Origin of the sequence: Odoribacter sp. Z80 (assembly GCF_009935865.1) — a bacterium.
GTDB lineage: Bacteria > Bacteroidota > Bacteroidia > Bacteroidales > Marinifilaceae > Odoribacter.
Genome location: NZ_QWEL01000004.1, coordinates 1 through 115,343, shown reverse-complemented (window position 1 = coordinate 115,343; position 115,343 = coordinate 1). Strand labels below are relative to the sequence as shown.

At 44.1% G+C, this 115,343-nt stretch carries 107 protein-coding genes, 4 tRNA genes and 4 pseudogenes (1 of these 115 running past the window's edge); 80 read left to right on the top strand and 35 right to left on the bottom strand.

Annotation, left to right across the window (positions count from 1 at the left end; translation table 11 throughout):
- The 3 genes in view from D1136_RS05545 to D1136_RS10840 are tightly spaced (at most 28 nt apart) and all read left to right on the top strand, a layout consistent with a single transcriptional unit that may run on beyond the window.
- Positions 1 to 117, top strand: partial view of a site-specific integrase gene (locus tag D1136_RS05545; RefSeq protein ID WP_161876632.1) — the 3' portion only. 1,227 nt of this gene lie to the left of the window's left edge; the window shows 117 of its 1,344 coding nt (coding positions 1,228–1,344); its start codon lies off the left edge, out of view; its stop codon occupies positions 115 to 117.
- 2 nt (positions 118 to 119) lie between these two features.
- Positions 120 to 494: a hypothetical protein gene (locus D1136_RS05540; RefSeq protein WP_161876631.1), complete on the top strand. Its 375-nt coding sequence runs from the start codon at positions 120 to 122 to the stop codon at positions 492 to 494.
- Between the two features lie 28 nt (positions 495 to 522).
- The gene (locus tag D1136_RS10840) at positions 523 to 705 is read left to right on the top strand and encodes a hypothetical protein (protein WP_202623077.1); all 183 of its coding nucleotides are present in this window, start codon (positions 523 to 525) and stop codon (positions 703 to 705) included.
- A 123-nt stretch (positions 706 to 828) separates the two neighbouring features.
- Here D1136_RS10840 and D1136_RS05535 read toward each other — a convergent pair whose 3' ends face one another.
- Both D1136_RS05535 and D1136_RS05530 read right to left on the bottom strand, forming a co-directional pair.
- Complete coding sequence (locus D1136_RS05535) at positions 829 to 1,134, bottom strand: helix-turn-helix domain-containing protein (RefSeq protein WP_161876630.1); 306 nt, start codon at positions 1,132 to 1,134, stop codon at positions 829 to 831.
- 53 nt (positions 1,135 to 1,187) lie between these two features.
- Positions 1,188 to 1,499, bottom strand: a complete 312-nt coding sequence (locus tag D1136_RS05530) for a helix-turn-helix domain-containing protein (protein ID WP_161876629.1) — start codon at positions 1,497 to 1,499, stop codon at positions 1,188 to 1,190.
- Positions 1,500 to 1,908: 409 nt separating this feature from the next.
- Here D1136_RS05530 and D1136_RS05525 point away from each other — a divergent pair, with 409 nt between their 5' ends.
- The 23 genes and pseudogenes from D1136_RS05525 (at position 1,909) to D1136_RS05425 (ending at position 15,855) form a co-directional block, all read left to right on the top strand.
- On the top strand, positions 1,909 to 2,376 hold the full coding sequence (locus D1136_RS05525; RefSeq protein WP_161876628.1) for a DUF3408 domain-containing protein: 468 nt from the start codon (positions 1,909 to 1,911) through the stop codon (positions 2,374 to 2,376).
- A 280-nt stretch (positions 2,377 to 2,656) separates the two neighbouring features.
- On the top strand, positions 2,657 to 3,076 hold the full coding sequence (gene mobA / locus D1136_RS05520) for a conjugal transfer protein MobA (protein WP_161876627.1): 420 nt from the start codon (positions 2,657 to 2,659) through the stop codon (positions 3,074 to 3,076).
- Positions 3,077 to 3,101: 25 nt separating this feature from the next.
- Positions 3,102 to 3,197: pseudogene (locus D1136_RS11020) on the top strand (DNA methylase); the annotation flags it as partial.
- A 180-nt stretch (positions 3,198 to 3,377) separates the two neighbouring features.
- The gene (locus D1136_RS05515) at positions 3,378 to 3,749 is read left to right on the top strand and encodes a BlaI/MecI/CopY family transcriptional regulator (RefSeq protein WP_057250624.1); all 372 of its coding nucleotides are present in this window, start codon (positions 3,378 to 3,380) and stop codon (positions 3,747 to 3,749) included.
- Between the two features lie 13 nt (positions 3,750 to 3,762).
- Positions 3,763 to 4,422 (top strand): phage head-tail adapter protein, encoded by a 660-nt coding sequence (locus tag D1136_RS05510; RefSeq protein ID WP_161876626.1) that lies wholly within the window; start codon positions 3,763 to 3,765, stop codon positions 4,420 to 4,422.
- Positions 4,419 to 5,315, top strand: a complete 897-nt coding sequence (bla, locus tag D1136_RS05505; RefSeq protein WP_161876625.1) for a class A beta-lactamase — start codon at positions 4,419 to 4,421, stop codon at positions 5,313 to 5,315. Before D1136_RS05510 ends, bla begins: the two co-directional genes overlap by 4 nt.
- 9 nt (positions 5,316 to 5,324) lie before the next feature.
- A pseudogene (locus D1136_RS05500) lies at positions 5,325 to 5,576 on the top strand (zinc ribbon domain-containing protein); the annotation flags it as partial.
- A gap of 24 nt (positions 5,577 to 5,600) precedes the next feature.
- Positions 5,601 to 5,891 (top strand): YciI family protein, encoded by a 291-nt coding sequence (locus D1136_RS05495; protein ID WP_161876739.1) that lies wholly within the window; start codon positions 5,601 to 5,603, stop codon positions 5,889 to 5,891.
- A gap of 11 nt (positions 5,892 to 5,902) precedes the next feature.
- Positions 5,903 to 6,253 (top strand): hypothetical protein, encoded by a 351-nt coding sequence (locus D1136_RS05490; protein ID WP_202623068.1) that lies wholly within the window; start codon positions 5,903 to 5,905, stop codon positions 6,251 to 6,253.
- Positions 6,254 to 6,293: 40 nt separating this feature from the next.
- The gene (locus tag D1136_RS05485) at positions 6,294 to 6,722 is read left to right on the top strand and encodes a hypothetical protein (protein ID WP_161876624.1); all 429 of its coding nucleotides are present in this window, start codon (positions 6,294 to 6,296) and stop codon (positions 6,720 to 6,722) included.
- 78 nt (positions 6,723 to 6,800) lie between these two features.
- The gene (locus D1136_RS05480; RefSeq protein WP_161876623.1) at positions 6,801 to 7,589 is read left to right on the top strand and encodes a hypothetical protein; all 789 of its coding nucleotides are present in this window, start codon (positions 6,801 to 6,803) and stop codon (positions 7,587 to 7,589) included.
- A complete protein-coding gene (locus D1136_RS05475) occupies positions 7,579 to 9,363 on the top strand; it encodes a DUF4303 domain-containing protein (RefSeq protein WP_161876622.1) in 1,785 nt (594 codons plus the stop codon). The genes D1136_RS05480 and D1136_RS05475 overlap by 11 nt, the downstream gene beginning before the upstream one ends.
- A 9-nt stretch (positions 9,364 to 9,372) precedes the next feature.
- A complete protein-coding gene (locus D1136_RS05470; protein ID WP_237566995.1) occupies positions 9,373 to 10,005 on the top strand; it encodes a hypothetical protein in 633 nt (210 codons plus the stop codon).
- Between the two features lie 23 nt (positions 10,006 to 10,028).
- Entirely contained in the window at positions 10,029 to 10,631 is a 603-nt protein-coding gene (locus D1136_RS05465; protein ID WP_161876620.1) for a uracil-DNA glycosylase family protein, read from the top strand.
- A 2-nt stretch (positions 10,632 to 10,633) separates the two neighbouring features.
- Complete coding sequence (locus tag D1136_RS05460; RefSeq protein WP_202623067.1) at positions 10,634 to 11,107, top strand: DUF6194 family protein; 474 nt, start codon at positions 10,634 to 10,636, stop codon at positions 11,105 to 11,107.
- Between the two features lie 17 nt (positions 11,108 to 11,124).
- The gene (locus D1136_RS05455; protein ID WP_161876619.1) at positions 11,125 to 11,805 is read left to right on the top strand and encodes a zinc ribbon domain-containing protein; all 681 of its coding nucleotides are present in this window, start codon (positions 11,125 to 11,127) and stop codon (positions 11,803 to 11,805) included.
- Between the two features lie 10 nt (positions 11,806 to 11,815).
- A complete protein-coding gene (locus tag D1136_RS10950; RefSeq protein ID WP_255491926.1) occupies positions 11,816 to 11,944 on the top strand; it encodes a hypothetical protein in 129 nt (42 codons plus the stop codon).
- A gap of 9 nt (positions 11,945 to 11,953) precedes the next feature.
- Positions 11,954 to 12,751 carry a helix-turn-helix domain-containing protein gene (locus tag D1136_RS05450; protein ID WP_161876618.1) on the top strand — a complete coding sequence of 266 codons (798 nt, stop codon included), beginning with the start codon at positions 11,954 to 11,956 and terminating at the stop codon, positions 12,749 to 12,751.
- An 82-nt stretch (positions 12,752 to 12,833) separates the two neighbouring features.
- Positions 12,834 to 13,436 (top strand): TetR/AcrR family transcriptional regulator, encoded by a 603-nt coding sequence (locus tag D1136_RS05445; protein ID WP_161876617.1) that lies wholly within the window; start codon positions 12,834 to 12,836, stop codon positions 13,434 to 13,436.
- The gene (locus tag D1136_RS05440; RefSeq protein WP_161876616.1) at positions 13,433 to 14,062 is read left to right on the top strand and encodes a hypothetical protein; all 630 of its coding nucleotides are present in this window, start codon (positions 13,433 to 13,435) and stop codon (positions 14,060 to 14,062) included. Before D1136_RS05445 ends, D1136_RS05440 begins: the two co-directional genes overlap by 4 nt.
- The gene (locus D1136_RS05435; protein WP_161876615.1) at positions 14,059 to 14,865 is read left to right on the top strand and encodes an EFR1 family ferrodoxin; all 807 of its coding nucleotides are present in this window, start codon (positions 14,059 to 14,061) and stop codon (positions 14,863 to 14,865) included. Before D1136_RS05440 ends, D1136_RS05435 begins: the two co-directional genes overlap by 4 nt.
- 94 nt (positions 14,866 to 14,959) lie before the next feature.
- A complete protein-coding gene (locus D1136_RS05430; RefSeq protein ID WP_123614819.1) occupies positions 14,960 to 15,325 on the top strand; it encodes a VOC family protein in 366 nt (121 codons plus the stop codon).
- A 164-nt stretch (positions 15,326 to 15,489) separates the two neighbouring features.
- Positions 15,490 to 15,855 carry a BlaI/MecI/CopY family transcriptional regulator gene (locus tag D1136_RS05425; protein ID WP_123614953.1) on the top strand — a complete coding sequence of 122 codons (366 nt, stop codon included), beginning with the start codon at positions 15,490 to 15,492 and terminating at the stop codon, positions 15,853 to 15,855.
- Here D1136_RS05425 and D1136_RS10900 read toward each other — a convergent pair.
- The gene (locus tag D1136_RS10900; protein ID WP_136416743.1) at positions 15,836 to 16,018 is read right to left on the bottom strand and encodes a hypothetical protein; all 183 of its coding nucleotides are present in this window, start codon (positions 16,016 to 16,018) and stop codon (positions 15,836 to 15,838) included. The two genes, D1136_RS05425 and D1136_RS10900, sit on opposite strands and share 20 nt — an antisense overlap.
- A 28-nt stretch (positions 16,019 to 16,046) precedes the next feature.
- Between D1136_RS10900 and D1136_RS05420 the strand changes: the two genes are divergently transcribed.
- From D1136_RS05420 to D1136_RS05380, 9 genes are all read left to right on the top strand, one after another.
- Complete coding sequence (locus D1136_RS05420; protein WP_237566994.1) at positions 16,047 to 17,216, top strand: M56 family metallopeptidase; 1,170 nt, start codon at positions 16,047 to 16,049, stop codon at positions 17,214 to 17,216.
- 112 nt (positions 17,217 to 17,328) lie between these two features.
- Positions 17,329 to 18,699 carry an MATE family efflux transporter gene (locus tag D1136_RS05415; protein WP_161876736.1) on the top strand — a complete coding sequence of 457 codons (1,371 nt, stop codon included), beginning with the start codon at positions 17,329 to 17,331 and terminating at the stop codon, positions 18,697 to 18,699.
- Positions 18,700 to 18,717: 18 nt separating this feature from the next.
- Entirely contained in the window at positions 18,718 to 19,128 is a 411-nt protein-coding gene (locus D1136_RS05410; protein WP_161876613.1) for a pyridoxamine 5'-phosphate oxidase family protein, read from the top strand.
- Between the two features lie 12 nt (positions 19,129 to 19,140).
- Complete coding sequence (locus D1136_RS05405) at positions 19,141 to 19,572, top strand: DUF3795 domain-containing protein (protein WP_161876612.1); 432 nt, start codon at positions 19,141 to 19,143, stop codon at positions 19,570 to 19,572.
- A gap of 2 nt (positions 19,573 to 19,574) precedes the next feature.
- Positions 19,575 to 19,919 carry a DUF3795 domain-containing protein gene (locus D1136_RS05400; protein ID WP_161876611.1) on the top strand — a complete coding sequence of 115 codons (345 nt, stop codon included), beginning with the start codon at positions 19,575 to 19,577 and terminating at the stop codon, positions 19,917 to 19,919.
- A gap of 1 nt (position 19,920) precedes the next feature.
- Positions 19,921 to 20,721: an META domain-containing protein gene (locus tag D1136_RS10895; RefSeq protein ID WP_237566993.1), complete on the top strand. Its 801-nt coding sequence runs from the start codon at positions 19,921 to 19,923 to the stop codon at positions 20,719 to 20,721.
- A gap of 10 nt (positions 20,722 to 20,731) precedes the next feature.
- Positions 20,732 to 22,108, top strand: coding sequence for an alpha/beta hydrolase (locus D1136_RS05390; protein WP_161876610.1), 1,377 nt, complete (start codon positions 20,732 to 20,734; stop codon positions 22,106 to 22,108).
- A gap of 4 nt (positions 22,109 to 22,112) precedes the next feature.
- The gene (locus D1136_RS05385) at positions 22,113 to 24,422 is read left to right on the top strand and encodes an ATP-binding protein (protein WP_161876609.1); all 2,310 of its coding nucleotides are present in this window, start codon (positions 22,113 to 22,115) and stop codon (positions 24,420 to 24,422) included.
- Positions 24,415 to 25,737: a sigma-54 dependent transcriptional regulator gene (locus tag D1136_RS05380; RefSeq protein ID WP_161876608.1), complete on the top strand. Its 1,323-nt coding sequence runs from the start codon at positions 24,415 to 24,417 to the stop codon at positions 25,735 to 25,737. Before D1136_RS05385 ends, D1136_RS05380 begins: the two co-directional genes overlap by 8 nt.
- Before the next feature lie 183 nt (positions 25,738 to 25,920).
- On the opposite strand, the pseudogene D1136_RS05375 reads toward D1136_RS05380, so the two are convergent.
- A pseudogene (locus tag D1136_RS05375) lies at positions 25,921 to 26,709 on the bottom strand (phage integrase SAM-like domain and Arm DNA-binding domain-containing protein); the annotation flags it as partial.
- A 238-nt stretch (positions 26,710 to 26,947) separates the two neighbouring features.
- A tRNA-Arg gene (locus D1136_RS05370) sits at positions 26,948 to 27,020 on the bottom strand.
- Between the two features lie 160 nt (positions 27,021 to 27,180).
- Here D1136_RS05370 and D1136_RS05365 point away from each other — a divergent pair.
- A complete protein-coding gene (locus tag D1136_RS05365) occupies positions 27,181 to 27,702 on the top strand; it encodes a hypothetical protein (RefSeq protein WP_161876606.1) in 522 nt (173 codons plus the stop codon).
- 3 nt (positions 27,703 to 27,705) lie between these two features.
- A complete protein-coding gene (gene dapA / locus D1136_RS05360) occupies positions 27,706 to 28,596 on the top strand; it encodes a 4-hydroxy-tetrahydrodipicolinate synthase (RefSeq protein WP_161876605.1) in 891 nt (296 codons plus the stop codon).
- Here dapA and D1136_RS05355 read toward each other — a convergent pair.
- The 8 genes from D1136_RS05355 to D1136_RS05320 form a co-directional block, all read right to left on the bottom strand.
- Positions 28,573 to 30,072 carry a GldG family protein gene (locus D1136_RS05355; RefSeq protein WP_161876604.1) on the bottom strand — a complete coding sequence of 500 codons (1,500 nt, stop codon included), beginning with the start codon at positions 30,070 to 30,072 and terminating at the stop codon, positions 28,573 to 28,575. The genes dapA and D1136_RS05355 overlap by 24 nt on opposite strands.
- An 18-nt stretch (positions 30,073 to 30,090) precedes the next feature.
- Positions 30,091 to 30,813 (bottom strand): ABC transporter permease, encoded by a 723-nt coding sequence (locus tag D1136_RS05350; RefSeq protein WP_161876603.1) that lies wholly within the window; start codon positions 30,811 to 30,813, stop codon positions 30,091 to 30,093.
- A 7-nt stretch (positions 30,814 to 30,820) separates the two neighbouring features.
- The gene (locus tag D1136_RS05345; RefSeq protein WP_161876602.1) at positions 30,821 to 31,744 is read right to left on the bottom strand and encodes an ATP-binding cassette domain-containing protein; all 924 of its coding nucleotides are present in this window, start codon (positions 31,742 to 31,744) and stop codon (positions 30,821 to 30,823) included.
- A 170-nt stretch (positions 31,745 to 31,914) separates the two neighbouring features.
- Positions 31,915 to 32,946, bottom strand: a complete 1,032-nt coding sequence (locus D1136_RS05340) for a LacI family DNA-binding transcriptional regulator (protein WP_161876601.1) — start codon at positions 32,944 to 32,946, stop codon at positions 31,915 to 31,917.
- An 11-nt stretch (positions 32,947 to 32,957) separates the two neighbouring features.
- Entirely contained in the window at positions 32,958 to 35,024 is a 2,067-nt protein-coding gene (locus tag D1136_RS05335; protein ID WP_161876600.1) for an HD family phosphohydrolase, read from the bottom strand.
- A gap of 149 nt (positions 35,025 to 35,173) precedes the next feature.
- Positions 35,174 to 36,049: an ACP S-malonyltransferase gene (gene fabD / locus D1136_RS05330; RefSeq protein ID WP_161876599.1), complete on the bottom strand. Its 876-nt coding sequence runs from the start codon at positions 36,047 to 36,049 to the stop codon at positions 35,174 to 35,176.
- Between the two features lie 60 nt (positions 36,050 to 36,109).
- The gene (gene folE, locus D1136_RS05325) at positions 36,110 to 36,733 is read right to left on the bottom strand and encodes a GTP cyclohydrolase I FolE (RefSeq protein WP_161876598.1); all 624 of its coding nucleotides are present in this window, start codon (positions 36,731 to 36,733) and stop codon (positions 36,110 to 36,112) included.
- Between the two features lie 135 nt (positions 36,734 to 36,868).
- Complete coding sequence (locus tag D1136_RS05320; RefSeq protein WP_161876597.1) at positions 36,869 to 39,157, bottom strand: GH92 family glycosyl hydrolase; 2,289 nt, start codon at positions 39,155 to 39,157, stop codon at positions 36,869 to 36,871.
- A 224-nt stretch (positions 39,158 to 39,381) separates the two neighbouring features.
- Here D1136_RS05320 and D1136_RS05315 point away from each other — a divergent pair, with 224 nt between their 5' ends.
- From D1136_RS05315 to D1136_RS05300, 4 genes are all read left to right on the top strand, one after another.
- Positions 39,382 to 40,299: a dihydrodipicolinate synthase family protein gene (locus D1136_RS05315; protein WP_161876596.1), complete on the top strand. Its 918-nt coding sequence runs from the start codon at positions 39,382 to 39,384 to the stop codon at positions 40,297 to 40,299.
- Between the two features lie 130 nt (positions 40,300 to 40,429).
- Positions 40,430 to 41,653 carry a cyclically-permuted mutarotase family protein gene (locus D1136_RS05310; protein WP_161876595.1) on the top strand — a complete coding sequence of 408 codons (1,224 nt, stop codon included), beginning with the start codon at positions 40,430 to 40,432 and terminating at the stop codon, positions 41,651 to 41,653.
- 14 nt (positions 41,654 to 41,667) lie between these two features.
- Positions 41,668 to 42,834: an AGE family epimerase/isomerase gene (locus D1136_RS05305; RefSeq protein WP_161876594.1), complete on the top strand. Its 1,167-nt coding sequence runs from the start codon at positions 41,668 to 41,670 to the stop codon at positions 42,832 to 42,834.
- A gap of 10 nt (positions 42,835 to 42,844) precedes the next feature.
- On the top strand, positions 42,845 to 44,914 hold the full coding sequence (locus D1136_RS05300; RefSeq protein WP_161876593.1) for a GDSL-type esterase/lipase family protein: 2,070 nt from the start codon (positions 42,845 to 42,847) through the stop codon (positions 44,912 to 44,914).
- A 48-nt stretch (positions 44,915 to 44,962) separates the two neighbouring features.
- Here the strand turns inward: D1136_RS05300 and lysA are convergent, their stop codons facing one another.
- The 4 genes from lysA to D1136_RS05280 form a co-directional block, all read right to left on the bottom strand.
- Complete coding sequence (gene lysA, locus D1136_RS05295; RefSeq protein WP_161876592.1) at positions 44,963 to 46,105, bottom strand: diaminopimelate decarboxylase; 1,143 nt, start codon at positions 46,103 to 46,105, stop codon at positions 44,963 to 44,965.
- Between the two features lie 71 nt (positions 46,106 to 46,176).
- Positions 46,177 to 47,502, bottom strand: coding sequence for an aspartate kinase (locus D1136_RS05290; protein WP_161876591.1), 1,326 nt, complete (start codon positions 47,500 to 47,502; stop codon positions 46,177 to 46,179).
- A 126-nt stretch (positions 47,503 to 47,628) separates the two neighbouring features.
- Entirely contained in the window at positions 47,629 to 48,480 is an 852-nt protein-coding gene (prmA, locus tag D1136_RS05285) for a 50S ribosomal protein L11 methyltransferase (protein ID WP_161876590.1), read from the bottom strand.
- A 30-nt stretch (positions 48,481 to 48,510) separates the two neighbouring features.
- Complete coding sequence (locus D1136_RS05280; RefSeq protein WP_161876589.1) at positions 48,511 to 49,899, bottom strand: RNA methyltransferase; 1,389 nt, start codon at positions 49,897 to 49,899, stop codon at positions 48,511 to 48,513.
- Between the two features lie 55 nt (positions 49,900 to 49,954).
- Here D1136_RS05280 and murB point away from each other — a divergent pair, with 55 nt between their 5' ends.
- Entirely contained in the window at positions 49,955 to 50,968 is a 1,014-nt protein-coding gene (murB, locus tag D1136_RS05275) for a UDP-N-acetylmuramate dehydrogenase (protein ID WP_161876588.1), read from the top strand.
- Positions 50,969 to 50,981: 13 nt separating this feature from the next.
- Positions 50,982 to 51,770 carry an acyl-[acyl-carrier-protein] thioesterase gene (locus tag D1136_RS05270; RefSeq protein ID WP_161876587.1) on the top strand — a complete coding sequence of 263 codons (789 nt, stop codon included), beginning with the start codon at positions 50,982 to 50,984 and terminating at the stop codon, positions 51,768 to 51,770.
- Between the two features lie 189 nt (positions 51,771 to 51,959).
- Here D1136_RS05270 and D1136_RS05265 read toward each other — a convergent pair whose 3' ends face one another.
- Genes D1136_RS05265 through D1136_RS05255 form a run of 3 tightly spaced genes read right to left on the bottom strand, consistent with a single transcriptional unit; the run spans position 51,960 to position 54,435 of the window.
- Positions 51,960 to 52,919 (bottom strand): glycosyltransferase family 2 protein, encoded by a 960-nt coding sequence (locus D1136_RS05265; RefSeq protein ID WP_161876586.1) that lies wholly within the window; start codon positions 52,917 to 52,919, stop codon positions 51,960 to 51,962.
- A gap of 26 nt (positions 52,920 to 52,945) precedes the next feature.
- Positions 52,946 to 53,464: a DUF4199 domain-containing protein gene (locus D1136_RS05260; protein ID WP_161876585.1), complete on the bottom strand. Its 519-nt coding sequence runs from the start codon at positions 53,462 to 53,464 to the stop codon at positions 52,946 to 52,948.
- Between the two features lie 11 nt (positions 53,465 to 53,475).
- Complete coding sequence (locus D1136_RS05255) at positions 53,476 to 54,435, bottom strand: glucosaminidase domain-containing protein (protein WP_237566992.1); 960 nt, start codon at positions 54,433 to 54,435, stop codon at positions 53,476 to 53,478.
- Positions 54,436 to 54,500: 65 nt separating this feature from the next.
- Here D1136_RS05255 and D1136_RS05250 point away from each other — a divergent pair, with 65 nt between their 5' ends.
- Positions 54,501 to 54,962: a cytidine deaminase gene (locus tag D1136_RS05250; RefSeq protein ID WP_161876584.1), complete on the top strand. Its 462-nt coding sequence runs from the start codon at positions 54,501 to 54,503 to the stop codon at positions 54,960 to 54,962.
- Between the two features lie 2 nt (positions 54,963 to 54,964).
- Here D1136_RS05250 and recR read toward each other — a convergent pair whose 3' ends face one another.
- Both recR and recJ read right to left on the bottom strand, forming a co-directional pair.
- On the bottom strand, positions 54,965 to 55,576 hold the full coding sequence (recR, locus tag D1136_RS05245) for a recombination mediator RecR (RefSeq protein WP_161876583.1): 612 nt from the start codon (positions 55,574 to 55,576) through the stop codon (positions 54,965 to 54,967).
- A gap of 12 nt (positions 55,577 to 55,588) precedes the next feature.
- Complete coding sequence (recJ, locus tag D1136_RS05240; RefSeq protein ID WP_161876582.1) at positions 55,589 to 57,334, bottom strand: single-stranded-DNA-specific exonuclease RecJ; 1,746 nt, start codon at positions 57,332 to 57,334, stop codon at positions 55,589 to 55,591.
- A gap of 244 nt (positions 57,335 to 57,578) precedes the next feature.
- Between recJ and lysS the strand changes: the two genes are divergently transcribed.
- The 3 genes from lysS to D1136_RS05225 are packed head-to-tail and all read left to right on the top strand — an operon-like array spanning position 57,579 to position 61,516.
- Positions 57,579 to 59,303 (top strand): lysine--tRNA ligase, encoded by a 1,725-nt coding sequence (gene lysS / locus D1136_RS05235; RefSeq protein WP_161876581.1) that lies wholly within the window; start codon positions 57,579 to 57,581, stop codon positions 59,301 to 59,303.
- Between the two features lie 3 nt (positions 59,304 to 59,306).
- Positions 59,307 to 60,308, top strand: a complete 1,002-nt coding sequence (locus D1136_RS05230; protein ID WP_161876580.1) for an NAD(P)H-dependent glycerol-3-phosphate dehydrogenase — start codon at positions 59,307 to 59,309, stop codon at positions 60,306 to 60,308.
- A 20-nt stretch (positions 60,309 to 60,328) separates the two neighbouring features.
- Entirely contained in the window at positions 60,329 to 61,516 is a 1,188-nt protein-coding gene (locus D1136_RS05225; RefSeq protein WP_161876579.1) for a hypothetical protein, read from the top strand.
- Between the two features lie 83 nt (positions 61,517 to 61,599).
- Here D1136_RS05225 and recQ read toward each other — a convergent pair whose 3' ends face one another.
- Positions 61,600 to 63,783: a DNA helicase RecQ gene (gene recQ / locus D1136_RS05220; protein WP_161876578.1), complete on the bottom strand. Its 2,184-nt coding sequence runs from the start codon at positions 63,781 to 63,783 to the stop codon at positions 61,600 to 61,602.
- A gap of 242 nt (positions 63,784 to 64,025) precedes the next feature.
- Here recQ and D1136_RS05215 point away from each other — a divergent pair, with 242 nt between their 5' ends.
- The 5 genes and pseudogenes from D1136_RS05215 to D1136_RS05195 form a co-directional block, all read left to right on the top strand.
- A complete protein-coding gene (locus D1136_RS05215) occupies positions 64,026 to 64,991 on the top strand; it encodes an SIS domain-containing protein (RefSeq protein WP_161876577.1) in 966 nt (321 codons plus the stop codon).
- Between the two features lie 71 nt (positions 64,992 to 65,062).
- Positions 65,063 to 67,555: a DUF5686 and carboxypeptidase-like regulatory domain-containing protein gene (locus tag D1136_RS05210; protein ID WP_161876576.1), complete on the top strand. Its 2,493-nt coding sequence runs from the start codon at positions 65,063 to 65,065 to the stop codon at positions 67,553 to 67,555.
- Between the two features lie 82 nt (positions 67,556 to 67,637).
- Positions 67,638 to 68,369, top strand: a complete 732-nt coding sequence (gene lptB, locus D1136_RS05205; protein ID WP_161876575.1) for an LPS export ABC transporter ATP-binding protein — start codon at positions 67,638 to 67,640, stop codon at positions 68,367 to 68,369.
- A gap of 101 nt (positions 68,370 to 68,470) precedes the next feature.
- Positions 68,471 to 68,544: transfer RNA gene (locus D1136_RS05200), tRNA-Pro, on the top strand.
- Positions 68,545 to 68,648: 104 nt separating this feature from the next.
- Positions 68,649 to 68,833 (top strand): annotated as a pseudogene (locus tag D1136_RS05195) (Arm DNA-binding domain-containing protein); the annotation flags it as partial.
- Positions 68,834 to 68,968: 135 nt separating this feature from the next.
- Here the strand turns inward: D1136_RS05195 and D1136_RS05190 are convergent.
- Positions 68,969 to 69,041, bottom strand: a tRNA-Gly gene (locus D1136_RS05190).
- Between the two features lie 341 nt (positions 69,042 to 69,382).
- Here D1136_RS05190 and D1136_RS05185 point away from each other — a divergent pair.
- The 12 genes from D1136_RS05185 to pbpC all read left to right on the top strand — a co-directional run bounded on the left by D1136_RS05185 (position 69,383) and on the right by pbpC (position 84,894).
- Complete coding sequence (locus D1136_RS05185; RefSeq protein WP_161876574.1) at positions 69,383 to 70,582, top strand: MFS transporter; 1,200 nt, start codon at positions 69,383 to 69,385, stop codon at positions 70,580 to 70,582.
- Between the two features lie 118 nt (positions 70,583 to 70,700).
- Positions 70,701 to 71,714 carry an AI-2E family transporter gene (locus tag D1136_RS05180; RefSeq protein WP_161876573.1) on the top strand — a complete coding sequence of 338 codons (1,014 nt, stop codon included), beginning with the start codon at positions 70,701 to 70,703 and terminating at the stop codon, positions 71,712 to 71,714.
- A gap of 205 nt (positions 71,715 to 71,919) precedes the next feature.
- Positions 71,920 to 72,870, top strand: coding sequence for a signal recognition particle-docking protein FtsY (gene ftsY / locus D1136_RS05175; protein ID WP_161876572.1), 951 nt, complete (start codon positions 71,920 to 71,922; stop codon positions 72,868 to 72,870).
- A 63-nt stretch (positions 72,871 to 72,933) separates the two neighbouring features.
- Entirely contained in the window at positions 72,934 to 73,407 is a 474-nt protein-coding gene (locus tag D1136_RS05170) for a low molecular weight protein-tyrosine-phosphatase (protein ID WP_161876571.1), read from the top strand.
- A gap of 143 nt (positions 73,408 to 73,550) precedes the next feature.
- Positions 73,551 to 74,339: a DUF4493 domain-containing protein gene (locus D1136_RS05165; protein ID WP_161876570.1), complete on the top strand. Its 789-nt coding sequence runs from the start codon at positions 73,551 to 73,553 to the stop codon at positions 74,337 to 74,339.
- A 21-nt stretch (positions 74,340 to 74,360) separates the two neighbouring features.
- On the top strand, positions 74,361 to 75,659 hold the full coding sequence (locus D1136_RS05160) for a DUF4493 domain-containing protein (protein ID WP_161876569.1): 1,299 nt from the start codon (positions 74,361 to 74,363) through the stop codon (positions 75,657 to 75,659).
- Between the two features lie 14 nt (positions 75,660 to 75,673).
- Positions 75,674 to 77,347 (top strand): DUF4493 domain-containing protein, encoded by a 1,674-nt coding sequence (locus tag D1136_RS05155; RefSeq protein WP_161876568.1) that lies wholly within the window; start codon positions 75,674 to 75,676, stop codon positions 77,345 to 77,347.
- Positions 77,348 to 78,076 (top strand): hypothetical protein, encoded by a 729-nt coding sequence (locus tag D1136_RS05150; protein ID WP_161876567.1) that lies wholly within the window; start codon positions 77,348 to 77,350, stop codon positions 78,074 to 78,076. It begins immediately after the preceding gene.
- A gap of 5 nt (positions 78,077 to 78,081) precedes the next feature.
- The gene (locus D1136_RS05145; protein ID WP_161876566.1) at positions 78,082 to 79,686 is read left to right on the top strand and encodes a PCMD domain-containing protein; all 1,605 of its coding nucleotides are present in this window, start codon (positions 78,082 to 78,084) and stop codon (positions 79,684 to 79,686) included.
- A gap of 2 nt (positions 79,687 to 79,688) precedes the next feature.
- Positions 79,689 to 81,821, top strand: coding sequence for a DUF4493 domain-containing protein (locus tag D1136_RS05140; protein WP_161876565.1), 2,133 nt, complete (start codon positions 79,689 to 79,691; stop codon positions 81,819 to 81,821).
- Between the two features lie 7 nt (positions 81,822 to 81,828).
- Entirely contained in the window at positions 81,829 to 82,488 is a 660-nt protein-coding gene (locus tag D1136_RS05135; RefSeq protein ID WP_161876564.1) for a DUF4493 domain-containing protein, read from the top strand.
- A 27-nt stretch (positions 82,489 to 82,515) separates the two neighbouring features.
- A complete protein-coding gene (gene pbpC / locus D1136_RS05130; RefSeq protein WP_161876563.1) occupies positions 82,516 to 84,894 on the top strand; it encodes a penicillin-binding protein 1C in 2,379 nt (792 codons plus the stop codon).
- Between the two features lie 91 nt (positions 84,895 to 84,985).
- Here the strand turns inward: pbpC and D1136_RS05125 are convergent.
- Positions 84,986 to 85,058, bottom strand: a tRNA-Thr gene (locus D1136_RS05125).
- A gap of 144 nt (positions 85,059 to 85,202) precedes the next feature.
- Here D1136_RS05125 and D1136_RS05120 point away from each other — a divergent pair.
- From D1136_RS05120 to bglX, 4 genes are read left to right on the top strand one after another with little or no spacing between them, the layout of a single operon-like run.
- The gene (locus D1136_RS05120) at positions 85,203 to 88,217 is read left to right on the top strand and encodes a TonB-dependent receptor (RefSeq protein ID WP_161876562.1); all 3,015 of its coding nucleotides are present in this window, start codon (positions 85,203 to 85,205) and stop codon (positions 88,215 to 88,217) included.
- Between the two features lie 30 nt (positions 88,218 to 88,247).
- Positions 88,248 to 89,738, top strand: coding sequence for a RagB/SusD family nutrient uptake outer membrane protein (locus D1136_RS05115; RefSeq protein ID WP_161876561.1), 1,491 nt, complete (start codon positions 88,248 to 88,250; stop codon positions 89,736 to 89,738).
- Between the two features lie 31 nt (positions 89,739 to 89,769).
- On the top strand, positions 89,770 to 91,068 hold the full coding sequence (locus D1136_RS05110; RefSeq protein WP_161876560.1) for a glucoamylase family protein: 1,299 nt from the start codon (positions 89,770 to 89,772) through the stop codon (positions 91,066 to 91,068).
- A gap of 17 nt (positions 91,069 to 91,085) precedes the next feature.
- Entirely contained in the window at positions 91,086 to 93,344 is a 2,259-nt protein-coding gene (bglX, locus tag D1136_RS05105; RefSeq protein WP_161876559.1) for a beta-glucosidase BglX, read from the top strand.
- Between the two features lie 118 nt (positions 93,345 to 93,462).
- Here bglX and D1136_RS05100 read toward each other — a convergent pair whose 3' ends face one another.
- From D1136_RS05100 to D1136_RS05085, 4 genes are all read right to left on the bottom strand, one after another.
- Positions 93,463 to 94,164, bottom strand: a complete 702-nt coding sequence (locus D1136_RS05100; RefSeq protein WP_161876558.1) for a DUF3298 domain-containing protein — start codon at positions 94,162 to 94,164, stop codon at positions 93,463 to 93,465.
- A gap of 75 nt (positions 94,165 to 94,239) precedes the next feature.
- Positions 94,240 to 94,929, bottom strand: a complete 690-nt coding sequence (tsaB, locus tag D1136_RS05095; protein ID WP_161876557.1) for a tRNA (adenosine(37)-N6)-threonylcarbamoyltransferase complex dimerization subunit type 1 TsaB — start codon at positions 94,927 to 94,929, stop codon at positions 94,240 to 94,242.
- 37 nt (positions 94,930 to 94,966) lie between these two features.
- Positions 94,967 to 95,539, bottom strand: coding sequence for an L-threonylcarbamoyladenylate synthase (locus D1136_RS05090; RefSeq protein WP_202623066.1), 573 nt, complete (start codon positions 95,537 to 95,539; stop codon positions 94,967 to 94,969).
- Positions 95,540 to 95,679: 140 nt separating this feature from the next.
- Positions 95,680 to 96,576 carry a diaminopimelate dehydrogenase gene (locus tag D1136_RS05085; RefSeq protein WP_161876556.1) on the bottom strand — a complete coding sequence of 299 codons (897 nt, stop codon included), beginning with the start codon at positions 96,574 to 96,576 and terminating at the stop codon, positions 95,680 to 95,682.
- Positions 96,577 to 96,872: 296 nt separating this feature from the next.
- Between D1136_RS05085 and D1136_RS05080 the strand changes: the two genes are divergently transcribed.
- The 4 genes from D1136_RS05080 (at position 96,873) to scpA (ending at position 102,401) form a co-directional block, all read left to right on the top strand.
- Positions 96,873 to 97,382: a 3'-5' exonuclease gene (locus D1136_RS05080; protein ID WP_161876733.1), complete on the top strand. Its 510-nt coding sequence runs from the start codon at positions 96,873 to 96,875 to the stop codon at positions 97,380 to 97,382.
- Between the two features lie 44 nt (positions 97,383 to 97,426).
- Positions 97,427 to 98,179: an HAD family phosphatase gene (locus D1136_RS05075; protein ID WP_161876555.1), complete on the top strand. Its 753-nt coding sequence runs from the start codon at positions 97,427 to 97,429 to the stop codon at positions 98,177 to 98,179.
- 172 nt (positions 98,180 to 98,351) lie between these two features.
- Entirely contained in the window at positions 98,352 to 100,226 is a 1,875-nt protein-coding gene (locus D1136_RS05070) for a methylmalonyl-CoA mutase family protein (RefSeq protein WP_161876554.1), read from the top strand.
- An 18-nt stretch (positions 100,227 to 100,244) separates the two neighbouring features.
- Positions 100,245 to 102,401: a methylmalonyl-CoA mutase gene (scpA, locus tag D1136_RS05065; RefSeq protein WP_161876553.1), complete on the top strand. Its 2,157-nt coding sequence runs from the start codon at positions 100,245 to 100,247 to the stop codon at positions 102,399 to 102,401.
- A gap of 133 nt (positions 102,402 to 102,534) precedes the next feature.
- Here scpA and D1136_RS05060 read toward each other — a convergent pair whose 3' ends face one another.
- From D1136_RS05060 to D1136_RS05050, 3 genes are all read right to left on the bottom strand, one after another.
- Positions 102,535 to 103,773 (bottom strand): MFS transporter, encoded by a 1,239-nt coding sequence (locus D1136_RS05060; RefSeq protein WP_370461314.1) that lies wholly within the window; start codon positions 103,771 to 103,773, stop codon positions 102,535 to 102,537.
- 164 nt (positions 103,774 to 103,937) lie between these two features.
- On the bottom strand, positions 103,938 to 104,930 hold the full coding sequence (locus D1136_RS05055) for a hypothetical protein (RefSeq protein WP_161876551.1): 993 nt from the start codon (positions 104,928 to 104,930) through the stop codon (positions 103,938 to 103,940).
- A gap of 14 nt (positions 104,931 to 104,944) precedes the next feature.
- Complete coding sequence (locus D1136_RS05050; protein ID WP_161876550.1) at positions 104,945 to 105,979, bottom strand: DUF4906 domain-containing protein; 1,035 nt, start codon at positions 105,977 to 105,979, stop codon at positions 104,945 to 104,947.
- A gap of 142 nt (positions 105,980 to 106,121) precedes the next feature.
- Between D1136_RS05050 and D1136_RS05045 the strand changes: the two genes are divergently transcribed.
- Complete coding sequence (locus D1136_RS05045) at positions 106,122 to 107,036, top strand: glutaminase (RefSeq protein WP_161876549.1); 915 nt, start codon at positions 106,122 to 106,124, stop codon at positions 107,034 to 107,036.
- 46 nt (positions 107,037 to 107,082) lie between these two features.
- On the opposite strand, the gene D1136_RS05040 is transcribed toward D1136_RS05045, so the two are convergent.
- Positions 107,083 to 108,333: a DEAD/DEAH box helicase gene (locus D1136_RS05040; protein ID WP_161876548.1), complete on the bottom strand. Its 1,251-nt coding sequence runs from the start codon at positions 108,331 to 108,333 to the stop codon at positions 107,083 to 107,085.
- Between the two features lie 187 nt (positions 108,334 to 108,520).
- Here D1136_RS05040 and D1136_RS05035 point away from each other — a divergent pair, with 187 nt between their 5' ends.
- The 6 genes from D1136_RS05035 (at position 108,521) to map (ending at position 112,392) form a co-directional block, all read left to right on the top strand.
- Entirely contained in the window at positions 108,521 to 109,162 is a 642-nt protein-coding gene (locus D1136_RS05035) for an HAD family phosphatase (RefSeq protein ID WP_161876547.1), read from the top strand.
- A 91-nt stretch (positions 109,163 to 109,253) separates the two neighbouring features.
- Positions 109,254 to 109,727 carry a YtxH domain-containing protein gene (locus D1136_RS05030; RefSeq protein ID WP_161876546.1) on the top strand — a complete coding sequence of 158 codons (474 nt, stop codon included), beginning with the start codon at positions 109,254 to 109,256 and terminating at the stop codon, positions 109,725 to 109,727.
- 22 nt (positions 109,728 to 109,749) lie between these two features.
- Positions 109,750 to 110,199, top strand: a complete 450-nt coding sequence (locus D1136_RS05025; RefSeq protein ID WP_161876545.1) for a phage holin family protein — start codon at positions 109,750 to 109,752, stop codon at positions 110,197 to 110,199.
- Positions 110,096 to 110,428 (top strand): hypothetical protein, encoded by a 333-nt coding sequence (locus tag D1136_RS10830; protein WP_202623076.1) that lies wholly within the window; start codon positions 110,096 to 110,098, stop codon positions 110,426 to 110,428. Before D1136_RS05025 ends, D1136_RS10830 begins: the two co-directional genes overlap by 104 nt.
- 42 nt (positions 110,429 to 110,470) lie before the next feature.
- Positions 110,471 to 111,388 carry a DUF2156 domain-containing protein gene (locus D1136_RS05015; RefSeq protein WP_161876543.1) on the top strand — a complete coding sequence of 306 codons (918 nt, stop codon included), beginning with the start codon at positions 110,471 to 110,473 and terminating at the stop codon, positions 111,386 to 111,388.
- Between the two features lie 143 nt (positions 111,389 to 111,531).
- Entirely contained in the window at positions 111,532 to 112,392 is an 861-nt protein-coding gene (gene map / locus D1136_RS05010; protein WP_161876542.1) for a type I methionyl aminopeptidase, read from the top strand.
- A gap of 42 nt (positions 112,393 to 112,434) precedes the next feature.
- Here map and D1136_RS05005 read toward each other — a convergent pair whose 3' ends face one another.
- On the bottom strand, positions 112,435 to 113,088 hold the full coding sequence (locus D1136_RS05005) for an HAD family hydrolase (protein WP_161876541.1): 654 nt from the start codon (positions 113,086 to 113,088) through the stop codon (positions 112,435 to 112,437).
- Between the two features lie 130 nt (positions 113,089 to 113,218).
- Positions 113,219 to 114,499 carry a serine hydroxymethyltransferase gene (gene glyA, locus D1136_RS05000; protein WP_161876540.1) on the bottom strand — a complete coding sequence of 427 codons (1,281 nt, stop codon included), beginning with the start codon at positions 114,497 to 114,499 and terminating at the stop codon, positions 113,219 to 113,221.
- Between the two features lie 201 nt (positions 114,500 to 114,700).
- On the opposite strand from glyA, the gene D1136_RS04995 reads away from it, so the two are divergent.
- Positions 114,701 to 115,210, top strand: coding sequence for a hypothetical protein (locus tag D1136_RS04995; protein ID WP_237566991.1), 510 nt, complete (start codon positions 114,701 to 114,703; stop codon positions 115,208 to 115,210).
- Positions 115,211 to 115,343: the final 133 nt, after the last annotated feature.

Below are 115,343 nucleotides of genomic sequence, written 5' to 3'. Positions count from 1 at the left end.
ACCAAAGGCAAATATGCGTTGCCCGATGACGGTATGCCGTCACGGGTGTTCAAATGCGGAAATTACAGCGGTTGGAAAAAGGAGTGTGCATCAAATGATGAAACTAAAATCAAGTGACAATGAATAGAGGAATAATAACAATCAGTGAAACGGGTGCGGTCACGATGCCGACCGTATCCGTATGGATGACGCAACAAGAGATAGCCGACCTGTTCGGGGTGTTCTCATGCGATGTCCGCAAGGCGATTCATACCATTTACAAGCACAAGGAACTGAACGAACTTGACACGATGAAGTATCTCAAGCAACCGGATGGCATCAGTTACGATGTCTATAACATTGAAGTGATTATAGCCGTTGCGTTCAGGATATGCAGTAAAGAGGGTGTCTTGTTCAGACGGTTTATAATAAATGAAATTAGCACCATTAAGAAAGCTACACCGATTATACTGTTTGTTGCCAGCGTCAGAGGTAATAACCGATGGTATAGTTGAGTCTCATTCCGTCAGCCACTCGTTCCCGATGCACGGATGCAAAGGTAGCGTATGGCTTGATGGCAGAGGCAAGGTCGGGCGGCAGAGCCGTTTCGGACAGAATCTTCCTCCTGCGGAGCGTATTCAGCCCGAAAACCTTGCCACTGCCTGCCATACGCTTGAAGAGCATCCGGCAACGGAAACAAGCGACTGGCGGGGAATCAGAAGATAGAAAGGAACGGCTTACAGGTGAAGCGGAGTATTTATGCTTCATCCGTAAGTCGTTCCTTTTTTGCCAGAAGTCCATTGTTCCGTAATCATAGGGCAGACGGCAAACTGCGCTCCTTCAAGAAAATCAGGTTGCCGTCAATCGGTAAGCGGAGCGGTAGCCGTCAGCAAGCATCCTTTCGATGTCCGATTCACGGTAGAGGATTTTGCCACCCAACTGGATATAGGCGATACGCCCCTCGTTGCGATAATCCTGAAGTGTCCGGCGGCTCACTTTCAGCCGTGCCGACACTTCCTTGTCGGTGAAGAAACGTTCACCGTTCAGTGTCGGGCGGTAATTGGCGGTCAGATACTCGAAGCTGTCCAAAAGACGGTCGAGACTGCCCATGAAGTGGATTATCCACTCGTTGTCCTTGTTAATCAGTTTATTCATGTTACTTTGGATTTAGTGAGTATTGTTAGTTTACTTCGTTCATTTCATCAAGTTTATACAGTTCTTCCTTTGAACTTTGCTTCTTTGCGCCTGTCCTCCACAACGGAAACAATGCGCTGTACATCATCGGGACGGTAGTAGGTCTTGTGGCTTATCTGCGAGTAAGCCAGCGTCCCGTTGTCCCGAAGGGTCTGCAACGTGCGTGGGCTGATGTTGAGTATCCGGCACACGTCCTGATTGTCCATCCACTCGCCCATTGTCTTCTCTCCGTGCCGCTGACAGATGGCATCCATGTGGCGGACGAAACGGTCGAACTTGGCGACCATCGCCTCAAAGGTCTTTCTTTCAATTGATACGATTTCCATATACATACTTTTTATTGTTACTGTTTCTTTTGCCGCAAAGGAATATATAATCTGTTATCCGGCAATGGATTTCCCAGAAGTGGAAGCATGTGGCACAGGTTGGTAGAGGTTGGCACAGATTGGGGCTATATTCTTAATTCCGGAAATCAGCAATGTGGCAAGAGTGAAAATAAGGGCTTAATTCAAACCTGACTGTAATCGCACCTTTGTTCTTCCGGCTATTCACGTCCGGCGAATCTGTGAAGTCCTCACCAATATCTCTGTCACCATAAAGCAAAATCGCACAAAATTGCCTGATCGGCTCCAAACGCTTGACTGACTGCACTAAAGCATCTTACTTTACTTGCGATAATCGGTCAAGGCACAAACCAAGACCACAGTAATAACTTAATCAATCTGTTTTATGACAATGAAAAGAGAACCAAGTATCAGTGAGCAGCAGGCCCGTGAAATCGTGGAAAGAATGGGACGCAGGGAATCCCGCAGTGAGAAGTCTATGGACGATTTCTACCGGAACATCGGTCTGGATCCGGAACAGTTGGCACAACCCGGCAGGACCGTCACGAAAAAAGCGGAAACAGCTACGGTGGATGAACCGTCAGGCAGAACGCCCGAAGAAGTGGCAGTGCCACAGAAGCGTGTCAGCAGCAAACAACGCAGGCTGTCGCTGGACGAGTACCGTACCGCTTACCTGCAAGTTCCCAAGATAACCGACCGCAAGCCCGTGTTCGTCAGCGGTGAGGTGCGTGACCGGCTGGACGGGATTGTCCGCCGTCTCGGCGGGCGTGGCATGAGTGCTTCGGGACTTATCGAGAACCTCGCCCGCCTGCACCTTGAAACCTACCGGGAGGACATCGAGCAGTGGCGCAAACTCTGAGCGAATTACGGTAGAACCGGTCAAGCCGGTGGATACACTCCATCGGTTTGACCGATATTCCAAATGAGTTATTATACTCACAAACCAATCCGACAAGCGGAGGATTCTTGTGTCCTCAAAGACACAGCAAGGTATATTTTCAGTTACCCGAATGCTTCCGAGTAACTGAAAATCCCAGCACTGCCGTGGGCAGAATTATCCTCCGCAGTCGGATAATTTCAAGGTTCCTTAATCAAAGATTAAACAATGGACAAGCCATAAAATTAAAAGAATAAGAAGAATGAAAAAGAAGAGCAAGTACGGGAGAAATCCCAAATTGAACCCAAAGACGCACTGCGTGATGGTGCGCTTCGACGATGTGGAATGGAACAGATTCCTGACGATGTACGAGGAATCGAACGTGTATGCGAAAGCCGTCTTTCTGAAGGCGCATTTCTTCGGGCAGAAGTTCAAGGTGCTGAAAGTGGACAAGACGCTGGTGGACTACTACACCAAACTGTCGGACTTCCACGCCCAATTCCGTGCCATCGGTACGAACTACAATCAAGTCGTTAAAGAATTGCGCATCCATTTTTCGGAGAAGAAGGCGATGGCGTTGCTCTACAAGTTGGAGAAACATACCATCGACCTTGTGAAACTGAGCCGGGAGATTGTGAAACTTTCAAGGGAGATGTATGCCAAGTGGGAACAACAGAATTGAAGAAAGTAGCCTGATAAATGAACAAAGTTCATCAAACAACTTCATTGCCGACCATGTCATCATCGGACATCCGGGTTTTCAGTTAAAGGATGAAAACCGTCCGAAAGGGATAAAAATGTAAATAAAAAAATGAAGTAAGCGGAATAATTATCTACATTCTCTTGCCTCATTTTCATTTATTAATCTGTAAATTTCATTGTTGTAATAATAACGTTTGCTTATAAATCATAAAAATAGCCGTATTTGCTTGATTGACTAATTTATTTAGACTAATTTTGCATATACCAAATTTCATTTTATGATGGAACAACTTACCAAGCGTGAAGAAGAAGTGATGAATAAGTTTTGGGAGAAGGGCGAAGCTACCGTTAAGGAGATTATTGCCACTTATCCCGAACCTCGTCCAAGCAGAACCGCCATATCTACATTCGTGAAGTTTCTTGTTGATAAGGGCTTTTTAGGCCACAAGCCGGCAGGAAACAACGGATTCATCTATTATCCCATTATAGAAAGAGAGGAGTATTGTGGCAATAATCTGAAAAATGTCGTTCAGCGATATTTCAATAATTCCATTCGTGGAGTGATAAGCACTCTTGTAAGAGATAGAAAAATGTCAGACGATGAAGTCCGGGAGTTGATAAATCAGGTGATAGAAGGCAATCGCCAAGAATAAGACTGATGACAATATGGATAACGAACTGATAGAATTATGCAGTAAGATAAAAGAAGAAATCTCCAATGAAAACACATTTCATTTGGGGATTGAAAATTTGTTGCTGTTGCGTAAACGATTGTTCAACGCCATATTGCAATTAAAGGCGGAATTATGTCGTGATGATTTTAATGCTATGCCATTCATAGGAGAGGATGGCTTTCACAGCAAGACAATCGCTTATTCCATCTGGCATATATTCCGTATTGAAGATATTGTCAGCCATGCTCTGATTAACGGAGATGACCAAATATTCTTTTCCGAGAATTTTCAAGAGCGCATCGGTTCTCCGATAATAACTACCGGCAATGAACTTGTAAAACAGCGTATCGGTGACTTTTCGGAGAAATTGGATTTAGAGACACTATATCAATACTCTACAAAGGTCAAAGCTAATACGGAGCTTATGCTCAAGAATCTGGTATTCGCAGATTTGAAGCGTAGATTTACAATCGAAGATAAATTACGTCTTGAATCCTTATGTGTAGTAAGCCAATCCGATAATGCAAAATGGTTGATAGATTACTGGTGTGGCGAGGATTTGAAAGGACTGATTCTTATGCCGTTTTCCGAGCATTGGATGGCTCATATTCATGCCTGTATGCTAATTAGAAACAAACTGCATTCAAAATGAGAAAGTTACTGTTTATAATTATATATTTGTCTTTTATATCGCCTACTTTCGCTGGTGGAAACAAGGCGATAGAGAATGCTTTGCACGAGTATATCAAAGGGAAAGATGCCCGGATAGGTGTCGCGGTCATTATCAATGGCAAAGACACCGTATCTGTCAACGGCAATCGGGATTTCCCTATGATGAGCGTAGTCAAATTTCCGCTGGCTCTGACGGTAGCGCACTGGATAAATACTAACGGTATGTTCCTGAACGATACCGTAACATTCAGCGAGAAGGCTATGAAAGAGGATACCTATAGCCCGATGCTCAAAAAGTATGGTAAGAGCCGAAATACCATGACTATAAGAGAACTGCTTGAATGGTCTTTGGTTGAGAGTGACAACAATGCGGCAGACATACTCCTGCATCGCGTCGGTGGAACATCGGGAGTAACATCAATAATGAGGCAAATGGGTATCTCTGATGAGATTGTAATCGGAGCCTCGGAAGAAGATATGCACCGTGATCCATACCTAAGCTATCTTAACCGTACCACACCTTTGGCAATGGCGCAGCTATTTGATAGGTTTTACCACGAATTGAGAAACGCATCACAGTCATATTCTGAAATATCCGTCATGCTTGAACAGTGTCGCACGGGGCTTGACAGGCTTGCTTTCCCCCTTTTGCCTACTAATGCCCTGATAGGACATAAGACAGGTACGGGATTTCCGACACCCGAAGGTCGCATATCCGCAGTAAATGATTGTGGATATGTGAATTTGCCTAATGGTACAAGATATTCTATTGCCGTGTTTGTTGCTGATTCCAATTACGACATAGCAACGACCTCAGCCATCATTGCTGAGGTTTCTAAGATTGTCTTGGAAGGTTTGATTAAACAAAAATAAGATAAGAATATGGAACATAAATTTTGTCAAAGTTGCGGAATGCCGCTGACTACAGACAACAAAGGTACTAATGCTGATGGCAGTCGCAACGAGGATTACTGTATCTACTGCTATAAGGATGGCAGATTCACACAAGACTTCACTATGGAGCAGATGATTGAACATTGCGCTCAGTTTACCGACGAGATAAACAAGGAGTCAGGACAGACCTTGACACAGGAACAGGCAAAAGACATGATGCGTCAATTCTTTCCACAACTCAAACGCTGGAAAAACCGGACAGCCATGTTTATTGCAATTCTGACATATAAAAAACCGCTTGAAGAAGTCGACCGTTTCCTTCAGGCACATCGTGACTATCTTGCCGAGCACTATGCGGCTGGCGATTTCATCGCATCCGGTCCGCAGACTCCCCGCGTTGGCGGTGTGATAATGATAAAGTCTGACAATCGCGCGTTGGTAGACTCCATCATCGCTCAAGATCCGTTCAACATCAACGGAATTGCCGACTACCGGATTGTGGAGTTTACTCCGACAATGTTTGTAGAATCGAGCCTTTTTGACATACTAAAATAAGTATTATACCGATGGTTAATAAAAGAGCTATAATTATTTGGCTGGCAATCACAATCCTTGTGATGTTAGCATTGCCTTTTGCCGTTGCCCGGCTTGCGTCTGAATGTTCCGGAATGGCACTGTGCATGATGCTTTTCTTAATTGTGAATCCTATTTATTCTGCGATTCTTGGTTATCGCTGCGGGAAAGACATAAAGAAAATGTGGAATCTTCCATTGGTGTCAGCCGTAGCGTTTCTTGCCGGGACATGGATTTTCTTTGACATACATGAATTATGTTTTGTCGTCTATGCAATAGTATATCTTGCAATAGGTTGGATAGCAATGGCTATCAGCAAGTACTTGAATAGACGTGTTCAGTAGAGTTAACAAGAGTACTAATTAAACCGAGTAAATCATCAAGATGAAACAGAAGAATCTTTTATGTTTGTTTATAGGTTGTGCCATGACAATGGTATCATGTAGCCAATCAGCGAATAATAGCCAAGGCTCTGCATTAGCAGGTGGTGACAGACCCCCATTTGAATATACTGATGCTGACAGGACGTTTGGTGTTGTACTTGAAATTTCAAGCGACAGCCTGATAACTTGCAACAATAATTTCTCTGGGCAGGACAGTGACCCTTTGATATTAGATACAAGTAATCCCGCTTTCACGGATTTTCTATCCAATTGGTTTGCATCAATGGATTCCGTTCAGATAAACCGACTCAAAAACGGCTCTGAACTTCACATATCAGTAGGAGATTGCGTTGCGGACGCAACTATCGAAAAGGTTAAACGTAGCGTCATGAAATGTGGAATCAAGGGGATGTCAATATCTAATTTCTGACGGAATCATATTACGATGCCATACATATCAATCGAGAGCGGTAAACTGACCGCTGAACATAAAAACCGTTAATTGAAAATGAGCAACGATACACAAGACATCTTTTCCGGACTTAAAGCCCGCAAGCCACAATATGTGCTGGGCACAAAGAATGGGGATATACGCACATCAAACGTGACCGAGGAAAAGATCCTTGATGCCATAGACGACATTGAGGATAATGAATGCGTATACCTTGAAAAATGCGTGCCGGTGGTGTTGGTCAGCGATGCAAAGGCATACTCAATTGATTACTTTAAGGATAGCAGTATAGCAGTATGTTTTATGGTCAACGGGTATATGCTGCGAATGTGGCGGTCGGACGTTGATTGCGACATGGCCGCCGATATCATGTGTGACTTCTTCCGCACCGCATCGCTTCCTAATATGACCGGCTGGCACTGTCAGAAAATCCATCCCGAGCAAGAAAAGGCAGAGACGAAACTATGTGTTGACGGCGAGGATTTCCGATACTTTGATATGGCGGATGTGTTCTGTGCTTTGGAAGATATCATAGAGGGCAAATCGCTATGGATGCTTTATGATTTCACTAAAGGCGATGGCGGGTATATCAACATCAGCAGGCGTGACAATGATACCGCTCCGACCACCGGATATAAAGTTGAATATGTAAGGTGGTCGGAGCCGGTGCCTATTGGTTACAGAGGTGTTATTTTTGATGTCGGTCTCTTGCGGAACTGGCTGTGGAGTCTGATTGATGGCGAGAGATTGCCCGATCCTCTGAGCTGTTGGGAGGAGTTTGACGTAAACGATTATTTTGGAAGACTGGTATTCAGATTTTTAGACGAAGAGAAAGATGAAAGGTAAATATAGCAGGCAGGTGAAAACGGCAGTCAAGCTGATTTGGTCAAGTTTTGACCGCGATGAAATACGCCGGGGATACTCAATACTTATATTGGAGGCGCAAAAGGGCGATGCAGATGCGCTGGCATTCATAGCCCGCTGCTTCATGGGTGAGTCGTATGTGTGGCCGCAGGCAGGCTTCAAAGCTGACGATGAAAACGCATCGAAGCTGATGCAGAAGAGCGCGATGATGGGCAGTGCCACGGGCGTTCTTTGTGCTGCGCGAAGCGCAAACCTCACCCCTTCGGTGGAACGTGCAATGCCGTTCGCCTCGTTTAAGGAAGCGTTTGAGGAGATTCTCGGTCAGGCAGAGCGTGGCGACGCCTTCTGTTGCTACATGGTCGGCAATGTGTATTATTGGGGCGACTATCTGCGTGTCGAGCCAGACTATGCCAAGCAATTCAAAGACGAAAGCGACTATAACGCATGGGCCTGGCCGATAGCAAAGGTGTGGTACGAGCGCAGTTTCGACGGCGGGCTTTGTGCCGGATGGGGCAATTACTGCGACATACGCAAATCCGGCCTCTGCGAGATTGCGCAAGATGTTTATGAGAAATATTACTTGATGCTGGCGGATATTTCACCCGTAATCTGCAACAACTACGGCTATTATCTCCGCACCGAGAAGGGCGACTCATACGGTGGGCTGTTGCGATATGTGGAGGCTGCCCGCAGGGGCGACCCCCAGGGAGCATACAATGCCGGGCATATCTACGAAGCCGGTGAAGAAGTGGATGAGAATATCGACCTTGCATATCAACTCTATGAAATGGCTGCCAAATGCGGACATCCCGCAGGACAATTTGAGGTAGGATATTATCTGTTTGAAGGCTTCGGTGATGTGGAGCAGGACTACGCCAAGGCTGTGGAATGGTTGGAAAAGGCATACCAAAACCCGAAATGCAGCAAGACCACCCGGACGCAGACCGCCGCCTACCTCGGTTTATGCTATCAGGAGGGGCTGGGAACAGTTCAAGACGACGATGTGGCATTCGAGTATCTTCATGAAGCTGGGGAAGACATCGACAATCTATGGGAGTCAATAACCGTCAAGGTGCTCACCGCACTCGGCGTGGCGTATGCCTTCGGTCGTGGCACCGAAACGGATATAGAGCTGGGATACCAATATCTTGAGGATGCCGCAAAACTCGGTTCGGAAGAAGCTAAAGAGTATATCAGCTATATCAACTCGTCGGACTTTGAAGCCAACGAGCGGCCAAAAGAGGAGCCGGCGACACCCATAGCCCCCTTTTGGCAGGAGGTGACTGAAAAAATCAGAAATGCGGTTGCAACTGACCTGCGCGAAATTCTTGGCCGTATAGATGATGAGCACATATACACTGCCGCCTTGGTCACCGACAGGTATTGCTGCTCACTTTTTCTCGCTGTGAACACGTTGGAGTACCTTCAAAGCGAAGACGAAGAACCCGATGACGAGAGCAAATGGCATCCGGATGAATGGGGATATTCTGACGGACATGGCAGCGAACTGGTGAATCTCAGCAAATCGCTGTGGGAAAACCACGCCACTTTGCCGGGCGAAGCCTTTTTCTTCAGCGCAATGATATCAGCGATGGCGCAGGTCAAAGGCTCGGGAATATTCGGAGAAGGCACCGAAGAAATCACATTCTTCATTTCAATATCGGATGATGAAGACGCTGAAAATCTCGAAGACTCGTCAGCCATGACACTGAACAGCCCCGAACTGGCAGCAGCTTTTTTGAATAGAAACAAGTAACATCATATTATGGCATATTATACTGTTTACTGGCCTCAGGACTGGTTGGACGAACTAAGAAAATCAAATGACACAGGGCCTGTAAAAGTAGTGTTTGGCAGCATCCACTCAAGGATGCCATCAATAGCATCAATAAAAGAGGGAGATGTCGTATTTCCGGTCTCATTGCTTGATAGGCATCTCTACATAATGGCAAGATTGGAAGTGACTCATAAGGAAAGAGCCTTCGACTATTGCATAAGAGAACTCGGAAATCCTTACAGGTCTCTTATTCCCGAAGGTGTTGTCGTTAAGGTCTCTGACGCATTCTTTTGTGCAAAAGACGTTTCTTATAAAAGTCTCCAGAGTGTGCCTGAGAATCTCACGATGATTATTCCCGGTGACAAACCCCATTGCAAGCATCAGGAACCGTTTAATTGCTGTGCCGAATGGGCAGTATGGGGAGAAAATGGCAGTGTTATCCAACCGCGCCTCATTCCTGATGAGGTTGTGCCACTTCTTAGATTCGGTTATCCGAAGAGTAAAGAGAAGCCATTACGAATCAATTCAAAAGGAGTTGTGTTGGCTCAAAGTATAGCTGCAACCCGGCGTTTGTCGGAGGAATCTGCAATGTTTTTTGAAGGACTCTTTGAAAACAGCTAAATTCGTTTAACCTCAGGAGAATCATGAATATAAAGTCGGAACTACAACAACTCTGTGGGGATACCCAAAATCTACGGCTTAATGACGTAAATATTGAGCCGGAAACGATACGGGCAATCATGATAAATGAGATTGTCCCGTCATGTCCGGAGGAAGACTTCTACGGGAAACCGGATTCCGCGTATATGTCAACGACAATTCCGATGTTCAGAAAAGCAGGAATAGAGATAGGTTCAGTACAAGACATTCTGAATAATGGAATTTACATTACCAATGCTGTCAAGACACCTAAAAGCGAATATGCAGTTTCAAGGGAGAGCATAGAGGACTGTCTGCCCTATCTGGAAAAAGAGCTTGCTTTGTTCCCCAACGTCAAAGTTATCATGCTTATGGGAGATGTGGCAAAGAAAGCCTTTAATATGATCTGCAAGAAGGCGACCAAGAAAAATGCCGTTCCAAGTATATCTACTTACAAATTACGTAATACTGAAATTTTCTATAATGGAATACGCATTATGTCCTCTTACATTATGACCGGCCAGAACATTCTGATTGAAAAGTCAAAATTCGAGATGGCATCGAAGGATATAGAAACGATGTACAGGTTAATTAAATGTTTTGATTAAAGATGGCTATTGCACCTGATGATATTTTGAAATATTGCCTTGACAACCTTGAAGGGACGGTCGAAGTAAACAGTTGGGGCGAGCGTGGGATTTTCTATAATCCGGATGGAGTGTTGAAACGTGGGGTTTATATCTTGACGATAAAAGAAAAGGATGGCAACAATGATCAAGCTTCCCACCTTGACCGCAAGGATGTGTGGCGAATAAATATAGGAGTCAGAAAACAGACTTTCCGCACTTTATTCGGAGAACTGCCCAAACGTCCATGTAAAGGTTGCATTGTAGATATGCCGTATGAATTTACCGCAAAGGATGTCATTATGCCGCATCCGGTTTATGCGTGGATGGGCTGGATTTGCGCTTTAACCCCATCTGAAGCGACATTTGAATTATTAAAGCCTTACATCCTTGAATCCTACGAATATGCGAAAGAGAAATTCAAAAAAAGATGGCGGGATAGTGAACTGATTATTTGAAAACAATGATAGAACATATGGAACAAAGATTTTGTCAAAGCTGCGGTATGCCCCTTGTAGAGGGTAACATCGGCACAAATTCAGACGGCAGTAAAAGCGAGGACTATTGTGGCTACTGCTACAAAGGCGGTGCTTTCCTCCAAGATTTCAACATGAGCCAGATGATAGAGTTCTGCACTCAGTTTACCGACCAGATTAACAAGGAAACGGGTTGGAATCTGACGCCCCAACAGGCAAAGGCTCAAATGCAACAAATCTTCCCAACACTCAAACGTTGGAAAGAGAAAGATGAAAGAAGTTTGACTGAAAAAGCTACACACCTGCTTTTGCAGTGCAAAGAGGTTACGTTGGCATCGGTCAATGCAGATGGTTTTCCACGCCCTGTGCCATTGGATAAAATTCATTCGTTAGGATGCAATGAGGTCTGGGCAGTGACCGCAGCAGACTCCGAAAAGGTTGCCGATTTCAGGCTCAATCCCAAAGCCGGGCTTTCCTATTCATTTTATGGCGATAGTGTTGCTTTGCGCGGCACAGTCGAAATCATTACGGATGATGTAACCCGCAAGCGGATGTGGCAGGAGTATTTTATAAATTATTTCCCCGCCGGCCCGGCAGATTCGAACTATGTGCTTATTCGCTTTATCGGAAATGAGGCTACCATCTGGATAAACCGCGAGTTTGCTCACATCACCATATAACACATAAATTATGAGAGATTCGGAACAAATGTATCCGGTCGTTTTTACAACAGCTATCATTCAGAGGAATTTACGGTTGAGTGAGGCTTATAACACCAATGTCCGTTTTTTACTATCATCGAAAATCGTCATGTTGTAATTTTGCGGAATGCAGTTCAGAATCATACAGCCAACACCTGCCTTAAAACCGTTTATACGGTATTATTGGATATTGCAGGATAGTACCTCCGGCATAGTGTCGCAACGCACTTTGCCGACGGGTTGTATGTCGCTTGTGTTCCATCGTGGCGAAAGGCTGAAAGTCACGAACCGTGATGAATTACAGCCGCAGAGTTTTATTTGCGGTCAGGAAAGCGGCTATTCAGATGTGGCTTCAACCGGCGACATTGAAATGATTGTGACAGTATTCCAACCCCATGCGGCAAAAATATTCTTCCGTATGCCGGTCACTTTACTGCGTGACAGGAATGTGGCGGTTGCGGACATTGAAAATCCAGCCTTGCGTGATTTGGCACACAGAGTTGAAGACAGTGAAAATCACGACATCTGCATTGAACTGATAGAGAATTATTTCTACAAGTGCCTGATGTACGGGACACCTTATCATCTGCCACGACTGGCGGAAGTGGTACGTCATATCAACAATTCCACTCAAACAAATATCAGGGCTCTTTCGAATATTGCGTGCCTGAGCGAAAAGCAATTCTCCCGGATCTTCTCGGAAAACATAGGAACGACACCCAAAGATTTCATGCGTATAGTCAGGTTGCAACGTACCTTATCTGTCATGCAGCATAATCAGGGAATAGGTTTTGCGCAGCTGTCATACGAATGTGGGTACACCGACCAATCCCACATGATTAAAGAATTCAAGCTATTCTCCGGCTACACACCGAAAGAGTATATTGCTCGATACTCTCCTGTTTCTGACTATTTTACATTCTGAAAAATAGCGTTTATACAGCCTTGTATTTGGTTGTCACCGATTATTTTTATAATTTTGTCACCACTTAGTGACGTTATATAAGATGGAATTGAAAGAAACAGAAAAAAGGCTTCTTGAAGCCGTGAGCCATATCGTAGAGAACGACGGTTTTACCAAAATCGGAGTTAATCGCATAGCTAATCAAGCCGGATGCGATAAGGTTTTGATTTATCGCTATTTCGGTGGATTGGATGGTTTGCTTGTGGAATGGGCAAAGCGTCATGACTATTATTCGTTTGCCTATTCGGAGTTTATTGACACCATTAAACGAGCTAAAGACGGTAACATAAAGCAGATTGTTAAGGATGTGTTTATGTGTCAACTTAACTATCTAAAAGATAATGTACTCATGCAAGAACTTCTGGTATGGGAACTGTCAGGTCATTCGTCTTTCAAGGGAATTATAGAAGAACGGGAACGTATCGGCTATAAACTGCAGAAGGAACTGAATAAGTTTTTGGATAAAGGCGGCGACAACAATATGTCTATTGCCATAATCATATCCGCAATCAACTACATAGTTCTTTTCACAAGGCAATATCACAAAATCAACGGCATAGATTTCAGTAACCCGGAAGCATGGGAAAGAATGGAAGCTATGATTTTCAAATATGTGGATTTTATCTTTGACAACAACTGTCTATGAAACATATCATTACAATAGCACTTACGCTGTTTCTTACAGCTTTTGCAATGGCACAGGAAAGAAACTATATTTCCACCTGTGGCAGGACGAAAACCGCTATCAAATGGACGGAAGAACACAAGGACGGAAAGATATACCTGTATACGGTTCAAGGCAATGAAAGACATGAGTATATCTTTGGAAGCGGATATAAAACCGAGAGTTGTAAGATTGTGAATACTTCTTCTAACACTAATCTGTCAATCAGTTTGAATAATGGGATATACTCCATATCCGGCAAGTTCAATGGGAAACGGATTTCAAAGACGGTAAAGAGTAAAGGCAAGCCGTGGTATCAGAACATCGCCTATAATGCGGGACTGACTTTGAAAAACAGTAAGTCTGTGGAATATGAGTGTTTTCGCCCCGACAACATGAAGCTCTATACCATGTCGGCAGTAAAGAAAGGAACTGAGAAATTAGACGGAAAGAATGCCGTAAGAATCGAAGTCAGTCTTACCGGCTTTATGTCTGCTTTCTGGAGCTGTGATTATTACTTTGACACGAGTTCTCTGATGTTTGTGGGGTATAAGGGCGTAAACGGTGGCCCCGGAACACCTGAAACAAAAATATCAGTCGCAAGATGAAGACAATAATATTCTATCGTTCCTCATATAGAGGAAACACGTTGAAGATTGCGGAAAGCATGAAGGATGCCCTATCTGCCGAATTGGTATCTATCGACAGCAATCCGTCAATCGACCTGTCGGATTATGACCTTATTGGCTTTGGCTCCGCGATTAACTTTGCCGCTCACGATATACGACTTCAAAGATTTGTTTCAAGTCAAAATCTTAAAGGGAAAAATGTGTTTCTATTTTCCACCCGTTGCAGACCTTTCTTGGGAGCATATCATAAGCACCTCAAAAAAATCATAGAGAGGAAAGGTGGAATTATAGTCGGAGAGTTTTCCTGTCAAGGATTTGACCGCACCGGGCCGTGGGTTCTTATGGACGGCTACAATAAAGCCAGACCGAATGAGCGGGATATGTTCAAGGCAAGACTGTTCTCGGAAAAGCTTCGGTGGAAATTGCATCCTTTGGCATTTGTTTGTAAAAATCCGATTGCAGGATATTCTGAAAGCATACCGATACGCCGCAAGGGTTCATATATAGTAGCCGGTAACAAGGTGGTGTTTCTCAATACCTCTACCTGTATAAAGTGTGGAAAATGTATCAAGATTTGTCCGATGCACATATTCTCATTAAAAGATACGGCTTTGCCAATGGACGAGAAAAATTGTATCCAGTGCCGATTATGCGCCGACAACTGTCCGACTTCTTCAATATATATCCATGAATCGTTCTTAAACGGACTGCGGATAGCTCTCAGGGAATCCTTCAGCGATAAATTGCAGAACAGTTATAATGCTGAAAATAATCAGTATTAGGTCTTTTCCACCTAACACAAGATGTCCGCTTTTTACTATCACAGGCTACGATGTCGCTGTAATTTTGCAGCGTACTAATTAAATAATAAAAAGTATGATTGCATTTTTTGAAATCCCCACCAATGACTTCGACAAGTCGGTGGCGTTCTATCAGGCACTCTTCGGCGAAAAGCTGGAAGTGTCGCAGTTCGGCGACGAGAAAATGGCCTGTCTTATGAAAGACGGCAAGAGTGTTTGCTCAATCTCCTCGGCCCCCTCGTTCCCCGGTTTCTCACCCTCTAACGGAGGCGTGTTGGTGTATCTCCAGACAAAAGATTTGGATGCCAGCGTGAAAACTGCGTTGGATAACAGCGCAACAATCGTAACTCCCAAGACCAAGATTCAGGTTGACGGTTGGGGTTACTTCGCCATCATCGCCGATCCTGTCGGCAACCGCATCGGGCTTTATGGCGACAAGTAAAGAGCCGAAAACGTAGGTTACAGTGGAGAGAACTACTCGGTTTTCTCCACTATCCGTATCTATAATCAATTTTTTCTGCCCGATTATTTTGTTGTCTAAAATAATTAGACTACTTTTGTGTTATCAAATCGTCTAAAATAATTAGACTATATAAAATGGAAGATATGAGGCCATTAACAGAAAGAGAAGAAGAAGTGATGAACTTCTTTTGGGAAAGCGGGGCACTCTCGGTTCGGGATGTCGTTGCCCTTCACAATGAGCCGCGTCCAAGCCGGACTACGGTAGCCACATTCGTGAAATTTCTTGAACAGAAAGGCTATCTCGACCACAAGGCTGAAAGCACAGGCTTCATATATTTCCCAATAATAGAGCGGGAAGATTATTGTGGACAAAATCTGAAGAGTGTCATTAGGCGGTATTTCGACAATTCCATTCAGAATGTTGTGAACTTCCTGATTAAAAGCGAGGAATATAGCGATGAAGAGGCTAAGGAAATAATATTGCAAATATCTAACAGAGGAAAGGAATAACAATGGCAGGCATATTCTTGGCATATTCATTATTGGCAAGCACCCTCCTGATTGTAGTCTGGGCGGTGTACAAATGCGTTCTTGCCAATACCGGATGTTTCCGGTTCAACAGGATATTGTTGTTGTCCTGTATAACGCTTGCTTTCGTTTTTCCTATCTTCATACTTAATTCCTTTTGGGTAGCGGATATTATGGAGAATAATATTGAAATCGCTTTTAATCCGGTCGAGATTGCCTATATAGCCAATACGGTATCAGAGCAAATCACTCCGATATGGGATTATATAGTCACACTTTTCCTTATAGGGGTTATTGTCATGATTCTCTATTTCCTCGTTTCACTGGTACGGTTGGCACTGTTCATTCTCAAAGGTGAGCACATAAAACAGGATGACTGCCGCATTATACTTCATCGCCATAACAGCGTCGCCCCGTTTGCATGGTGCGGATATATCATGATGCCAAGACGTGACTGGTACGAGTTCGGGCAGATGATAGTATGCCATGAAAAAGCGCATATAGAATGTCGCCATTGGATTGACTTGCTTTTTATGCAGGCAGCGATTATTATCACTTGGTATTGTCCTGCTATATGGCTTCTGCGCAATGAGCTTCATACCCTCCATGAGTATGAAGCCGACAGCCGTGTGCTTGCATCGGGCGTAAAACGAGAGGAGTATCAGATGTTTCTAATAAAAAAGACAGTTGGAGCAAGGTTCGCAACTCTTTCCAACTGTCTCAATCACAGTTCACTTAAAAAACGTATAACTATGATGTTATCAAGTAAACCGACAGGCAAAGCCCGTGTGCGTGCCTTTGTCATGGTGCCTGCGATGGCACTCGCGTTAATCGGTCTGGCCACCCCTGCGGTGTCAGCAGTAATCAACGAGGTATCTGCCGCTACGCCGGTGGAGAATCTGCGCTACAAAATTAGCGAAAAATCCGATTCCACCATTCGAGTGACAGAAAGAAATTCCGATGTGGTGGTCACGGGGAAAGCGGACGCGGCCGATGCCGTGCCATTCATCAGGACAGAAACCGCCCCCAACTTCCCCGGCGGCAAGGACAAACTGAGAGCCTTTATCAATAAAAACATCTCCTTCCCTGCAACCGCATACAAAGACGGTGTTCTTAACATGGATGCCGTTGTGCAGCTTACCATCGCCAAAGACGGAGTTGTAAAGGATGCCCAAATCGTTAAAAGCTCAGGCAAGACACTTGATGCCGAAGCTCTGCGTGTAGCGCGTATGCTTCCCAAATTCCACCCCGGACTAAATAGCGGGCTGCCGACGGAATCAAGTTATACGCTGGAGTTCAACTACTATATTTACAACGAATATTGGTCATCAAACGGCGAATAAAAACAGGAAGAAATACCAATAGTACAAATATCTTATCTGATACTTGGAGTATGCCGTACTGTAAGATACGGCATACCCTGTATCATTAATAATGAAAGAGTCAATCCGGACAATGCAAGACATATCACAAGAGAAATACCGCCAGTTCCAAGCAGCTCCAATAGGGAGGTTGGTGCTTCAATATTCCATACCGGCCATAATCAATCTGGCTGCCGTATCACTGTACAATCTTATTGACAGTATATTTATCGGAAACGGTGTCGGTACACTGGCTATTTCCGGGCTTGCAGTCACTTTCCCCATGATGAATTGCCTGATTGCTTTCAATACGCTTGTCGGGATTGGCGGAACCACGCTGACCTCCATCTGTCTGGGACGCAGGCAATATGAACAGGCAACCGATATTCTGCATACCGTGGTGATTTTGGGTTTCGTAATCAGCATCCTGACGGGATGGATTACATATCTTAATCTGGATGTTGTACTATACTTTTTCGGTGCAAGTGAAGCCACGCTTCCGTATGCACGGGAATATATTGGAATATTGCTCTGCGCCAATCCGATAACATTTCTGTTTTTAAGCCTTAATAACTTGCTTCGCGGAAACGGTTTCCCAAAAAAATCATTGGAGTCCACTCTGCTGACCGTCGGGCTAAATCTGGTTTTGACACCGATATTCATTTTTGTATTTGAGTTTGGCATCAAGGGAGCCTCCATGTCCACAGTCATATCGCAGGTAGTCGGACTTGTATGGGTCGTAAGGCACTTCTCTATGAAATCAAATAAAATACATTTTCAGCAAAGCCGTTTCAGGTGCAATTTCCGGCTATCCGGAGAAATCATGAAACTGGGAACACCACCGTTTATATTGAATCTTTGCTCGGCATCTATAAGCATTGCCCTTATTAACAGATTCGGATTTTACGGTGGCGACTTTGCGATTGGAGCATACGGCATAGTCAGCCGAATCTATATGCTGTTCTCAATGATAATTATCGGTTTGGCTGTCGGTATGCAGCCCATCATAGGGTACAATTTCGGAGCCGGTCAGACAGAACGGGTTGACAAAGCCATGAACACCGGGTTGACAATAGCTTTTGCTTTCATGTTCTCCGTGTTTTTACTGTGTGAAATGGGGGCTCGCCCGATTATACAGTTGTTCTCAAACGAAACTGCACTTAATGACATTGCAGTAGCAGGTCTTCGTATCTGTGCCTTGATGTTTCCGGTTATGGCCATGCAGACTATGATAACAAACTTTTTCCAGTCTATTGGCAAGCCGAAAACGAGTATTGTCTTGTCGCTCATACGCCAAATAGGATTTTTCATTCCCTTGATATTTCTGCTGCCTGAAATATTTGATTTGAGGCTTGACGGAGTCTGGCTAAGTATTCCTTTGGCTGATTTTATAGCCTGTATTTTAACGGTTGCAGTATATATGCGGTATAAACGTCAGCAAGAGTTAACAATAAAAATGATTTGAACGAATAAAATTAAGACAATGGATAAATCATTAGAACAACGGATGGCCCAAGTGCTTGAACGGTGCGAGGATCTTGTTCTTGCATCTGTTGATGGTGACGGATTTCCCAGGCCCGTGCCTATGTGCAAAATACATTCTTCCGGAATCAACGAGATATGGGTCTCAACAGGTGCAGATTCAGTCAAATTCGCCCAGTTCATGAATAACCCGAAAGCGGGGCTATGCTATTTTGAAAAAGGTCGGTCGATGGTAATGACCGGTTTGGTGAAAATAGTTACTGACGATAAGAAACGTAAAGAACTTTGGGAGGAATGGATGTATCGTCATTATCCACAAGGCCCGACAGACCCCAACTTTGTGCTACTACGGTTTATAGGCGAATCCGCTACCGTCTGGTATGAAGGAGAGTTTGTGCATGAAATCATTTAGAAAACTTTGAATATGAAAAGTATAACAGCAGATAGAAACAAGATTGCCCCATGCGGGCTGAACTGTGCTGTGTGCAGCGAAGCACTGCGAAAAGAAATCCCTTGCATTGGTTGCCGGAATGAGGGTTACAGAGGTGAGTATTGCGCCAATCTATGTAAGATTGTAAAGTGCGAAATACGGAAAACACTGCCGGACGGGTTCTGTGACAAATGTCCTCAATATCCATGCAGGGAGATTGTTGATAAGGAGTGCTGGTATGCCAACGCCTATCCGATGATAGAATCGCTTATGGGCAATCTTGCCTTTATCAGAGAAAATGGTATAGAAAAATTCCTGCAAAGGGAGAAAGAGCGTTGGACTTGTTCTGATTGCGGAAGGATCATATCAGTTCATGACGGTATATGTTATGGCTGTGGTAAAAGATATACAGATAGAAAACATTGAATATGAAAAGTATAACAGCAAGTAAAGACAATATAGCCGCCTGTGGGCTGTATTGTGGAGGGTGCCGCAAATTCTTGTCTGGCAAATGCCCCGGATGCAAGAACAACGAGAAAGCATCGTGGTGTAAAATCCGCCAATGCTGCATAAGCAAAGGCTATCATACCTGTGCCGAGTGCGAGCGTGACGTAAGAGAGTGTAAAATCTATTCCAACTTTATAAGCAAAGTGTTCGCATTGCTCTTTAACTCCGACCGCCCGGCTTGTATCAGCTATATTCGGGAACACGGAGAAATAGCGTATGCAGAGGAAATGAGCAAGCGAAAATGTCAGACCATAAAACGCAAATGAGATGAAAACAAACATCCTTATAGCAATAATGCTTGTATTAGCCATATTAGCAGGCTCATGCAATGCCCAGTCAGATAATGCTCTGTACAGGGAATGGCGACTTGAGAAATACAACTGTATCGCCACTTCGTCATACGGGCTGACACAGGTAAATGGAAATTGTGATTATGTATTGCAACTTGACAACACCGGAGTATTCCATTGTACCACCGATTGCAATACCATCTCCGGCTGTTTTGAGAAAAGCAAAAACACCTTGAAATTCTCTGGTATATCTTTTACCGAATTAGCTTGTGATGACATGATGGTGGAAAGGAGCATAGTATTTAATTTGCCATGTATCAAATCATACGAGATTACGGATGATACCATTTTGGTATTGAAGGATGATAAGGGTCATATATTGATGGAACTAATCAGTTATGACTCACCGGATGAAAGTTTGTGTGGAAAATGGCGACTTGAAAAATACAACAGCATTGTCACAGCTTCAAATGAACTAACTGACGTAAACGAGGAATCGGACTGTATTTTACAGTTGAACAATACCGGATTTGTCTGCACCACTGACTGTAACATTATATCAGGAAATTTTGTAGAGGATAAAAACATTTTGTCCTTCTCCAACATATCCATGACTGAAAAGGCTGTAGAGGGTATAATATCTTGTGATGATATGGAATTGGAAAGAAGCATTGAAGCAAATCTACATTGTGTCAAGTCATACGAGCTAAAAAATAACACTGTGCTGTATCTGAAAGATACGTATGGTCATATATTAATGGAGCTAACAAAGCAATAGTTTTACAATGATGAAAAGAATAATAATTGCAACTATTTTAACCACCTGTTCCATGTTAAACATCATGGCTTCCGATGATAATATTTCGGGTGCATGGCATGGTACGCTGAAGATAACTCCACAAGTGGTATTAAAGATTGTTTTCAATTTCAAGACAGAAGAAGATGGCACCCCATCCGTAACGCTTGATTCTCCGGATCAGGGAGCATACGGAATAGCCGGAGAAGTGAATTTCATTTCGGCGGATTCTGTAAATGTAATGGTTAGACGCATCGGATTGACGTTTACCGGACGAAAACAAGATGGAAAACTCATGGGGAAATACACACAAGGAACAATGAGTACCAATCTTGAATTATTTCCGGGCATTGAGGAATTAAAGCGGCCTCAAACGCCTAAGCCACCATATCCATACACTATAAAGGAGTTGCATTTCAATAACTTATCAGATAGTGTTACTCTCGCTGGGACACTTACTTTACCTGAAGGTTTTAATGAGACAACTCCGGTTATCGTAATGATTACCGGTAGCGGATTGCAAAACCACGATGAAGAAATATACGGACATAAGCCGTTTGCTGTCATCGCCGATTACCTTGCCCGAAACGGCGTTGCAACCTTACGATATGATGACCGAGGATATGGAGAATCAACCGGCGACGGCAAAAATGCCACCACTGAAGATTTTGCACGAGATGCGAAAACGGCAATGGAATACCTGCGCAAAGAAATGAAATTCAAAAATGTCGGAATATTGGGGCATAGCGAGGGAGCGGCAGTGGCATTTATACTGGGAGCAGAGAACAATTCGGGATTATTCTCAAATCCGAATTTCATTATTGCCATTGGCGCACAGGCGGTTCGAGGTGACTCGGTATTGATAGACCAGAGTGCAACAATGCTGGAACAAGGCAACATGCCGGCGGATATTGTATCGGATTATGTTGAAGCATTGCGCAAGATGTATGAACTGAAAATAAGGGAGGGTAACAATATGGCAGTTGGAAATATTGAGGCTATATGTGCAAATTGGAAGAATACTCCCGTTCACACATCTTTGAAAGCCAATCTGAAAAAGATTGCAGCCGACAATAACCCGTGGTTAAATTTCTATATCGGTTTTTCACCGGCGGAAAGCATTGCAGATACGGATTGCCCTGTATTCGCACTATACGGAGAAAAAGATATACAAGTTCGCCCAGAACTGAATATGCCTCAAATGCAACGACTCGCCCCGAAAGCGACCGTGAAACTTTATCCCGGACTTAATCACTTTTTCCAGCACGCTCAAACGGGCGCAGTACAGGAATACGGCACAATTGAGGAAACGATCTCCCCCGAAGTCCTTCAGGACATTGTTGATTTTATCTCCTTCAAACCTCATTAAATTTATGATTTCAATCCGCAAGCTAATATCATGTGGCTATATTCTAATATTCATACTAATAGGAATGATTATATATTGCTATCAGTATGAATGGAAAAAGCTTGAAGTATTAGAGAAGGAGAACCGAACCACTGATGAGTTGCGCCGACATGTTAATGAATTAAACTTTCGCTTAACAGGATTTTCTCTGTTAGGAGAAACAATATTGGAATGGGAAGATAAAGATATTGCAAATTATCATTTGCAGCGTATGGCTTTGGATAGTATGCTATATTATTTCACGTCTATCTACCCGTCTGAACGCATTGACAGTGTACGCTATCTTTTAGAGGATAAAGAAAAACAAATGCGACGAATTGTACAGATGCTTGATGAACAGAAAAGCATCAAAGAAATGATAGCCCGTCAAGTGCCTGAAATCGTATATAAAAGTACGCAAGAACAACCCAAGAAACCGAAGCGAAAGGGCTTCTTGGGTATCTTTGGTAAAAAGGAGGAAGCAAAGCCCACCGTGACTACCACGATGCTCCATTCTCTTGACCGGAATATGATAGCCGAACAACAAGCGCAAAGCCGCCGTTTATCGGAACACGCTGACAGTCTTGCTGCACGAAATGCCGAACTTAACCGTCAGTTACAAAGTTTGATTCGCCAAATAGATGGAAAAATACAAGCTGACTTGCAAAAGAGGGGAGATGAGATAGCCGCCATGCGGGAACGGTCGTTCTTTCAAATTGGCGGCTTGACAGGATTCGTTCTATTGCTATTGGTCATTTCTTATATCATCATCCATCGAAATATCAACCGTATCAAGCGATACAAACAAGAAACGACGGATTTAATCGGGCAACTGCAAAAGTCTATTGAACAGAACGAGGCACTGATAGCCTCCCGCAAGAAAGCGGTTCATACCATCACCCATGAGCTGCGCACACCGCTGACGGCAATCACAGGCTATGCCGGGTTGATGCAGAAAGATTGTAACACGGACAAAATCAAAGTGTATGCTCAAAATATCCGGCACTCTTCCGACCGGATGCGCGAAATGCTCAACACTCTGCTGAGTTTCTTCCGTCTGGATAACGGCAAGGAACAGCCGAATTTCTCTCCTTGCCGGATTTCGGCAATCACGCACATTCTTGAAACGGAGTTTACACCCATCGCCATGAACAAGGGGCTGGCTCTGACCATAACCAATCAAACGGATACAGTCGTCCTGACCGACAAGGAACGTATCCTGCAAATCGGCAACAACCTGCTGTCCAACGCCATCAAGTTCACGGAGAACGGTGGCGTTTCCCTGAGAACGGACTACGATAACAGCATCCTGAAACTTATCGTCGAAGATACGGGCACGGGAATGACCAACGAGGAACAGCAACGCGTGTTCGGCGCGTTTGAACGTCTTTCAAACGCCGCCACAAAAGACGGTTTCGGGTTGGGACTGTCCATCGTTCAGCGTATCGTGGCGATGCTCGGCGGCACGATACGGCTGGAGAGCGAGAAAGGCAAAGGCAGCCGTTTCATGGTGGAAATACCTATGCAGACAGCCGGGGAACTGCCGGAACAGATAAATCAAACACAGATTCATCATAACCATACATTCCATAATGTCATTGCCATCGACAATGACGAAGTGCTTCTTCTGATGTTGAAAGAAATGTATGTACAGGAAGGGATACACTGCGATACCTGCACCGATGCTGCGGAACTGATGGAAATGATACGCCGGAAAGAATACAGCCTGCTTCTGACGGATCTGAACATGCCGGAAATCAACGGCTTCGAACTGTTGGAACTGTTGCGCACCTCCAACGTTGGCAATTCAAAGACTATCCCGGTAGTCGTGACAACCGCTTCTGGCAGTTGCAGCAGGGAGGAACTTATAGGGCGTGGATTTACTGGATGCCTGTTCAAGCCGTTCTCCATATCGGAGCTGATGGAAGTTTCCGACAAATGCGCCATTAAAGGCAAATCGGACGAAAAGCCGGATTTTACCTCCCTGCTGTCCTACGGCAATGAATCCGTCATGCTGGATAAGCTGATAACGGAAACCGAAAAGGAAATGCAGGCAATCAGGGATGCGGAACGACGGAAAGACCTTCAAGAATTGGCTGCCCTTACTCACCACCTGCGCAGTTCGTGGGAGATACTTCGTGCCGACCAACCGTTAAGGAAACTTTACGTGTTGCTTCATGACGAAAGCACATCTGATTGGGAAGCAATACATAATGCAGTGACTGCCGTATTGGATAAGGGTTCGGAGATAATCCGGCTGGCAAAAGAAGAAAGGAAGAAATACAACAATGGATAAAACAAAAATTATCGTGGTGGAGGATAACATCGTATATTGCGAGTTTGTCTGCAACCTGCTGGCAGGCGAGGGATTCCGTACCGTGAAGGCATTCCACCTCTCAACAGCAAAGAAACTTCTGCAACAGGCCGCAGACGGGGACATCGTGGTTTCCGACCTGCGTCTGCCCGACGGCAACAGTATCGACCTTTTGCGCTGGATGCGCAAGGAGGGCAGGATGCAGCCCTTTGTCATCATGACCGACTATGCCGAAGTGCATACGGCGGTGGAAAGCATGAAACTCGGCTCGCTGGACTACATACCCAAGCAGCTTGTGGAGGACAAACTCGTCCCTTTGCTCCGTACCATATTAAAAGAACGGAGTATCGGGAGAAGCCGTATGCCGGTATTCTCGCGTGACGGCTCGGCGTTCCAAGCCATCATGAAGCGAATAAGGCTGGTAGCCCCAACCGACATGAGCGTGCTGATATTCGGGGAGAACGGCACGGGCAAGGAGCATATCGCCCACCTGCTGCACGATAAAGGCAAGCGGGCAGGAAAGCCGTTTGTGGCTGTGGACTGCGGTTCGCTCACCAAAGAACTTGCGCCGTCGGCTTTCTTCGGACACGTCAGAGGGGCGTTCACGGGCGCAGACAGTGCCAAGAAAGGTTATTTCCATGAAGCCGAAGGCGGCACGCTGTTTTTGGACGAGGTGGGCAACCTCGCACCGGAAACCCAGCAGATGCTTCTGCGAGCCATACAGGAACGAAGATACCGTCCGGTAGGTGACAGCGCTGACCGTAGTTTCAATGTCCGCATCATCGCCGCCACCAACGAGGATCTGGAGAAGGCGGTCAATGAAAAGCGTTTCCGGCAGGACTTGCTGTACCGTCTGCATGACTTCGAGATAACCGTCCCGCCGTTGCGCGACTGTCAGGAGGACGTCATGCCGCTGGCTGAGTTCTTCCGTGAAATTGCGAACCGGGAACTGGAATGCGATGTCACCGGCTTTGACGGTGAAGCCCGCAAGACATTGCTGACCCATGCGTGGCCGGGCAATGTCCGCGAGCTTCGTCAGAAAATCATGGGTGCGGTGTTGCAGGCACAGACGGGTCTTGTCACGAAAGAGCATCTGGAACTTGCCGTGACGAGGGCGACTTCACCTGTCAGCTTCGCCCTGCGCAGCGATGCGGAAGACAAGGAGCGTGTCTTACGCGCGTTGAAGCAGGCGAACGGGAACCGCAAGGTTGCCGCCGAACTGCTCGGAATAGGACGTACGACACTGTACAACAAACTGGAAGAATATGGATTGAAGTATAAATTTCAGCAACCATAGCCGGTAATTCGCTGAATTTATATGATTTTGATTATCAGAATTTGGTTAATTCTCAAAATAATATTATCTTCGCATTGAGCTATTTGAAATGATTGGGAATCATGCAAAATGATGAAGACAGGTGGTTTCTAACCCATTACCTATACCTCTATTATTAGTTTGCAATTTATTGATAATCAAGCATACATTAGTTAGTGCAACAAATGTGAAACAGCAAAAGATAAAAATGTCTTTGACTGTTTCTAATCGGGGGATATTGAATTGTTTTCTTAATATCAGTTGTAATTCCTCCTCTAAAAGAAAATCCCTGTTGGTCGGAGTTTGTTTAAAATGGATTTCTGCAAATGGGTCGCTTGTTATCCAGTGGTTGAGTAATGCAATTCGGATTATTCGTTTAAAGTTTTTCAGGTATTTTACAGTTGCATTTTGCTGACAGTTTTTGGTGGTTTTTACAAAATGCTCAAATTCTTGAATAAAATTATAGTCGATGTCTTTCAGTGGAATATCCGAAAGGCGGTGATTCTGTTTTATAAATTCCGACAGATAACGTGTGGTGCGCTCATAGTACATGACTGTTGCCCGGACATAATCTTTACCAATTAATTCACTGCATTTCTGATTATGTTCTTTGAAAACTTCCAGTAACATTTTTGGGGGTTCACTTTCTCCGTAATAATGGTATTTCAGAATTTCAGCCGTAATGGGCTTGTTGTCCTGTTCCAGTTGTCGGTGTATTCTTAGAATTTTGGTACGCACTGTTTCAAGGTAGTGGTTCAATTCCAACGTTTTATTATCCCTGCCTATGGCACATTCCTTCTGATTATTCCATTTGTTTACCTCCACGCTTCGTTTTATTTGTACTTCTGCGCGTTTCCCGTTTACAGTGATACGTAAACAAATGGGGGCTTCACCGTTCTTTAACAGCTTTGTCCTTTTGATGAAAAAGAGGATAGAAAAATAATTCCGTTCCATACGACTAAATTTTAACGGGTTAAAAGTAATTATCTTAGTCGTAAACACGTTTTGCAAAACATTGAGAAACAACGAATAATAATCAATTCGGTGGACTAAAACCGGGGAGAAATAAAGTCCACCGATTTCACCTGTTTTTACTGCTTCGTTTTGCTGTATTTTCGGTAAGTTGGGAAAAAGAAAAACTCCTGAAAGTCTTTATTTTCAGGAGTTTGCTTTATTTTGCTTGTTGCTTTCGTGAACTCGGCGGGAGTCGAACCCACAACCTCTTGGGCCGTAACCAAGTGCTCTATCCATTAAGCTACGAGTCCGTTGTCTTATCTCTAAAGCGGTGCAAAGATATGTGCAAAAAATGTGGTATGCAAGCTTTTTGTTGTTTTTTTTCAAACAAAGTGATTTTTTGTAGAAGATATAACAAAGTGGAAGGTTTTGTTTTTTTATTGTTATTTTTGTGAATGGAAAGTTTGAGTTATGAAAAAGATCATCAATAATATACTACATCGGTTGAAGGAAGACTCTCTGGCGAGGCAGCTTGAGGGAGTTGAGCGAAATGCGGAGTATAAGGGATTCAAGGATATTCGCAGGTGTCTTGTGTTTTGGACGTCAAGTCCCAACGAACGCAAATGGATAAAGAGTGTGCGGGATCATTTTGCAGAGGCTAAAATCGAGAAGTTATGTTTTGTACCGAACGGGATTGAGGTATCTGAGACGGATGATGTGGTTTTTATGCGGAATGAAGACCTGGGTTTTGGTGGAAAGATTCAGAATGAGCGTTTGTTGGGTGTATTGAGAAAGAAGTATGATTTGTTGATTGACCTGACAGGTGAAACGAGTGTTTTGGGAAATTATGTATTGGCCCATACACAGGCAGCTTGTACTGCCGGGATGAAGAAGGAAGGGGGAATTGCTGATTTGATAGTGGACGGGGTTTCTACTCCTTTGGAGTTTATTGATAAATTAACTGAATTGTTGTCTAAAATAAATCGTTATTGACTTATGGAGAGATTAGCCGGGACAGGGGTGGCTTTAGTGACTCCTTTTGACGAGCATTTACAGATAGATGAGGAGTCTTTGGCGCGCTTGGTGAATCATGTGATTGACGGAGGGGTGGATTTTTTGGTTGCTTTGGGAACAACTGCAGAGAGTACAACCTTGAGTGAGGAGGAAAAGGCCCGGGTTGTCAGTATTATCGTTCGTGAAAACAGAAAGCGTTTGCCTGTTGTGGTTGGAGTTGGAGGTAATAATACTGCGGAAATTGTACGGAAACTTGAACATACGGCCTGGCTATCGGAGTGTCAGGCTATTCTGAGTGTGGTACCTTTTTATAATAAACCCACCCAGGAAGGAATATATGAACATTTCAGAGCCATTGCGGCGGCTTCTCCGCTGCCTGTATGCTTGTATAATATTCCCGGGAGGACCGGGGTGAATATGAATGCTTCAACTGTGGGGCGTTTATTGCAGGATTGCCCTAATATTGCTGGTTTAAAAGAAGCTTCCGGCAATATGAGCCAGGCAACCGATGTTTTGAAGGTTAAACGGCCGGGCTTTACGGTTTTGTCGGGGGATGATGCTATTATTCTGCCTCTGATGGCTATGGGGTTTGATGGGGTGATTTCGGTGATGGCTAATGTATTGCCCCGGGTTTGTTCGGGTTTGGTAAATCTGATTGTCCGGGAGGAATATGCGGATGCCCGCAGATGGCATCTGGCGTTATCGGATTTGTGTAAAGCTTTGTTTCAGGAAGGCAATCCGGCCGGAATAAAAGCTGCTCTGTCTGCGGCCGGCATTATTAAACACAATACGTTACGTTTGCCTTTGACCCCGGTTGGGGAAGAGCTTTACAGACGTATTGAAGAGTTGTTAGTCGACATATCCCGGATGTGACCGGTTTATTCTTTTTTTCTGTTTCCTTCGGAAATGAATCAGGGCAGTAAAAGCAATCAATATTATAGGAGTTAAGAAGTTCAGGTATTTTAAAAATTCCCGGACGGAATCTCCTGTCGGTTCGAGTGCTGAAAATGTAGTAAATTTATTTCTTAGCTTGATTAATCCGGAGTTATCTGCCAGCCATTCGATGGAGTTAATGGCAAAATTTATGTTATCAGTGTGGCCACCGGTGACAATCTCGTTACTGATAAAATCGGCATCCGTAATGGTTACAATGGCGCTGTTGTTATCATCATTGGTCAGAAGGGCTGCTACGATGTTATGCGGATGGTTGAAGTCGTTTTTGGTCCATTGTTTCTGGAAATTAAAAAATACGGGAGCCTGTTGTATTCCTGAAATAGAGGATGTCATGGCCAGGGGAGTGAATATATAGGTGCTTTGTGTTTTTACCTGTTCGATGCTGCTGGCAAATGCCAGTAACATCGAATTTAGTCCGTACGTGATCGTATGTTTACTGAAGTTGGTGATAATGGGCAAATAAGGAAAACTCACATTGCTTTGAAATTGTATGAATCCGTAGTGTTGGTTGAGGGCAATGGTGCCGCAGTTGTTGTCGACCACGAAATCATATTTGACTTTCAGCCCTTTTTTCTCCAGCATATCTTCGATTCCGGTCCGGTTGATAAAGCCACTGTTTCGCTCTCCGGAGAGTTGTCCGATGGCGTGATTTAAGGCAATGAATAACCGTCCTCCCTGGTCTAAGTATTTATTTAACTGCTCTATTTCGAAAGCTGAATAGGTGTCTTGGGGGTCAATAATGCACAGGACATTGAATTGGGAAAGAGGGGGAGTTGCAGCGTTCAGATCCACGATGGACAGATCCGTCAGGTGGGAGAGTTCATGAATGAGCTGGGGCATGTGGTTTATTGTTGCTTCTCCGTGGCCGTGTACAAAACCGATGCTGGGTTTCAGGGTGTCGGACGCTTGTTTTAAAATGCGGGTGAGTTCATACTCTATGGGAGTATTGTAATTGATCTGAGGTAATACTGTTTTGCTGTTTCCGACCCGGATCATTGCTCCGATGTAAATTTTCTGGATTTTTTCCAGATCTCTTTCCCTTATCTCTTTGTAGAGTGGTTGGATGCCGGCCCGGTTGGCCTTGAATTCTTTTTCGGAAGTATTCGGATTGATGGTGTTAACAGTAAAACTGACATTGCTTAAAGATTTATATTCTTTCAGCATGGATTGAAATTCCTTTGCCAATTTCTTTATGTCCTGGGGCAGGTCTTCAGTGATATAAAAATCGACAGTAACCGGTAAGGTATTTTTTTTCACGATGTTTTTACTGACTTTACTTAAAGAGTAGCGTTTGTTCATCGTAAAGTCCAGGCGGAAAAACAGAAAGTAGCTGAGGATGTTAATGGCCAGGATGGTAATTAGGAGGTATATGCTGTTTTGTAAAATCCGTTTCATAAGATTTAGGGTCAGGACTTAAATTTTACTTTTACAAATGAGAAATCTGGTCAGAGACAAAAAGATGGTGATGATTGATGCAAAGTATATGATGTCCCGGGAATCCAGAATCCCCCGGGATAGGGAGTCAAAGTGTTCTTCCATGGACAAATAGCCGAACAGGTCGGCCCAAAATCCGTTTCCCACCTGGTTGGCCAACATACCAAACAAAAGCTGGAAGCAGAGACCTATACCGAAACTGATAAAAAATGCACTGACAGGAGTACGGGATAAGGCTGAAGAGAAAAGTCCGATGCTGATGTAGCAGGCACTCATCTGAATCAGCCCGAGGTACCCCAGTACGATAGCGCCGTGGTCTACCTGGCCGAGGGAGGCCAGGGTGATGTAATAGGGGAGTGTGAGAAATAATGCAAGTGTTGTGATGATTAAGTTTGTCAGAAATTTTCCACAGACCAGATCAGAGATTTTAACAGGTTTGGTAAGCATGAGTTCTATTGTACCGTTCCTTTTTTCATCGGCAATACTTTTCATGGTCAGTGCCGGGAGCATGAAGAATTGTGTCCAGTTGATGATGATAAACACGGGCATCATATTGGCCTGGCCGATGTAAAACAGGTTTCCGGCCGATAGCCAGGAGTAGAAGCCACATATACAAAAGAATACAATATAGCCGATGTACAGGCTCCAGGAATTGAAAGCATTGTTCAGTTCTTTATCAATGAGTATTCTAATGGTGTTCATGTTCCTATTAGTTTTGGGTTACCTGCCGGAAGATGTCTTCCAGGCGGGTTTCAATGGGGGTGATTTCCCGGATGTACCAATGTTTTTGGCAGCATATAGTAAAAATAGCTTTTTCAATTTCTGCATTCCGTTCACATCGGATTTCAAATTGCCGGTCTGCCTGGGTTCGGATATTTTTAATTTCCGGAATCAGAGCGAGTTCGTCATATATATCTGAGCTGTTTTCGCCGTCGATTTTAATTTTCAGTAATTTATCCGTAGAGGACTGACTTTGCAATTCAGCAGAAGTTCCGTTAGCCATTATTTTCCCTTTATTAAGGATAAGGACCCGGTTGCAGGTGGCTTCAATTTCTGCTAAAATGTGGGAACTCATTATGACTGTTTTTTCCCGGCCTATCGTTTTAATCAATTCGCGGATTTCTATCACCTGGTTGGGGTCGAGTCCGGTGGTGGGTTCGTCCAGGATAAGCACTTCGGGATCATGGATCAGAGCTTGTGCCAAGCCTACCCGCTGGCGGTAGCCTTTGGAGAGTTCCCGGATATTTTTATGCTTTTCGTTTTCTAATCCGCACATGCGGATCATATCCATAACCCTGGACAGGATTTTATAGTTGGGAATATTGTGGATTTTTGCTATAAAATTCAGGAAATCAATGACGTTCATTTCCTCATAGAGGGGATTGTGTTCAGGTAAATATCCAATGAACTGTTTGATTTTATAAGCATTTTTGTGGATGGAATATTTGTCGAAGAAGATATTTCCATAATCGGGCTGGAGGAAACAGGCCATTATTTTCATGGTTGTGGTTTTTCCGGCTCCGTTCGGACCTAAAAATCCCAGTATTTCTCCCTTTTTTACTGTAAAACTTACAGAATCTATTGCTTTTTGGAAACCAAAGGATTTCGTTAAGTTTTCAACAATTACATCCATATTCTTTTCTTTGTCCCACGATTGACACCTGGTATACAAATATAATCAGGAAGGATGGAATACAATGTGGGTTTAACAATCTTTAACCGGTCGAAATGAGGATTGCACTATATGAGGGTAGGAAAAGACAACCGGAACTACTTTACTGTTCCGGTTGTTATCTGAGAATTTTATTGTAAGCTGGAACGGTCTGAAGATTCCCGTACGATTAATTCGCAATTGATGACTTCTTCGCGTATTTGAGCATGCTTGTTGTCTAATATCTGTTCGAAGAGAAGTTCTGCTGCTGTTTCACCGATTTTCTCCGGAAACTGGTTGATTGTACTGACGGATGGGGTCATATACCGTGAACGTTTGCTGTTCGAGAAGCCGAATACGGCAATGTCTTGGGGTATGCGGTAGCCTTTTTCTTTGATGGCCTCGATGGCTCCGATGGCCATGTCATCATTGATGCCGAAGATGGCGTCCGGGATATTTCCGGTATTCAGGAGGCGTTGGGTGGCTTCTTTTGCGGCCTTTACCGAAAAGTCTTCACACCTCATGATATAGTCTGTGTTGATGTCCAATTTACTAAGAGTCATGGCTTTCAGGTAACCTTTCATGCGGTTTTTACCGATGGAGAGTTGTTCCGGACCGGTCAGCAGAGCGATTTTTTTGGCACCGCCATGGATTAAATGCTGTACGATTTTAAAAGCAGCGTCGGCGTCATCTGCGACTACTTTAGAAACTTCCAATTCTTTGGTTGTGCGTTCAAAAAGCACCAGGGGAATCCCCATTTCCTGAATTTGTTTGATGTGTTCGTAGGAGGTTGTGGCTTTGGAGATGGATAAGATGATTCCGTCACAACGGTTGGCTAAAAATATATCGATGTTTTTCTTTTCTTTTTCAAAACTTTCGTTGGAAGAGCTCACCAGTACGTTATAGCCGTATTTGTCAGCTATTTCTTCAATTTTTTTTACGACTGTGGCAAAGAAGGTGTTCACTATCTGGGGAACGACTACACCTATGGTATTACTTTTATGTGTTTTTAAGGCAACGGCTATCGGATTGGGTTTGTACCCCAGTTCTTTGGCAAGAGCCTGTACCGTTTTCCGCGTCTGCTGGCTGATCTCGGGATTGTCCTTTAGTGCTCTTGATACGGTGGACACTGAGATATTTAATTTTTCCGCTAAATCCTTAATCGTAATAGCTTTTTGTGTCATATTCCTTGTTTTTAGTGTTGATTATCTTCTTTTTTTTCCAGTTTGGGGTAGGCTATTCTGGAATGGTAGATGCTTGTAAGCATTTCTATGAATACTTTTTTTACTATGCCGATGTCTTTGAAAGTAATATCGGCATTGGCAAAGCGTCCTTCCTGTACCTGGTTGTCAATGATGTTGTCTACCAGTTTTGTGATGTTTTCTTCTGTTTTATCGGCCAGGGTGCGGGATGCTGCTTCTACTGCGTCAGCCATCATAACCACTGAGCATTCCCGGCTAACGGGATCCGGACCGTCATAGGTGAACAGGGATTCGTCTATTTCCCGGTCGGGATATTGGTTCTTGAAAGAGTTGTAAAAGTATTTTACTTTACTTTTTCCGTGATGGGTCCGGATGAAGTTGATAATGGCTTCCGGAAGGTTATATTTTTTTGCCAGTTCCACACCTTTGGTTACGTGATTTATAATGTGCTGGGCACTGATATCGTAGTCGCATTGATTGTGCGGGTTGATACCGCCGGTTTGATTCTCGATAAAAAAGATGGGGTCATAGGTTTTGCCAATATCATGATAAAGGGCTCCGGTCCGTGTAAGCAGGGGATTTCCGCCTATTCTGTAGATGGCTTCTTCGGCCAGGTTGGCTACCATGAGTGAATGCTGGAAAGTCCCCGGGGCCTTTTTAGTCAGGTTCCGTAGAGCCGGATGATTGGGGTTGGAAAGTTCAATGAGAGTGATTTCCGAAGTATATCCGAAAATACGTTCAAAGATATAGATGACAGGATAGGTGAGGGTCAACAGTAAACAATTGACGAATAGCCACAGGAATTCCAGTAGATGGGTTGTTCGGATTTCTCCTTCCTGAGCAAGCAGAAAAGCCGTATAGACTAAGGAATAGGTAATGAAAATGAAAAATATGGATAAGATGAGTTGGCCTCGTCTTTGTAAATGAATCAGGCTGAATATGGAAACAATGCCGGCAGCTATTTGCATGAAGGCGAACATATAGCTGTTGGGTGCATAATAGGCCAGCAGGAGGGTGGTGCTCAGCAATAGGTACAGGGCGGAGCGGCCGCCGATGAGGATGTTGACAATAATAATGAAAAACAATACGGGGACGGCAAATATGTTGATGTTCTGATAATAGCCCAGACTTCCCAACAGGATGGTAGCCTGAAATAGTCCGTACAGAAAGATAAATTCCCGGTTGTTGTAAAAGATGCGTTTTTTGGAGTAGTAAAAGAATATGGAAAAAATGAGAAGCGAGGCGAGCACCAGGATCACTTGTCCGCCGATTGTTTTCATGTAGGTTTCCGTGGTGCCCAGTTTAAGCTGGTATTCGTTTTTGAGTGAATTTAAAATTTTTATTTTCTCCGGGGTTACCGTTTCACTTTGGGAGATGATAACATCCCCTTGTTGGACCATTCCTTCGGTGAGGCTAATGTGTTGAAGTTGATTGAAGAGCTCCAGTGTGGTTTTGCCTTCGTCAAATTCCAGGTTGGGTTGGAGGAAATTGTTTAAATTCAGGCTGAGAATTCTGTCCTGTACGGATTTTGGCAATCCGGCCTGTTTTATTTGTTCGCTCAGGGTGCTGTAAGCTTTTTTTAAAGTATATACCCGGTTAAAATCGACTTTTCTGCCGATGTTATTTTCTACGATTTTAAGTTGATGTATTTTGTCTGCATTGTACTGTTCCGGTAGTTGTACGATGCCGGCCTGGTAAATGGTCTGAATTTTGTCCAAGACCTTTTGCAGGGCTGCCGGAGTTGCTTCCTGGCTGAACTGATGCAGGGCGGATTGGAATCTTTGAATGTGTTGGGGAGCTGTTTCGGGATTGAGAAAAAATATGGGACTCTGTTTTTCCATGATTTTTTCCCGTTCATTTTGCAGTTCGTCTTCGGTTTTATATATGGGAAAGTCAAACGGGGCATTCAGGGTTTCATACCTCCATTGCATTCCTTTGTGGTATTCATATTGGAAACTGCCGGCTTTGGGAAACAGATATACGGTAATGATGCAAATGGCAAGCATGATTACTAACCGGAATAAGCCATTTAAGCGACGTTTCAGTTTTCTGTCAAGCATAGGTTAATATACAAAAATCCATTATAGCGCACTAAAGGTATAAAATTAGCTGTGTCGAAAAAATAAAAAACTCAAAAAAATATGCGAAAAAAGAAACCGCTTGAAAAAAGACTTTCAGGCGGTTTCCGTATTGTTTTTATCGGTTGGAATTATTGGATTCCGGTAGTTTCGATTTCTGCATCCACTTTTTTCAGCAGGCCCTGGAGTACTTTTCCCGGTCCGATTTCGAGGAAGGAGCCGGCACCGTCGGCGATCATGTTTTTCATGATTTGGGTCCATCTGACAGATGCCGTCAATTGTGCAATGAGGTTTTCCTGGATTTTGAGCGGATCGGTGTAGGGTTTTGCGTCTACATTCTGGTAAACCGGACAAACGGGAGCATTGAAACGGGTATTTTTGATGGCTGCTTCAAGCTCCTGGCGGGCAGGTTCCATGAGGGGAGAATGGAAAGCTCCTCCTACTTTTAAGGGGAGCACTCTTTTGGCTCCGGCTTCTGTCAGTTTCCGGCAGGCGATTTCAATTCCTTCATTGCTTCCTGAGATGACAATTTGTCCCGGACAGTTGTAGTTTGCCGGAACGACAACTTCTTCTATGTCCCGGCATATTTTTTCTACGGTTTCATCCGGCATACCAATAACGGCTGCCATGGTCGAAGGATTTGCTTCGCAAGCTTTTTGCATGGCTAAAGCCCGGGCATGTACTAAACGCAGTCCGTCTTCGAAGGAGAGGGCTTTGGCTGCTACTAAAGCGGAAAATTCTCCTAATGAATGGCCGGCAGTCATGTCGGGAGTTTCCGACAGGCTGTCTGCGAGAATCACTGAGTGAAGAAAAATGGCCGGTTGGGTTACTTTGGTTTGCTTCAAGTCTTCGTCAGTGCCTGCAAACATCAGGTCGGTGATGCGGAAGCCTAAAATATCGTTTGCTTTTTCAAATAATTCTTTGGCTTTGGGAGAGGTTTCATATAATTCTTTTCCCATTCCTACAAATTGTGCTCCCTGCCCGGGAAAAACAAATGCTTTTTTCATAACAGTATTATTTAATAGGTAAATATTTTTTATCTCATCCCGATGATTGTCTTGTGCTATTTATCTCAATTTTGTACTGATCAGGCGGATAAATTCTTCTCTCGTGGCTAATTTTTCGAATGCGCCACTGAAATCAGAAGTCGTTGTTACGGAGTTTTGTTTTTGTACTCCCCGCATCATCATGCATAAGTGCTGAGCTTCAATGACAACAGCTACTCCTAAGGGGTGTAAGGTATTTTGGATGCAGTTCTTTATTTGCTGGGTCAGCCGTTCCTGTACCTGTAAACGGCGGGCATACGCATCTACAACACGGGCAATTTTACTGAGGCCGGTAATATATCCGTTGGGTATGTAGGCAACATGGGCTCTGCCGACAAAGGGAAGCATGTGATGTTCACACAGGGAATATATTTCGATGTCTTTGACAATGACCATCTGCCGGTAGTCTTCCTTAAAAAGAGCAGATTGCAGGATTTCTTCCGGATTCTGCCCATATCCCTGGGTCATGAATTGCATGGCTTTGGCTACCCGCAACGGAGTCTGTAACAGTCCTTCTCTTTCTACATTTTCCCCTAATAATTTAATGATTTCTTTGTAGTGATAGCTTAGTTTTTCGGTGCGTTCATTGTCAAAGTATTCATCTTTGCGGTAGAATGTTTTTTCCGGATGTTGTGTTATATCCATCTTGCTCTAATTTAATTCAGACAGCCGTTTAGGTTTAAAAAACGTTGCAAAGTAAATAATAACTATTCAAAATAGAAAATCTTATTGTTTTTTTAGAGGACAGTAAGTTTGAATCATTGGCAGCGTTTCTGTCGCTTATTGCGTGTTGTTAGAAAAAGAATACGGGAAGTCACTTGCTTTCACACCTCTGTCTTTATTGGGACGGTTATCCATGTCGTAGGTTATTCTGCCGCCTTTTAGCAGTTTGAAATGATCGAAGTAGTTCCTGGTATAGTTTTTCCCGTTATAGTTCAGGGAGCGGATGTACCGGTTTTCATCGCTGTTCTTTGGTGCGGAAATTTCTAATTTCTTGCCGTTTTCCAATTGTAATGTTATTTTCTTGAAGTAAGGGGCTCCCAGTACATACTGATTGCTTCCCGGACATACCGGATAGAACCCGAGGGCGGTGAATACGTACCATGCTGAGGTCTGGCCGTTGTCTTCGTCGCCGCAATAGCCGTCGGGTGTGGGCAGATAGAGGCGGTTCATGGTTTCGCGTAACCAGTATTGTGCTTTCCAGGGTTCTCCTGCATAGTTGTAAAGGTAAATCATATGTTGGATGGGCTGGTTGCCGTGTGCGTAATTGCCCATATTGGCGATTTCCATTTCGCGGATTTCGTGAATGACACTGCCGTAGTAGCTGTCGTCGAAAACAGGTGGCAGGGAGAATACGGAGTCGAGCATACCGATAAAGGTCTGCCGGCCTCCCATCAGGTCAATCAGTCCTTGTACGTCGTGAAATACGGACCACGTGTAGTGCCAGCTGTTTCCTTCGGTGAAGGCGTCGCCCCACTTGAACGGATTGAAAGGAGCCTGGAATTTGCCGTTGGCATTTCGTCCGCGCATCAGTTTGGTTTCCGGGTCGAATACGTTGCGGTAGTTCTGGCTTCTCTTCTTATAGGGTTCCAGCTCTTCGGCAGGACGGCCCAGTTTCTGCCCCATGCGGTAAATGCACCAATCATTGTAAGCATATTCCAGTGTGCGGGCCACATTTTCGTTGACTTTTACGTCATAAGGTATATATCCCAGTTTGTTGTAGTATTCGTGACCGTAGCGTCCTGTGCTGGGTACTTGTGGGTGTACGCTGTTGGCTCCATGCAGCAAGCCTTCATACATTTTTTGTGCATCGGCTTTGGTGATGTCCTTCATGAAGGCGTCGGCTATCACAGAGGCGGAGTTGTTGCCTACCATGCAGTTGCGGTGGCCGGGGCTGGCCCATTCGGGGAAGAAACCGCTTTCGAGGTAAGCATTCAGCAACCCTTCCTGCATTTTTTCACCCATGGAGGGAAACACCAGGTTGATGAAAGGGAAGAGACAGCGGAAAGTGTCCCAGAAACCAGTATCGGTGAACATATAGCCCGGCAGTACCTGGCCGTTGTAAGGGCTGTAGTGCATGATTTCACCCCGGTCGTTTATTTCGTGTAACATGCGGGGGAAGAGCACCGACCGGTACATGCAGGAATAGAAAGTACGCAGGCGGTCGATGTTGTTGTCTTCTATCCGGATGCGTCCCAGTACTTCGTTCCATATCTTGCGTCCGGTTTCTTTGATGTTGTCGAAGCTTTTCCGGTCTATTTCCTGAAGGTTTACTTCGGCTTGTCCGGGGCTGATAAATGAGGAGGCTACGCGGGCATGTACCTGCTCGCCTTTTTGAGTGGCAAATCCAATGGCGGCACCTACATGGTTGGCCTGCAATTCAAGGTGTTGGTCTACCGTGTGATAGTCTTTCCATACTTTATGGAAAGTGAAAGGTTTGTCGAATACAATGACAAAATAGTTGCGGAAGTTGTCCGGTACGCCGCCGCTGTTGCGGGTTGTATAGCCTATGATTTTATTTTCTTCGGGAATAATTTTGATATACGATCCCTGGTCAAAAGCATCTACTACTACGTATGCCTTTTCTGTTTCGGGAAAAGTGAAGCGAAAACAGGCGCATCGTTCTGTGGGTGTGATTTCAGTAGTGAGGTTGTATTCGGACAAGTAGACGCTGTAATAATAGGGCATTGCTTTTTCGGCTTTGTGCGAGAACCAGGAAGCCCGTTGGTCCTGGTCTATTTTCAGGTCGCCGGTCATGGGCATGAGAGAGAACTGTCCGTAGTCATTTATCCATGGGCTGGGTTGGTGGGTTTGCTTAAAGCCACGTATTTTATCCGAGTCGTATGTATAGGCCCATCCATCGCCCATTTTTCCGGTTTGCGGTATCCAGAAATTCATCCCCCAGGGCAGGGCGATGGCGGGATAAGTGTTTCCGTTTGAAAGCGAGATTTTGGAATCGGTGCCCATCAGCGGATTCACGTAGTCTACCGGGTGTTTGGACTGTTGTGCCTGGCTGGAAAGAATAACAATTGAAAAAATCAGTGATAAAAGAAAGGATTTGTGTTTCATGACACTGTATGAAATAATGTATTATATTGCATGATGTTCCAGAAATTGTCCGGCAATATATACAGAATATTCTGAACAGACAAACTTGAAGACAGAGATTATGATGATTGCCTGATACAGCTTTTTGTTAAAATATTTTAATAAGATTATTTGTTTTATTAGGAATATCTGTTTTATTTCGTCCTTACGATTCAAGCTATTTATCATATAAATAAAAAAACAGAATGGAAAAAATTAAAGGATTGATTGACGCTCCTTTTACTCCTTTCAAAGAGAATGGTGAAGTCAATTATGAACCTATCGGTGCGTATGCTGATATGTTGGCAAAAAACGGTTTGAAGGGTGTGTTTATCAATGGTTCTTCGGGGGAAGGTTATATGTTGACAGAGGAGGAGCGGATGAAATTGGCAGAAGAGTGGGTTGCTGCTGCGCCTCAGGGTTTCAAGGTCATTGTCCATGTAGGGTCTACCTGTGTTAAGATGAGCCGTAACCTGGCTGCTCATGCTCAGAAAATCGGAGCATGGGGAATCGGAGCTATGGCAACACCTTTTCCAAAAATCAACCGGGTGGAAGAATTGGTGAAGTATTGTGAGGAAATAGCTTCCGGGGCACCTCAATTGCCTTTTTATTATTATCATATTCCGGCCTTTAATAATGCTTATTTGCCTATGCCGGCTTTTTTGGAGGCTGTAGACGGGAGAATTCCGAATTTTGCGGGCATCAAATATACCTATGAGAGTTTGTATGAGTATAATCAATGCCGTTTGTATAAAGATGGCAAGTTTGATATGCTGCACGGACAGGATGAGACTATATTGCCGTGTCTGGCAATGGGGGGAGCACAGGGAGGAATAGGCGGAACGACTAACTATAATGGTCGTTGTCTGGTTGGTATTTTAGACGCTTGGGAGGTAGGGGATATTGAGAAAGCTCGTGAGTTGCAGAATTTTTCACAGGCAGTGATTAATGTGATTTGTCATTTCCGTGGTAATATTGTCGGCGGTAAACGGATTATGAAACTGATCGGCTTGGATTTAGGAAAGAACCGGACGCCTTTCCAGAATATGACTGACGATGAAGAGAAAGCTATGAAAGCTGAGCTGGAAGCCATCCGTTTTTTTGACAGGTGCAATAAATTTTAAAGGAATAGCGGGAGATAAGCAGAACCTTCGGGGGCGGGAATCTGAATGAATCCTGACGCCGGAGGTTCTGCCGGATAGTGAAAGGAGTGCTAAACAAGTGTTTTGTTTGGATTTTGTGTAATTGGTTTTTATGGCGAGGAAATATTTTGTTATCGGCAGTCTGATATTTTTGTTTCTTTATACGGCCGGTAGGGCTGAAATTTCGGTTTCTTCTTTGGAGAAACAGGGGGAAGACAGACACGGACGGGTGAAAATAAGCAGGTTGCCGGAACTGGTTGTTTTTGAAAAAGGGGGTAGAAAAGAAGGAGTATCTGCTGCATTCGGAGGGACATTGGAAGATGCTGTTGTGGTTGCCGGCGGTTGTAATTTCCCGGATCTTCCGGCGGCAGATGGCGGAAAGAAAGTATATTATGATCAGATTTATGTGCTCAGGAATCCGGAACGAAAAAAAGTAAGCTGGGAGATCGCGGGACGTCTGCCTGTACAAGTAGCCAATGGAGCGAGTGTTACGTTGCCGGAAGGAATTGTTTGTATCGGCGGTTGTAACCGGGATCAGGTTTTGAATGATGTCTGGCTGTTGAACTGGGATGCGGGGCATTCAGTTGTTATTGTAAGAGATTTACCCGGTTTGCCCGTTGCAATGGATAATCTGGCTGCTGCCACAGATGGTAAAAATATTTATGTGGCGGGTGGAAATATAGACGGTATGCCGGGAAAACGGTGTTTTGTGCTGGAGGGGGTGGGAGCGCAGGCGTGGAGTGAATTGCCTGTTTATCCGGGACCTGTCCGGTTGCAGCCTGTTGCGGCTGTTGTAAAGCAAAAATTTTATCTGATGGGAGGTTTTCAGCCTGTTGCCGGAGACCGGGAAAGTGTAGTTGCGACGGATGGTTTGGTTTACAATCCGGCAGATGGTAAATGGAGCGAAGCAGGGGAGATTATGCCGGAGGATGGGAAAGGCTCCAGGGGGTTGGTTGGTGCGGCAGGTCTTGTTCTGGATGATGAGATTGTAGTTTTTCAGGGCGGTGTGGATTATGCCATTTTCAAGGCTGCAGTCGATAATGCTTTGCTGCAAAGGAAAGCTGCAGGATTGGGACTGCAGGAGGTGGCGGAACGTTTGAAACAGGAGCAGAGCATGTATATGAAGCATGAACCTGACTGGTATAGATTCAACCGCCGTTTGTTGTTGTTCAGACCGGAAACCGGAGAATGGACCAGTTTAGGCGATTGGGAGGAGGTTGCCCGTGCCGGTGCGGTTATGGTATGGTATAAAAACAGATTGGTGATTGTTAATGGTGAAACCAAGCCGGGAATCCGTTCGGCGGATGCTTATATGTTAATTGGAAATATGAATTGATAAAGTTATTTGAGATGGTTGATTTTGGTAAATTAGCAGAACAGTATAAAAGTGAGTTGTTAGATCGTGTGCTTCCGTTCTGGTTGGAAAAGTCACAGGACAAAGTGCATGGTGGTTACTATACTTGTCTGGATCGTGAAGGAAATGTTTTTGACCGGGATAAATTCATCTGGCTGCAGGGACGTGAGATCTGGATGTTTTCTATGTTGTACAATAAAGTAGAGAAACGCCGGGAATGGTTGGATTGTGCTGTTCAGGGAGCTGAGTTTATGAAGAAATTCGGGCATGACGGAAATCTGAACTGGTATTTTGCGTTAACTGAAGAGGGGAAGCCTTTGGTGGAACCGTACAATATATTTTCTTATACTTTTGCGACGATGGCTTTCGGACAACTGAGTATGGCTACGGGGAATGCGGAGTATGCGGAGATTGCGCGGAAAACCTTTGATATAATCCTTTCCAAAGTGGCAAATCCGAAAGGCAAGTGGAATAAGGCGGTACCGGGGACCCGAAATATGAAAAGTTTTGCTTTGCCTATGATTTTATGTAATCTGGCGCTGGAAATAGAGCCTTTGCTGGATGAAGAATTTCTGGCAAAGACAATTGATACTTGTATACATGAAGTGATGGATGTTTTCTACCGGCCGGAATTGGGGTTGATAGTGGAGCATGTTTCTTCGGAGGGAGAATTGGTAGATAATTTTGATGGTCGTTGTTTAAATCCGGGACATGCGATTGAGGCGATGTGGTTTATTATGGATTTGGGAGTTCGTTTGAATCGTAAAGATTTGATAGAGAAAGCTGTGGCGATTGCTTTGAAAGAGGTGGAATATGGCTGGGATAATGAGTTCGGCGGTATTTTTTACTTTATGGACCGTTTGGGACATCCGGTGCAGCAATTGGAGTGGGACCAAAAATTGTGGTGGGTGCATATAGAGACTTTGATTTCTATGCTCAAAGGTTATCAACTGACCGGTTCCCGGGAGTGTCTGTCCTGGTTTGAAAAAGTGCATGATTATGTCTGGACGCATTTTGCTGATCCTCAATATCCGGAATGGTTCGGTTATCTCAACCGTCGGGGAGAGGTGTTACTTCCTTTGAAGGGAGGAAAATGGAAAGGATGTTTTCATGTGCCCCGTGGCCTTTATCAATGTTGGCAAATATTGGAGAAGTTAAGATAACTATTTGGAAATGAGATTATTTATTTTGGTGTATGTGTTGTCTCTATTTGTTGAAGGGGCATTTGCACAACGGATAAAAGTGGCTTGTGTGGGGAACAGTGTGACTTATGGTTATACTTTGCCCGAACGGGAAAAAAACTGTTATCCGGCTCAATTGGCCCGGATGCTGGGAGATGGATATGAAGTCGCTAATTTTGGTAAATCCGGTGCCACTTTATTGAACAAGGGCCATCGTCCTTACATCTGGCAGCCTGAATTTAAGAAAGCGTTGGAGTTTGCTGGTGACAGGGTTATTATTCATTTGGGATTGAACGATACGGACCCGCGTAACTGGCCGAACTACCGGGACGAGTTTATATCTGATTATCTGGCTCTTATTGATTCATTCCGTTCGGTAAATCCCCGTTGTCAGATTTGGATATGCCGGATGTCTCCTATTTCTCATCGTCACCACCGTTTTAAATCGGGGACAAGAGATTGGTATGAGCAGATTCAGCATGCCATTGAAAAGGTGGCAGCGGATGCCCGGGTAGGGTTGATTGATTTACAGGAGGAGTTGTATTGCCGTCCGGAGCTGTTGCCGGATGCTTTACATCCGGATGCGGAAGGGACCTCTATTTTGGCCCGCACAGTTTATTCTGCCATTACCGGAGATTTTGGCGGATTACAAATGTCTCCTGTTTACAGTGACCATATGGTGTTGCAGCGGGGACCGGAGCTGAAGATTAGCGGTAGGGCTGATGCGGGTGAGAAGGTGATGGTGCAGTTGGGTAAACAAAGACGGGGTGGGGAAGCCGATGCTGCTGGTCGCTGGGAAGTGACTTTAAAGGATTTACGGGCCGGAGGGCCTTATGAGTTGAAGGTCTCTGCTTCCAGCAGGGAATTGATTTTTAAGGATGTGTTGGTAGGGGAAGTGTGGATTTGTTCCGGACAGTCCAACATGGCCTTTATGATCAAACAGTCTGCCCGGGGAAAATATTGGAGGGAAAAAGGCACAGAGGTTCAGGTGCGTTTGTTTGATATGAAACCGAGGGTATATACGGATGCGGTGGCCTGGGATTCTGCTGCTTTGGCGGCTGTGAATAGGCTGGAATATTATTTGCCTGCTTCGTGGAGTTTGCCTGAGGAGGATAGGGTTGCCGATTTCTCGGCTGTTGCTTTTCATTTCGGGCGTATGTTGTCAGATAGTCTGAAAGTGCCGGTGGGGTTGATTTGTAATGCTGTGGGCGGAGCTCCGGCAGAAGCATTTATAGACCGGCATTCATTAGAATTTAATCATCAGCTGGTGGATATTTTGTATGATTGGAAGAATAATGATATGCTTCAGGACTGGGTAAGGGGCCGTGCTGCTTTAAACATTCAGAATGCCCGGACAGCTTTGCAACGGCATCCTTACGAACCTTGTTATTTGTATGAAGCTGGCGTACGTCCGGTGGCCGGCTTTCCCATCAGAGGGGTAATCTGGTATCAGGGTGAATCGAACGCTCATAATGTAGAACTTCATGAGGCTATTTTTCCGGTGTTGGTAGAAAGCTGGAGGAATATCTGGGGAAAGGAGATGCCTTTTTATTTTGTTCAGCTTTCAAGTTTAAACCGGCCGAGCTGGCCTCATTTCAGGGATAGTCAGCGCCGTTTGGCTGAGCTGGTGGAACATAGCGGTATAGCAGTAACCAGTGATATCGGTCATCCCACGGATGTTCATCCGGTGCAGAAGCAGGAGGTGGGGGAACGTTTAGCCCGTCTGGCCTTGAAAGATACTTACCATTTCGGGCATGTGGTGAAAGCGGGACCGATGTTTACAGGTGTTGAATTTAAAAAGGGCATGGCTTATGTAAGTTTTGAAAATGCAGAAGGCATGAAAACTGCGGATGGTGAACCGTTACGTTCTTTTGAATTGGCGGGTAAGGAAGGTATATTTTATCCTGCACGGGCAGAAGTCGCGGGAGATGTGATCAGGGTTTATGCTCCGCAGGTTAAAAATCCGTGTGAAGTCCGTTATGGATGGCAAGCTTATTCGACGGGAAATCTGATAAACGGGGAGGGATTACCGGCTTCTACCTTCCGAAGCGAGGAAAAATGAGCGGAAAAAGATAAATAAAATACTCTCCGGGTCTCCGGAGAGTATTTTTTATTCTTCTGAATAGCAACTGTCCGGCACGTTGCGCAGGTTGTACCGGGAAGCCATGGTTTCGCCATAGGCACCACAGGAATGAATGACCACTTTATCTCCGCGTTGGGTTTGGTTTAAATGAACATCTTTTCCGAAACAGTCGGCAGATTCGCAAATGGGACCGACTACGTCATATTTTTCCTGCGGTTTATCGGAGGAGATATTTTCTATTTTATGGAAGGCTTGGTACAAGGCCGGACGCAACAAATCATTCATGCCGGCGTCTAAAATAGCAAATTTCCGTTTTTTCCCTTCTTTGACATACAACACTTTGGCAACCAAATGTCCGCATTGGGCAATGACAGAGCGTCCTAATTCGAAATGTACCTGCTGGTGGGGGGCAGGTTCGAAAAATTGGGAAAAGGTAGCAAAATAACTTTTGAAATCGGCTATGGGGTTTTGTTCCGGTTGCTGATAATCAATGCCGAGTCCGCCCCCGAAGTTAATGTGGGGAAGAACAATTCCCTGTTCTTTTAGTTTTTGCAGTATTTCATTGGCACGCAGGCACAAGCCGCGAAAAACGGTCATGTCTGTAATTTGTGAACCAATGTGGAAGTGTAATCCGATGAGTTCTATCTGACTGAGGTTTTTTATTTCGCTCAGGACGTGTTCGAGGTCGTATAAATAAATCCCGAATTTATTTTCTTCAATTCCGGTTGTGATGTAATGGTGTGTGTGTGCATCCACATTGGGATTGATTCGTAGTGCAATCCTGGCTTTTTTACCCAGACGTTGTGCCAATTCCTGGATGATAAGGATTTCGGGCAGAGATTCGCAATTGAAACAAAATATGTCCTCGCGGAGGGCCAGTTCTATTTCTTCATCGCTTTTTCCGACTCCTGCATAAACTATGCGGTTTGCCGGGAAGCCGCATTCTAAGGCACGGCTGATTTCATTTCCGCTGACACAATCGGCTCCCAGTCCTTCGTGACTGATGAGCTTTAGAAGTCGCGGATTGGCGTTGGCTTTGATGGCATAATGTACCTGATAGCCGTATTTTCCGGATTCTCTCAATAAAGTCCGTAAAGTTTCCTTCAACAACCCAAGGTCATAGTAATAAAACGGGGTTGGGTGGTTTTGGCAGGATGGTGAAAGTTTCATGGATGAAGTGTTTATGGTTTGGGGTATAGGAGAACTTCTTTCTTTGGGAAAGAGGGTATGTCAGGAGGAAATTAATCCTGACATGCCAATAGTTTGTTGCTGAGGTCAGTCATGGCTTTTTTCTTATCTTCTTCTTTTACCAGGACCGAAATATTATGCTCGCTGCCTCCGTATGAAATCATACGTAGCGGAACTTCTTCCAGGGCTTTCAGTACTTGTGCGTCCAGACCGCTTTTTGTCGCTGCAAAATCACCTACGATGCAGACAATGGCCATGTTTTGGTCTATTTCTACCATTCCGTATTTTTCCAGGTCTTTAACGATATTTTCCAGATGCTCGGTACAGTCTATGGTCAGAGAAACCGCCACTTCTGACGTGGCTATCATGTCGATGGGAGTTTTCCAGGCTTCAAATACTTCAAAGATTTTCCGTAAGAATCCGTAGGCCAGCAACATATTGGTGGATTTTATTTTGATTGCCGTGATACCGCTTTTGGCCGCTACGGCTTTGATGTTTTTGACCGGACTTTCCTTGGTAATCAGAGTGCCTTCGTCTTGTGGACAGAGGGTGTTTTTCAGGCGTACCGGAATATTTTCTTTTTTGGCCGGTTGTACACTGGAGGGGTGCAGTATTTTTGCTCCGAAATAAGCCAGTTCTGCCGCTTCGTCGAAAGAAAGATGCCGGATGGCTTTGGTGTTTTCCACGATGCGGGGGTCGTTATTATGAAATCCGTCGATGTCCGTCCAGATCTGAATTTCTTCTGCTTTAATGGCTGCACCTACCAATGCGGCGGAGTAATCGCTGCCTCCGCGTTTCAGGTTGTCGATTTCTCCGTAAGCATTCCGGCAGATAAATCCTTGTGTGATGATTAAGGACTGGGTTGCCGGTTTGTCTAATTCTCTTTTCAGGTTTTGCTGAATATAGAAATAATCCGGTTCACAGTCTTTGTCTATACGCATGTATTCCAATGCAGACAACAGGGTATTGGGTATACCGCATTCTTCCAGATAGTAGTGCATAAGGGTAGTTGACATGATTTCCCCCTGTGCCAATACTGCTTTTTCCTGAAGAGGATAAAAGTCTTTGTTGATGAAAGAACGCAGATAGGTAAAAACCGTTTGGATGAAATCTTTCCCTTCTCTGATGAAAGCTTCTGTTTTAAAGAGTTCGGTAACGGTAATGTAATAATTGACCTCCAGGTTCTGGATGATGTCCAATGCTTTTTGTTTTTCGTTTCGGTATAAGCAATTGGAAATATCCACTAAAGTGTTGGTGGTGCCTGACATGGCCGATAAGACGACTATTTTGGGCTGGTTATCGGAAGAAATTAAGTTTGCAACCCCTTGGATTCTGTCCGCGCTTCCTACCGAAGTTCCTCCGAATTTTAATACTTTCATATTGGATGTATTCATTTTTGTGTGACAAATAAAAATGAGCGTATAACCGAAGTCATACGTTCCGGCAGCAAAGTTGATACATTCTGATTAATTAAACAATAGTGTGTTAAGAATTAAACAACGTGATTAATTTTTGTAGAAGCAGGCTGCTACCCATTCTTTTTCTTCGAGATAATGCTGAAAAATAAGTCCTAAAGATTCGGCTTTTTCACGGATAAGGGGTAAATCTTTCACGTAGAATCCGCTCATTATGAGGTAGCCGGATGAATGAAGATGTGCTGTATAGGAATGCATGTCATTCAGCAATATGTTCCGGTTGATATTGGCCAGTATAAAATCGAAGCTGTTTTCTTTTTGCAGCAGGGAGGCGTCTCCGATTTTAATGGTGATGTTGTTGAGCCTGTTGTTCCGGATGTTTTCCATTGCGTTGTTAAAAGCCCATTCATCAATATCTATTCCGGTGACGTGGGCAGCACCCGTTTTGGCGGCCATGATGGATAATATTCCGGTACCGCATCCCATATCCAGCACTTTTTTATCTTTTATTTGTTCTGCCAAACGGAGGATCGTGCGCAACATGAGAGTGGTGGTGGCATGGTGGCCTGTACCGAAGCTCATTTTGGGTTCGATGAGGATTTCATATTCCATACCAGGGAGTGGAGCATGGAATCCGGCTCTGACGTGAATGCGGCCGTCAACAATAATCGGGGTGAAATTTTCCTCCCATACCTTATTCCAATCCTGGTCTTCAATGATTTGTGTTGTAAATGAAATCCGGTATTGTTCTGAGAAATATTGCAATACCTGGAGTTCATGAATGTTTTTTTCGGAGAAATCTTTACTTTTGATGTAGGTGGTAAAGCCGTTTTCGGTACAGGAAAATCCGTCGTAGCCAAGGTTTCCCAATTCACTGATTAAAGCGTCTGCAATAGCCTCGGAATAAGGCTGAATGGTGAATGTGACTTCTGTATAGGTCATATTGTTGTCTTTTTAGGAGTCGGTTTTATATTAAGATTCTGGGTGTTTGTCGGTATTGAGGTCCATCCGGATTCTCCATTCTTTGGGGTAGTAATTATTGAGCCGGGAACCGAGGTTTTTACACCACCCCAAGGCTATGTCTTTGTAGCTGACCAGCAACCAATCTGCCTTAACCGGAATGGCCGGAATATCTTCTTTTTTCAGGTAAGTCAGGGCTGTTTTCAGGTCTGCTTCGTAAACGGCACATGCTTTTCGGTTGAGTCCCTGCCATAATGCCAAAGGGGGCAGGAGTTTTATTTTTCGGTTATTGATTTCCGCAATTTCACATCCTTTATAAGTGATCCGGAGGGATTGTTCCAGTTGCCGGATAAATTCTGCGTGATTGGCCAGCACGATGCCTGTTATATTTTCGTTCCGGTAGGTGATGTATTGTTCCGGCCGGAGGAGGTAATTCTGTAAATATCCGGGCAGGGGTTCCGGTTTGGAAAATTTTTGTTTTTTATTTTTACGGGATAACCCGGAGGACGCTGTTTGTTTTTGGACGATCCCGGTAAAAAAACCTTCTCCCTGTGTTTTATGAGGATAAAACCGGTAACAGGGGAAATCAGCCTCTCCCGGGGTAATCGAATCAAAGGAGTGGTTGATGGGAATGCTCCGTGCTTCAAAAGTCCGGAGAAGCCATGATAAGACAGATTCGTTTTCTTCCGGATTATAGGTACAGGTGCTGTAAATAAGAAATCCTTCCGGTTTCAGACAGTCCCAGATTTCCGATAAAATACGGCATTGCCGTTCACTGCAAAGCTGTAAATTGGATTCGCTCCATTCTTTAACAGAAAGCGGGTCTTTTCTGAACATGCCTTCTCCTGAGCAGGGGGCATCCACTAAAATTATGTCGAAAGTTTCTCTGAGGGGACGGAAATCCCGGGGGTCGTTGCTGGTGACCACAATATTGGAGTGTCCCCATTTGATGATGTTTTCTTTGAGAATTGCGGCCCTGCTGCGGATTACTTCGTTGGAAACCAGAAGACTTTCCGGCGACAGAAGAGAAGCTGCAAGGGTGGATTTGCCTCCCGGAGCGGCACAAAGGTCCAACATCCTCACAGGGCGGGCAGGAAGGAGTTGTTTTAAAATATGGTGGAGAAACATGGAGGAAGCTTCCTGGACGTAATATGCCCCTCCATGAAAACCTGGGTCGAGGGTGAATACCGGACGTTCTGCGAGGTAACAGGCATTTTCACACCAGCTTACTGCAGAGGTTTGTCTGCCGGGAAGGGGAATACTGTGGATTTCCCTGTATTTTCCCGGGTTTAAACGAATACTTACCGGAGCTTCTGTCTGTAAAGCTTTAAAAAAAGCGGGAGCTTCGCTACCGAGTTGTTTTTTCATGCGTTCTTCAAAGGGAGCTGGTAAAGTATTCATGTTTTTACGTATATTTGCAAACAAAGATAAATGATTTTTATTTATCACGGGATTTATGGAAATAAAAGAAAATTATCATTTGAAAGCGCACAATACTTTTGGTATAGATGTGTGTTGCCGTTATTTTGTTGAGTCGGACCGGGAAGAGGATTTTCTGGATTTTTTGTCTTCTTACGAACTGGATCCTCATGAATATTTGATTTTGGGAGGCGGAAGTAATTTTCTTTTTACGGAGGATTTTCCCGGAACGGTGTTTTATCCTGTCATGCAGGGCATAGAGCTATTGTCAGAGGATGCTGATACAGTGCGGGTGCGGGTGGGAGCCGGTGTCGTATGGGATGATTTTGTCCTTTGGTGTGTCGGGCATGGTTATGGGGGTGTGGAAAATTTATCTTTGATACCGGGGCATGTAGGGGCAGCTCCTGTACAAAATGTCGGGGCTTATGGTATGGAAGCCGGCGAGACGATAGAAGAGGTGGAGGCCATAGATATAAAGCAGGCTTGCCGGGTGGTGTTGAAAGCTGATGTTTGTCGTTTTGCTTATCGGGATAGTATTTTTAAGAGAGAATGGAAAAACAAGTATCTGGTTACCCGGGTGGTTTTCCGTTTGTCGAAAAAACCTCTGTTCCGGCTGGATTATGGCAGTATACGGAGTGAGGTGGAGAAGCAGGGAGGAGAAGTTAGTTTACATAGCATTCGTCAGGCTATTATCCGGATACGTCAGTCTAAATTGCCGGATGTAAAGGTGTTGCCCAATGCTGGGAGTTTTTTTAAAAATCCATTAGTACCGAGCCGGATAGCTGAATCTTTGCAGGGACAATATCCTTCGATGCCTGTTTATGAGGTAGACGATGAACATAAAAAACTGGCAGCAGGATGGCTGATTGAACAGTGTGGCTGGAAAGGGAGAGTGGTAGGAAATGCCGGTGTACATGAAAAGCAGGCCTTGGTATTGGTGAACCGGGGAGGGGCCGACGGCGCTGAAATTGCGCGGTTGGCCAATGAAATAAAAAAGAGTGTATTTGTGAAATTCGGAGTTTGGATAGAACCAGAGGTCTATGTGATTTAACCGGCTTGAGCGTATGGAGAAAACAGTCACGAAATATATAGAGAAGGTAAAAATTTTCAATCACTATACCAATTACAAAGGGCGTTTGTTTGTAAAAACGTTGTGTGATTTGTTCAATGATGTTGCCGAAAAACAGACGGAAGAATACGGAGTGGATGTCGAAACATTGAATGCCAAGGGGCTGACATGGATGTTACATCGTTTGCATATTTCGTTACATAAAATGCCACATAAGGAAGAAGAGGTGTATATCGAGACCTGGCCTTCCGGAGTAGACCGGCTTTTTGCCTTGAGGGATTACCGGATGGTGCGGGAAAACGGAGAGGAATTGGTGCGGGCAACTTCGGAATGGATGTATATCGACATGAGCCGGCGCCGGCCTTTGCGTTTACCTGAGCATGTGGTGGCGATGAGCACGGGACATCGGATTGAAAAGTTGCGCTTGCCTTCTATCCTGGACGAGAAAGAGGATGGCGGGGAGGTGACGGGACAACGGGAATTTTCTGCTACTTTCGATAATATAGATTTTAACGGCCATGTTACCCAGGCTTCTTATATGCGCTGGATTACCAATTCCCTGCCTTTTGAATTTTTAAAAAAACATATATTGGTGGAGGTGGAGGTGATTTATGCTCATGAGATTATGCCGGACAGTTTTATCCGTTCGGAGTATTGCATGTCTGAAAGTGAAGGGGTGGTGACTATATTGCACCAGGTGAAAAATGAAGCTGGTAATTTGAATCATTGTATCGCCAAAACCGTGTGGGAATCTTCTTCTGTAACCGCCTGTACGAATATTTAAGCACAAAGAACATCACATTTTTGTGAGGCAGTGCAATGGAAAAGCCTGTGAATGGGAAAATCGACTATTGTTTAAAATATACATGTTGACACAGGAGGTAAGTGTAAGATGTATGTAAATACCATATTATTTTCTGCTTGTATCAGCATTGGCGAATATTGCCAAATGCGGATTAGGCTACTCAATACCTTATTTTTGTCCGATTTCTTTTTCAATCAAATAGACATTCCGGTCGGTTGCGGAACGGGATACCAGTTCGGCAACAAAACCGGCCAGAAATAGTTGGGTACCCAAAATCATACAAACCAAGGATATATAGAAATAAGGATTGTCGGTTACCAACCGGGCCCGGATGTCGTGGGTAATGCAGTACAGTTTTTCTATACCGATCCAGGCAGCAGCACAAAATCCGATGATGAATAATAATGTGCCGATGGCTCCGAACAGGTGCATCGGTTTTTTTGCGAAACGGGTGATGAATGTGATGGAAAGCAGGTCCAGTACTCCGTTGATAAAGCGGTTTAATCCTCCGAATTTGGTTACTCCGTATTTGCGGGCGCGGTGTTGCACTATTTTTTCACCAATGCGGGTGAAACCGGCCTGTTTCGCAATAATGGGAATATACCGGTGCATTTCTCCATACACTTCAATGTTTTTGATGACCCTGTTTTTATAAGCTTTCAGTCCGCAATTGAAATCATGCAGACGGATACCTGAGAATTTCCGGGCTGTGGCATTGAATAGCTTGGTGGGAATTGTTTTGGAGAGAGGGTCGAAACGTTTCTTTTTCCATCCCGATACCAGGTCGTAATCTTCTTCTGTAACCATTCGGTATAATTCCGGAATCTCGTCGGGGCTGTCCTGCATGTCTGCGTCCATGGTAATCACCACATCTCCCTGGGCCGCCTGAAAACCACAGTGCAGTGCAGCGGATTTTCCGTAATTCCGCCGGAATTTGATGGCTTTGATATGTGAATTTTTTTCGGCCAGTTCTTCAATTTTTTGCCATGAACCGTCGTTACTACCGTCATCAATCATAATGATTTCGTAGCTAAAATGATGGGTGTCCATGACGCGTTCAATCCAACTGGTCAGTTCGGTTAAAGACTCGTCTTCATTAAATAAGGGGATTACCACTGAAATATCCATGATGTAAAAAGAATTTTAACGGTGAATTAGGATTGCCGGGGTGTACGGAGCAGAAATGCCAGAATGAGAGAAAATACCGTTCCGGAAAATGTTCTGTTCACTATCTCCTGAAAAGCTACTGTTGTGGCGGTCATCTGTTGTTTGGCCAATGCGATGAACTGTTTCCAGTCGGAATTAGAAGGCAGTGTTTCATGCAAGGCCTCTTCCATCCGGACGGTATAGTTTTCCAGTAAACCGGGGTTATTATGGTATAAATAATAAACAAACAGACTATAAGTGAAGGCGGCTGTCGCAACAATGTATACACTTGCGCCGAAGGCATGGCCGTAGGTAAGCGGTTGGTTTATTTGTTGCTGGTATTTTTTTACGCCGATAAACAGCCCCGGAATGGTAAGGAATAGTATCATCCGGTCCATCTCTGGGTTTAAACTGACAGAGCGTCCGTTTTTATAAAAAATACAGGCTGCCAGTATATAGGTTACTCCCATTAACAAACCGAAAACAGCGTTTTGGGACCAAAAGATATTTTTGTTTTTTTTTTCCATGTTTTCCCGGATTAAAGGATATCGGCTTTTTTCCTTAAAAATATTTTTTCGCCTTCGGTCAGAGGGGTGTCGGCTGTCAAATAGTTGTAGTTGATGATGTTTTTAAGCCTCACACCGTATTGTTGGGAAATATCATAGAGATTATCTCCTCGTTTTACCCGATGAAATTCATATCCGCGTGCAGCTTTGTTTTTTTTCTTTTTCAGAAATACAAGCTGACCGGTTTTTAGGGAAGTATCTTTTTTGTCATTATAGGCTAATATTTTTTTTAGTTTAATGCCGTAATACCGGGCTATTTTTTCAAAAGAATCTCCGGCAATTGCTTCGATGCAGATGATGCCATTTCTCATTTCTTCGCGGTTGCGGTAGCTGATATTGCCGGGACGGTTTTGTGAAGCTATGCTTTCGGCAAATTCTTCTACCGAGATGCTTGGAGTACCTCCGCCAGTGTGTTTTACGGTGTGGTCGTATTTATAGAGTTCTTCTTCCTCGATGATTTTAATCAGCATTTCGGCATATCTGGGATTGGTTGCATATCCGGCTGCTTTTAATCCTTTTGCCCAGGCTTTGTAATCTGTTGCCGGTAGATTGAAAAGTCCGGCATAACGGGGACGGGAAGTAAGAAATTCACTATGGTCGATCCACGATTGTTCCGGGTTTTTGTATTTCCGGAAGCATTCACCTTTTTCGTCGTCATCCATGAAATAGGTTCCCCCTTCCCATCCGTTGTGACATTTGATTCCGAAATGATTGTTGGCATTTACCGCCAATTCGGATTTACCACAACCGGATTCGAGAATGCCCTGGGCTAAAGTGATGCTGGCCGGAATTCCTGTCCGTTCCATTTCGCGGATGGCAATATGCTTATATTTGCGGATAAATTCTTTCCTGGTTTCTGCCAGGGTATTTAAGGTCAGGAGCAATAGTATGCCGAGAGGCAGTGTATAGAAAATAAATTTGGAATTTTTCATTTTTTGCTTTTCGTTTTTCTCTTCTTCTTTTATCTTAGAGGGTGTAAAATTAATAAAAAATAGTGATGGATAAAAGAGAACTGACTATAGATTACTTCCTCTTCCCGAATCGTTTTCCTGCGGAATATGAAAATTTGTGCCGGAAGGCCATAGAAGCATCGGCGTGTTCTTACAGTGTTTATTCGGAGTTTGCTGTCGGTGCTGCCCTGTTGTTGGAAAATGGAGAAATCGTGACGGGAAGCAATCAGGAGAATGCGGCTTATCCCAGCGGTATGTGTGCGGAGCGAACCGCTTTATTTTATGCCGGTGCTGCTTTTCCGGATATTCCGGTGAGGGCTTTGGCTATTGCCGCTTGTTATAAGGGGCTTCCCCGGGAGAATTTTGTACCGCCTTGCGGAGCTTGCCGTCAGGTTATGGCAGAGACCATTAAGCGGTATAATCAGGATTTTGATGTCGTGATGATCGGACAGAAAGAATCGGTGATGTTAAAGGCTTCCGCCCTTTTGCCCTTTGCCTTTTCTTTTTGATTTTATCCATTATAACTGAACCGTACCCGGTTGACAATGGAGCGTCCCAAAGTCAGTTCGTCTGTATATTCCAGGTTGTTGCCGATAGAGATACCTTTGGCAATGGTGCTGATGATGAGATTTTCTTTGTTTTTGAGTTTTTTGAAAATATAGTAAGCGGTTGTGTCGCCCTCGATTGTTGCGCTCAAAGCAAATATAATTTCCTGAACCGGTTCCTGTTCGGTTCTTGCCAGGAGCGAAGCGATGGTTAAGTCTGCCGGTCCTATGCCGTCCATCGGAGAGATGATGCCTCCCAGGACATGATAGAGGCCGTTGTATTGGGAGGTGGCTTCAATGGAAAGGATGTCCTTGATGTTTTCCACGACGCAAATACGTGTCCGGTCGCGTCTGGGGTCTGCACAAATTTCACATGTATCGCTGTCGGCTATGTTGTGGCATACATGACATTCTTTGATGTTTTTTTTCAGAGCTTCTATGCTTTGGATGAAGTGGCTGATTTCCCCGGCATCTTTTTTCAGCAGGTGAAGGACGAATTTTAAAGCGGTTTTTCTCCCTACTCCCGGAAGGGAAGCAAATTGGTCAACAGCCTTGTCTAAAAGTTTGGAAGAGTTCAAATCAACGGAGTTTTAGTTTTGCAGTTCGGTCTCTTTATCTTCTTTGAAATGGATGTCTCTGATCATCATTTGTATGTCGCTTTTCCCCATAAATTCGTTTTCCTGAAGGGTATAGCAAATGTCGAAATAATTTCCGGAGCTTACTTTTTCATAACAATATCCCATACTGAATCCTATACCGCACCGGTCATTGCAGGCACGGGTGTCATCCACTACCACTAATTTCAGGTGTTCGTTGTTTCGTCCCACTTTTTTCGTTCCGATGAAGTTGACGACATTTTCTGTCAGAAAGACCGGAATGGTATTGTTAGGACCAAAGGGAGCGAATTTTTGCAGCATATGGTAGAAATCGGGAGTAATATCGCTCAGTTTAAGCCGGGCATCTATATTAATTTGGGGGGTCAGCATTTCCTGGTTGATGGTTTCCCGGACTATTTGTTCAAATTTTTCTTTAAAAAGTTCCAGGTTTTCCCGCTTTAAAGTTAATCCGGCTGCATATTTATGTCCTCCGTAGTTTTCCAGGTATTCGCTGCATTGAGAAATCGCATAATAAAGGTCAAACCCTTCTACTGAGCGGGCGGAGCCGGTTACAAATCCATTGGATTCTGTCAGGATGATGGTTGGACGGTAAAAAGATTCTGTTAGGCGGGAAGCTACTATTCCAATCACTCCTTTGTGCCAGTGGGGATTGAACAGTACGGTTGTTTTTTTCAAGGACTCGATTTCGGATTGTCTGATGTGCCGGATGGCTTCTTCAGTAATGTCATGGTCCAGTTTTTTGCGCTGGTCGTTGAAATTATTGATGTCGCTGGCAATTCCGTCAGCAGAGAATTTTTCGTCGGCCGTCAGCAGTTCCACGGATTTCCGTCCGGATTCAACCCTTCCCGCTGCATTGATGCGGGGGCCTATGCGGAAAACAATATCGTTAATGCTGATTTCTTTGTCAATGCCGGCCATTTTGATAATGGTTTTCAGTCCCAGGCTGGGATGGGTGTTGAGTTGTTGCAGACCGTAATAGGCCAGAATCCGGTTTTCACCTGTAATGGGTACGATGTCACTGGCAATGCTGACACAGAGCAGGTCCAGCAGCTTGTACAATTCGGACATGGGCAGATTGTGCTTCAAACTATGGGCTTGCACCAGTTTGAAACTTACTCCACACCCGCTCAGCCATTTGTAGGGATACGGACAGTCGCTCCGTTGAGGGTCCAGTACTGCCACTGCTTCCGGGAGATAGTCTCCGGGTGTATGGTGGTCGCAAATGATAACGTCTACTTTTTGAGAACAGGCATATTTTACTTTTTCTACCGCTTTGATTCCGCAATCAGTGATCAGCATTAAAGAAAAGCCGTTTTGGGCGGCGTAATCTATCCCCTTGATGGAAACTCCATAGCCTTCGGTATAACGGTCGGGAATATAATATTCTAGGTTTTCGTAATGACAGCGGCTTTTTAAATATTTGTAGAGTAAGGCAACGGCTGTCGTTCCGTCAACGTCATAATCTCCGTAAATGAGGATTTTTTCATCCTGGGCGATAGCACGGTCCAACCGCTCAACCGCTTTGTCCATGTCTTTCATTAAGAAAGGGTCGTGGAGCATGTTGAGGGACGGATTAAAAAACGCCTGTGCCTGTTCCGCACTGACGATACCGCGTTGCAGCAATAAATTTGCTATAACTGGGTGACAATTTAATTTTTTTGCAAGTTCTTGTATCTTAGTTTCCTCCGGCGGAGTATGAATAACCCATCTTTTTTTCATTATACTTTTTTCCAATTCTGCTACAAAGTAGCGGAAATTCCTTGTTATTTCAAAGTTTAATTTGGAATAATTTTATATAACCGGAGAGAAAAAATGAGGATAATAATTAAGCCGCTCACTCCCAAAATATTAGTTATATTCGCGGTGGTTTTTTGCTTTTAGAGGGAGAAAATAGTAATTTTGCGTACTTGTTTGTTAAGAAGAAATGAGTGATTTATAGTGAAATAATTAAAAATATACAAAAATGAGTTTTACTGAATTAAGTGAACAGGAGATTATCCGTAGGAATTCACTGAATGAACTGGTAAAAATGGGGATAGAAGCCTATCCGGCTCCGGAGTTTAAGGTGGATGCCCATGCGGTGGACATTAAAGAACGGTTTGATGATAATGCAGAACCTCGCCAGGTGGTGATTGCCGGAAGAATGATGAGCCGGCGGATTATGGGTAAAGCTTCATTTTTTGAGTTGCAGGATGCAACGGGACGCATTCAGGTGTATGTCAGCCGGGATGATATTTCCAGAGATGAGACGGCTACGGAATACAATACGGTATTTAAAAAATTAATGGATATCGGGGATATTGTGGGAGTGAAAGGTTTTGTATTCCGTACCCAGACCGGAGAGATCTCCGTGCATGCCAGGGAAGTGGTTATGTTGTCCAAATCCCTGCGTCCTTTGCCTGTCGTAAAAGAGAAGGACGGCAAATTGTTCGATGCTTTTACGGATGCTGAGCAACGTTATCGTCAACGTTATCTGGATTTGATTGTTAATCCCCAGGTGAAGGATGTTTTTATCAAACGGACGAAAATGATTAATGCCATCCGTCAGTTTTTTAATTCGAAGGGTTATCTGGAAGTAGAAACCCCGGTGTTGCAGGCTATTCCGGGCGGAGCTTCGGCGCGTCCTTTTATTACCCATCACAATGCATTGGATATTCCTTTGTATTTGCGTATTGCCAATGAATTGTACCTGAAACGTCTGATTGTTGGTGGTTTTGAAGGGGTATATGAATTTTCACGGAATTTCCGGAATGAGGGGATGGACCGGACACATAATCCGGAGTTTACCTGCATGGAGATTTATGTGGCGTATAAGGATTATCTTTGGATGATGAACTTTACGGAGGAAATGATAGAAACTGCGGCATTGGCCATCAACGGCACTACCACGGCGGTTATCGGAGAGAATAGGGTTGATTTCAAACGTCCGTTCCGTCGTGTCCGGATGGCTGATGCAATCAAGGAGCATACAGGATATGATATAGAAAAGATGTCTGAGGATGAGTTGTTTGAAGCCTGCGTAAAGATGGATATTCCGGTGGATAAGACTATGGGTAAAGGAAAGTTGATTGATGAGATTTTCGGGGAGAAATGTGAGGCGCATTATATACAACCTACTTTTATTTATGATTATCCGAAGGAGATGTCGCCATTGACGAAAAAGCACCGGGAGAATCCGGAACTGACTGAACGGTTTGAACTTTTTGTGAATGGAAAAGAAGTGGCAAATGCATATTCAGAACTGAACGATCCGATTGACCAACTGGAACGTTTTCAGGACCAGTTGAAGCTGCAGGAAAGGGGAGATGACGAAGCGATGTATATTGATTATGATTTTGTGCGGGCACTGGAATATGGAATGCCTCCTACTTCCGGAATGGGCATCGGTATTGACCGTTTGTGTATGTTCTTGACGAATAGCCCTTCTATCCAGGATGTATTGTTTTTCCCTCAAATGAAACCGGAGAAAAAACCGGTAGTGGACAGTGACGATAAGTTTGAGGAGGCAGGGGTTGCTAAAGAGTGGATTGCTGTATTGAGAAAGGCGGGTTATCAGACTGTGGAGGCGTTAAAAACGGTGGAGAATCCGAATAAGTTGCACCAGGAGTTATGCGGGGTCAATAAAAAGGAGAAATTAGGATTGACTGGTTTGACTCCGGAGGTAGTAAAGGCATGGTTAAATCAATAAAAGATGAAGATACCTGAGAATCCGAGGATAGCTATTGTCGGGGGGGGGAGCTGGGCTACGGCTATTGCTAAGATACTGACGGAAACCAATGAGCACATCAATTGGTTTATGAGGAATATAGAGACAATCAATGCTTTTAAGGAATTGAAGCACAATCCCCGGTATTTGTGTGCTGTGGATTTTGATTTGTCTAAGATTACTTTTACGGACGATTTGGATTGGCTGATTGCTCATTCCGATATTATCGTGTTTGCCATTCCCAGTGCATTTTTGAAGAATGTGGTTTCCCGGGCCAGCCGGTCTTTGAAAGATAAGATAATAGTCTCTGCCATTAAAGGACTGATTCCGGATGACAATCTGATTATCGGCGAATTTTTCCATCAGCAGTATGACGTACCCCTGGAACAGATTGTAGTGATCTCAGGGCCTTGCCATGCCGAAGAGATTGCTTTGGAACGATTGTCTTATCTGACGTTTGCCAGTAATGATGTTCGCATTGCCCGGTTGGTTTCGCAGTTGTTTAGTTGTCATTATGTGAAAACTTCGGTTTCTGACGATATTTACGGAACAGAATATGCGGCAGTGATGAAAAACATTATAGCTATAGCTGTGGGAATATGCCATGGTTTACGCTATGGGGATAATTTTCAGGCGGTGTTGGTTTCCAATGCCATTCAGGAAATAGAACGTTTTGTTGCTGCCGTTCATCCCATAGAGCGGGATATCAAGAGTTCTGCTTATTTAGGGGATTTGCTGGTCACGGCATACTCTCAGTTTAGCCGGAACCGGACTTTCGGGACCATGATCGGGAAAGGGTATTCAGTGAAATCAGCCCAAATGGAGATGCTGATGATTGCTGAAGGGTATTTTGCCGTGAAGGGTATCAAAGAGATTAATGACAATTATCATGTGCACATGCCTATCACGTCTGCTGTGTATAATATTTTATATGAACGGATCAGTCCCCTTCTGGAAATCCGGCTGCTGACAGAAGAGCTGAGGTAAGGGGTTAAAAGTACCGGTTTATGTTTATTTGTATTGAAGTTGCTGACAGGAAAACGGAGGAGGCTTTTATAGAATTGCCTGTCCGGTTGTATCGGGGAAATCCGTATTGGATACGTCCTTTGAATGATGATATTTGTAAAGTATTTGACAGAGAGAAGAATCCTTGTTTCCGGGAAGGAGGGGAATGTGTACGGTGGTTGCTCCGAAATGAAGAAGGAGAATACGTCGGTCGCGTAGCTGCTTTTGTCAATAAAAAAACTTGCGGGTTGGATAAATATACTGTAGGGCAAATGGGTTTTTTTGAGTGTATAGACGATCGCCAGGCTGCTTTTATGTTGTTTGATAAATGCCGGGAGTGGTTGGAAGAGCGTGGAATGGAAGCCATGGAGGGCCCGGTTAATTTCGGTGAACGGATAGAATGGTGGGGATTGCTGGTGGATGGATATGACGAGTGTCCGGTTTATGCGATGCCTTATACTAAACCCTATTATGTGAGATTTTTTGAGGAGTATGGTTTCCGTGATTATTTCAAGCAATTTACCTATCGCACGCGGTTAGTTATGGAGAGTTTGTCCAAGATTGTAGTTTGGAAGGCTGACCGTATTCTTCAAAATCCGGACTACTCGGTGCGTACTTATGGTGATATTGGTAAGCAAAAAGCCATAGATGCTTTACTGACTGTGTATAATAAAGCCTGGAACCTGGAAGTGCATGGAGTGGACGGAATTACCCGCGAACAGGTGGAAGCCCTGTATCGGAGTCTCCGGCCTATTATTGATAAGGAATTGATTTATTTTGCTTTTTATCAGGATGAACCCATTGGTTTCTTTTTGATGTTTCCTGAAATAAATCAGGCTGTAAGACACCTGAATGGGAAAATGAATGTGTGGGGGATATTGAGGTTTATGTACCATCTGAAAGTAAAAAAAATCAAAGTTGCCCTGGGACAATTGTTCGGGGTCGTGCCGGAATTTCAAGGTAAAGGGGTGGAAGCGGCTATGATTAAACGGTTTACTGAACGCATCATTGAAGACGGGCATAAATACGATTATCTTGAATTGAACTGGATAGGGGATTTTAATCCTCCTATGATTCATTTGATGGAATATATAGGGGCTAAGACTGTCCGTACCCATATCACTTATCGTAAGTTGTTCCGTGATGATATACCTTTTACCCGGTCGGTTGATAAAGTGACAGGTTCTTGAAAATAACTCAGGGGCCGGCGTATCGGTTAAGAAATACCCCGGAAGGTTATATCTTCCGGGGTGTTTTTTGGGGATGTATGTTTTTAATTTCCGTGTTTGGAATGGAGTTTCAGGCGCATTAAGCGGAGGTCTTCTTCTGCATAGTCGCCCTCAAATTCATCAAAGGCTTCTGAAATGTTATCGGAGGTTGCTTCCATAAAATAGTTCATGATTTCCTCCTGTTGCTCTTCATCGAGTATATTGTTGATGTAGTAATCAATATTCAATTTGGTTCCGGAAAAAACAATTGCTTCCATTTCTTTGATGAGTTCATCATAGGAAAGTCCCAGAGTAGAGGCAATATCTTCCAGGTCGATCTGGCGGTCGATATTCTGGATGATATACACCTTGAATTTGGATTTATTGGCCACTGTCTTGACTACCATGTCCTGGGCGCGTTCGATTTCATTATCTTCCACATATTGCCGGATTACCTCCACAAATTCTTTGCCGTATTTTTGCGCTTTACCGGCTCCTACACCCTGGATGTTTGCCAGTTCTTCCAGAGTTATGGGGTAGTTGGTACACATATCTTCCAGGGAAGGGTCCTGGAAAATCACATAAGGCGGCAAGTTGTTGGTTTTCGCGATTTTTTTGCGCAAATCTTTCAATATGGCGAACAGGGTGCTGTCTAATGCTGAGACACCGCCTTTTTCCTGTATCTTCTCTTCTTCTTCGTTTTCGTCAAAATTATGATCTTCCATCAACATAAAACTTTTAGGTTTATCCAAAAATTTCTGTCCCTCTTCGGTCAGTTTGATGACTCCGTATTGTTCAATATCTTTTTCAATAAAAGAACTGACTAATGCTCGTCTGTAAACCATGGTCCAGAATTGGCGGTTCTTTTCGGCTCCTGCTCCGAATAATTCCAGTTTGTCGTGTTTATACGATTTTATGGCAGTATCTGCTTCACCGACCAGGATGTTTACCAGATGTTCGATTTTGAATTTTTCTTTCACATCGTTTACCAATGTCAGGGCATCTGTCATATACTCTTTCCCTTCAAATTCTTTTTTTGGATAGAGGCAATTGTCACAGCTTCCGCAGTTGTCTTCCTGGTAGCTTTCGCCGAAATAGTGGAGCAATACTTTACGGCGGCAAAGCGAGGTTTCCGCATAAGCAACCGTTTCCATGAGTAACTGTTTGCCGATTTCCTGTTCTGCAATGGGTTTCCCTTGCATGAATTTTTCCAGTTTCTGGATATCCTTGTAACTGTAATAGGTCAGGCAAACCCCTTCGCCTCCGTCGCGTCCAGCGCGTCCGGTTTCTTGGTAATATCCTTCGAGGCTTTTGGGAATATCATAATGGATAACGAAACGTACGTCCGGTTTGTCAATTCCCATACCGAAAGCGATGGTAGCAACGATAATGTCCACTTCTTCCATCAGGAATTTGTCTTGATTGGCACTTCGGGTGGCTGCATCCATCCCGGCGTGGTAAGCTGCGGCTTTGATTCCATTGATGTTCAGGACTTCGGCCAGTTCTTCCACTTTTTTGCGGCTCAGGCAATAGATGATACCGGATTTTCCTTCGTGGTTTTTAATGAATTTGATGATGTCTTTGGTTACATCTCCCTGTTTCGGCCGTACTTCGTAGTACAGGTTTGTCCGGTTGAAGGAAGATTTGAAAACCTTGGCATCCATCATATCCAGATTTTTTTGTATATCGTTTTGAACTTTCGGAGTAGCTGTAGCTGTCAGGGCGATGATGGGAGCTTTTCCTATTTCTTCTACGATCGGACGGATTTTCCGGTATTCTGTCCGAAAGTCATGGCCCCATTCCGAGATACAATGCGCTTCGTCTACAGCAAAAAAAGAAATTTTAATTTTTCTCAGAAATTCTATATTGCTTTCTTTCGTGAGGGATTCGGGAGCTACGTAAAGCATTTTCGTTTTTCCACTCAAAATGTCTTCTTTGACATTCAGGATTTCGTTTTTAGTCAAGGAAGAATTTAAAAAGTGGGCCACTCCTTCTGCCTCGGAAAAGGAACGCATGGCATCTACCTGATTTTTCATTAAGGCGATCAAGGGGGAGATGATAATGGCCGTACCATCCAGCAATAAAGCCGGTAATTGGTAACACAAGGATTTACCTCCTCCCGTAGGCATTAATACAAAAGTGTTCTTTCCGTCCAGCACGTTTTTGATAATGGCTTCCTGATTTCCTTTAAAGTGGTCGAAGCCAAAATACTCTTTTAATTTTGCATGTAAATCAATCTGCAATCCCATTGTATTAATAAAATTTTTTTGCGCTCCTTTTTTCAAGGATTTGCAAATTTATAACTTAATTCGAATGAACAAACAAAAATGGCACAATAAATGTTAGCACTACTTAGGTAAATGAATGATAAAAAATCCTACATTTGCCCTTAGTAAAGTTATAGTAAAAAATTATTGTCACAATAATTTTTCAAATATTTTTTGGGGTGGATTTTCAGGCTGAGAATGAATGTTTTAAAATTTCGGTTGAAATGATTGATATAAAAGAGATTGCCAAAAAAGTAATTGCGGAGGAAGCTTCGGCGGTGCAACGTCTTGCCGGCTTTATTGATGAGGATTTTGAGAAAGTGGTGGAATTGATTTATAAAAGTAAGGGGCGTGTGATTGTGACAGGAATCGGAAAAAGTGCCATTATTGCTCAGAAAATCGTAGCGACCTTGAATTCAACCGGCACTCCCTCGGTGTTTATGCATGCTGCCGATGCCATTCACGGAGATTTGGGTATGATTTGCCAGGATGATGTGGTGATTTGCATTTCCAAGAGTGGAAATACTCCTGAAATTAAGGTTTTGGTACCTTTAATCCGGAATGTGGGGAATGAACAGATTGTTGCTATGGTTTCCAATACAGATTCTTTTCTGGCTCAAAATGCTACTTATGTATTGAAAGCCTGTGTGGAACGGGAGGCTTGTCCCAATAATCTGGCACCGACCAATTCTACAACAGCCCAATTGGTGTTGGGGGATGCTTTGGCTGTATGCCTGATTCAGTGCCGTCATTTTTCCAGCCGGGATTTTGCAAAATACCATCCGGGAGGTTCTTTGGGCAAGCGTTTGTATACCAGGGTTTCGGATGTGTTTGACCGGGAGAATACACCTCGGGTGGCATTGGAAGATAGCATTCGGAAAGTGATACTGGAGATGTCCGGCGGACGTTTGGGGGCTGTGGCTGTAACCGGTAGTGAAGGAAAATTGTTGGGTATTATCACTGATGGGGATTTGCGGCGTATGTTAGAGAAATACGAGGATGTCGACGGACTGAAAGCAGGAGATATTATGTCGGTGTCTCCCAAAACCATAGCAGAGGATGAGCTGGCTTATAATGCTTTTCAGAAAATGGAAAAAAATTGTATCACTCAGTTGGTCGTGGTTTCTGAAACAGGGATTTACAAAGGCATGGTGCATATTCACGATATATTGAGGGAAGGGGTGGTTTGATTTAGGTGGAATAAAGGCAACAATATAGTGAGAGTATTGCAGATATAAAGTGCCGGAAACGGTTATGGAGCATGCAAATAAGTAAATTTATCATTCCCATTCTGTTTGTTTTAGCGGGAAACCTTACTTTGGCCCAAAGTACAAGAGTGCGGGGTAAGGTGACTGATGCTGAAACGGGAGAGGTTTTGCCTTTTGTAAATGTTTTTTTTAAAGGAACGACGGTAGGTATGACTACTGACTTTGAAGGAAACTATTATCTGGAGACCCGTGAGGAGGTGAGTGAATTACAGGCTTCTTTTGTCGGCTATGTTTCTCAGACGGTAGAAATTGTCCCGGGGAGCTATAATTCTGTTGATTTTCAGTTGAGGGCGCAGACTTTCGAGCTGGTGGAAGTGAAAGTCACCCCCGGAGAAAATCCGGCTCATGCTATTTTGAAAAGGGTGAGGGAAAATAAATTCCGGCACAATCCTTCCTTGTTTCCCCGGTATTTTTGCAAGACTTATACCAAAATGGAACTGGACCTGACTAATATTAAGCCGGGATTCAAAAACAAGAGGTTGCAAAAAAATTTCGGTTTTATTTTTGATCACATGGATACTTCTGTTATCACGGGAAAGGCTTATTTGCCGGTGATGATTTCTGAAGCTTCAGCCGATTATTATTTCCGAAAATCTCCGTCCTTATCCAGGGAAATTGTGAAAGCCAGCCGTATTTCCGGGATAGAAGAAGATTATTCTTTGGCGCAGTTTACCGGTCATTTGCATGCGAGTGTGAATTTGTACGACAATTATATAGATATTTTTGAAATTCATTTTGCCAGTCCTTTGTCCGAACACGGTTTGCTTTTCTATAAATATTTCCTGGTGGACAGTCTGCAGATAGATGGTCGTAAGACTTATAAAATCCGTTTTCATCCTAAGGCTTTCTCCACTCCGGTATTGGATGGGGAATTGAATATTGATTCCATGACCTGGGCTTTGCAGTCGGCTCATGTGAAGATGGTGAAGGGATTGAACGTAAACTGGATTCGTCATCTAGTGCTGGATAATGAGTATCAGTTGATTGGGGATTCGGTGTGGTTTCCCCGGCAAGATAAGATTTTTGCGGACTTTTCCATCATGATGTCCGACTCCTCAAAGATGGTTTCCTTCCTGGGGCACAGGCAGGTAAATTATTCCGATATTCAGTTTCATGCGGAGATTCCGGAAAGGGTGTTGAAGATGGATAATAATGTGATGATTGACCATGATGTGTTGAAAAACGAGGAAAGCTATTGGGATACACTTCGGCCTTATGCTTTGAGTGATAAGGAAAAACAAATCTACGGGATGGTGGATTCGGTGAAAAATGTGCCGTTGTATCAAAATATTTATACGGTTGTAAGTATGATTTTGGGCGGTTACTACGATACTCGGTATGTGGAGTGGGGACCGTATTATAAATTGTTGAGTTTTAATGAACAGGAGGGATGCCGTTTTCAACTGGGGGTCAGAACGACTACCGATTTCAGTAAAAAAATCCGGCTGTCCGGCTATTCGGCTTATGGGACGAAAGATTGCCGGTGGAAAGGCGGTGGTAGTGTAGAATATGCGTTTCGTGATTTGCCGACCTCTAAATTGATGGTCTCATTTAAACATGATGTGGTACAACTGGGTGCCGGTATGAATGCCTTTACTGAAGGAAATATCCTGAGTTCTATTTTTTCCCGGGGCGATAACGACCGGTTAAGTATGGTTAATCAACTGGATGTTAATTATGAGAAAGAGTGGAGGCAGGGGTTATCCAATGCGTTGGGGGTTCAGGTCAGAAGTATTTTTTCCAATTCTTTTGTTCCTTTTATCCGTCCGTCCGGAAAGGAGATGGCTTCCATTCAATCCACTGTTTTGCGTTTGAATACCCGGTTTTCGAGGAATGAAGTCGTTATGCGCAAACCGTTTGATAAATATAGTATGGGTTCTGATTATCCGATTGTAGGAATTGATTTGGCCATGGGTATCAAAGGTCTATCGGATAATGACTGTGAATTTTACCGGATGGTTGGTTCTGTCAATTATGATTTTCAGATTTCGCCTATCGGGAAATCCAAGGTTGTGCTTACCGGCGGGAAAATATTGGGGAAGGTGCCTTATCCTTTATTGAAACTGCACGAGGGGAATGCGACTTATTTTTACGACCCGTATGCTTTCTCCTGTATGAATTATTATGAATTTGCTTCGGATACGTGGCTTTCTCTTTTCTATGAGCATCATTTCAAGGGCTTTTTTTTAGGTAAAATACCCTTGATGAAAAAACTGAAATGGAGGGAGGTATTTGTGTTTAAGGGATTGATCGGCACATTGTCTGACAAAAATAACGGGAGTCTTCCTGACACAAGGGCAGTTTTGCTTTTTCCGGAGGGAATGACTTCGGTTTCCAAGCCTTATTTTGAGACGGGGGTTGGGATAGAGAATATTTTCAGGTTGTTCCGGGTAGATGCCGTTTGGCGTTTAACTCACCGGGAAAGCCCTCCCGGTCAGAAGATTCAGAATTTTGCAGTTAATGTATCGGTGTATTTGAACTTCTGATGTTTCTCTCCAGCGACTTTATGCCCCGTTGCTTTGTAACTCAGCAACTCTTTTTTATCTTTGCTTTCTAAAACGTTGGACCATGATATTAAGGGCAGAACATTTGGTGAAAAAATACAAAAGCCGGACAGTCGTAAAAGATGTGTCGGTACAAGTGGAGCAAGGGGAGATTGTCGGGTTGCTGGGACCTAACGGAGCTGGTAAGACCACTTCTTTTTATATGATTGTCGGGCTGATAAAACCGAATGGGGGACGGATTTTTCTGGATGAACAGGAGTTGACTACGGAGCCTGTGTATAAGAGGGCACAAGCCGGTGTCGGCTATTTAGCCCAGGAAGCTTCTGTTTTCCGCCGTTTAAGTGTAGAGGATAATATCCGGGCTGTACTGGAAATGACGGATATGTCTAAAGAAGAACAGAAAGTCCGGCTGGAAGAGATGTTGGATGAGTTTGGGTTGCAGCATATCCGGAAAAGCCTGGGAATTCAGTTGTCCGGTGGGGAACGTCGACGTACGGAGATTGCCCGGGCATTGTCTATCCGTCCGAAGTTTATCTTACTGGATGAGCCTTTTGCCGGTGTTGACCCTATTGCTGTGGAAGATATTCAAAGCATTGTTCAGAAATTGAAAGATAAAAATATCGGAATTCTGATCACCGACCATAATGTACAGGAAACGCTTTCTATTACCGACAGGGCTTATTTATTATATGACGGAAAAATTCTTCAGGCTGGTACTGCCGAGCATTTGGCGGCAGACCCAGAGGTAAGAAGAGTATATTTGGGAAAGAATTTTGAGTTAAGGAAGAAAAAATAGATGTGCCGTATAATTCCGGACGGATGTAAAAAATACGAAATAAAAAGGGAAAAATTGGTGTATTTGAAATCTATTATTACCTTTGCATGCGAATCGGAAAACGGGGCGTAGCGCAGTCCGGTAGCGCATCTGCTTTGGGAGCAGAGGGTCGCAGGTTCGAATCCTGTCACCCCGACTGAACGAGAACCAGTTACGAAAGTAGCTGGTTTTTTCTTTTCTGGGGTTTTACGTGGTTTTTACACCCAAAGGTAAACCGAGAGGTAAACCGGAAAACCAACAATGAATGCCTGTATTTCAGTAGTTTGCTACAAATCAAAGACACTTTCCAATGGTGAACACCCTCTAATGTTACGGGTTGCTAAAGACGGCAAAAAAAATATATCGGTTTAGTTATATCTATCCATCCTCAATTTTGGGACTTTGACAAGAATGAACCTAAGCTTAAATGCCTTGATCGTGACTTCCCGTAATTCGTTGTGTTTTGTTTGCAAACTGTTTGCAAAAAAGGTACATAAAAACGGGTAAATACGGAAGTGTTTTTCAAAAAATGTCATGAAACAAGGGGTTACTTTAATTTGTAACCCCTTGTTTTTCAGTTGAGCGATAAACGGGACTCGAACCCGCGACCTTCGGCTTGGGAAGCCAACGCTCTACCAACTGAGCTATTATCGCATTATTCTAACCCTAACTTTAAAAGCACGGCAAAGATAAGAAACATATTTTAATGGAGCAATAACCTGGGTTAAAATAAATCACAATATTTTTTGAAAATAAAACAGGCAGATTACAAAAACACCGGCGGAAACCAGCACAGAGAATCAGTTCAGGTGTAGCGGAAGAAAGAATTATGGGGTGAGTATAGAGAGTTTGTTAAATACCTGAAATTACAGGTCAGGAATAACCAAATAAAAAGGGTTCCGGAGGATAAACCGGGGATAATTTTTTTATTTTTGCCTCGTTGGTGAGCCAGGGTGTTGTAGATAGGGAAAAGAAAGGTTATAAAAAAGTGGCGTATGGTTAAAGATAAACTTTTTACTCCGGGGTTTTGTTATATACTTGCGGCAAATTTTCTTTTGTTTTTTGCCTTTTATTTGTTGCTTCCGGTATTGCCTTTTTATCTGAAAGAAGAATTTCAATCGGGTAAATCTATGATTGGTTTCATTCTTTCGTGTTATGCAGTGGCCTGTCTTTGTGTGCGGCCTTTTTCTGGGTATATGCTGGATACTTTTAGCCGGAAGCCTTTTTATTTGTTGTCTTATTTTATTTTCACGATCATTTTCGGCGGCTATATGCTCACGGGGGTAATGGCTGTTTTTCTCGGTCTGCGTATTGTACATGGGGCAGCTTTCGGGATGGTCTCCGTTGCGGGAAATACCCTTGTCATTGATATTATGCCGTCTTCCCGGCGGGGAGAGGGATTAGGATATTACGGACTGGCTAATAATATTGCTATGAGCTTTGGGCCGATGACCGGGTTGTTCATGCATACGGTTTATTCTTATGAAACGATTTTTACCTGTTCTTTGCTTTCGGGAAGCCTGGGTATGCTGATGGCTTCTTTGGTGAAGACTCCCCGGAAACCGCCGGTAAAGCGGGAACCCCTGTCCTGGGATCGTTTTTTATTACTCAAAGGGATTCCGGCAGGTATATCATTGCTTTTGCTTTCTATTCCTTACGGAATGACCACCAGTTATGTAGCAATGTATGCCGATGAAATCGGCATTCAGGTGAGCTCCGGTTTGTATTTTACTTTTATGGCAATTGGGTTGGCCGTTTCCCGGATTTTTTCGGGCCGGCAGGTGGATAAAGGGCGTACAACCCAGGTCATTGTCTGGGGTATGTATCTGGCTTGTGCCAGTTTTTTGGCATTGGCTTTATGCCGGGAAATGATGTTTTGGAACCCTGGTGTAACGTCGGTAATTTTTCTGGGGATTGCTTTGTTGCAGGGGATTGCTTTCGGTACGATGTTTCCTGCTTTTAATACTCTTTTTGTTAATTTGGCCCCTAACCATCAAAGGGGAACGGCAACGTCTACCTATCTGACGAGTTGGGATGCCGGTATAGGTATTGGGCTGATGGCAGGTGGTGCCATTGCCCAGGCATTCGGTGGTTTTAATTATGCTTATTTTCTGGGGGCGGGACTGACTGTCCTTTCTGTTTTGTATTTTCTTTTAAAAGCCGGACCTTATTTCAATGCGAATAAATTAAGGTAAACCGTATCTTTTTTTACTGTTTTATCGTTAACCGATTGCGGGTTGAGAAATTTGACCGGAGCATTCTGTCTCTGTCAGAATGGAACTCCGGGAAAATGAAAAATTGAAAGCAGGAAAAATGAGTGTAAGGGAACAATATTGGAAATATTCTTTGATTGCCATTATTTTATTATTGGGGGTTATTATTTTTTTTAAGATAACTCCTTTCCTGGGTGGTTTTCTGGGGGCTTCCACTCTTTATATTCTGTTAAGGGGTCAAGCGTTTTATCTGACGGAGCAGTGGCATTGGAGAAAATGGATTATGGCTGTTGTTCTGCTTTTGGAATCCTTGTTTTTTTGTTTGATCCCCCTGGCCTTAGTGGTTTGGTTGTTGATTAGCAAATTAAAAGCCGTAGATCTTGAACCTCAGAGTTTAATGGTTCCCGTGCAACATGTGGTCGATTTAATTCATGAGAAGACTGGTTATGATGTTATGAGCCGGGGAAATATGAGCAGTTTGGTGGGTTTTTTGCCAAAATTCGGTCAGGCTCTTGTCGGAAGTATCGGTAGTTTTGCCGTGAATATTCTGGTGCTTTTGCTGGTACTCTATTTTATGCTGATTGGCGGGCGCAGGATGGAAAAATACATCAGGGAGATTTTACCTTTCAACCGGAGAAATAAAAAAGATGTCCTGCATGAGTTTCATATGGTTGTCCGCTCGAATGCGATAGGGGTTCCTGTGTTGGCGATCATACAGGGAGCTGCCGCTTCCTTAGGATATTATCTTTTCAACGTTCCGGAGGTCTTGTTGTGGGGTGTTATTTCTTGTTTTGCCACTGTTATTCCGGTAATCGGAGTAGGTATTGTCTGGCTTCCTTTGGTGCTTTATCTGGGTGCTACCGGTCATTGGGGTATGGGGCTTGGGTTGGCTGCCTACTGTTTGGTTGTGGTGGGGAATATTGATAATCTGGTGCGTTCTGTCTTACAGAAAAAAATGGCGGATACCCATCCTTTGATTACGATTTTCGGTGTTATCATCGGATTATCTCTTTTTGGTTTTATGGGGGTGATTTTCGGTCCTCTTTTATTGGCCATCTTTGTCCTTTGTGTTGAAATTTTCCGGGAAGAATATTTAGAAAATTCCGCTTCTTAACAGATGAAAATCTGATGTTCCGGATCTAATTCCGGTGGGCCAGATGTCGGAATGGACCGGATCTCCGCAAATACTCAGGTCGTATTTTGTGGGGTATGGGAGAAAAAAAAGGCTTTGTCTTTGTTTGTGAAGTTTTCTTTTTCTTGAGGTTGGTGTTAAAATTATTTGTATTTTAGCGCATTGAAATTTCATTTAATTATTTAAAATGGCATTATTCGGATTATTCGGAAAGGCAAAGAAAGAGAACCTGAATAAAGGTTTGGAAAAGACGAAGGAAAGTGTGTTCAAAAAGCTGGCCAGGGTGGTAGTGGGGAAATCAAAGGTAGATGAAGAGGTGCTGGATAATCTGGAAGAAGTGCTTATTTCTTCGGACGTGGGGGTGGAAACAACGATTCGTATTATTGAACGCATTGAGGACAGGGTGCAGAGGGACAAATATATGGGGATTGAGGAGTTGAATAGGGTATTGAAGGAAGAGATTGTGGCTTTGCTGAAAGAGAATACGGTAAATGATACAGATTCTTTTGAGCTGCTTGACAGAAAGCGTCCGTATGTGATTATGGTGGTCGGAGTAAATGGTGTTGGGAAGACCACTACGATTGGTAAATTGGCCTATAAATTTAAGGAGGCCGGGAAGAAAGTCGTTTTAGGGGCTGCTGATACCTTTCGTGCTGCTGCTGTGGAACAGTTGGTCGTTTGGGCTGAACGGGTGGGGGTGCCTATTGTGAAACAGGCCATGGGTGCAGACCCTGCTTCTGTGGCCTATGATACCCTGAGTAAGGCCAAAAGCGAGGGTGCAGATGTGGTGATTATTGATACGGCCGGGCGTTTGCATAATAAAGTGAATTTGATGAATGAGCTTACTAAGATAAAAAATGTCATGAAGAAAGTTTTGCCGGATGTGCCTGATGAAGTGTTGCTGGTGTTGGATGGTTCTACCGGTCAGAATGCATACGAACAGGCGAAGCAGTTTACTTTAGCAACCGAGGTTAATGCATTGGCCATAACTAAGTTGGACGGTACGGCAAAGGGAGGGGTGGTTATTGGTATTTCGGACCAGTTTAAGATACCGGTGAAATACATCGGTATTGGTGAGAAAATGGAAGATTTACAGGTGTTCGACAGAGAGGAGTTTGTTGATTCTTTGTTTAGCTAAGATGGGAACAGGATGCCGTCGGGGAAGGTTGTGCGGGCATATTAGAAATCTTGTTTTTGAAAGATGAAGAAAATTTTATTTGTGTGTTTGGGAAATATTTGTCGTTCCCCAGGAGCTGAAGCAATTATGAAAGCCCGGGTGAGGAGTGCGGGAGAGGAAAAAGAGTTTTTGATTGATTCTGCAGGTTTGTACGGTGGGCATGCCGGTGCCTTGCCTGATGAGCGGATGCGCCGTGCTGCGGGGAAAAGAGGGTATCAGTTGGATAGTCGTGCGAGGGCGTTTTATCCTTCGGCCGATTTTGTTGATTTCGATATGATTATTGGGATGGATGATGAAAATATAAGAATGTTGAACCGCTTGGCTCAGGATGAAACGGAAAGGAGTAAGATTTTTAGAATGACGGATTTTTGTCGGAAAAATACTTCTTTTTCCTCTGTTCCGGATCCTTATTACGAAGGGCCGGCAGGTTTTGAACTTGTATTGGATTTGTTGGAAGATGCTGTGGAGGGAGTGTGGCACTATTGTCATAGTGTTTAATGTTTGTTGTTATTGTTTTGTATATTTTAAGATTTTGATGACTATTTGGCATAATTTTTGTTCATTTATTTTTAATCTATATATAAGAGATTGTATTTAAGCTAAATATCCGTAAAACGGGGATTTATATTAATTTAAAATTTATGAGAAGATTATTTGTATGGGCTGCAGGGGTTTTATTATTGGCAGCTTGTCATTCGGAAGAAGGAAACCGGGGAACGGAAAAAGCCAGGATGAGCCTGAGTCTTTATGCCGATCCTTCTTTTACAAAGACGAAAACTGTTGATGCTTCGGAATATTCGGATGTGAATAATTATATGGTGGAACTTTCTAAAGGAGGAACGGTTTTAGAGTCTGTCAGATACGGAGAGATGGAGCTGACTCAAGAATTGGAACCGGGAGAATACTTTATCCGGGCATATTACGGGGAGAATGTTGCTGTGGGGTATGATAAACTCTATGTAGAGGGGTCGCAGCATTTTACTTTGGTAAAAGGAGACAACCGTCAGGTGAAGTTTACTTGTGTACCTGCCAATGCTAAGGTAAATATACGGTTTGAAGAGCTTTTTTTTGAGTTTTATTCTGATTGTAAGGTTCTGTTTAGTACCCGCTATCTGCCGTCTGCCTTTGTTATGACAAAAGAGGATGCGGATAAGGATGCTTTTTTCCGTGTCGGAGAGAATGAAGAAATGACTTTAGCTTTTGAATTGAAAGATTTGCAGGGAGTATCGGTAAATCCTTCCGGTTTTGGTAGTCAGAAGATAACTCTTCAGCCCCGGGATTTTTTAACGATTACTATTAAACCTAAATTGATAGATGTAGAGGGTGGTAAAATTGACGGTATTACAGTAACAGTGGATGATGGGGTGATTTTTCAGGATATTCCGGTTCAGATTCCGGACGAGTTTTTACCCGGGAGAGAGATAGAATAGGAAATTAATCAGAAAAGAGTTATGAAAAGGAATAATTATATTGTATCGGGTTTGCTGTTTTTGGGTCTATTGTCTTGTGAAATGCGGGATGAGTTGAAAAAATTACCGTCCCGGGAAGAACAGGACACAGGATGGTTTACATTAGACATGACCTCTAATAGCCAGAACATGGTAACGAAAGCTGTTTTCGATTCGAATGATGTGAATCCGCAATTGTATCCGGTTGAAATCATCAATACCGTTACGGGAGTTACGGTATGTCATTTCGACAGTTATGCGGATTTATTGAGCCAGGGGCAGGTGAAGCTGATTTCCGGAAGATATAAGGTTGTGGCGTATAATTATGACGGAAGTGAGGTTCATGCATCTGAACGGCCGTGGTTTAAAGGAGAAACGGAGTTTGAAATTCTGGCGGGAAAGACAACTCAGGTAAATACTGTCTGTAAGTTACAGAGTGTTGCTGTGACGGTAGCATTTACCAATGAATTTAAACAACAGTTCCGGGATGATTATGCCATCACTGTCACTAATGGTGATAAAGGTGTAAAAGTGTACGGAAAGCAACATGTGGGAAAAACGTTTTATTTTAAAGTTCCTGACCAGAAGAATTGTGTTCAATTGACTGTAAAAGCAACGACAGTGGCAAATGCTCAGATTGCACAGAATTATACGGTGACTAAACCGGCAGATGCGGAGGGAAATAACCATTTGATTTCCGGTGATGAGTTTACCGTAAAAATTGATGCCGGGAATGAACCTTCGGTTGATCCGGCTACTCAGGCCCAACTGGATATTACTGTGGACCTGACCATGCATGAAAAGGGCATAACGATAGAGATTCCTACGGAAAATATAATATTTAACGGAGGCAGTTCTTCTACTCCGGAGCCGGAAGAACCTGAACAGGGAATTACTGTGACAGGTTTACCGGAAACTTATAATTTGCCTTTAGAGGAGGGACAAACGGTACAGGTAAATATTTCTGCTCCGAAAGGGATAGCTAAACTTTTGGTAAAGATTCAGTCTGATAACGAAGGCTTTTCCTCAACATTGGCCGGTTTTGGCCTGGGCGGGGAGTTTGATCTGGCCAATCCGGGAGAATTAGCACCTATTTTAAGTAATTCTTTGGAAAGCGGCGAGGGAATAGGTTTGATTGATGCCAATGAACCGATTCTGGGTAAAACCTCTTATTTGTTTGATGTTACCGAGTTTATGTCTTTACTTTCTTTGTATGGTACAAGTCATAATACTTTTACGATAACGATAGAGGATGGCAGTAGTGAGCCTGTGACCGGTGTTTTGACCGTCGTTGTACCTTAATTCAGATCAGGCCAATGAAAAGATATTATTTCGTTTTTTTCTTGATGATTTACTTTTGTTCTTGTCAAGATGCGTCGGAGGACGGTTTCGGTTATTTGCAGTTGTCCTCGGTGGAGTTGAATAAAGCTGTGATTCCGAATACAAAAGCTGTTGGAGGGGAGGCTGTGGAAAAAATAGCTTTGGATTTAATGAGGGGGGAGACGGTTGTGAAGCATGTGGACGATTGGACGCTACTGAAAGGAGAAAGTCTTTTGTTGCCCACAGGTTCTTATGTTGTAAAAGCTTATTCGGCTGATAAGAACAGGATGTCGGCAGGGTTTGAAGGTTTTGCCTATTATGCCGGTCAGGCAGAAGTTGTCGTAGAGAAAAATGTGGCCAAATCGGTGGAAATTGTTTGTAAATTGGTGCAGTGTATGGTTTCGGTGCATTATTCCGAGTCTTTCAAACGGAATTTTAAAACTTATTCCTGTGAAGTGGAAAACCATTATGGTACGGTGGACTTTATTCAGGATGAGAATCGGGCGGCTTATTTCCCGGTGGCTGATTTAACCGCGACTTTGAGCCTTACTAATACTGACAATGAGTCGTTTACTTTGCAGAAAATGATTACGGATGTGAAGGCACAGTACCATTATATGATAAAATATGATGTGACTGCCGGAGGGACGGGAGATTTTAATATCACGGTTGACCAGTCTACACACAATTATATTGTTACGATTGTAGTGCCTGTAACTTCGGATGCGGTTCCGAACTTGCATACTGGTGAAGCAAATCCTTGGGGACAGTTTGCTTATTTGTACGGGACTTCCGATGCGGGGGATGAAAGTGAACCGATAGTTTTCCAGTATAAAAAAACAGAGGAAACGGTATGGCAAACGGTGAATGCAGCTTTGGGAGATGACGGGGTATATTTTGCTAAGACGGGACAATTGGAATTTGGTACGGATTATCACTACCGGCTTGCCTGTGGTGTAAGCGCCGGAACGACAAATATGTTTACTACTGAAAACTATGAAGAAGTACCCAACCTGAATTTTGATACGTGGGTGAAAAGCGGGAAAAATTGGTTTGCAAATTCCGATGCCAGCGATTCTTATTGGGCAAGCGGGAATACCGGGGTGACCTCATTTCTTGCCGGTAGCAAAGACCCGATTACGGTATGTGTGGAAGGGAGTGAGGCTTACAGAGGAAAAGCTGCCAGATTGTCAACCATCACAGGGGTTACTTTGGTAAAGTCAGCAGCGGGTAATTTATTTATCGGTTCCTACAAGACGAATATGAGCAATCCTTCCGCCAGTGTTTCTTTCGGGCGTCCGTATACGGGTGCGCGTCCTGTGAAGCTGTCCGGTTATTATAAATATGTACCGTGTCCGACTAATGAAGGTTCGAAGCCCAGTGCCGAGGAATTGCCTGTAGATGAATGTAATATCTATATCCGGTTATGGGATGCTTCCGGTAAGGAAATCGGATTCGGAGAATTTGTCGGTAAGGAAGAAGTAACCACTTATACTCGGTTTGATATTGAGGTTGTTTATACGGATGAAAAGGCCAAACCGGCTAAAATGACAATAGTAGCCACTTCGAGCCGTTATGGCGGTAATTTTGAAGGTTCGTCGGTTGTTGGGCGTGTGGGAGCCGGTAGTACATTGTGGGTAGATGAATTTGAATTGTCATATTATAAATAAATGAAGAGATATTTACTTGCTGTTACGTTCTTTATTTGCTTTTTGACGGTTCAGGCACAATTGAAGTTTGACCGTGAAATTAAGACAGGCCTTTTTGTCCCCAAAGGAGCTTGGCTTGTCGGGACTACTCTTTCTTATACCGAGATGAGGGGTTCTGATTTTAAATTTTTTGTATTAAAGGATTTGAACGGTGAAGGATATACGTTTAAAATCAGTCCGTTTTGCGGTTATTTTTTTACGGATAATATGGCAGCAGGGTTGAGGTTGGCTTATGCGCGTTCTTATGTTAATCTGGAAAATTTAGACCTGGACCTCGGGGATGATTTGAGTTTTAATGTGGCGGACCAGGATTTTCTGGAACATAGTTGTATTGTATCGGGTTTCCTGAGGACATACATGGGATTGGGAAATAGCAAAGTGTTCGGTTTTTTTAATGAGGCCCGTTTGTCTTATGGATACGGTCAGGGGAAAGACACTTCCGGCAAAGGAAATGATAAGACCGGTTCTTATCAGACGACCCACAATTTGCAAATAGGTATAGCACCCGGATTGGCTGCATTTGTCACCAATTTTTCAGCAGTAGAGGTGTCGGTAGGAGTGATGGGATTTGATTTTAAATGGGTTCAGCAGACCCGGAATCAGGTGGATAGCGGACATTATAATAAAAGTTCAGGAAACTTTAAGATTGATTTGTTTTCAATAAATATAGGGATGACATTTTATTTGTAAGAGAAATGGGAGTTCGGATATTATATGGTTGTATAGGTTTGTTGTTGTTGGCATCGTGTGTTAAGAATGATGTCCCTTATCCTTATATTCCCGGAAATATCATAGATATGGCGATAGAGGGCCAGATTGGGGAAGCAGAGATTGACGGGAGCGGATATAAGGTAAATATTACCGTTGGAGGAGAGGTGGATATTGATAGTCTGAAAATAATAAAGCTTAAGATTTCAGAGGAAGCGATGATGTTGCCTGATTCTGCGGCTTGTGTTAAGTTTGTGAAGTTTCCGCGCTGGAGTTTTGATTCTTTAGAGGCTTTGCCTTCTTCTGCAAATACCTTTATGCGTATGGGAAAGCCTGTTAAAATTTTGTTGCAGACTTACCAGGAATATTTGTGGACCATTACGGTGAAGCAAGTGATAAACCGGGTCATTAAGGTGGAAAATCAGGTGGGAGAGCCGATTATTGATGAATCTAACAAAACCGTGTTGATTTATGTTTCGGAGAACCAACCGTTGAATGACATCCGTATTGATTCGTTGGAATTGGGAGGGAGCAATGCAATTGTGCTTCCCGATCCTCAGTCGGTTTCTGATTTTTCCCGGCCGCAGAAGTTTATAGTATATCGTTTGGGAAAATATTTTGAGGGATGGATTGTGGATGTGGTGCAAACGGCTTTGATCGGAACACCGGGCGAAGCTGATGTATGGGCCAGGAGGGCGACTGTTATGGGAGGAATGAAGCAGGGAGTGGAGCCGGGTATAGAGTATAAAAAATCTGGGGAAGATACCTGGACTGTTTTGCCGGCTGATGCTATAACCAAAACGGGAAGTGCATCTTTTAAAGCTGAGTTGACAGGTTTGGAGGATGGAACTACTTATGTTTGGAGAATTGTTGCTGAAGGCCAAACGAGCGGGGAAGCAACTTTTACGACAGAAAAGATTCAGGTTGTGCCGAATCTGAATTTTGACACTTGGGCTCAGAGCGGAAAGAACTGGTATCCCAATCCGGTAGCTAATAATTATGATGATCCGCAGGCATTTTGGGCTACCGGTAATGAGGGAGTAACTTCCGGACTGGCAGGCGGTTTTGAGGCCAATACGGTTCCGACGGATGATGCGGTAAGTGGAAAAGCAGTCCGAATGGTGACTTTGGGAAAGGTGAATTTGGTGGGTACGGCTGCCGGAAATTTATTTGTGGGGACTTATAAGACAAATATGAGTAAACCTGCTGCCAGTGTGTCTTTCGGGCAGCCTTTTACAGGAGCCCGTCCGACGGGTATGAAAGGATGGTATAAATATAAATCCATGCCGATAGATTATGTTGGAATACCGGCTGATTTAAAAGATGATTTGTGCCATATCTATGTGAAAATATGGGATGCGGGGGATAATCTGATCGGTTATGGAGAGTTTGTTGACGATAAGACAGTGAATGAGTATACGGAGTTCAGTTTTGATATTGCATATAGTAATAAAAAAGCCAGACCGGCTAAAATGACGATTGTGGCCACTTCCAGCCGTTATGGCGGAGATTTTTCAGGTTCGAAAGTTTCCGGTTCAGTGGGTGTCGGCAGCGAATTGTATGTAGATGAGTTTGAATTATTATACGAGTAATCATGCGTATTATTAACTATATATTGTCAGGATTTCTTTTCTTGGGGGCTTTGGCTTGTCAGGAGGATAGACATGATGTGGAGGGAGGGGGAAGAATCCGTTTGAGCCTGACAGACCGGGTATTCACTAAGGCTTTGCCTGATGCTTTGACGCCAGAGCTGACGGGGCAGTTTTTGGTGGAAATGGTCAGGAAAGAGGACCATCGCATGGCGTTTCGTGGTTCTTGTACCGATTTTAATACTAAACCACAATTGTTTAAAGTGGGTGAGTATGCTATACAGGCATTTTACGGAGATAATCCTGTTTTGGCTATGGATGCGCCGTATTATGTTTCGGAAGAAAAGACGATTGTGCTGGAAAAAGGCAAGGAACAAGAGGTGACCTTACATTGTACTGTGGGGAATGCTTTGGCTTCTTTTGAATTTGTGAATGCCGACAAATTGGAGAAGGTGTTGAAGGAATACTATATTGAGGTGGCAGTTCACGGGGCAAGAGTGGAATGGCATCCCGGCAGTGCTGAAAATCCTTATTTCCGGGCTGATAGCAGTGTTGAATTTTATCTGAAAGGAATCTGGATGGAAAATAATTTGCCTTATGCACGGAAATTTGCCGGGATAGCATTGGCGGAAGCCGGTAAATTATACCGTTATCAGTTGAATTTCGATATTTCCAATATGACCGGGGCTATTCTGGATATACATGTGGATAGCGAAGTGAAGAATGTTACGGTGAATGAGACGTTGCCACCAGCCTGGTTGCCGAAACCGAAAATCACTGCAGAGGGCTTTGATGAGGAAAATCTTTTGGTTTATCCGGAAACGGCTGATGCTGCAACAGCTATTATTCGTTTTGCTGCTGTCCGTCCTGTACAGGATGTTGAATTGACCTTGAATTTTTCCGATCCGAAACTTTCTGTCTTGAACAAAACTTATGTTTTTTCTTCGTTGACAGATGAGGATAAGGAAGCTTTGCAGAAGGCTGCCATTGCTGTTTCGGTTTGGGATGGGGATGAGAAAAGCGGGAGTATTGACTTGACGAATCTGACATCCTCACTCTTGCTCCAGGATGGAGGAGTGGAAGTTAATAACCGGATAGGGCTCCGGGTGAAGGCGAATGAGCGCTGGAGTGATGAGGTCTGTTATACCATCAGGACGGTAAGACCGGAATTCAGTATAGGGGTGTTTCCGGGAAATATCTGGACTAAGGAATTTACTGCTAACGCGTTGGTTGCCGATAGTGTGAAGACGGGAAATTTCGGACGTTTTAAAGATATTGCATATGAGTTTAGTGAAGACGGAGAGAATTGGACGGCTTTCGCTGCTGATTTGAGAAAGGAGGGGCTGGCTCCGGGGACCACTTATTATGTGCGTCCGAAATACCGGGGACAGGTACCGGGAATAGCTACGGCAGTGAGGACTTATGAAGCATTGACTATTCCGAATAGTAGTTTGGATGACGGTTATGAAACCACTTATCCTAAAAGTAAAAATCCGTTGTATACCTTTAACGGAGGATGGATAGGCACCCGAAATCCTCTGACGTGTCATTCTGCCGGTGTAAATGCGCTTTATGTATCTAAATCCAGTACTATTCCGGTAACGGATAACGGGAGTACGGTTGCTCATATGATGACTATCGGTTGGGGAAGTGGAAATACCTGTAGTTTTGGAAATAAAAACGGGAGCAAGATTAACAATGTTTCGGCGGGCATGGTTTGTGTCGGGGATTATCAGCCGGAGCAGGATTCTGTTTATGCCAGAAGTGCTTATATCCGTCCGACTTCCTTGTCGTTTGTGTATAAGGCAGCTCCCTATGGGGATGACGAGTTTCTGGTTTCCGCCCAATTGGTGCATATTGCGGAGGGAGTGGAAACGCTGATAGGAAAAGCAGAAATGAAATCGGGGATTGCTCAGTCCGGTTATGTTTCTCAGAGGCTGAATCTGGTTTATCGTAGTGAATGTGAACGGTTGCCTATCACTCATCTCCGGATTATTTTTAAAGCCGGGACAAAAGAAGATAAAGACCATCTGGAGGATAAATTTATAAAAGAAGGCAGCGGTACCTTTTATTCTAACTATTATATAAGAGGTTCTCAGTTGTGGCTGGATTCTTTTACATTGAATTATGAAAAATAGTTTGCTGATGATAAAGATTTATATATTTCTTTTTCTGTTAGCCGGTCTGTCGGCCTGTTCCCGGCCGGAAGGAGAAAGTATCGGTTACGGTTATCTGGATTTGGAGGAAATTGTTTTTACGGTAGACGGTGAAGTAATTCCGTTGACTCGTGCTGTAGATGCGGGTTTACAGGTGCAGATTTATCAGAATGGTGGTCTGGTAGAAGGACACGATTATGCACCGGGGACTGATTTTTCTAAACGGATTGTATTGCCGGTGGGAGAAAATTACAGGGTAAAAGCTTTTACGCCTGACCAGACGGAAGCGACGACCGGGGAAGCGGGACATCCTGTTTATGAAGTGGAAAGTGAAATCTTTAGGGTGTCAGAAGGGGATATTACTGCGATTTCTTTGGTGGCACCTCAGTTGAATGTGGGGGTAGATGTCAGTTTTGACGAGTCGTTTACGGCTGTTTTTACGGATATATCTGTGACAATTGTTTCAGAGAGCACTCGCTCCGTTACTATTGTTCCGGGAGATGAAGGTTTTTTCCGGTATTTTCATTTGCCGGTTTGCGGGGAGTTGACATATACGGTGAAATGTACCAATGCTGACGGAGAAAGTATGGAGGAAACCAAAACTTTGTCTGTCGGTGCTGAAAATTATACGATACGGATTTCAATATAATGCTTATCTTTGCCTGAAAGGCAATTCATGAAAGTCAGAAAGTATAGCGAAAGGTATCCCTGGCGAACTTTAGGGTTCGTTTCAGGGATTCTTTTTTTGGTTTTTGTTGCGTGGTGGCAAATTTTGCCAGAGCCTTTGTTTCATGTGCCTTATGCTACGGTTTTAACAGACCGGGACGAAAGGATTATCGGTTTGAAACTGGCGCCCGATGAACAGTTGCGCCTGGGAGAAACGAAGTGTCTGCCGGAGCGTTATGTGCTGGCGGTATTGAGTTTTGAGGACCGGATGTTTATGGTGCATGGAGGGGTCAGCTGGTGGGCAATAGGAAGGGCTGTTTTGCAGAATATCCGCTCTGGCAGGATAGTCAGTGGAGGGAGTACTTTGTCGATGCAGGTGGTGAGAATGGCCAGGGGGAATCCGCCGCGTACTGTATGGGAAAAGATAAAAGAGATTTTTTTGACATTACGGATGGAGCAGAGCTTTTCCAAGTGGCAGATATTGGAGATGTATGCTTCTCATGCTCCGTTCGGAGGGAATGTCGTGGGGTTACAGGCTGCTTCTTTAAAGTATTTTAATCGTCGGCCGGAGCAGTTAAGTTGGGCGGAAGCTGCTTTGCTGGCGGTGTTGCCTAATGCTCCTTCTTTAATATATCCGGGGAAGAATAATACTTTGTTGCTACAAAAAAGAAATGGTTTATTGAAGAAGATATACCGTCAGGGGGTGATGAATGAGGATGCTTATCGGCTGGCATTGGCGGAGCCTTTGCCGGAGAAGCTGTATGATATTCCTGCCTTTGCTCCTCATTTGCTGGTCCGTGCCGATGGTGAGGCTTCCGGAAAGGTTTATAAGTCGTATATAGACGGACATCTGCAGCGTCAGGTGAACGCTATTGTAGAACGGCATATGGCTGTATTGAGTCAGAATTATATTTATAATGCTGCTGTGTTGGTGGTGCATGTGCCGAGCGGGGAAGTGAGGGCTTATGTCGGCAACAGTGCTGCCCGTAAAGGAAGCCGGGGAAATCAGGTGGATATTATCCGGGCAGCCAGGAGTTCCGGCAGTATTCTGAAGCCGGCCTTGTATGCGTTGATGTTACAAAACGGGATGATTTTGCCGCACACATTGATACCGGATATTCCTTCCCGTTTTGGAAGTTATGCTCCTTCAAATTTCAATCGTGATTTTAGGGGGGCTGTATCTGCGGACGAGGCTTTGGCTCAGTCGCTGAATATTCCTTTTGTCCGGATGTTGAGGGATTATTCTTACGCCCGGTTTTATGATGATCTGAAGCAGTTGGGTATATCTACTCTTCACCGGAGTGCTGAGCATTATGGGTTAAGTTTAATATTGGGCGGGGCAGAGACTTCTTTGTGGGATGTCTGTCAGTTGTATACGGGAATGGCTTCTACGCTGAGACATTATAACGAGGAAGACGGGCAGTATTTCGGCGGGGAATACAGAAAGATGAAGCTATGGAGGGATGAAATACTTTCCGGGGAGAAAGTGGGGGAAGGAAAGAATGCCGGCAAGTGGTTGAAGGCTTCTGCTATCTGGCAGACTTTGAAGGCTTTGGAAAAGGTAGAGCGGCCGGAGATGGAGTCGGGATGGAAGAATTTTGTTTCATCATTGAATTTGTCCTGGAAAACCGGTACGAGTTTTGGGTTCAGAGATGCCTGGGCTGTGGGAGTGAATCCGGATTATGTTATCGGAGTCTGGGTAGGGAATGCAGACGGAGAGGGGCGTCCCGGTTTGGTGGGGGTCAGGACTGCTGCTCCTGTATTGTTTGAAGTGGCTGCTTTGCTGAGAAGCAATTGTCAATTTTTTGAGCCGGTTGAAGAGATGCAAGAGGTTGCTGTATGCCGGAAAAGCGGTTTCCGTGCTTCCCCGTTTTGTGTGGAGACAGATACGATGAGGATTTGTATGGCCGGAAATTCCGCAGGATTGTGCCCTTATCACCGTTTGGTTCATTTGGATGAAGAGGAAAAGTGGAGGGTTTCTTCGGAATGTGAACCGGTGGGGCGTATTCGTGTAAAATCCTGGTTTGTACTGCCTCCGGTGCAGGAATGGTATTATTGCCGGAGTCATGCGGATTATTTGAAATTGCCGCCTTATCGTCCGGATTGTAAGCCTGTGGAAGAGGATGTTATGGAAATGATTTATCCTCAGAAGGGAACCCGTATATTTATACCCCGGGATTTTGGGGGACTACCGGAACGGGTGGTTTTGGAAGCCGTCCACCGTTCGCCGGAAGCTCAGATTTATTGGCATGTAGACGAATGTTATTTGGGAAAAACTGTTCACTTGCATCAGATGGAAGTATATTTGCAGGAGGGAAAACACAAACTGACTTTAGTGGATGGGCAAGGAAATATGTTACAACAGGTTTTCCGGGTTGTAGGGAAATAACGGTGGTTATTTGTATGTTTTTTGAAAAAAAATGAGCCGTAAACCTGTTGTTTGACGGCTCATGCAAGTGTAACATTCTGATTTTCAGAAGAGCCAATTGCGAGACTCGAACTCGCGACCTACGCATTACGAATGCGTTGCTCTACCAACTGAGCTAAATTGGCATCTCGGGTGCAAAAGTAATACTTTTTTGGGATAACCAAATTTTTCTTTCTGAAAAAAATAGGAATAATTATTAATGGGAATGTGAAACTCCCTTTAAACGGTACTCGTTTATAGAAAAATAAAGTAATATAAACAGAGTATGTATGAAAAGGAGAGGAGTTTTAATCCTGGGATTTATTTTGTTGGTTTCAGAGTTGATTTTTGGACAGGACAGGGAAACTGTGACGGGACGGATTGTTGAGAAGGGAACCGGAGAGCCTGTGGTTGGGGCTACGGTAGTGGTGAAAGGTACGTCAACCGGAACTATTTCGGATGTAAACGGTTTCTATACTTTGAGAGATATTCCTCAGGATGCTGTTTTGATTTTTAGTTTTGTGGGCATGAAGGCACAGGAGGTGCCGGTGGAGGGACGTCGTGTCATAAATGTAGAGTTGGAGATTGATTCGAAAGTCATGGAAGAAGTCGTAGTTGTGGGATACGGGGTACAGCGGAAATCGGATTTGACGGGAGCCGTTGCCTCGGTGAAGGGTGAAGAATTGCAGAAAAGTGCGGTGGCGAACGTTGCGAATGCTTTACAGGGGCGTGTTTCCGGAGTGTTGATTTCTCCTGACGGAGCTCCGGGAAGTCAGCCTGACGTGAAAATCCGGGGCATTGGAACGACCAACGATAGCAGTCCTCTGTATGTGGTGGACGGGATGTTTGTAAATGATATCGGTTATTTAAACAGTCATGATATTGCTTCTATGGAAGTATTGAAAGATGCTTCTGCTACAGCCATATACGGTTCGAGGGGAGCCAATGGGGTGATTATTGTGACGACAAAACAGGGAAGCCGGGGAAAACCGGTTTTAACCGTTCTGGGAAGCGAGGGGTTTCAGGTAGTGGGCGACCGGTTGAAGATGTGTGACGCAGAAGAGTATGCCAGGTTATTGAATGAGGCTTTGGTAAATACCGGAGGGGAGCCTAAATATAAGAATCCTGCGGCTTTGGGAAAAGGTACGAATTGGTTTAAAGAAATCTTCCGGGTTGCTTCGGTGCGGGATTATCAGGTGGCTTTGAACGGAGGAGCGGAAAATGTACTTTACAATCTGAGTGTCGGCTTTTTCCAGCAAAAAGGAGTCATAAAACGGAATGCATATCACCGGTTGACTATCCGGCTGAACAATGAATATCATCCGGTAGAAAAAGTTACGCTCGGCCATCATATTGCCACGGCATTCAGTTTGAACAGGAATGACGATGCCTCTGTCGTAGACCAGGCTTATCGTTTAAGTCCGGTGATTCAACCCTATACGGAAGAGGGGGATTTTTCCGATTCTGAAAATTCTTCAACCGGTAATCCTCTGGCGACTTTGGCGTATTTGAACCATAATTCCCGCGATGACCGGATGACCGGCAGTACCTATCTGACATGGGAAATTATTGAAGGCTTGAGTTTTAAAACGAATTTCGGGATTGATTATTTGAATCGGCGGGAACGGATTTTCCGTCCGAAGTATTATGTTTCGTCGACCCAAAAGAACGAGCAGAATGAATTGAATAAAAATTGGTCCCGTGATTTTACCTGGTTGTGGGAGAATATGCTGACTTACGATGCAGTTTTTAAGAATATCCATCGATTGACTCTGTTGGGAGGTATCACGGCTCAGAAGAGGAAGTTTGAGTTATTGGGCGGATCCGGACGGGATTTGTTTTCTCAGAATAATAGCTATTTGTATCTGGACCAGACTTCCCGGGGTACCCGCAATGCCATGAATAATGGTTATTCAGAGTCTATTCTTTCTTATTTGTTTCGGGCCAATTATACTTTGATGGAACGTTATCTTTTTACTTTTTCTTTCCGGGCAGACGGTTCCTCCAAATTTGGTCCTGACCATCGTTGGGGATATTTCCCTTCGGTGGCGGCCGGATGGAGAATGTCGGAAGAAAAATTCTTGAAAAACCGGCTGACCTGGCTGAATAATCTGAAATTAAGAGTCAGTTGGGGACAGATAGGAAATGATAAAATCGGCAATTACAAATATTACGCCCTGGCAAATATAGAACCGGGTTTCGACGCGGTATTTAATGGCATTTATTATTCCGGGGGAACGATTACTTCCCTTTATAACCGGCAGGTTCACTGGGAACGTTCGGAACAGGTGGATGCGGGTTTGGATTTGACTGTCCTGTCAAATCGTTTGACGCTTGAATTTGATTTTTATAACCGCCGGACGAAAGACATGTTGGTTTCCGTAGATGTTCCCGGGGCTGTGGGATTATCACCGGTGGAAACCAATGTCGGTGCTGTTACTAACCGGGGAGTTGACTTTACTTTAAATTGGCAGCATACGGTCAGAGAGCTGAGTTATTCGGTACGTTTTACAGGGACTACCATTTATAACCGGGTTGGCAAACTCGGAGGTATGCGGATTCCCAAAGGAGATATCGGGAGCGGTCGTTTGATTACCATGACAGAGGAAGGGAAATCTATCGGGTATTTTTATGGTTATCAGGTTGAAGGAATTTTTCAGTCTCAAGGAGAGATTGACCGATATAACGCACTTGCTGCACAAATCAGCGGTGATCCGGACCGGAAATATCAGAGCAATGTGGGACCGGGAGATTTGATTTACCGGGATTTGGATGGCAACGGTTATATAGATGACCGGGACCGTACCGATATAGGTAGTCCTATTCCTAAGTTTATCGGAGGTTTGGGGATTTCTTTGGGTTGGAAAGGAATTGATTTTTCGATGGACTTTCAGGGAAATTTCGGAAACAAAATTTTTAATGCCAAGCAATTGGAGCGTTATTCCGGATTGGATAACTGGGACCGTACTTTTTTGGGACGCTGGCGGGAAGACTACCCGAATACCAATGTTCCCCGAATGACTTTTGAGGGAAATAACTATCTCGTTTCCGGTTATTATGTGGAAAACGGTTCGTATGTGAAATTGCAGAATCTGGAATTGGGATATACTTTCCCTTTGTATTTCACCCGGAAATTGCATTTGACTAAGCTACGGGTGTTTTTCAGCGGAAATAATTTATTTTATGTCACAAAATATCATGGTTTTACTCCTGAAATTAGCGGAAGTTCCTTAGAGGCTGGTATAGACCGGACGGTATATCCTGTGACGTCTGATTACAGATTGGGTTTGAGTATAGCGTTGTAAATGTAGATGTAAACCGAAAATATGAAAGGTATGAAGAGTTTGATTTGGATGACATGGATGGGGTTGTTGGCAGGAGGATGTGAAGGTTTTTTGAGTCCTGAGCCACAGGGAAAATTAACGGAAGAGGTATTTTTTAGTGAGGAAGAGGGTGCCTTGATGGGGATTAATGCGATATATTCGAGACTTCGGGAGTGGGATCAGATCGGATTTCCCTGGTTTGTGATTTGTGAACTGCCGAGTGACAATAGTAATACGGGGAGTGAATTGGCAGATGGGAGTGTGGCCCGGTTAAATACAGTGAATGATTTCACTTACAATGCCGGGGTAGATGAGTTGAACAATTGGTGGACGGGTAATTATAATGCCATTGCCAATTGTAATGTGGCACTTGAATCTTTGGAAGGCTTGGGGAATGAAGAGTTAAAGGTGAGGTGTATGGCTCAGGCACGTTTTTTCCGGGGATTTTTTTACTTTAATCTGGTCAGGGCTTTCGGGGGTGTACCCTTGATGACGGAGGTCCCGCAACCTGGACAATATAACAAGCCCCGGGCTACGGAAGCCCGGGTGTATGAAGAAATTATAAAAGATTTGACCTATGCGTCCATGAATTTACCAACCCGTACCCAGTGGGGAGAGAAGGAATGGGGAAGGGTGACCCGAAGTACGGCACAGGGGTTGCTGGCGAAAGTTTATTTATTCCGGCAAGAATACCAGAAAGCTTTTAATTATGCTGATTCCGTGATTGTAAGAGGGGAATATGCTTTACATCCCCATTACCGGGATTTATTCAATCCGCGTTCTTTGTATTCGCGCGAAGTGATGTTGGCGGACCAGTTTTTGTGGCAGGATAACCGGGACAGTGAATCCCAGTTTGTCATGTGGCAGGGAGTGCGCGGATATTGGGGATGGGGATATTTTTCACCCACAGAGAGTTTAGTCAATAGCTATGAAAAGGGAGATCCCCGTTTGGCTGCCACGGTGTTTTTTAGTGGAGATACAGTGGAAGGGGTGGGAGCCATTCATTTTGCGACGGGTTTGGCCCCCCGGGCCAACCGTAAGGTCATCTGGCCTGTCAGTTATTGGAATGCGAATAGCTTTACCAAGACCAATGCCCATCTTTATTTTTTGCGTTATGCCGACGTTTTGTTGATATATGCGGAAGCTGCAAATGAACTGGGAAGAACGGCAGAAGCTTTGGATAAACTGGAACTGGTGAGGGAGAGGGCCCGGAAATCGGTTGCAGAAGGGGAGGATTATTCCGATATTTTACCTGAAATTACCGAAACGAATAAAGAAAAGTTGAGGGAAATTATCTGGCATGAGAGACGGATAGAATTGGCTTTGGAGGGGCATCGTTTTTTTGATTTGCTTAGGGCTGACCAGGTCGTTCCCGGATATGCCCTCCGCGAATTGAGGGCGGATAATCCTGACACTCATTTTTCTGCCGTCCGGAATCGCGTCTTTTTGTTGCCGCAAACTCAGATAGACATATCTCAGGGGGTATTGAAGCAAAATCCCTGATGGGAAGGAAGTTTTAAGAATGTTGTAAGGTATGAAAGGGTTTTTGTTATTTTTGAGTTTGTGGTTCACCGGAAGCTTATCGGCCCAGGAATTGCACAATGAGGCTTTACTGGATATGGTGCAACGTCAGACTTTCCGTTATTTCTGGGATTTTGGCCATCCGGTCAGTGGTTTGGCCCGTGAGCGTACAGATACTGTGCATGTGAGTCATGAAGTGGTGACTGTCGGCGGTTCGGGATTCGGGGTAATGGCTATTATTATCGGCATAGAAAGGGGATATATTACCCGGGAACAAGGATTGGAGCGTTTGTTGAAAATGGTACATTTCCTTGACAAGAAAGCGGAACGCTGGCATGGTATTTGGCCGCATTGGCTAAATGGGACAACCGGCAAGGTTATTGCTTTCAGCGAGAAAGACGAGGGAGCTGATTTGGTGGAGACATCGTTTCTCTTCCAGGGGTTGTTGATGGCTCATCAATATTTTGACCGTAAAACTATGAAGGAGAAAGAATTGCGCCAGGAGATTGATAAACTTTGGCGGGAGGCGGACTGGTATTGGTTTACCAACGGGCAGCCTGTACTTTATTGGCATTGGTCACCCAATTACGGTTGGGAGATGAATCATCCTATCCGTGGGCACAATGAGGCTCAGATTACTTATATCCTGGGAGCTTCTTCGCCGACCCATCCGATTCACGATTCCGTATATCATCAGGGATGGGCTAACGGTCCTGTTTTTCGGAACGGTAAGGAATTTTACGGTATTCTTTTGCCTTTGGGAATGGATTACGGAGGTCCTTTGTTTTTTACCCATTATTCTTACCTGGGACTTGATCCACGTGGTCTGAAAGACCGGTATGCAGATTATTGGCAGCAGAATGTGAATCATACCTTGATTAACCGCCGGCATGCGATTGTGAATCCTTGGGGGTATAAAGGATATGGAGTGAACAGCTGGGGATTTACTGCCAGTGACGGGAATAAGGGGTATGCGGCCCATGACCCTTTGAACGACCGGGGGGTGATTACACCGACGGCGGCTTTGTCTGCTTTTCCTTACACGCCGGAGTATTCCATGGATGTGTTAAGGCATTTTTATTATACCCTGGGGAAGGATTTGTGGGGAGAGTACGGTTTTAGGGATGCTTTTAATCCGACGGTAAATTGGGTTGCTGATTCCTATCTGGCTATTGACCAGGGGCCGATTATCGGAATGATTGAGAATTTTCGGAGCGGTTTGCTCTGGGAATTGTTTATGAGCCATCCGGATGTGAAAAAAGGCTTGAAACGGCTTGGGTTTGAAAGTCCGCATCTGGAAGATAAGAATTAGAATTTAAATTTAAAGGTATGAAGAGTAGTCTGGTTATTCTGTCAGTCATTTTATTGTCTGCCTGCCATTCCGGAGGAAAATGGAAGAGTTTTAGCGGTGATGAGGTGATAGAACGCAAAGTAGATTCTGTATTGAAATTAATGACCTTAGAAGAGAAAATCGGGCAAATGACGCAGTATTCTGCTGACTGGGACATTACGGGGCCTGTCATGAAGAGTGATTGGGAGACGTATTTAAAGAAAGGTTTGGTGGGAAGTGTTTTTAATGCTGTAACTGTGGAGGGAGTGCGAAAATTGCAGGAAATGGCATTGTCGCAGTCTCGCCTGAAAATACCGGTTTTGTTTGGTTATGATGTGGTACACGGATTCCGGACTATTTTTCCGATGCCTTTGGCTGAATCCTGTTCATGGGACCTGGAGCTGATGAAGCGGACGGCGTCGGTTGCGGCTACAGAAGCTGCTGCAGAAGGGATATGCTGGACTTTTGCCCCGATGGTGGATGTTACCCGTGATGCCCGTTGGGGACGGGTGATGGAGGGTGCCGGAGAGGACCCCTGGTATGGCAGTCGGGTGGCAGTGGCCCGGGTACAGGGATTTCAGGGGGATTCGTGGAAAGATTTGAAGAAGATTAATACGGTATTGGCTTGTGCCAAGCATTTTGTTGCTTACGGTGCTTCTGAGGCCGGACGCGATTATAATACTGTGGATGTATCGAGACGTAGTTTGTATGAGGTTTATTTCCCTCCGTTTTATGCTGCGGAAAAGGCTGGAGTGGCTACTTTTATGACTTCCTTCAATGAAGTGGAAGGGGTTCCTGCTACTGCCAACAAGTACCTTTATACGGATGTGCTCCGCGATGAGTGGAAGTTTAAGGGATTTGTCGTGACCGATTATACTGCCGTGAATGAATTGATTCCTCACGGAATTGCTGCGAATGAGGAAGAGGCTGCGGAGAAGGCGGTGAATGCCGGAATTGATATGGATATGAACGGAAATGTTTTTATCCGGAATTTACCTTCATTGGTGAAGAGTCGGAAGGTCAAAGAACATGTCATTGACCGTGCTGTGAGACCGATTCTGGAGATGAAATTTTTGCTGGGATTGTTTGATGACCCTTATCGTTATTTGGATTCTACCCGGGAAAAAAATACCATCATGAGGCCTGAATTTTTGCAGGTGGCACGTGAAGCCGGAAGAAAGTCTATTGTGCTTTTGAAGAATCAAAATAAGGTTTTTCCGATAGACCCCGGAAAATCCCAGACGGTGGCTTTGATTGGACCTATGGTAAAGGATAAAGTGAATCAGAACGGGGAATGGGCCGGCAGGGGAAACCGGGAGCAGAGTGCTTCTCTTTATGAGGGGCTCATGGATGTTTATAAAGGGGATAAGGTAAAGTTTTTGTATGCTGCCGGTTGTGATTTGAGTGGTTCCGACAGGAGCGGTTTCGGGGAAGCTATGGATGTTGCGGCGCAGGCGGATGTGATATTGGCAGTGATGGGAGAAGATTTTAACTGGTCCGGAGAAGCAGCTTCCCGGACAAATATCCGGTTACCGGAGATTCAACGTGAACTTTTGGAGGAATTGGTGAAGTTGAGAAAGCCTCTGGGATTGGTGTTGATAAATGGCCGCCCATTGGATTTATCCTGGGAAGACGAACATGTGGACGGTATTATGGAAGCCTGGTATCTGGGCACTATGGCAGGGTATGCTATGGCGGATGTGATTAGTGGAAATTATAATCCTTCAGCTTGCCTGACCATGTCTTTTCCCCGTTCTGTGGGACAGATACCGGTATATTACAATCATAAAAATACCGGAAGACCCGTCAGTGCAGAGAATCCTAAGGAGGATTACCGTTCTTTTTACCTTGATTCGCCTAATACGCCGCTTTATCCTTTCGGATACGGGTTGAGTTATACTACTTTTGAAATCCGGAATATGCGGATGAATACGAATATACTGAGGCCAGGAGGAGAACTTGAAGTGAGTGCGGTTGTTGTGAATACAGGAGATAGGGATGGAGAGACTGTCGTGCAGTTGTATATCCAGGATGTAACAGGCAGTGTCACCCGTCCGGTGAAGGAGTTACGTGGATTTCAGAAAGTTTTTCTGCCCAAAGGAGATTCGGTGCAGGTGGAGTTTACAATTACTCCGGAAACAATTGCTATGTATAATCACGAGATGAAATATGTTGCAGAACCCGGAGATTTTAAGGTTTGGATAGCGGCTCATGCAGAGGACAATACCCATGAAGGAAATTTTTCCTATCGTAAGTAATCTTTGGTAATTATATATCTCTTTACCTGAATGCTGGTATTCTATGGTCGTTCTATTTCCTTTGTGGCAGTACAACCTTTCAGTGTTGTGCTTGCCACAAGGGAAGCCCGGGACGGTTTTAGCGGGTTGGGGCATTTGAAAACTTCAACATGCCGTGCATTTTGGATCTGGGAATGGAAATGGTTACCGGTCCGCAGGCTCCCGGTCCGAGAATATACTTGGCATAAGTGAAATCAACAGTATGGAGGGTGAAAGTTAAAGCCGTGAAATTTTCTACGGTAGGTGCTTCAAAAGTATAGCATTTATCGGGGTTTTTCAGGTTTTCTTTTAACAGAGAGTTGATTTCTTGTGCTTTGTCGTAATTTAATATATCTTTTTTATTCAGAAATCTGCGGTTCTTCATGTCGTAGTTTACACCATAAAAATGAGTTATCCCGTTGGCTCCGCCCAGCATTTCATAAGAAGACATGAGTAGGCTGATGTAGTTTTTATCTGCCAGAAAAACAGAGTCCTGGATATATAGTTCAAAAGGAGCTGCCTGTTTATATCCCATGGAATCGAGACCGGTGACGGTTTCTTTGCATTGTTCTATGAAAGCGGCGTGAATTCCGTTAATCAATCCTGTAATTTCGTCGTTGAATTTTACACAGCTTTCTTCAACTTCCTTTTCCGGGAAAGAGAAAACCGAACGGTGGATGTCAATATTCCATTGGGCCGTTTTGTCCGTTTCGTGGATTTTTCTGACTTCCAGATTGATTTCTTTTTTACAGGCCCCTAAAGCCAGGATTGTAAAAAGCAGGGTAAATAATTTTGTTTTCATCATTCTGTATTTTATAATGGTTGTGGTATATTTAGTTATACTGAAAAATAACAGAAGGGTTTGGTGCGGGAATTCTTAAAAACCGATTTTCTTTTTTGGGGTGGTGGCAATGAAGTCTTTTAAGTAGAAAGGTTCAAAATAAGCGACATCTACGAATTTCTGCCTGGAAAAATCGGACTCAGCCAGCGGGGCCATGTGCCGGGCTGAAGTTTCTGCTTTTTCAACATAACGGGCATTGGGATGGGTCAGGATATGTTTCACTTTTTCACTTCCGTTGCCAAAAAAATAGATGGTGTGTTTGTTCAGCAAGCCGGAGAAAGAATTTTCATCTATAATTTCCGCTTTTGTTTCAGTTACAGGCTGGTTGTTCTGGTCGAAGAAGGCCGTATAAACTTCCATCCGGCGGGCGTCAATCATCGGGCAGTAAAGAGCCTCTTCCTTCAATTGGGCAGATACGGCCAGGGCCAGGGCCTGTAAGGTTGGAATGGCAATCAAGGGTTTGCCGGCCCCGAAGCATAATCCTTTGGCCAACGATACTCCAATCCGCAAGCCGGTATAAGAGCCGGGGCCCATGCTGACGGCTACAGCATCTAAGTCTTGCACTTCCAGGGCATGTTCCTGTAAAACCTCATGGATGTAAGTCCCCAGAAGGACAGAGTGGTTTAATCCTTCGTTGTTTTCTTTTATTGCAATCACTTTTCCGTCTTTGGCTAAAGCTACTGAGCAAACGGAGGTGGACGTGTCAATATTTAAAATCAGAGCCATGGTATTGGATGTTAAAATTTAGCTTTTACACTTTTATTTACTTCCGGATAATTTGAATTTCTCCGTTTAATCCCAGTTTGATGATACTGGAAGGCGAAGCAGGGGTATGGTCGTTGCGGCGGTAGTTGACAATGTAATCCACTGCATTTTTGATGGTTTCACTGATTTCGTTGAAAAAGCGGGGAGAAGGCTCTCCGCTGATATTTGCCGAAGTGGAAATAAGGGGCCGATTGAAGCGATAAAGCAGGGATTGGGTAAATTCTTCCCGGGTAATGCGGATGCCGATGGTTCCGTCTTCGGCAATCAGGTCGGGAGCCAGTCTTTTGGCATTGGGATAAATAATTGTGGTGGGTTTATCCGTCACTTCTATCAGGTCCAGGGCAATGTCCGGTATATCCGCATACGAAGCGATTTTGCCGGCATCGTCCAATAATACCAGCATGGATTTGTTATCCGCTCTTTTCTTGATTTCGTAAATTCGTCTTACTGCTTCCGGATTGGTGGCATCGCAACCGAGCCCCCAGATAGTATCAGTGGGGTATAAAATGATTCCCCCGTTTTTCAGTACTTCCTGTGTCTTCCGGATTTCTTCTTTCAGTTTATCGTTCATTCTGACTATAATTATACCAAATGACGAAAGTATAAAGTTTTTCTTAATTTATGAAGAGTTTGGAAAACAAAAGGATCGGGAGGATAGGCAGGACCTCCTCCGCTCATAAGGAGGTGCGGAGGAAGTCCTGTATTTTGGGATTATACGAGGTGCCGGATGAGGTCTTCCCGTTCGCCGTACAACAAGTCTGCCGGCGGAATTTCGATGAGGGTATAGCATCCCGGTTGCTGGCGCATAGTGGCACGGGCGGACGAAACCATGATTTGTGCTGTCAGTGCCGGGTTGTTGATGTGCATGTTAAATTCAAACAATTGATTTTGCGTTTTGCCGGATACACCTTTGCGGGTGAGGTTTACGCCATGTCCCATGTCGAGCAGGGCATCTACGTTTTCCACCTGCATGACATGGGTTTCGTCATGGACGAAATAAGGATCGTTTTTGATTTTTTGAGCTATTTCATTGAAAGAATATCCTTCTGCGAGTTCGATATATACCATCCGGCGATGAATACCGGTGCCGGTGGGAATGGTCATAGACAGGGCGGCTTTCACTCCCTCGATGGCTTTCACTGCTACAGTGTGTCCCATGCTCATACCCGGTCCGAAATTGGTATATGTCAGTCCTTTGGGAGCACATGCCTCTAACAGCGCACGGATGACGGAATCTGATCCCGGATCCCAACCGGCAGACATGACGGATACTGCTTGATGCTGACGGGCGATTTGGTCTAAAGTCCGGTGAAGTTCTACGGTTTGGGTATGAATGTCAAAACTGTCTACTGTATTGATGCCCATACTTAAAGCTTGAGTGGCATATTTTTCCACACTGCGGGTGGGAGTACAAAGGATGGCCACTTGAATGCCGTTTAATTCACTTAAATTGTTTACGACTTTGTAGGCTTTCAATTCTTCCGGAATTTCTTTGGTATTCCGGCGAACGATTCCTGCTATTTCGAAGTCCGGACTTACTTGAAGGGCTTCCACTACATATTTTCCGATGTTACCATAGCCTACTACGGCTGCTTTTATTTTTTCCATATTTCTTTTTTTTAGGCATCAGACAGGTATATCAAATTCCCTTAATGCCGAATTGAATGAAGTTTTATTCTGACAAAATACGGAATAATTTGGTTTTTTTCAAAATTCATTTCCTTTATTGTTAATGTTAAAACTATTTTTTTTGAATGGGCAGGAGAATTTAACAGGAAGAGGGTGGGAAATAGCTATCTTTGCCGTCAGTCTATCCTGGGTTTCTAAGGCACAGGGGCTCATATATGGATTATGAAAGGAAATGTTTTGAAGGCCGGGAAAGTTTATATTTAAAAAGAGGAATGATTGAGAAATTTGCAGCACTGGATTTTGAAACGGCAAACTGGCAGCCGACAAGTGTTTGTTCCGTAGGCATTGTATTGGTGAACCGGGGAAACATAGAGGACCGATTTTACAGTTTGATTCATCCTGTTCCTGATTTTTATTCCCGCCGGAATACTGAAATTCATGGATTAACCCGGGAAGATACTGAAGATGCTCCGGCTTTTCCGACGGTATGGCGCGAGATTGCTCCCTTGGTGGAGGGGGTGCCATTGGTGGCACATAATAGCATGTTTGATGAGGGGTGTCTGAAAGCGGTATTTGCTTTGTATGAAATGCCGTATCCGGCCTATCGTTTTTATTGTACCTGTCGTTTGGCCCGAAAATTATTTAAAGGATTGGAAAATTATCGTCTGCCTACCGTTTCCGCCCATTGCGGTTTTGACCTGACCACTCATCATCATGCCCTTGCCGATGCCCAGGCAGCAGCGGTTGTCATGCAGGAAATCCTAAAACAATGTCCTGATTTATAGAGGTATGCCGGTGCGAAAATTGTAAATAAATATATTGAAATCATATGGATATTGCTGTTGCTGTAGAGTGTTTCCGGAAAAAGCACGGGTATATTCCTTCGGACTTGAAAGCTGTACTTTTTGATATGGACGGGGTGTTGTTTGATTCTATGAAAAATCATACTTATTCCTGGTATAGAGCGATTACTGATTTGGGCATACCTTGTGAACGGGATGAGTTTTACCAATACGAGGGGGCTACCGGCAAATGGACCATCAATCATATTTTCAAGCGGGCCTATGGGCGTGAAGCTGCGGATTGGGAACTGGAACAAATTTATAAGGAAAAGAGCCGTTATTTTAACGGGCTTCCGGAAACGGAACCTATGCCTGGAGCCAGAGAATTGCTTGAGTGGGTGAGGGAGGCCGGGTTAATTCCGGTATTGGTTACGGGTTCGGGACAACGTTCTTTGTTGGAGCGGTTGGATAAAGAATACCCGGAGATTTTTAAACCGGAATATATGGTGACGGCTTTTGATGTGGAACGAGGAAAACCGCATCCGGAGCCTTATTTAAAAGGTTTGAAGAAAGCCGGGGTGAAACCGTCGGAAGCTGTGGTCGTGGAAAATGCTCCCTTGGGTGTAAAGGCTGCTGTGGCAGCCGGTATTTTTACTGTGGCGGTCAATACGGGACCTGTTCCGGACAGTCAGTTGAAGGAAGCGGGAGCCGATTTGATTTTTCCGGATATGCCTGTGTTTGCTGCAGAAGGTTTTTTGCAGCTTCTGTGTTTCCTAAAGAAGCTGCAGGAGAGGGATTGAGCAGATTGGATAAAGGAAGGAGTATATTTTCCGGAATGTGGTCGCTGTTCGTGAAAGGAATTTCAATCGTTATAAATACGGAAAAAAGGCGTTAAATAATTTTTTTAATCCCTTGAAAGGGTTAAATTTGTTCGTTTTTTAAAACAAACAGTTACAGTTAAATATATAAATTATGGCAGAAAAAGAGAATAGTAAGCTTTTCAGTGAGTTTGCGCCGAATACCATGCAGGAATGGATCGACAAAGTCACTGCAGACCTGAAAGGGGCTGATTTTAACAAAAAGCTTGTATGGAGAACCAATGAAGGTTTCAACGTTCAGCCGATGTATCGGTTGGAGAATATGAAGGACCTGAAGAATCTGGATTGTCTACCCGGCGAATTCCCGTTTGTCAGAGGAAACCAAAAAGATAACAACGACTGGTATGTGCGTCAGGATATTGTTGTGGAAGATTTGGCTGAAGCGAACAAGAAGGCATTGGATGTGCTGAATCGCGGTGTGAATTCCCTGGGTTTCATCCTGAACGGATGTCAGGAATTTACAAAGGCGGATATGGAACTTCTCCTGAAAGATATTTGTCTGGAGTGTGTTGAAATAAACTTTGTTGCCGGATGTAAAAAAGAAAGTGTCCTGGATGCGTTCCAGGCTGTGGCGGAAGGAAGAGGTATTGCTCCTGAAAAAATATACGGCGGTATCAACATTGACCCGATGAGCGCTTATACCCGCAAAGGGAAGATGTGTTGTGAAAAACCTTTTGAGCATGTAAGGGCCAATGCGGAAAAGATGTCGGCTTACAAAAACTTCAAAACCATTGAAGTGGGCGGGTACGTATTCAATAATTCCGGTTCTTCCATTGTTCAGGAGTTGGGCTTTTCTTTGGCTGCCGGTGTGGAATATTTGGATAAATTGACGGATGCCGGAATGAGCATCGATGAGGTGGCTCCGAAAATCCGTTTCCATTTTGCCACTGGTTCCAAATATTTTATGGAAATTGCCAAATTGCGCGCTGCCCGTTACTTGTGGGCTCATATTGTGAAGGCTTATCGTCCTTCCTGCGATTGCAAGTGTAAGATGAATATTCATGCTGAAACTTCTGAATGGAATAAAACGGTTTATGATCCGAATGTAAATATGCTGCGTACGCAGACCGAAACGATGTCGGCCGTATTAGGAGGAGTGGATTCTTTTACTGTGCATCCGTTTGACGACACTTTTGAGTGCCATCCGACCGAACTGGCTGAACGTGTGGCTCGAAATCAACAGTTGTTACTGAAAGAGGAGTCCCATTTTGCTAAGATTGTCGACGTTGCTGGTGGTTCTTATTATATTGAAGAGCTGACTCAGAATATTGCTGAGGCTGCCTGGAAACTGTTCCTCGAAACACAGGAACAGGGCGGATATGCCGAAGCTTTAAAGAAAGGTTTTGTGCAGGCTGCAGTGAAGGCTACGGCCCAGGCCCGCGATTTGGCTATTGCACAACGGAAAGAGAATTTTGTGGGTGTGAACCAATTCCCTAATTTCAATGAAAAGGTTGACCGTCAGTTGTGTGCTTGTATTTTCGAACCCGAAGATGAGACGGTTGAAGGTGCTGAAATCGAAACGTTGAAACCTTACCGTGGACCGGCTGCTTTCGAAGCTATGCGCCTGAAGACCGATCAGTATGCGGCTAAAAACGGCCGTCCGGTGGTTTATATGTTCCCGATGGGAAATCTGGCTATGCGGAAAGCCCGGGCTCAGTTTGCTTGTAATTTCTTCGCTTGTGCCGGTTTTGAAGTAAAAGACAATAATGGTTTCAAGACCGTAGATGAAGGTGTTCAGGCTTGTGTAGACAACAAAGCTGCTATTGTGGTATTGTGTAGCTCCGATGATGAATATGCCGGATTTGCTCCCGAAGCTTTCGAAAAACTGAAAGGCAAAGCCATTGTCGTTGTTGCCGGTAATCCCGAAAGCCGTCCGGAACTGGAAGCTAAGGGACTGATGAACTATATCCACGTGAAGAACAATGTGTTGGAAGAATTGAAAGCTTACCAACAGAAACTGGGAATCTAATTATTTAATTTGAAATCGATGAAACCGAATTTTAAAGATATAAATATTAAAGCGTTTGAAAAGGCTCCGATGTCTGCTGAAGCATGGGAAAAAGCCAACCATATCGCTAAGAACTGGACAACTCCTGAGTTGATTCCGGTGAAACCGGTGTATACTGCCGATGACCTGAAAGGGATGGAACATCTGGACTATGTAGCTGGTATTCCTCCTTATCTGCGTGGGCCGTATTCTGCCATGTATCCGCTTCGTCCCTGGACGATTCGTCAATATGCGGGATTCTCTACTGCGGAGGAATCCAATGCTTTTTACCGTAGAAATCTGGCTGCCGGACAAAAAGGACTTTCAGTAGCTTTTGACCTGGCTACTCACCGCGGTTATGATTCCGATCACCCGCGTGTAATCGGTGATGTAGGTAAAGCCGGTGTAGCTGTCGATTCTATTCTGGATATGAAGATTTTGTTCGACCAGATTCCTTTGGACAAAATGTCCGTATCTATGACGATGAACGGTGCCGTACTTCCTGTTCTGGCATTCTATATTGTTGCAGGTTTGGAACAGGGTGCAACGTTAGACCAGTTGTCGGGTACGATTCAGAACGATATTCTGAAAGAGTTTATGGTGCGTAATACTTATATTTATCCGCCGAAATTCTCGATGAAGATTATTGCGGATATCTTTGAGTATACTTCAAAGAACATGCCGAAGTTCAACTCCATCTCTATCTCCGGATACCACATGCAGGAAGCAGGTGCTACTGCTGATATTGAGTTGGCTTATACGTTGGCAGATGGATTGGAGTATCTTCGTGCCGGAGTGAATGCGGGAATGGATATAGATGCTTTTGCTCCGCGTTTGTCTTTCTTTTGGGCTATCGGTACCAACCATTTCATGGAAATCGCCAAAATGCGGGCTGGCCGTTTGTTGTGGGCAAAGATTGTGAAACAGTTCAATCCGAAGAACCCGAAATCACTGGCGCTGCGTACGCACTGCCAGACTTCCGGTTGGTCGTTGACTGAACAGGATCCGTTCAACAACGTAGGGCGTACTTGTATCGAGGCTATGGGTGCAGCTCTGGGACATACCCAGTCCCTGCATACCAATGCGTTGGATGAAGCTATTGCTTTGCCGACCGATTTTTCAGCCCGTATTGCCCGGAATACCCAGATTTATATTCAGGAAGAATCTACCATCTGCAAGGCTGTTGACCCGTGGGCTGGTTCTTACTATGTGGAGAGCCTGACAAATGAGTTGGTGGAAAAAGCCTGGGCTCATATTCAGGAAATCGAAAAATTGGGTGGTATGGCAGCCGCCATTGAATCCGGTTTACCCAAGTTGCGTATTGAGGAAGCTGCAGCACGTACCCAGGCTCGTATTGATAGCGGCGAGCAGACGATTGTCGGCGTGAACAGGTATCGTTTGGACAAGGAAGATCCGATTGATATTCTGGAAATCGACAATACGGCCGTACGTGAGGCTCAGATTGCCCGCCTGAAAGAATTGCGTGCCAACCGGAATCAGGCAGAAGTGGAAGCCGCTTTGGCTGCCATTACCAAATGTGCCGAAACCGGCGAGGGTAACTTACTGGAGTTGGCTGTAGATGCAGCGAAGAAGCGTGCATCCTTAGGTGAAATTTCAGATGCATGTGAAAAAGTTTGTGGACGTTATAAAGCAGTAATCAGAACCGTGAGTGGAGTATATTCAAGCGTAGCCGGCGAAGATGCCGATTTCGAGAAAGCAAAGGCAATGACCGATGAGTTTGCCGAACTGACCGGACGTCGTCCGCGTATTATGATTGCTAAAATGGGCCAGGATGGTCACGACCGTGGTGCTAAAGTGGTAGCTACCGGTTATGCCGATATGGGCTTCGACGTAGATATGGGACCATTGTTCCAGACTCCCGAAGAAACTGCAAAACAAGCCGTTGAAAACGATGTGCATGTGATTGGTGTTTCTTCTTTGGCTGCCGGACACAAGACGTTGGTACCCGCCGTTATCGCCGAGTTGAAAAAACTGGGCCGGGAGGACATCCTCGTGTATGTGGGTGGTGTGATTCCTCACCAGGATTATCAGTTCCTGTTTGACGCCGGTGCTATTGCCGTATTCGGACCTGGTACGAAAGTGTCAAAGAGTGCGATTCAAGTGATGGATATTCTTTTGCAGTTAGCAAAGAAATAAATATTATCCTAACGAAAATGTTGAAACGGCTGCCGGATTCCGGTGGCTGTTTCTTTTTTGCTGTTGTTTCGTTTGAAACAGAAAATACTGTTTTGTCTCTTTCTTGTTGGGAATACAATAGCTTGCAGCCTGTTTACTCGTTGGCAGATGGATGGGCGTGCCGGATGATGCGGGGTCGGTTGTATTCAAAGATTCCGCCGGCAAATATGCAGGCGATGCCGGAAATGAGAATGATAAGCGGAAGACCAGTGTATTTTTCGATGACTCCTAAAATCATGCTTCCTATGGGGGCGATGCCGGTAAAGGTCATGGCAAGATAACCCATAACTCGTCCTCTTTTGTCTTCGTCAGAGAATGTTTGGAGCAGTGTATTGATGGAGGCTACGGTGATAATGAGGGAGTAACCTGCCGGAATGCAGACGACTGCCGCCATCCACGGGATGTTGGTAAAAGAAAGTAACAGGAGGGAAATTCCTAAGATCAAAACCGCGGACATAATGACTTTAGATAATCCGCTGACGCTTTTCCGGGCAGCTAAATAGATGGCTGCACTGAAGGAGCCGATGCCGATGCAGGAGAGAAGAATTCCCAACAGCTCACTTCCGCCGTTCAGTATGTCTTTCACATAGGCGGGTAAGAACGTCATCAGGGGTAATCCGAAAAAACTGATAGCTGCCATTAACATTAACAATGTCCGTATGGGGATGTGGTGGGAGACATAGTTGAAACCTTCCTGCAAGTCATGCCAGATGTGTTGTTTTTCGCCTTTGGCTTTGTGGGTGGGGAGTTGCATGACCAACAAGGCAATGATGACCCCTAAATAGCTGATTCCGTTAAGGAGGAAACATATTCCTTCGCCCACCAGGCCGATGAGTACTCCGCCGATGGCAGGGCCGAAGAGACGCGAACCGTTGATAACGGCAGAATTCAGAGCAATGGCATTACTTAGGTTTTCTTTCGGAACAAGGCTGGGATAAAAGGCTTGACGGGTGGGATTGTCCAGGGCATTAATCAGGCCGATGAACAGGCTGAGGGCGATGAGGTGCCACACTTCCACCAGGCCGCTCAACGTCAGCCATGCTAACAACAGGGCTTGAAAAGCGGATAGGGCTTGCGTGAACAGGAGGATTTTGTGCCGGTCGAAGCGGTCTACAAAAACACTCATGAAAGGGGTGGCAATCAGGATAGGAATTTGCGCTACAAAGGTAATGGTGGCTAAAAGCAGGACAGAACCGGTCAGTTCATATACCAACCAACTCATGGCTATTTGTTGCATCCATGTGCCGGTCAGCGAAACACACATCCCGGTGAAATACAATCTGAAATTCCGGGTTTTCAGTGAGACTAAAATGTGTGATATACTGCTTTCCACATTTACTTGTGTTTTTCTTTTTAAATGACAAAGATAAGGATAAAAAACGGGAAGTAGGGGTGGAGTGTTGTAAATAAGTATCGGGGGGTGGGAAGGTATGGATCTGAGATTATAGTGTGGAGAATTTGGCTGTTGATAGCGTAGGAGTAAGATAATGAAGATGCTCATTCATTGAAGGCATGTATTTCACAGACTTTTGATGGAGAAGAGGAGAGGATGTTGATGAGTTTGTTTACTTTGGCTGTGATGAAATAACCCTTGTTCCGGGTGAATTTTCCGTTTCCGTTTCCGTTGAGGGCGGTATTGTAAGTATAAGTGGTTTGGATATTTAACACTGTCGTGTTGACGACTTTGAAAGTGAGTTTTACCCGATTGACGTTTGCATTGCGGGCGTCATTTTCATAAATATAGAAAAATGCATTGTATATTCCGGTGTTGGATGTATTTTGCTGGGCGGTTTGGGTGAGGCTGATGGGACTGCCTGTGGTGTTGCCCGTGGCTAACAAGAAAAGATTGGATACCGGAGCGGACTGGCTGATGGTAACGTCGGTGACAACCGAGGTGCCCAAAGAGATAACAGCAGTAAGATTTATTTCGATGCCGATTTTGGCGACGATACGTTTTAATGTCAGATTGATGGATGTATTGTTCCCGTTGGTGAGGGTAACTCCTGTTGAGCTTGCTGTCATGACAAATCCTTGGGGACGGAGTGCTTTGGTGGTTACATCGGTGTATTTTCCGTTGTAAGAGGTTATGTCCTGTTCGATGGAAGCCAGAAAACTGCTTTCGGTGGATGTGGAGCCGGAAGGCAGGGTGTTGGCGACCATATAGACATTGCAGTTTTGTGAGCCGTTTATCGGTACGATAAAAGAAACGGTATTGTTTGTTCCGCTATTGAGGGCGTTGATGTTGGAAGAGTTTAAGGTATGCAGATAAAGAAGTTGGCCGGTAGCAGCTTGAAAGATATAGATGTATGCCGTGTTGATTTTTTTTTCCCAGCTTTCGGCGATGGTGCCGTTCAGCGATTTCGTTTCCGGGTTCTCCACCGTGATATAAAAGTGTGCACCTTCCTCCCTTTCCGGAATTTCTTTTTCTGAAAAGGGAGCGGTGCAACTGGTGAATAACAAAAATGGCAGGATATGCCGGAAATTCAACATATATCGGTTGTGTCTTAGGTTCCTAAATTGGCATTCTGATTGACAATGGTTTCCCAGTCGCTCAGCGTTACAGTGACGGAGACAGATGTTCCGCTAAGCCCTTTTATGTTTGCTGTCACCGTATAGGCTCCGTTTCTGACAATGGCACCGGTTGTACTTCCCGTGAGTTCGACAGGGTACACTACGGGATTGGATGTTCCGTTATTGGTGTAGGTTCCGTAGAGGGTGAGGGTAACCCGGTTACCGGTATTTAAGGCTCCGTTTTCAAACAGATAGAAGCGGTTTTGGAAATTGCTGTTAGGAGTGGCGATATTGGAGATTTGTTTTGCCAGGGTCAGGGTTCCTGCCGTAGTAGGCGGCGTTCCTAAAAGAAGCGAGGAAGTGCTTTGTGTTTTGCTGATAATAGCGGAATCGATGGCGAGTGTTCCGGTGTATTTATTGCCACTTCCGAAGACGGTGTTGTCAATCACGGTATTGACATCTACCTTGGCAGTGATTCGTTTGACGGTGATGCTGACATTTTGAGTTTGGGTCAGGTCAGCGCTTGTCGTTGCTGATGTGTTTCCGGTCATGACAAATCCGCCGCTCCGGTTGGGGGTCGTACTGGCATCATTGACGCTACTCCAGGTTCCGTTATAGCTGGCGATGTCATTTTGGGTCAAGGCTTGCAATGCGGTCAGGTTGGCAGCTGTTACATCTCCATTGTTGATGATCATGTAATAATCGTAAGATGTACTGGGGATTAATCCCGGAACAGTGAATATAAGCGGTTGTGTGCTCAGAACGGACAATTCGGAATTTGTCAGGTATTTCTCGAAAATTTTATTTCCCGTCCTGAAAATAAATAACTTCGCGCTTTTCACTGTTTTTTCCGCTGTTGTTGCTTGGTTTGTTCCGAAAGCGCGGGTTGTAAACGTATCGGCAGAAACAAATGACAACGCTATTTTTGTTTCCGCTGGATTTTGTTTCGGACAAGGGGAATTGTCGTCCTTGTCACATGCCCAGCAGAAGAGCAATACCATAAAGGTTATTAAAAAAGATGTTTTCATATTTTTCATGTTTTAGTTATTGTGGATTTTACGTTGTGGTAAAAATGAGGGTTAGGGATATCAGCGGTAAAAAAATGAAGATATGGTAAAAAACACATTAAAAATTATTTTTCATCTATATTTGTGCCTTAAAGAGAAACTTATGAATTACGAAGACGTCATAAAAAATATATATGGAGAGTTAAAATCTTATTGGGGAAAAGGTAAGGTTGCGGATTATATACCTGCTTTGGCGGAGGTTAATCCCCGGCAATATGGCATAGCTATCGAGACTTTGGAGGGACAATCTTTTCAGGTGGGAGATGCGGAGATTCGTTTTTCTGCCCAGAGCATCTCTAAAGTATTTACGCTGGCTATGGTCACCCGGCATTTGGGAGATGAGATCTGGAAGTATGTGGGACGGGAACCTTCCGGAAATCCTTTTAATTCTTTGGTACAGCTGGAATATGAGCATGGGATTCCGCGGAATCCTTTTATCAATGCGGGGGCTTTGGTTGTCACAGACCGGTTGATGAGCCTGTATGACCGGCCTAAAGATGCCATCCTGGATTTTGTCCGGAAAATCAGTGGGAATGATGATATATATTACGATAAACACATTGCCCGGTCGGAGCGTGAACATGCAGACCGAAACATGGCGTTGGGTTATTTCATGAAAAGTTTCGGAAATATAGAACATGATGTAGAGGCGGTTATAGATGTTTATTGTCATCAGTGTGCTATTTCCATGAGTTGTGTTGACTTGTCGCGTGCTTTTCTTTTTTTAGTGAACCATGGTAAAAATCCTTTTCACCAGGAGCAGGTCTTGACTACCAGCCAGTCCAAGCGTTTGGGGGCTTTGATGTTGACGTGTGGTTTTTATGATGAATCGGGAGATTTTGCATTTCGGGCTGGTTTACCGGGTAAGAGCGGGGTTGGCGGAGGAGTTGTGGCTTATATCCCCGGAAATCTGGCGATAACGGTTTGGAGTCCTGAATTAAACTGTCACGGAAATTCCTTGATTGGAATGGAGACCTTGGAGCGTTTTACGACGGATATTGGTAACTCTATTTTTTAGTTTTTGATCATGATAAGTAAAAGAAAGCTGTCTTAGACAGCTTTTTTTATTCAGGTTTATTGTTGTTTCTTTTCCGGTAGAAATGGTGTTTGCCATTTTTGCGGGTCGGCCGGGCTTTGTTGTGAGATTTGTGAACGAATGTTTGCGGGTTATAGACAGGACCTGTACCAACAGTGGGAGGTAAGGGAATCTTATAAATATCCTTTTCGATAAATTCTTCAATCCGGTGGAATTTTCCTTGTTCCGGTTCACTGACAAAGGTAATGGCTACACCGTCGGCGTTGGCGCGTGCAGTGCGTCCTATACGGTGGATATAGTCTTCCGGGTCGTGGGGTACGTCATAATTGATAACGAGTCCGATATCATCAATGTCAATACCGCGGGCGATAATATCTGTAGCCACCAGAATATTGATTTTTCCGTTTTTAAAATCCAGCATGACAGCCTCTCTTTGTTCTTGTTCCAAATCGGAATGCATGGCGGCCACGTTTAACTTCATGCGTTTAAAGGCATATGCCAGGTCTTTGACTTTCTGCTTGGAGGAAGAAAATATGATGGTTCTTTTGTTGGCAGATTTATTAAAAAGTTCCTGAATGATAGCCATTTTCTGATTTTCGTAACAGATGTAAGCGGACTGTACGATAGCTTCGTTGGGTTTGGATATGGCTATATTTATTTCGGCAGGATCTTTTAATATCTGTTTTGCCAATTGTCTGATTTTAGGGGGCAGGGTTGCGGAAAACATAATTGTCTGGCGTTTTTCCGGCATTTCTTTGGCGATTTTCATAATATCTTCAAAAAATCCCATATCCAGCATGCGATCGGCTTCATCCAGGATAAAATAGCTTACATGAGACAAATCTATCCCGCTATTCATGATGTGAGACAGAAGGCGTCCCGGCGTTGCTATCACCACTTCAGACCCCATGAGCAGTCCTTTTTTCTGCTGTTCCCAGTTGGCACCGTCCCCTCCTCCATAAACAACTGTGGTGGAGATAGGAATGTAATAGGAAAAACCTTCGAACTGCATATCTATCTGTTGGGCCAGTTCCCGGGTCGGTACCATAATAACTGCCCGGATAACGTTGTCCGGATTTCCTTCACACAACAAACGGTTGAGTAAAGGAAGTGTGTAGGCGGCTGTTTTTCCGGTTCCTGTTTGGGCGCAACCGATAATGTCTTTTCCTTCGAGGATAATGGGGATGGTCTGTTCCTGAACGGGGGTCATTTCCTGGAAATTCATGGCTTCTATCCCCTGTAATATTTCTTCTTCTAAATCTAATTCGTCAAATCTCATGTGTTGTTAAATACCTTTTACAGCCCAAAGATACATTTTTTTTAGGCATTATTTTTTTATTCTGTCTTTTGAAGAAAAGAATTTTGTTGTCTTTCCCTGGTATAGGACAGGTCGGGCAAGAGCAGAGAAGTCGGAAATACCGGATAAAAAGAATGTTGTATCTTTGTACCGTTAATCAGAAAAACAAATGAACAGAATTACGACAGTATTATTTGATTTTGACGGAGTTGTAGCGGATACGGAACCGTTATATGACCGGTTCTGGGATAATATGGCAAAGGATTATCATATTGATATACCCCATTTTTCGGCCATTATCAAAGGAACGACGTTACCTTCTATTTTTGCTACCTATTTCAATGATTATTCTCCTGCTGAACTTCAGCAGATAGCTGCAGCTATCACGGAGTATGAAAGCCGCATGTCTTTTCCGGAGGTGCCGGGGGCAATCCACTTTTTGCATCGTTTAAAAGAAGAAGGATATAAGGTGGGATTGGTCACCAGTTCTTCTACGGAGAAAATGAAAATAGCATTAAAGAAAATGGGACTGGAAGATGTTTTTGATGCTTTGGTGACTGCCGACCGGATTAGCCGGGGAAAGCCCGATCCGATGTGTTATTTACTGGCAGCCGAAGAGTTAGGGGTGCAACCGTCTGCATGTATTGTTTTTGAGGATTCTTTTTCTGGAATTCAATCCGGTTGCCAGGCCGGAATGCGGGTCATCGGTGTGGCTACTACTCATCCGGCAGAGAAAATCCGGGCTGCGGTGTATGCTGTCATTTCTGATTTCCGGGATGAGAGTCGGATTTTGGATTATTTTAAGCTGTAACATTATCATTTTTAATCTTAACTTTCTTAAAAACCAAAACTTTTCAAGGGTGATGTTCGTTGAGATAGTACAAACTAAAAACAATTAAGTCATGAAAAGTGAGAATTCAAATGGAAAGTTATTACTGGGGATAGGACTTGGCGTTTTGGCCGGAGTTGCTGTCACTTATCTGATGAACGGTGAACATCGCCGTAAATTGGAAGAAGATTTAAATGAAGTTGGCCATGGAATTAAAGACGGGGTAAAATCTGCTTTTTCCAAGGTAAAATCTAAAGTGGAACGTGCCGGTTCTGATGCTGCCGATAAAGTCGGAAGATGGTCTGAGGCAGCCGGAAATAAGGCAGAGGAATGGAGCGATAAAGCTGGTAACAAGGCCAGTGGTGTTGCAGATGATTTGTCTCAGAAAGCCAATGATTTCCGTCAGAAAATGTATAATAAATCGGAAAGAGACGATGAGGCTCATTCCCGCTATGCACAGGATTTCCATCAGGATATGAATAACCTGAGAGATAAGACTAAGAGTGAAGGAGATAATGCCAACACTACGATGGGAGGTAAGAAATAATTTACTTTTGATCTGACAGAAAATGGAGAACGGTGCTGAGAAAATATTCACAGAGCTAAAGGATGCCATTTCGGTTTATGCCGGATTAAAGGTCCGTCTCCTTAAAGTAACGGCTATAGAAAGGGCTGCGCGTTTTCTGGCAGCTCTTTCCCATAGCCTTATTTTGATGTTACTCGCCTTTTTTACTATTCTTTTTTTGTTTATAGCCTTAGGCTTTTTCTTAGGTGAATTATTGGAAAGTGTTGCCTTGGGTTTTTTAATTGTCGGCGGCATTTATTTTTTGGGAAGCTGGTGTTTTTTTATTGCCAGAAATGGTATTCGTGTCCGGTTGACGAATGTGTTCATTAGAACAATACAAACAGATGATGATGACGATAGTAAAGAAAATCAATCCACAATCGCCTCTGGGGCGGTTAATTCAGGAAAAGAGGGATCTTCGGAATCAGTGTCAGGAGTCCGAAACGAGAATTAAAGAGAGCTGGCAGTATATTCAATCGCATGCCGGACAGTTGCTGGGGGCAGGTGTGGCATCTGTACTTATTCCGGGCAGGAAGAACAATTATGCGAATGGGGATGGTGCTGGCTTTATGAATATTCCGTGGGTGTATTTCATCTGGCGGATAACCAGACCTGTCGTCTATCGTTGGATGGGAGAAGCCGGCTGGCGTATTTTGAAAAGTATGTTCCGGAAAAAAAGGTGATGTAACCGGGCTTGTCGTAAGTGCGTATATCCGGAAAAAAGAATGATTGAATTTAAATCTGTGACCCTGGCAGACCGCCGTTTTTTGACTTCTGCCATTTTCCCTTCCAAACGGCAGGATAATAATTTATCTTTTGCAAATCTTTGTGCCTGGCAGTTCCTGACTTGCAGCAGTTTCGCTGTCATCGAAAACCAATTGGTTTTTCGTTTTTGTTTTTCAGATGCCGGAACAGTTTATACTTTCCCGTCAGGCGAAAAAGTAGGAAAGGAGGCTATCCGGATATTGGCCGGTCAGGCTGAAGCTGAAGGTTTACCTTTGTATTTGTATGGGATTATGCCGCAAATGCGGGAGGAACTGGAGGGAATATTTCCCCAGGTTTTTGAATATCGTCAGGAAAGAGACCATTTTGATTATCTTTATTTAAGGACAGACCTGGCAAACCTCCGGGGGAAGAATTATCAACCCAAGCGGAATCATGTGAATAAATTCCAGAAAACATACGATTACCGGTATACACCGATGACGGTGGAAATGGTAACGGATTGTTTGAAAATGTTCAGGAAATGGTGTGCCATCAGGCGTTGTGAGGAAGAGACCAGTTTATCGAATGAGCGTCGGGCGCTGGAATACGAAATGCAGCATTTTAATGAGTTGAGGCTGAGGGGCGGAGTGTTGTGGGTGGAGGGTGAAGTGGCAGCTTTTACGTTTGGTGCTCCGATAAATCATAATACGTTTTGTGTTCATGCTGAAAAAGCTTTACCTCAGTATGAGGGAGCCTATAATATGATTAACTGGGAGTTCTCCAACCATTTGCCTGCTGATTATATTTTTCTCAACCGGGAGGAAGATTTAGGAGTGCCCGGTTTACGGAAAGCTAAATTATCTTATTATCCCTGTCGGCTGATAGAAAAAGGAATTGCAGTCTGTGCCGAAGGATTATGGGAAAAGCTGGTGTTTTAGTAAATCCTGCCTTTTTGTTGAAGTGTGTGACGGAGTAAAGAATATTTGTTGTTTTCAGCGTATCTGTTTTTGAATTATTGCGTATCTTTCGGCTTCAAACAAACCGACGGGTGTGTTGTCCTGCCGCTAAGAGAAAAAGCAAAATGAAATTTTTTAAAAGTAAGAATAGCCTGCCTGAGGCTGAGCGCACGAGAATGGAAGCTTTGAGGCAGAAGATAAGAGTTTATAAGGCTAACGGCCACCGGGTGCCTTCTCTGAAAATGGTTAAGACAGAAGAACAGATAGAGGGTATTCGTAAGAGTGCAGCTATTAATACGGCAGTGTTGGATTTTGTTGCTGGAAATATTCATGAGGGAATGAGCACGGAAGAAATTAATATGCTTGTGCATGACTATACGGTGGCTCACGGAGCTATTCCGGCTCCCTTGAATTTTGAAGGTTTTCCTAAGAGTGTATGTACTTCAATCAATGAGGAGGTATGTCACGGAATACCTGCACCGGATATTGTTTTAAAATCCGGAGATATTGTTAATGTAGATGTTTCTACCATTCTGAACGGATATTATTCGGATGCTTCTCGGATGTTTATGATTGGAAAGGTGAGGCCTGAAGTACAAAAATTGGTGAAGGTGGCCAAGGAATGTCTGGAATTGGGATTAAAAGCTGCCCGGCCATGGGGATTTTTGGGAGATATCGGAGCTGCCGTTCAGGAGCATGCAGAGAAAAATGGCTATTCGGTAGTGCAGGAATTCGGAGGGCATGGAGTGGGCCTTCAGTTTCATGAAGATCCTTTTGTGAGCCATACCGGCCGTAAAGGAACAGGACTTTTGCTGGTACCCGGAATGGTTTTTACTATAGAGCCGATGATTAATATGGGAGACCGGAAAATCTATATTGACGCTGATAATGACTGGACAGTGCTTACGGAAGACGGACTCCCTTCTGCTCAATGGGAATATACGGTGCTGATTACCGAAGAAGGGGCTGAAGTGATTACAGGATAACGGAATGTCGTTAGTGATGGTTGCGATGAAAAACCGGATATTTCAGATAGAAAGTAATTCAAGGATTTGTTGAGGTTGGTCTATGATATAATCAGCGCCGTTTTCTTCCAGTTCCTGGCGGGAGCGAAAGCCCCAGGTCACACCGACAGAAGTGAGTTTCCCGTTTCTGGCGGTGTGCATGTCTACGCCGGAGTCTCCGATATAGAGTGTTTGAGACGGTTTCATGCCGGTTTGCTTTAGAATGTCAAAAACGATACAAGGGTCAGGTTTGACAGGTACCTGGTCTCTCTGTCCAAGAATAACGGAAAAAAGGTGTTTCCCAAAAAAATGTTCAACGAGTTCTGTTGTTCCTGCCTGATATTTGTTGGAGGCCACAGCGAGAAGGATTCCTTTGTTTTTTAATTCCGCAAGTACTCCGGGAATGTGGGGGTAAGGGTGGCTAAAGTCTGTTTTGTGTTGGTGGTAATAGGCAATAAACTGTGCTTTTATGGTCGAAATGATGGTTGAAGTCCGTGCCTCGGGAGGAAGGGCACGTTCAATCAGCTTGGTTATTCCGTTGCCGACAAAATAAGGATACCGGGACAATTCGTGTTCCGGGTAGTGGTTTTGGAGTAATACATGATTGGTGCAATGGGCGAGGTCTGAAATCGTATTGATTAAAGTGCCATCCAAATCAAAAATGACGAGTCTTTTCATGGGCAGAAACAGAAGTAAGAAGGTCGGTGAAAGGTAATGAACAGTTTCCTGTCCGTATGGTGTTGATAATGAAGTCCGGCCAAAAGGTAAAACTTCAGGCCGGACTTTTATTTGTGTTTGTTGTTTGGGATTACCAGGCAAACATTGGTCGTGTATGCATCATGGCATTAACCTCTTTTTTTACTTGCGCGATGGTGTTTTCGTCATCCGGGTTGGAAAGAATGCGGTCAATCATGTCTACAATTACTTTCATATCTTCTTCTTTTAATCCCCGGGTTGTGATAGCCGGTGTTCCGACGCGTATACCGGAAGTCTGGAAAGGAGAGCGGCTGTCAAACGGCACCATGTTTTTATTAATAGTGATATCTGCCTTTACCAAGGTATTTTCTGCCTTTTTACCAGTCAGTTCCGGGAATTTAGTCCGTAAGTCAATCAGCATGCAGTGGTTATCCGTACCGCCGGAAACAACTTTATATCCTTTGTCAATAAAGGCTTGTGCCATGACTTTGGCATTTTTTTGTACTTGTTTGGCGTATTCGGTGTAAGAATCCGATAATGCTTCTTCAAAAGCAACTGCTTTGGCGGCAATGACATGTTCTAATGGGCCTCCTTGCTGACCAGGGAATACGGCAAAATTCAGTACCTGGGACATCATTTTGATTTCTCCCTTGGGTGTTTTTAATCCCCATGGGTTGGGAAAATCTTTGGGTAATAAAATCATGCCTCCGCGAGGACCGCGTAATGTCTTGTGGGTCGTTGTCGTTACGATGTGGCAATATTCAAAAGGATTGTTCAGTAAACCTTTGGCAATTAAACCAGCCGGATGGGCCATGTCGTACATCAATAATGCACCTACTTTATCAGCAATCTCTCTCATCCGTTTGTAATCCCAGTCTCTGGAGTAAGCAGAAGCTCCTGCGACAATCATTTTTGGTTTGTGTTCCAGGGCAAGTGCTTCCATTTCGTCATAATCCACCAAACCGGTTTCTTCTTTGACGTGGTAGGCGACAGGATGGTAGTTTATGCCGGATAAGTTTACGGGAGAGCCATGGGAAAGATGCCCTCCGTGAGCCAGGTCAAGTCCTAAGTAGGTATCTCCCGGTTTCATGCAGGCAAAGAATACGGCTGCATTGGCTTGGGCTCCGGAATGGGGCTGGACGTTAGCATATTCCGCACCAAAAAGTTTGCATGCCCGGTCAATGGCCAGTTGTTCACTTTGGTCTACGATTTGGCAACCTCCATAATAACGTGCTCCGGGATATCCTTCTGCGTATTTGTTGGTCAGGCACGAGCCCATTGCCTCCATGACTTCTTCACTGACAAAGTTTTCCGAAGCGATGAGTTCAATCCCTTCTTTCTGACGTTCGCATTCTTTGGCAATCAAATCGAATATTACAGCATCTCTTTTCATAGTTGAATAATTAAATATTTTGTGTCAAATTTATATAAATCATTTTCGAAAGCAAAGTGTTTTGAAGATTTATTTGAAGAATAGTAAAGATTTGAAAGAGAAAATCTTTTTTTCATTTTTTCCCTGATTTCCCATTTGTAAATGAAATGATGTTTCGTACTTTTGTGTAGTTATTTATAGATGAAATCAAAGTAAATTTTAATGATGGAAAATCCTTTTGAAGAAACCAATAAACCCCAGCGGCCTACTTTCCTGTTTGTTTTATGTATTCTGACTTTTATAGGTAGCGGCTGGAATGTTCTGTCCAATTTATTTTCCCTGTTTACTGCCGGAATGATGGATAGCACGTTACAAATGGAGCAGTATTCAAATATAATGGAGAATATGGAGAATGGAGCCACTTCGGCCTTTATGTCCGGTCTTTTTAGTTCTTCCATGCAGCTTCTTCAGAGTACCGCAGCTCATGCCCGTGAAATAACGGCTTTACAATTGAGCCTGGCAGTAGTGAGTTTGTTGGGAGCCATTCTGATGTTTCAGTTGCGTCGTTTAGGATTTTATTTGTATGCTGCTGCGCAGGTACTGACTTTGTTTATACTGCCTTATTTTGCCGGCTTTTCTCTTGTTGTCATGATCGGCTTGTTATGGTCCGGATTTATTACGCTTATCTTTATCATTCTATATGCTGTGAATTTGAAATATATGGTACGTTGAACTTTTTTCCGATATTTTCATTATATTTTTTGGATTTCAAACAAAAAGCGTGTATATTTGTACCCGCAAAAGAGACAATCGTTCTTTACAATCATGGGCAGTTACCAGAGTGGCCAAATGGGGCTGACTGTAA

Bases quoted from the DNA above. Each gene is read 5' to 3' on its own strand.
- tsaB (WP_161876557.1), bottom strand. From the start codon at position 94,929: ATGGCTCTGATTTTAAATATTGACACGTCCACCTCCGTTTGCTCAGTA.
- D1136_RS05310 (WP_161876595.1), top strand. From the start codon at position 40,430: ATGGCGAGGAAATATTTTGTTATCGGCAGTCTGATATTTTTGTTTCTT.
- D1136_RS05210 (WP_161876576.1), top strand. From the start codon at position 65,063: ATGCAAATAAGTAAATTTATCATTCCCATTCTGTTTGTTTTAGCGGGA.
- D1136_RS10950 (WP_255491926.1), top strand. From the start codon at position 11,816: ATGAGAGATTCGGAACAAATGTATCCGGTCGTTTTTACAACAGCTATC.
- D1136_RS05170 (WP_161876571.1), top strand. From the start codon at position 72,934: ATGAAGAAAATTTTATTTGTGTGTTTGGGAAATATTTGTCGTTCCCCA.
- D1136_RS05015 (WP_161876543.1), top strand. From the start codon at position 110,471: ATGATTGAATTTAAATCTGTGACCCTGGCAGACCGCCGTTTTTTGACT.
- D1136_RS05120 (WP_161876562.1), top strand. From the start codon at position 85,203: ATGAAAAGGAGAGGAGTTTTAATCCTGGGATTTATTTTGTTGGTTTCA.
- D1136_RS05340 (WP_161876601.1), bottom strand. From the start codon at position 32,946: ATGACACAAAAAGCTATTACGATTAAGGATTTAGCGGAAAAATTAAAT.
- dapA (WP_161876605.1), top strand. From the start codon at position 27,706: ATGGAGAGATTAGCCGGGACAGGGGTGGCTTTAGTGACTCCTTTTGAC.
- D1136_RS05485 (WP_161876624.1), top strand. From the start codon at position 6,294: ATGAAACAGAAGAATCTTTTATGTTTGTTTATAGGTTGTGCCATGACA.
- ftsY (WP_161876572.1), top strand. From the start codon at position 71,920: ATGGCATTATTCGGATTATTCGGAAAGGCAAAGAAAGAGAACCTGAAT.
- D1136_RS05055 (WP_161876551.1), bottom strand. From the start codon at position 104,930: ATGTTGAATTTCCGGCATATCCTGCCATTTTTGTTATTCACCAGTTGC.
- D1136_RS05230 (WP_161876580.1), top strand. From the start codon at position 59,307: ATGAAGATACCTGAGAATCCGAGGATAGCTATTGTCGGGGGGGGGAGC.
- D1136_RS05305 (WP_161876594.1), top strand. From the start codon at position 41,668: ATGGTTGATTTTGGTAAATTAGCAGAACAGTATAAAAGTGAGTTGTTA.
- D1136_RS10895 (WP_237566993.1), top strand. From the start codon at position 19,921: ATGAAAACAAACATCCTTATAGCAATAATGCTTGTATTAGCCATATTA.
- recQ (WP_161876578.1), bottom strand. From the start codon at position 63,783: ATGGGATTGCAGATTGATTTACATGCAAAATTAAAAGAGTATTTTGGC.
- D1136_RS05045 (WP_161876549.1), top strand. From the start codon at position 106,122: ATGAATTACGAAGACGTCATAAAAAATATATATGGAGAGTTAAAATCT.
- D1136_RS05475 (WP_161876622.1), top strand. From the start codon at position 7,579: ATGAAAGGTAAATATAGCAGGCAGGTGAAAACGGCAGTCAAGCTGATT.
- D1136_RS05085 (WP_161876556.1), bottom strand. From the start codon at position 96,576: ATGGAAAAAATAAAAGCAGCCGTAGTAGGCTATGGTAACATCGGAAAA.
- D1136_RS05465 (WP_161876620.1), top strand. From the start codon at position 10,029: ATGAATATAAAGTCGGAACTACAACAACTCTGTGGGGATACCCAAAAT.
- D1136_RS05355 (WP_161876604.1), bottom strand. From the start codon at position 30,072: ATGAAACGGATTTTACAAAACAGCATATACCTCCTAATTACCATCCTG.
- fabD (WP_161876599.1), bottom strand. From the start codon at position 36,049: ATGAAAAAAGCATTTGTTTTTCCCGGGCAGGGAGCACAATTTGTAGGA.
- prmA (WP_161876590.1), bottom strand. From the start codon at position 48,480: ATGACCTATACAGAAGTCACATTCACCATTCAGCCTTATTCCGAGGCT.
- D1136_RS05270 (WP_161876587.1), top strand. From the start codon at position 50,982: ATGGAGAAAACAGTCACGAAATATATAGAGAAGGTAAAAATTTTCAAT.
- D1136_RS05225 (WP_161876579.1), top strand. From the start codon at position 60,329: ATGTTTATTTGTATTGAAGTTGCTGACAGGAAAACGGAGGAGGCTTTT.
- recJ (WP_161876582.1), bottom strand. From the start codon at position 57,334: ATGAAAAAAAGATGGGTTATTCATACTCCGCCGGAGGAAACTAAGATA.
- D1136_RS05255 (WP_237566992.1), bottom strand. From the start codon at position 54,435: ATGAAAAATTCCAAATTTATTTTCTATACACTGCCTCTCGGCATACTA.
- D1136_RS05385 (WP_161876609.1), top strand. From the start codon at position 22,113: ATGATTTCAATCCGCAAGCTAATATCATGTGGCTATATTCTAATATTC.
- D1136_RS05380 (WP_161876608.1), top strand. From the start codon at position 24,415: ATGGATAAAACAAAAATTATCGTGGTGGAGGATAACATCGTATATTGC.
- D1136_RS05400 (WP_161876611.1), top strand. From the start codon at position 19,575: ATGAAAAGTATAACAGCAAGTAAAGACAATATAGCCGCCTGTGGGCTG.
- D1136_RS05390 (WP_161876610.1), top strand. From the start codon at position 20,732: ATGAAAAGAATAATAATTGCAACTATTTTAACCACCTGTTCCATGTTA.
- D1136_RS05425 (WP_123614953.1), top strand. From the start codon at position 15,490: ATGAGGCCATTAACAGAAAGAGAAGAAGAAGTGATGAACTTCTTTTGG.
- D1136_RS05140 (WP_161876565.1), top strand. From the start codon at position 79,689: ATGCGTATTATTAACTATATATTGTCAGGATTTCTTTTCTTGGGGGCT.
- D1136_RS10840 (WP_202623077.1), top strand. From the start codon at position 523: ATGCACGGATGCAAAGGTAGCGTATGGCTTGATGGCAGAGGCAAGGTC.
- lysA (WP_161876592.1), bottom strand. From the start codon at position 46,105: ATGAAACTTTCACCATCCTGCCAAAACCACCCAACCCCGTTTTATTAC.
- D1136_RS05345 (WP_161876602.1), bottom strand. From the start codon at position 31,744: ATGGATGTAATTGTTGAAAACTTAACGAAATCCTTTGGTTTCCAAAAA.
- D1136_RS10830 (WP_202623076.1), top strand. From the start codon at position 110,096: ATGACGATAGTAAAGAAAATCAATCCACAATCGCCTCTGGGGCGGTTA.
- D1136_RS05365 (WP_161876606.1), top strand. From the start codon at position 27,181: ATGAAAAAGATCATCAATAATATACTACATCGGTTGAAGGAAGACTCT.
- bglX (WP_161876559.1), top strand. From the start codon at position 91,086: ATGAAGAGTAGTCTGGTTATTCTGTCAGTCATTTTATTGTCTGCCTGC.
- D1136_RS05535 (WP_161876630.1), bottom strand. From the start codon at position 1,134: ATGAATAAACTGATTAACAAGGACAACGAGTGGATAATCCACTTCATG.
- D1136_RS05515 (WP_057250624.1), top strand. From the start codon at position 3,378: ATGGAACAACTTACCAAGCGTGAAGAAGAAGTGATGAATAAGTTTTGG.
- D1136_RS05115 (WP_161876561.1), top strand. From the start codon at position 88,248: ATGAAGAGTTTGATTTGGATGACATGGATGGGGTTGTTGGCAGGAGGA.
- D1136_RS05335 (WP_161876600.1), bottom strand. From the start codon at position 35,024: ATGCTTGACAGAAAACTGAAACGTCGCTTAAATGGCTTATTCCGGTTA.
- D1136_RS05440 (WP_161876616.1), top strand. From the start codon at position 13,433: ATGAAACATATCATTACAATAGCACTTACGCTGTTTCTTACAGCTTTT.
- pbpC (WP_161876563.1), top strand. From the start codon at position 82,516: ATGAAAGTCAGAAAGTATAGCGAAAGGTATCCCTGGCGAACTTTAGGG.
- lptB (WP_161876575.1), top strand. From the start codon at position 67,638: ATGATATTAAGGGCAGAACATTTGGTGAAAAAATACAAAAGCCGGACA.
- D1136_RS05490 (WP_202623068.1), top strand. From the start codon at position 5,903: ATGGTTAATAAAAGAGCTATAATTATTTGGCTGGCAATCACAATCCTT.
- D1136_RS05250 (WP_161876584.1), top strand. From the start codon at position 54,501: ATGGATAAAAGAGAACTGACTATAGATTACTTCCTCTTCCCGAATCGT.
- D1136_RS05420 (WP_237566994.1), top strand. From the start codon at position 16,047: ATGGAGAATAATATTGAAATCGCTTTTAATCCGGTCGAGATTGCCTAT.
- D1136_RS05100 (WP_161876558.1), bottom strand. From the start codon at position 94,164: ATGAAAACAAAATTATTTACCCTGCTTTTTACAATCCTGGCTTTAGGG.
- D1136_RS05460 (WP_202623067.1), top strand. From the start codon at position 10,634: ATGGCTATTGCACCTGATGATATTTTGAAATATTGCCTTGACAACCTT.
- D1136_RS05445 (WP_161876617.1), top strand. From the start codon at position 12,834: ATGGAATTGAAAGAAACAGAAAAAAGGCTTCTTGAAGCCGTGAGCCAT.
- D1136_RS04995 (WP_237566991.1), top strand. From the start codon at position 114,701: ATGATGGAAAATCCTTTTGAAGAAACCAATAAACCCCAGCGGCCTACT.
- map (WP_161876542.1), top strand. From the start codon at position 111,532: ATGAAATTTTTTAAAAGTAAGAATAGCCTGCCTGAGGCTGAGCGCACG.
- D1136_RS05450 (WP_161876618.1), top strand. From the start codon at position 11,954: ATGCAGTTCAGAATCATACAGCCAACACCTGCCTTAAAACCGTTTATA.
- D1136_RS05005 (WP_161876541.1), bottom strand. From the start codon at position 113,088: ATGAAAAGACTCGTCATTTTTGATTTGGATGGCACTTTAATCAATACG.
- D1136_RS05315 (WP_161876596.1), top strand. From the start codon at position 39,382: ATGGAAAAAATTAAAGGATTGATTGACGCTCCTTTTACTCCTTTCAAA.
- D1136_RS05070 (WP_161876554.1), top strand. From the start codon at position 98,352: ATGGCAGAAAAAGAGAATAGTAAGCTTTTCAGTGAGTTTGCGCCGAAT.
- D1136_RS05410 (WP_161876613.1), top strand. From the start codon at position 18,718: ATGGATAAATCATTAGAACAACGGATGGCCCAAGTGCTTGAACGGTGC.
- D1136_RS05160 (WP_161876569.1), top strand. From the start codon at position 74,361: ATGAAAAGGAATAATTATATTGTATCGGGTTTGCTGTTTTTGGGTCTA.
- D1136_RS05185 (WP_161876574.1), top strand. From the start codon at position 69,383: ATGGTTAAAGATAAACTTTTTACTCCGGGGTTTTGTTATATACTTGCG.
- bla (WP_161876625.1), top strand. From the start codon at position 4,419: ATGAGAAAGTTACTGTTTATAATTATATATTTGTCTTTTATATCGCCT.
- D1136_RS05035 (WP_161876547.1), top strand. From the start codon at position 108,521: ATGAACAGAATTACGACAGTATTATTTGATTTTGACGGAGTTGTAGCG.
- mobA (WP_161876627.1), top strand. From the start codon at position 2,657: ATGAAAAAGAAGAGCAAGTACGGGAGAAATCCCAAATTGAACCCAAAG.
- D1136_RS05415 (WP_161876736.1), top strand. From the start codon at position 17,329: ATGCAAGACATATCACAAGAGAAATACCGCCAGTTCCAAGCAGCTCCA.
- D1136_RS05155 (WP_161876568.1), top strand. From the start codon at position 75,674: ATGAAAAGATATTATTTCGTTTTTTTCTTGATGATTTACTTTTGTTCT.
- D1136_RS05430 (WP_123614819.1), top strand. From the start codon at position 14,960: ATGATTGCATTTTTTGAAATCCCCACCAATGACTTCGACAAGTCGGTG.
- D1136_RS05180 (WP_161876573.1), top strand. From the start codon at position 70,701: ATGAGTGTAAGGGAACAATATTGGAAATATTCTTTGATTGCCATTATT.
- D1136_RS05525 (WP_161876628.1), top strand. From the start codon at position 1,909: ATGAAAAGAGAACCAAGTATCAGTGAGCAGCAGGCCCGTGAAATCGTG.
- D1136_RS05405 (WP_161876612.1), top strand. From the start codon at position 19,141: ATGAAAAGTATAACAGCAGATAGAAACAAGATTGCCCCATGCGGGCTG.
- D1136_RS05040 (WP_161876548.1), bottom strand. From the start codon at position 108,333: ATGAGATTTGACGAATTAGATTTAGAAGAAGAAATATTACAGGGGATA.
- D1136_RS05215 (WP_161876577.1), top strand. From the start codon at position 64,026: ATGATTGATATAAAAGAGATTGCCAAAAAAGTAATTGCGGAGGAAGCT.
- folE (WP_161876598.1), bottom strand. From the start codon at position 36,733: ATGGATATAACACAACATCCGGAAAAAACATTCTACCGCAAAGATGAA.
- D1136_RS05280 (WP_161876589.1), bottom strand. From the start codon at position 49,899: ATGAATACTTTACCAGCTCCCTTTGAAGAACGCATGAAAAAACAACTC.
- D1136_RS05540 (WP_161876631.1), top strand. From the start codon at position 120: ATGAATAGAGGAATAATAACAATCAGTGAAACGGGTGCGGTCACGATG.
- D1136_RS05350 (WP_161876603.1), bottom strand. From the start codon at position 30,813: ATGAACACCATTAGAATACTCATTGATAAAGAACTGAACAATGCTTTC.
- D1136_RS05470 (WP_237566995.1), top strand. From the start codon at position 9,373: ATGGCATATTATACTGTTTACTGGCCTCAGGACTGGTTGGACGAACTA.
- D1136_RS10900 (WP_136416743.1), bottom strand. From the start codon at position 16,018: ATGAAGATAGGAAAAACGAAAGCAAGCGTTATACAGGACAACAACAAT.
- D1136_RS05480 (WP_161876623.1), top strand. From the start codon at position 6,801: ATGAGCAACGATACACAAGACATCTTTTCCGGACTTAAAGCCCGCAAG.
- D1136_RS05260 (WP_161876585.1), bottom strand. From the start codon at position 53,464: ATGGAAAAAAAAAACAAAAATATCTTTTGGTCCCAAAACGCTGTTTTC.
- scpA (WP_161876553.1), top strand. From the start codon at position 100,245: ATGAAACCGAATTTTAAAGATATAAATATTAAAGCGTTTGAAAAGGCT.
- D1136_RS05320 (WP_161876597.1), bottom strand. From the start codon at position 39,157: ATGAAACACAAATCCTTTCTTTTATCACTGATTTTTTCAATTGTTATT.
- D1136_RS05135 (WP_161876564.1), top strand. From the start codon at position 81,829: ATGATAAAGATTTATATATTTCTTTTTCTGTTAGCCGGTCTGTCGGCC.
- D1136_RS05300 (WP_161876593.1), top strand. From the start codon at position 42,845: ATGAGATTATTTATTTTGGTGTATGTGTTGTCTCTATTTGTTGAAGGG.
- D1136_RS05050 (WP_161876550.1), bottom strand. From the start codon at position 105,979: ATGAAAACATCTTTTTTAATAACCTTTATGGTATTGCTCTTCTGCTGG.
- D1136_RS05290 (WP_161876591.1), bottom strand. From the start codon at position 47,502: ATGAAAGTATTAAAATTCGGAGGAACTTCGGTAGGAAGCGCGGACAGA.
- D1136_RS05530 (WP_161876629.1), bottom strand. From the start codon at position 1,499: ATGGAAATCGTATCAATTGAAAGAAAGACCTTTGAGGCGATGGTCGCC.
- D1136_RS05165 (WP_161876570.1), top strand. From the start codon at position 73,551: ATGAGAAGATTATTTGTATGGGCTGCAGGGGTTTTATTATTGGCAGCT.
- D1136_RS05090 (WP_202623066.1), bottom strand. From the start codon at position 95,539: ATGAACGATAAACTGAAAGAAGAAATCCGGAAGACACAGGAAGTACTG.
- D1136_RS05455 (WP_161876619.1), top strand. From the start codon at position 11,125: ATGGAACAAAGATTTTGTCAAAGCTGCGGTATGCCCCTTGTAGAGGGT.
- D1136_RS05145 (WP_161876566.1), top strand. From the start codon at position 78,082: ATGGGAGTTCGGATATTATATGGTTGTATAGGTTTGTTGTTGTTGGCA.
- glyA (WP_161876540.1), bottom strand. From the start codon at position 114,499: ATGAAAAGAGATGCTGTAATATTCGATTTGATTGCCAAAGAATGCGAA.
- D1136_RS05510 (WP_161876626.1), top strand. From the start codon at position 3,763: ATGGATAACGAACTGATAGAATTATGCAGTAAGATAAAAGAAGAAATC.
- D1136_RS05495 (WP_161876739.1), top strand. From the start codon at position 5,601: ATGTTTATTGCAATTCTGACATATAAAAAACCGCTTGAAGAAGTCGAC.
- D1136_RS05110 (WP_161876560.1), top strand. From the start codon at position 89,770: ATGAAAGGGTTTTTGTTATTTTTGAGTTTGTGGTTCACCGGAAGCTTA.
- lysS (WP_161876581.1), top strand. From the start codon at position 57,579: ATGAGTTTTACTGAATTAAGTGAACAGGAGATTATCCGTAGGAATTCA.
- D1136_RS05030 (WP_161876546.1), top strand. From the start codon at position 109,254: ATGAAAAGTGAGAATTCAAATGGAAAGTTATTACTGGGGATAGGACTT.
- D1136_RS05075 (WP_161876555.1), top strand. From the start codon at position 97,427: ATGGATATTGCTGTTGCTGTAGAGTGTTTCCGGAAAAAGCACGGGTAT.
- D1136_RS05265 (WP_161876586.1), bottom strand. From the start codon at position 52,919: ATGGATATTTCAGTGGTAATCCCCTTATTTAATGAAGACGAGTCTTTA.
- D1136_RS05025 (WP_161876545.1), top strand. From the start codon at position 109,750: ATGGAGAACGGTGCTGAGAAAATATTCACAGAGCTAAAGGATGCCATT.
- murB (WP_161876588.1), top strand. From the start codon at position 49,955: ATGGAAATAAAAGAAAATTATCATTTGAAAGCGCACAATACTTTTGGT.
- D1136_RS05435 (WP_161876615.1), top strand. From the start codon at position 14,059: ATGAAGACAATAATATTCTATCGTTCCTCATATAGAGGAAACACGTTG.
- D1136_RS05150 (WP_161876567.1), top strand. From the start codon at position 77,348: ATGAAGAGATATTTACTTGCTGTTACGTTCTTTATTTGCTTTTTGACG.